Here is a 115343-nt window from a genome sequence, read left to right as displayed (position 1 = left end):
GACCGGGCCGTCCGCGGCGCCCTCGGCCTGCTCGCGACACACCGCACGGCCTGACCCGCGTCGCCGAACCCCAGGCATCCGCCGGACCCGAAGCCCCGCCGAACCTGAAGCCTCGCCGGGCCCCAGGCACCCGCCGCACCCGTCGAACCCGAGGAGCCCGCCGTGCACGCCATGCAGTACGAGATCACCCTCCCCGCCGACTACGACATGGGCGTCATCCGCAAGCGGGTCGCCGACAAGGGCCACCTGCTCGACGCATACCCGGGCCTCGGCCTCAAGGCCTACCTGGTCCGCGAGCGTGGCCGGCAGGGCTCGCCCGTCAACCAGTACGCGCCGTTCTACCTCTGGCGCACCGCCGAGGGCATGAACGGCTTCCTCTGGGGGCCGGGTTTCCGAGGCCTGAGCGCCGACTTCGGCCGCCCCGCCGTCCGGCACTGGCTCGGCGCGGGCCTGGCCCACGGAGCGTCGGCAGCGTCGGCACCCGCGGGGGAGACGGCCGGGCCGCCGACCACCGCCACCCGCGAGACCGTACGGCTGCCGGAAGCCGCCGATCCGGCCGAGGCCGTCGAGCGGGCGCTTGCCGACCTGCCCGCTCATCCGGCCCTGCACACCGCCGCCGTGGCCGTCGACCCGAGCAGCTGGGAACTGCTCCGCTTCGCCGTTTGGCGCGGTCCGGCCCCCGAGGACGCGCCCGGTATCCGGTACGAGGTGCTGCACCTGTCCCGCCCCGAACTCGACCGGCTGCCGGCCGGCCGCCACTGGTGAAAGGACCCACCGCCCCGATGTCCCCCGCGACTGCTCCCGCCGGCACCGAACTCACCCGGGCCGCGCTCGACCGCGCGGCCGGCTACGCGCTGCTCGCCGACCTCGCCGGTCCGGGTGCCACCACCACCCTCGGCGGCCTGGACGCCCTCGCCCCCGGCTTCCCCGACTGGATCGTCACCAGTCTGTTCGGCGGCACCTACCAGCGCCCCGGCCTCGCCCTGCGCGACCGTCAGATCGCCAACCTGGCCGCCCTCACCGCCCTCGGCGGCGTCGAGCCGCAGCTCGCCGACCACGTCCGCTACAGCCGGCAGATCGGCCTGACGGAGGCGGAGATCACCGAGGTCATCGTGCACCTCGCACCGTACGTCGGCCTCCCCAAGGCACTGGCCGGCCTGCGCGTCGCCACCGCCACCTTCGCCGAGGCCGCCGAGAGCGTCACCGAGAGCACCGCCGGGAGCACTGCCGAGAGCGCGGCCACAAGCGTCACCGGCCCGGCCGCACCCGTCGAGACCGCCGTCGAGACCGCCGTCGAGACCGCCACCCAGGTCGCCGACGAGGAGGCCAGGGCATGAGCCGTACCGTCCGCACCGTCCTCGGCGACCTGGCCCCCGCCGACCTCGGCATCACCGACTCCCACGACCACCTCTTCATCCGCAGCCCGCTGCTTCCCGGACAGGAACTGGACGACCCGGGTGCCGCCGAGGACGTGCTGCGCGCCTATGCCACCGCCGGTGGCCGTACCTTCGTCCAGTGGACCCCGCTCGGCCTGGGCCGGGGCGCGGACTCCCTCGCCGCGCTCTCCCGCGCGACCGGCGTGCACATCGTCGCCGCCACCGGCGCGCACCAGGCGATCCACTACGCGCCGGGCTTCTTCCCCGAACACCCCGAACACCCTGAACACCCCGAACCCGGCGTCCAGGTAGGTGATAGCCCTGGCCCGTACGCCGACCTCGCGGAACGTTTCGTCGCCGAGCTCACCACCGGCCTGCCCGGCGCGCCCGGGGGAGTCCGGGCCGGGCTGATCAAGATCGCGGGCGACGCCGGGCCCGCCACCCGGCACACCCGGTGGACGATGGCCGCTGCCGCCGAAGCCCACCACGCCACCGGCGCCCCGATCGCCGTCCACCTCGAAGCCGGCGGCGCTCCGCACCGGGTCCTGCACGGGCTGCACGACCGGCACGGCGTGCGGCCCGACCGGATCATCCTCGGGCACCTCACCCGGCTCCCCGACCGCGCGCTGCACCGCGCCCTGGCCGCCGAGGGCGTCCACCTGGCCCTGGACAGCCCGTCCCGGGCCGGCCATCACGCCGACCACCAGGCCTTCGACGTGATCGCCGACCTGGTCGAGGCGGGTCACGCCACCCAGCTGCTGCTCGGCGCCGACACCACCACCCGGACCGCCCGCGCGGCCGGCGGCCCGGTCCGCCTGCTCACCGACCTCGCCCCGCGCCTCGCCCGCAGCTACGGCCCCGAACTGCCCGAGCTGCTCCTCACCACCAACCCGGCCGCCGCCTTCGCCGCCGACTGGCGCACGCCGTAGGGCTCCGCCGGCCCGGGCGCCTCGCCGGACGGGACGTCCCGAACGGCCGGAGCCGGGGGTGGGACGCGCCACAGACGGGGGAAGGGCCTGACAGCCGTCGGGCGCGCCCTCTACCGTCCCGTCCATGGTGACGCTGACGCCCCGCACCCTCACGACCGCCGACTGGCCGCTCTGGCGGGACCTCCGCCTCGCCGCCCTGACCGATGCGCCGGACGCCTTCAAGGCCGGCCTCGCCGACTGGCACCAGGGCGGCGAGGACCGCTGGCGCGACCGGCTCCACCTCCCGGACGCCCACCACGTCGTGGCCTTCCTGGGCGACGGCCCGGTCGGTCTGGCCGGTGGTCTCCTCGGATCACCGGACGGCTTACGGGAGTTGCGCTCGCTCTGGGTCGCCCCGCAGGCGCGCGGTCGGGGCGTCGCGGACCGGCTCGTCGAGGAGGTGGAGCGCTGGGCCCGGGCCACCGGCGGCACCACGTTGCGCCTCGCCGTGCTCCCTGGCAACCAGGCGGCGCTCGCCCTCTACCGTCGCCACGGCTTCGTCCCGCTCGCGGAGCCCGGTGACCTGCTCACCGACGGGGTCACCCGGGAACTCGTCCTGGTGAAGCCGCTGCGGTGACGGTCGCCGTACCCGGCTCGGAAGCGGGGCAGCAGCCGGCCCCGGCGTCCCCGTGGCGGCGGCGCCGGGAGAACACGGGCGGGGCCTGTGCCGTACGGGGGATGGCACAGGCCCCGCCGTCAACCGGACCGACCGGTCACATGTGGGTGCCGCCGTCGATGCGGAGCTCGGTACCGGTGACGAAGGCGCCGTCGTCGGAGGCGAGCATGGCGATCACGCCGGCCACCGTCTCCGGGCCGGCGAAGCCCTGGCCGAGGGCGGGGGAGAGCTTGGCCAGCAGGCTGAAGTCGGCGTCGGCGGGCAGGCCCGGGTTGTGGGTCATGCCGCTGTCGATGCTGCCCGGCGCGACGCAGACCGCACGCAGGCCCTGCTTCGAGTACTCCGAGGCGATGGCGTGGGTGAAGGACTGGATGCCGCCCTTGGTCGCGGCGTACGCGGCCATGTAGGGGTGGGCGAAGCTCGCGGAGGTGGAGCTGAAGTTGACCACCACGCCCTTGCCGCCGGCGAGCAGTGCGGGGAGCGCCTCGCGGGTCATCAGGAAGGTGCCGGTGAGGTTCACCGCGAGGAGCTTGTTCCAGAACTCCAGGGTGGTCTCGTGGGTGTGCGAGGAGCGGAGGATGCCGGCCGCGTTGACCAGCACGTCCAGGCCGCCCAGGCCGGTGATTGCCTCGGCGACACCGGCGACGACGGCCGCCTCGTCCGATATGTCCAGCACCTGGATGGTCAGGCGGTCCGCGGTCCCCTCGGCGGTGGCGCGGTCCAGGGTCTTCTTCAGGCCGTCCTCGTTGACGTCGACGGCGACGACCTTCCCGCCCTCGGCGAGGATCCGGTGGACGGTGGCCTGGCCGATGCCCGAGCCGCCGCCGGTGATCAGGACGTTCCGTCCGCTGAAGCGCTCCATGGTGGTACTCCGTTCGTTCGCGGTCTCTCGACCTCGAAAGACACGGTACGCCCAGGTGGCACGGTGTGCCAAAAAGTCTCATCATGCCGTTTCGTCGCAACGTGTCGCCATGGCATCCGTCCGCGTAGGCTGGTCCCGTGACCGGACGCCCGACCCTGACCCAGCGCCGCCGCGAGGCCACTCGACTGGAGATCGCCCGTGCCGCCGCCGCGCTCTTCGCCGAGCGAGGAGCGGAGGCGACCACCGTCGAGGAGGTCGCCCTCGCCGCGGGCATCTCACTGCGCACCTTCTACCGGTACTTCTCCGTCAAGGAGGATGCCGTCGCCCCGCTGCTCGCGGCGGGTGGGCAGGAGTGGGTGGAGCTGTTCGCGGCGAGCCCGGCGGACCTGCCGCCCCGGGAGGCGTTGGAACGTGCGGCGGTCGCTTCGCTGACCCCTGCCGACGAGGCGCGGGCCGAGATGATGCAGTGGGCCCGCGGTCTGCTGCGTGACCCGAGGCTGAACACCACCTGGCAGCGCGTCCACGCCGACTCGGAGGAGAGGCTGCGGGCCGCCCTCGCCGAGCGCTGCCCGGACGGTGCCGATCCGCTGGAGATCCGGCTGGCCGCCGCCGCCGCGACCGCGGCGATCCGGGTGGCCCTGGAACAGTGGGCCTCCTCCGACGGGCCCCTCGCCGGTCCGGGTTCCCCGCGGGACCTCGGTGCGCACTGCATGCGCGAGCTCACGGCGGGGCTACGGCTCTGGGAGCGGGCGGGCTGAGCCCTGTCCGCTCCCGGCCGGCGGTGTGGACGGTGACGGCCCATGACAGGTGACAACTTTCAGATGACAGATTTCGAAATCTGTCATCTGAAAGTTGTCATCCGTCCGGTTCGCTCCCCGCAACCTCCCAGTCGCGATCAGCGTCCTCCCAGCTGGCGCTAGGGTTGGTCCTCGCGCCCCGGCGGGGGAACCGGGGTGACCTCCTCGGATGTCCCCAGCGGAGGGGACTGGAGTTCGAGGCGTGGGAGCAAGCAGGACATGGGTCTGACGAGCCACAAGGTGCTGGCGCTGACCGCACTGGTCGCGGTCGTGATGATGGTCGGCACGGTCTGGTTGTGGCCCAGACTCGCGAAGAGGACCTGGCGGGCGGTGCTCGGCCGGATCGGCGCGCTGCTCGCCACCCAGCTCGCGGTGCTCGCCGCGCTCGGCCTGGTCGCGAACAACTACTTCGCCTTCTACAGCAGTTGGGACGACCTGCTGGGCACCGGCGACACCGGCCCCGTGGTCATCCACAACAAGGCGGACGCCTCCGGCCGGCTGATGGTGGAGACGATGGGGCAGGCCGCGGTCAAGGGCGGCGGCGCGATGGGCCGCGAGCCCAGCCAGTCCGGCGAGATCCGCAAGGTCCGGATCGACGGCGCGGTCAGTCGGCTGTCCACCGAGGGCTACGTCTACCTGCCCCCGCAGTACTTCCAGCCGGAGTACGCCCAGAAGCAGTTCCCGGCCGTGATCGTCAGCACCGGATTCCCAGGAATCGCCGAGAACCTGATCACCCGCTTCAACTATCCGGGTGCCGCGCTCAAGCTGCTGCAGGAAGGGCGGATGCAGCCGACCGTCATGGTCCTGGTGCGCCCCTCGCCCGCACTGCCGCAGGACACCGAGTGCGAGGACGTCCCGAACGGCCCGCAGTCCGACACCTACTTCACCAAGGACGTGCCCTCGGCGATCCAGGCCAGCTTCCGGGTCTCCAGCGACCCGCAGGCCTGGGCCTTCATGGGCAACTCGACCGGTGGCTACTGCGCGCTCAAGCTGGCCATGCGCCACCCGGACGTCTTCCCGACCGCCGTCGCCCTCTCCGCCTACTACGAAGCCGCCGACGACCCGACCACGGGCGACCTGTTCGGCGGCAGCAAGCAGCGCCGCGACGAGGCCAACCTGCTGTGGCGGCTGAAGAACCTGCCGCAGCCGAAGGTGTCCGTACTGCTGGCCGGCACCAAGAAGGGCGACGGCAACTACCGGCAGGAGACCGAGGCCTTCGTCGACGCGGTGCAGAGCCCGATGAAGGTCTCGTACAGCATGCTGGAGAACGGCGGCCACAACTTCGAGACCTGGAGCGCCCTGCTGCCCTCCTCACTGGAGTGGCTGTCCCAGCACCTCAAGGTGCCGAACCAGACCGTCTGACGGGGAACGGCACCCGGGGCCGCCCGGACCGCCCGGCGCCTGGACCGCCCGGACCATCCGAACAGGCTGGGGAGAAGACCGAACCCCCGGGGCCACGGCCCCGGGGGTTCGGTCGTTCACGAGCCGTACGGCTCCCGCGCAGCGGTCCCGCCGCTCAGGCCACCCGCTCCAGCGTCCCGGTGTGCAGCTCGCCGACCCGGCCGCCCTCGCCCTCGAAGGTCCAGAAGGCCCGCACCGTCAGCTTGCCGAGGTCCATCACGTGGCTGACGGTGATCCCGCTCTGCTCCGTCCAGCTGACGAAGTAGATCTCCGGCGCGACCTCGGCGACGTGCAGCCGCACGTCCTCCCACTGGCCCGCGGACTCGCCGAGGCCCTCCCAGCGCAGCCGAGTGCCGTCGGCCGAGTAGGTGTTGCGGAAGGCCGCGCCGTTGTCGGCCCGGAAGAGGTAGGTACGGCCGGCGAAGGCGGGCAGGGGCGCGGTCATGGTGGGGCGGGTCCTCGTTCCTGTTCGGTCGTGGCGAGCATCCGGTCGGGCTCGCCGCTCTTGTGCACGGCGGAAGATGTCAGGCTTCCAATTTATCCGACCGGGCGCACTCGGTCAGGCACTCGCCACGGTACGGTCCGGCACCACACAGCCGCCCGGATGTGCGACCGGCACATGGGCAGGAGCGCGCGCCGGTCCTGCCGTCCGGCCATGGGACGTACCCCCACACACCGTCGCCTGGGCGCCGGACGCCGCGAGCCAGGTCAACGCCTGGCTGAGCTGACCTGACCCGAGCCGTCCGCGGCTGTCCGCCCGTCCGCCTGGCCCGCCTTGGCCCTCCCGCTCCCGGAAATTGATCAACTCGACTGCCACGCAGCGTCGTTGATCGACACCACTGTGAGCTGCGCGACAACCTGCCCGTCCGAGTTGTCCGCTCGTGCACGACCCACCTAGCCTGCAACGGTCGTCCGCCCTCGCGGACCCCGCCGCCGGGACGCCGAATCCTGTCCACCCGCCGGCGGGTCGCCGAGCACCACAGAGGACGGGAGCGGGGGAACCAAGGTCAGCGCCCGGCCCGTACGCCAGAGCGTTCGGGCCGCGGCTAGGGGTGAAGCCGCTCCGCAGGCGGCCGGGCGACCTCAGCCCGAACCCGACAGCTCACCTCGCAGGCGTCGCAGAGGTCGTCCCATGCCCAAGCCTGCCAGCTCGACGCACCGGCCGGCGCCCGCGTCCGCCCGCCGCCGCGGACCGCGCCACGCCCGTCCGTCCCACCGCGGACGCAACGCCGCCCTCGCCGCCGCCGGGGCGTTCGCCATCAGCGGCGCCGGGCTGCTCGGTCTGTCGGCGGTCACCGGTGCCCAGGCCGTCACCGCGTCGGCCGTCACCCAGGACCGGCTCGGCCCCGCCACCATGGTCGCGGGCAGGGCCACCACCGCCTCGCTCGGCCTGCACTCCGTGGCCTGCTTCACCGCGAAGACGGTCGGTGTGGGCGTGCGCGACGCGCGCGGCAACAACCTCGACTACCCCGGCAACGCCTCCAACGTGCAGATCTGCCCGAGCGGGGTCGAGTTCACCAGCGGTGCGCGCGCCCTGCCCGCCGGGACGTACACCCGGTTCGGCTTCTGGCAGGAGCTCGGCGGCGCCTGGCACAACCTGCCCTCGCAGCAGCTGGTCGTCTCCGCCGCCGGGACGTCCACCCCGACCCCGACCCCGACCCCGACGCCGAGCGCCGAGCCGACCTCGACCCCGACGTCGACCACCAAGCCGACCCCGACCCCGACGCCGACCGCCGAGCCGACCTCGACCCCGACGTCGACCTCGACCACCAAGCCGACCCCGACCGGCGAGCCGACCTCGACCACCGCGACCACGTCGACCACGTCGGTCCCGGCGCCGAGCACCACCCCGACCCCGAGCACCCCGCCGCCGTCCTCCCCGGTCGCCGGCAAGTCGCTGACCTGGTCGGACGAGTTCAACGGCGCGATCAGCTGGGGCCGGCGCTGGGTCGGCGACAAGAGCACCGCGTACAGGTACGGCGACCACAACCCGGGCGACAACAAACTCGACTGGCTGAACAGGAACAACGTCAGCGTCGCCAACGGGGTCGCCACCTTCACCGCCACGCCCGGCGGGCCGGCCCTGGAGAACGGCAAGCAGTCCTGGAACACCGGGTTCCTGACCACCGAGGGCTCCAGCGAGGGCTTCCGGGTCAAGACCGGCGACTACGCCGAGACCCGGGTCAAGCTGCCCGCCGGCAGCGGCGCCTGGCCGGCCCTGTGGACCTGGAAGAACGGCAACGGCGAGGTCGACTCCTTCGAGTACCACCCCGACAACCCGAACCTGCTGGAGCTGACCAACCACGTCAACCCGGGCAACGCGAGGTACTACACCGACGCGAGCGCCATCGCGAAGGACCAGTGGGTGACCATCGGCACCCACTACGGCGCCAACTCGGTGGACTGGTACGTCAACGGCGTCAAGGTCTTCTCGGACGGCAAGGGCGTCGGTGCCAACTGGTCGGCTTACCTGAACCTCAACCTCTCGGTGTGCGCGGGGCAGTACCACCCCGCGCCGCAGGGGACCGCCCCGATCACCTTCGCCGCCGACTACGTCCGCGTCTACCGGTAGGAACGGGCCACCGGCAGGACGCTCCCGCAGGCCGGGTCGGCCCCACCGGCGGGACCGCGCGACTCAGGAGCCGGCAGTCGTCCCGACCACCGTGATGTCGAACGGCTGCCGGTTGTTGCCCTCGTTCCGGTCGTCCGCGCTGCGCACCACGACCGAGCCGCCGCTCAGCCTGCCCACCGGCAGCCCCGGGTTGAGCCGGACCGGGATGAGGGCGGTCGCGCTGCGTCCCTCCCGCAGTCCGGGCTTGAACACGCACCGCACGGTGCGGCCGTGGCCCAGCACCTGGCAGTCGGAAGGGAAGTACGGCCCCTCGGGGCTGACGCCCTCCGGCAGGGTGACCACGACTGTGAACGGGGAGGCGGTGGTGTCCGGGCCCGCGTTGCCGACGAAGGCGCGGACGGTGGTGGTGCCGCCGGGGGTGGCCGGGTCCGGGGCGGTCCGGACCACCTCCAGGTCGGAGGCGGACGGCCGAGCTGCGGCCGGCGCGGGCAGTGTGGAGGCTTCGGATCCCGCGTCCGTCGCTGCTCCGGGCCTCGCCGGGGCCGGCAGGGTGGAGGCCTCGGGCGTCGCCGGGGCGGGCAGGGTGGACACCGTGGACGCGCCCGTCGCGACGACCTCCACCGCGGGCCGGGGCTCGGGCCGCCGCAGCGCCCAGGACGGGTCGGTGGCCAGCACCGTCACCGCGTACCCCGCCGCCAGGGCCGCGACCAGTCCGGCCCCGCCGGACCCCCGGCCTCTCGCGGCAGGTCGTGCGCCACCGCCCCGCACACCACCGCCCGGTACGTGGCCACCCGGTACCTCACCGCCCCGAACGTCCCGGTGCTGCTGCTCCATCCCCGCTCACCCTGCCTTCGCGTCCCGGCCGCCCGCGCCGTCGCGGGCGGCGTCGGCACCAGGGTGGCGGAGCCGTCGCCGGAGCCCGGGGGCAACCCGCCCGTCGTCCGCCCGAACGGATGAAGCGGCGTTCCGCCCCGACCGGATGGGTCGACAACGGGGGTTGACGGGACGTCAGGGGGCGAGGACCTGCCCCAGCCGGGTCGCGATCCGGTGCATCACCGGGACCAGCGAGGCGGCCCCGGCCTGCTCCTCCAGGGCCCGGATGCGAGCCTCCGGGCCGGAGACCGAGAGTGCCGTGGGCGTCGGCGCGCCCGGGACGGCGAGCGCGATGCAGCGGACGCCGATCTCCTGCTCCTGGTCGTCGACCACGTAGCCGCGCGAGCGCGCCTCGACGAGCTGGCGCATCAGCTCCTGCGGGTCGGTGACCGTGTACTCGGTGTGCGCGGGCAGCGGGTTGGGGCCGAGGACGGCGCGGGCCTCGTCCTCGGGCAGCTGGGCGAGCAGCGCCTTGCCGACGCCGGTGCAGTGCGGCTGCACTCGTCGGCCGACCTCGGTGAACATCCGCATCGAGCGGCGCGACTGGACCTGGCCGACGTACACCACCTCGCCGCCCTCCAGCACCGCCAGGTTGGCGGTCTCGCCGGTGGCCTCCATGAGTTCGGCCAGGTACGGGCGGGCCCAGCTGCCGAGCAGTCGGCCGGCCGTCTCGCCGAGGCGGATCAGCCGGGGGCCCAGGGTGTAGCGGCGCGCGGTGTCCTGGCGGACATAGCCCTGCTGGACGAGGGTACGAACCAGTCGGTGGATGGTCGGCATCGGGAGGCCGGAACTGGTGGAGAGCTCGCTGAGAGTGGCCACGCCGCCGGAGTCGGCCAGCGCCTCCAGGAGTTGGAAGGCGCGTTCGACGGACTGCACGCCGCCGCCCGCGCGGTCGGCGCCTGTCGTCGATGCTGGTTCGGGGGTCGCAACCACCGGCGTTCCCTTCGCTGTCGGGGAGGAGTAGAGTCCCGGCGACTCTTCAACAAACCGTTGAAATTCTGTATCGCGGAAACTAGTCTCCACCTTACAGAATCGAACTCGCCGACAGGCGGGTTCCGATCGAGGAAGTTCCCCGGGGAACCTCCCCCCGGAGCTCCCCTCGCCAGGCTCAACCGTCTTAGGAGTGTCCTGCTCATGGCTGCAGATCAGGGGCCCTCCCCCAGCCTCCGGCCGGGGGTACCCCCAACCGCCTCCTCTCCTTCCGCTCCGGTCGTCACTGTCGCCGGTCCTCGCGTCCACCGGGCGGAGGAGGTGCTCACTCCGGAGGCGATCGCCTTCGTCGGCGGGCTCCATCGCGCCTTCGAGGGGCGCAGGCAGGAGCTGCTGGCCAGGCGGAGGAGTCGCCGCGCCGAGATCGCCGCCGCCGGCACGCTGGACTTCCTCCCCGAGACCGCAGACATCCGGGCCGGGGACTGGAAGGTCGCCGAGGCGCCCCGCGCGCTCCAGGACCGCCGGGTCGAGATCACCGGCCCGACCGACCGCAAGATGGTCGTCAACGCGCTCAACTCCGGGGCGAGGATCTGGCTCGCCGACTTCGAGGACGCCACCTCCCCGACCTGGGAGAACGTGGTCGGCGGCCAGGTCAATCTGATCGACGCCTTCGAGGGCCGGATCGACTTCACCAGCGCGGCCGGGAAGGCCTACACCCTCAAGCCCGCCGCCGAGCTTGCCACCGTCGTGGTCCGCCCGCGCGGCTGGCACCTGGACGAGAACCACCTGCTGGTCGACGGCACCCCGGTGGCCGGCGCGTTCGTCGACTTCGGCCTCTACTTCTTCCACAACGCCGCCCGACTGTTGGCCAAGGGCGCGGGGGACCCGAACTCCGGCCCGTACTTCTACCTGCCGAAGACCGAGAGCCACCTCGAAGCCCGGCTGTGGAACGACGTGTTCACCCACGCCCAGGCCGAACTCGGCATCCCGCACGGCACGATCCGGGCGACCGTGCTGATCGAGACCATCACCGCCGCGTTCGAGATGGACGAGATCCTCTACGAGCTGCGCGACCACGCGGCGGGCCTCAATGCCGGGCGCTGGGACTACCTGTTCTCGATCGTCAAGAACTTCCGCGACGCCGGCGAGCACTACATCCTGCCGGACCGCAACAGCGTCACCATGGCCTCGCCGTTCATGTCCGCCTACACCCGGCTGCTGGTGCAGACCTGCCACAAGCGCGGCGCCCACGCGATCGGCGGCATGGCCGCGTTCATCCCGAGCCGCCGCGACCCCGAGGTCAACGCGGCCGCGCTGGAGAAGGTCAAGGCGGACAAGGACCGGGAGGCCGGCAACGGCTTCGACGGTTCCTGGGTCGCCCACCCCGACCTGGTGCCGGTCGCCCGGGCCTCCTTCGACGCGGTGCTCGGCGAGCGCCCCCACCAGAAGGACAACCCCGGCCCGGCCGAGCCGGTGACCGCCGCCCAGCTGCTCGACATCGCCGGCGCCGGCGGCACCTGCACCCACGCGGGGCTGCACAGCGCCGTCCAGGTCGGCATCCGCTACATCGAGGCCTGGCTGCGGGGTCTGGGCGCCGTCGGCATCTTCAACATGATGGAGGACGCCGCCACCGCGGAGATCTCCCGCTCGCAGATCTGGCAGTGGATCCACAACGGGGTCGTGCTGTCCGACACGGGGGAGAGGGCCACCGCCGAGCTGGTCCGCGCTCTGGTCGCCGCGGAGCTGGCCGGCCTCCTCGCCGAGCTGGGCGAGGAGGCCTACAGTGCCGGCCGTTGGCGCGAGGCCGCGCGGCTCTTCGAACAGGTCGCCCTGGCCGAGGAGTTCGTGGACTTCCTGACCCTTCCCGCGCTGCCCCTGCTGGGCTGAGCCCGACCTACCCGCCAGCGCCACCGCTGCCGCCTGCCGGGCTGTGGCACTCCGGCGGTCCACCACTGCGTTCCGTACGGCGACGAATCCACCTGTCCTCTCGTCGCCGTGCGGAACGGTCTTTTCCACGTGAGGAGTTCACTCATGACGCGCATGTTCTTCAACGGCCAGGCGATGGTCGGCGGCCCCTTCCACGCCAAGGTCGCCGACGCGCTGATCGGGCCGGCCCGGACCGCCCCCGGCTACCGTTTCTTCTCCATCGACCACAGCGGTGGGACGGACGTCTGCCCGGGGCTGCTGGCCGACCCGGAGGCGGACACCGCCATCGAGGGCGAGCTGTACGACATCCCGCTGGAGCGGCTTCGGGACGTCATCCTGCCGGGCGAACCGCGGGAGCTGGAGCTGGGTGTCATCAAGCTGGAGGACGGCTCCGCGTGCCTGTCCATGCTGCTCTCCCGGGGCGAGCTGGAGCGCGGAGTCCACCGCGAGATCACCCACCACGGCGGCTGGCGCGCCTACCTCGCCACGATCGGGCGCGAGGCCTGACGGCGGGAGGCGCGGCGCGGCACGGTTCACATCGACAGGCCTTGCCGGGGGATCGGCGCCGGAACAAATGACAGCTGACAACTTTCGTCATCTGTCATCTGTCATCTGTTATCCGTCGTCCGTCCGCTGAAATCCGTCCGCCGAAACCTGTCAGCCCCCCGCCGCGAGGTGCGGGCGCCCCGCCGCCATCGCGTCGCCCAGCGGGCTGCGCCGGTACAGCACGCTGCGGCCGAGCCGGTTGCGCTCCAGCAGCCCGGCCGCCGCGAGCGCGCCCAGGTGGCGGCTGACCGCACCCGGGGTGACCCCGAGCCGGTGCGCCAGCTCCGTCGTGCTGGCCGGGGTCGCCAGCAGCGCCAGCAGCCTGGCCCTGGGAGCGCCGATCAGTCCGGCCAGCGGCCCGTCGACCGCCGCCCGCGCTTCGGCGCCGGCGGGCCCCAGGCCCTCCGCCATCGTCGCCTTGCCGCGCGCCGGGTAGCAGACCAGCGGTGGCCCGTCCTGGGTGACGTCGGTCTGCGCGCCGAGCCCGAACAGCGTCGGGATCAGCACCAGCCCGCGCCCGGCGACGTTCACCGTGGTGCCCACCGCCTTCACCGCCGGGTGCGGGTCGACGAGCCGCAGCACCCCGGCGTGCCAGCTCAGCCTGGCGTCGAGGTCCGCGAACAGCCCCTCCGCCCCGCGCTCCGAGAGCATCCGCCCCCGGTAGGCGATGTCCGCCTCCAGCACCGAGCGGGCGCGCGGCCACCAGGCGGGGGCGAGGCAGCGCGTCCAGTACGCCTCCAGCGCCTCGGCCGCCCGGGCGGCCAGCGCCGCCGGGTCGTCGATCAGCCCGGCCAGCACCGGCGGCAGCGGGCTCGGGTTCCCGCCGCCCCGGTAGGCCTCCAGCACGTCGGCCCGCACCACCTCCGGAGGGGTGGCCGCCAGCCGCGCCAGCTCGACCGAGAAGTCCGGGCGGGGGCCGAGTGGACGCGGCGTCAGGAAGTCAGGCACGAAGCCGACCGGCGCGATCATCGACTCCAGCAGCGCGGTGTCCAGCGTCTCGTAGCGGTCCTGCCAGCCGGCGGCCCACGGTTGCTGCGCCGGGTAGTGCCCGGGCCGGCGGCGGGCGCGCAGGCTCAACACCGCCTCCTGCAGGGCGGAGTAGCCGAACCAGGTGGCGGCGAGGTCGTCGACGCCCAAGTGGAACTCGAACATTGACCGCAACGGTAAAAGAGTTCCGCCACCGGGGGAAGCCCGCTGTCCTACTGCCATGACCTCCACCGCGGTGCTTCCCTCCGCCGTCCGACGGCTGCTGCCGGCCGACCCCCTGCTGCGCAGGCTTGCCCTGATGAGCCTGGTGAACACCGTCGGCAACGGCCTGTTCGTGACCGTCAGCGTGCTGTTCCTGACCCGCTCCGTCGGCCTGACCCCGGGCCGGATCGCGCTCGGGCTGAGCGTGGCCGGCGTCTGCGGGGTGTTCGCCGGGGTGCCGATGGGCCGGCTCGCGGACCGGGTCGGCAGCAAGCGGCTGTTGATGGTGGTCGGGCCGCTGGAGGCGCTCGCCGTGCTCGGCTACGCGTTCGTGCACTCCTTCGCCGCCTTCGTCGCCCTGGCCTGCGTGGCGACGGTGCTGGAGCGCGGTGCGGCGGCGGTGCGCAGCGCCCTGATCGCCCGGACACTGCCGGCCGAGACCCAGGTGCGTTCGCGCTCGCTGCTGCGCTCGGTGATGAACGCGGGGCTGGTGGTCGGGTCCGGCGGTGCGGCGCTGGCGCTGCAGTCCGACAGCTACGCCGGGTACGTCACCATGATGGTCCTGGACGCCGCGAGCTTCCTGGGTGCGACGGCGCTGCTGGCCGGCCTGCCCGACCGTGACCCGACGGTCCGCCGGACCGCCGGTCCGGAGGCCCCGGTGGCCCCGGTGGCCCCGGTGGGACGGCGGACGGTGCTGCGCGACCGCCGCTACCTGCTGGTCACCGTGCTGCACGCGCTGTTGGAGCTCCAACTCCCGGTGCTCACCGTGGGGATCCCGCTGTGGATCGTGCTCGCGACGGACGCGCCGGCGGCGGTGGTCGCCGCGGTCGACGTGGTCAACTGCCTGCTGGTGGTGGTGTTCCAGGTGCGGGCGAGTCGCGGGGTGGACGACGTTCCCTCGGCGGCCCGGGCCTGTGCCCGGGGCGGCCTGCTGCTGGCGGGCGGCTGCCTGCTCTACGCGGTGGCGGGGTCGGGCCCGGCGGCGGTCGCCACCGCGGCGGTCCTGGTCGGTGCCCTGGTGCACAGCCTCGGCGAGCTGCTCACCTCCGCCGGCGGTTGGACGCTGAGCCTGGACCTGGCCGATCCGCGGTCCCACGGCGAGTACCAGGGCGTGTTCATGAGCGGCCAGGCGGCGGCCCACGTGATCGGGCCGCTGGTGATCAGCCTGACCGTGGTCGCCCACGGTGCGGTCGGCTGGGCCGTCCTGGCCGGGGTGTTCGTCCTCGCGGGTGCCGCTCTCCCGGCTGCCGTCCGGCACACGGAGCAACCGGCCGCCATCGGCCTACCAGGAACCCGCTGACCACGAACCCGCCGACCACGAACCCGCTGACCACGAGCCCCCGATCCGCGGCCCCCTCCGCGGTCCCCTGGTCGTCCGGCCCGCTTCCCACGGGGGTGGGAGCGGGCCGGAGGCACGCCACGGCCCCGGACCCTCGCCGTGGGTCCGGGGCCGCGGTCCGTACACCGCCGGGGTGTACGGAGTCCGGGGGGCGCACCGTCCCTGGGTGCCCCCGGAGTGCGGGTGGGCGTCAGACCGGACGGGCCGCCAGTTCGCGGGCGGCCCGCGCGCAGTCACGCGCGATCCGGTCCTCGTCGACGGTGGTCAGCTGCCCCTTCTCGACCACCGCGTTTCCGTTGACGAACAGCACGGACAGCGGCGGCAGCGCCCCGAAGGTGAGCGCGGCGACCGGGTCGGCGATGGACGAGTGCATGATCCCGTCGATCTTCCACAGCGCCAGGTCGGCGAGCTTGCCGGCCTCGATCGAGCCGATCTCGTCCTGCCGGCCGAGCACCCGGGCGCCGCCCATGGTGCCCAGGCGCAGCGCCTGCCGCCCGGTCAGCGCGGTGGGGGAGCCGTGCAGCCGGTTGATCAGCAGGGCGTTGCGCAGCTCGGTGCCGAGCTCGCCGGACTCGTTGGAGGCGGTGCCGTCGACGCCGAGGCCGACCGGGACGCCGGCCCGGAGCATGTCGGGCACCCGGGCGATGCCGGCCGCCAGGCGGGCGTTGGAGGACGGGCAGTGGGCGACGCCGGTGCCGGTCTCGGCGAACTTGGCGATGTCGGAGTCGTTCATGTGCACGCAGTGCGCCATCCAGACGTCCTCGCCGAGCCAGCCCACCGACTCGAAGTAGTCGGTCGGCCCCATGCCGAACAGTTCCTTGCAGAACTGTTCCTCCTCGGCCGTCTCCGAGCCGTGGGTGTGCAGCCGGACGCCCTTGCGGCGGGCGAGCTCGGCGGACTGGCGGAGCAGGTCGGTGGAGACCGAGAAGGGCGAACAGGGCGCGATGGCGACGTGCAGCATCGAGCCGAAGGAGGAGTCGTGGTACCGGTCCACGGCGGCCTCGGAGGCGGCCAGGATGTCGTCCAGCGCCTCGACCGCGTGGTCCGGCGGCAGCCCGCCGTCCTTCTTGGAGCGGTCCATCGAGCCGCGCAGCGCGGTGAAGCGCAGGCCGAGCTCCCGGACGGCCTCGATGGAGGCGCCGAGCACGTCGCCGCCGTCCTCGGGGAAGACGTAGTGGTGGTCCGCGGCGGTGGTGCAGCCGGACTTGAGCAGTGCGGCGGCGGAGCCCTGGCTGGCGGCGTGCACGAGCCTCTCGTCGATCCGCGCCCAGGTCGGGTAGAGGGCGACCAGCCAGTCGAACAGGATGTCGTCCTGGGCCAGGCCGCGGGTGATCCACTGGTAGAAGTGGTGGTGGGTGTTGACCAGGCCGGGGGTGGCCAGGTGGCCCTCGCCGTTGATCCGGCGCACCACGTTGTCCAGCCACGCGGGGGCGGGGCCGTCGCCCACCGCCTCGATGGTGTTGCCGAGGATGACCACGTGGCCGCGGGCGTACTCGGTGTCGTTCGCGTCCACGGTGGCGATCGCGACGTTCTCGATCACGATCCGCTGGTCCGCGGGCGGGGGCTGGACTGCCATGGCGTGACTCCTATGGGGGGAGGGCCGGGAGGGGCGTGCACCGAAGGGCGCACGCCCTCCCCGGTCGGTCAGGACGGTGTCGCCGTCGGCACCGTCGCGCCGGAGGCCTGGCCGGACCTGGCATCGCGGGCGGCCCCGACGTGGTGGAAGAGCAGGTTGAGCAGGACGGCCATCACGGAGCCAGCCGAGATCCCCGAGTGCATCAGGGTCCTTACGGCCTCCGGGAAGGAGTCGTAGAACGCCGGCACGGCGATCGGGATGATGCCGACACCGAGTGAGACCGACACCAGGATGGTGTTCGAGCCGGACTCCATCCCCGCCTCCGCGAGGGTGCGGATGCCGCTGGCCGCGACCGTGCCGAAGAGCACGATCCCGGCGCCGCCGAGGACGGGCTGCGGGACCAGGGAGACGAGCGAGCCCAGCACGGGGAACAGCCCCAGCAGGACCAGGATGGCTCCGCCGGCCGCGACCACGTAGCGGCTGCGGATTCTCGTCAGCGCCACCAGCCCGATGTTCTGGGCGAAGGCGCTGGCGGCGAAGCCGTTGAAGACGGGGCTGAGCGCGGTGGCCAGACCGTCGGCCCGCAGGCCGGCGGCGAGGGTGGGCTCGTCCGCCTCGCGGTCGACGATCTTGCCGAGGGCGAGCATGTCGGCGGTGGACTCGGTCATCGAGACCATCATGACGATGCACATCGAGACGATCGCGGCGGCGTCGAACATCGGCGCGCCGAAGTGGAACGGGGAGGGGAGCGAGAAGACGTTCGCGTCCTTGACCGCGCCGAAGTCGGCGAGCCCCAGCGGGAAGGCGATCAGGGTGCCGAGCGCCAAGCCGATGAGCAGCGACAGCTGCTGCCAGAAACCGTGCAGCAGCCGGTTGCAGAGCACCACCGCGACGAGGGTGATCGCGGCGAGGCCGATGGCCCGCATGGAGCCGTACCCGGGGGCGCTCGGCGAGCCGCCGCGCGCCCAGTTGACCGCCACCGGAAGCAGGGACACCCCGATGAGGGTGATCACGGTGCCCTGGACGACCGGGGGGAAGAACCGGATGAGCTTGCAGAAGTACGGCGCCGCGAGGAAGCACAGGAGCCCCGCGACGATCACCGCTCCGAAGATCACCGGGAGGGCGTCCTTCGGGCCCCCCGTTCCTTCGATGGAGCCCTTCGCTATGGCGATCATCGGCGCGACCCCCGCGAAGGAGACGCCGTTCACGAACGGCAGGCGCGCGCCGATCTTCCAGATGCCGAGCGTCTGGAGGAGGGTGGCCAGTCCGGCGGTGAACAGGCTGGCCGAGATGAGCAGGGCGAGTTCGGCGGCGGAGAGCCCGACGCCGGCGCCGACGATGAGCGGGGGTGCGACGACCCCCGCGTACATCGCGGCGACGTGCTGGAGTCCGGTGGAGAACAGCTTCACCGGGGGCAGCAACTCGTCCACGGGGTGGGTCCCGGGCCGGGGCGGCTCGCCGGGGAGGTGTGCCGACGCGCCGTCCGGGCCGTGCGCTCTTTCCGGGGTGGAACCGCCGTCTGTACTGCTGGTGTTGCTGGGTGCCATGTCGAGCCCCTCTTGTGCCCGTGGCTCCCGGCGCGCCCGTGGCGCTGGAGTGCGGCTGGTGCTGGTGTGACCGAGGGCGGGACGGCGGTGCAGGGATCCCTCGGCCGGCCTCTCCAGTGCCCCGGGCCGGCCGCCGTGAGGCAGACACGAACTCCGGTGGGTGGGGGGTGGAGAAACTGCTGGTACGGGTGGAACGCGCGGTGGTGCGGTGGTGGGGCCGGTGGAGCGGCCCGCCCGGACTCGACCGGCCCGTGGGGACCGGAGGGTGCGGCGATTCCGGGCGGTGTCCACCTGGTGGTGGGGCGGGGAGGTCAGGCGACCGGGATGACCGGGACGACGCCCTCGCGGTGCACGGTGCCCTCGATCAGGCCGTACATGCGGTCCGCGGCGAAGTAGACCTCGTTGTCGTTCTTGAGGCCGAACGGCTCCAGGTCGACCAGGAAGTGGTGCTTGTTCGGCAGTTCGAGCCGGACCTCGTCCACCTCGGCGCGGTTGTTGAGGACCCGGGTGCCCATCGCGTGCAGGGTCTGCTGCAGCGAGTAGGAGTAGGTCTCGGCGAAGGCCTCCAGCATGTGCCGCTTCACCTGGGTGTAGGAGCGGTTCCAGTTGGGCTGGGCCTCGCCGTCCCTGCCGCCGTAGCCGAACTTCCAGCGGGCGGTGACCTGGGTGGCGAGGATGCGGTCGTAGGCTTCCTGGAGGGTGGTGTAGCCGTCCTTGATGTAGCCCCAGAACTCAGAGTTGGTGGAGTTCAGGACGACCAGGTCCTTCAGACCGGAGATCACCTGGACGGACTCGCCGTCGTAGACGATCTCGCTGGTGCGGGTCTCCTGGCCGCTGCGGACGAAGGAGTGACCGACCTCCTCCGAGCCGATGAAGCGGGCCGAGCTGTCCGGGGTCCGGATCCGCTCCCAGGCGTACTCCTCGATCCGGATCCGGGCGCTGTGCACGACGCCGCGCTCGGTGTCGTCGACGAAGTGGCGCGCCAGGAGGACGCCGAAGGCCTCGGCCGACTCGATGCCGTACTTCTTGGCGAAGGCGTAGACGGTGTTCTTGGTGGTGTCGGTGGGAAGGCAGTTGGCGTTGGACCCGGTGAGGTGGACGTCCTCGAACTCGCCGCGGAGCGAGACCGAGACGTTCAGGTCCTTGATCTCGTGCCGGGTGGAGTCGCGGTGGATCCGGACGATGCGGTTCTCCGCCTTGCCGTACTGGTTCTGGCCGAGCACGTGGGCCATGACGTGGCTCCTAGGCTTTCAAGGTCGGTCCACTAGCTTCCGCGGTAGACCGAGTATCCGAACGGGTTGAGCAGCAACGGCACGTGGTAGTGGTGCTGTTCGGGCGCGACCGTGAAGACGATCGAGACCTCGGGGAAGAACGGCGGCTCGGAGGACTTGAGCGCGTGGTACGCGCCGGTGTCGAAGAGCAGCCGGACGACCGAGCCCGCCTCCACGGCCGGCAGGTCCTTGGCCCGGCCGTCGGAGTCCGTGGAGGAGGTGCCGAGCACCTGCCAGCCACCCTCGGTTTGCAGTGCGAGCTCGACCGGGACGCCCTCGGCCGGGTAGCCGAGGCTGGTGTCGAGCACGTGGGTGGAGATGCCAGTCATGGGTGGAGTGACCTTACTGATGGCAGACATGATGGTGCGTCAGTTCCCTGATGGGGCAACCGGAACGGTTCGGCGCGAAATCGCCTGACGAGCCGTCAGGATTTGTCGAGCAGGCGGTTGAGACGGATGTCGTTGATCTTTCGCAGCTCCCCTCGGACGATCTCCGTCTCGGTGGCGGCGTCGTTGGGGTGGCGCTCGCGCAGGGCGGCGAGCATGCCGACCGCGGTGCGGCCGGTCGCGCAGATCAGGAACACGTGGCCGAACTTGGCCTCGTAGGCGGCGTTGGCCTCGTGCAGTTCGTCGAGGATCGCCTGGTTCGCGCCCCGGGTTCCGGCCTGTTCGCGCTCGGAGGTGGCGTCGCCCGCCATGGGCTTGCCGATCCGGGCGTGGCCGGCCATCGCGTCGCGCAGGTCCTCGGTCGTCAGTGACGCCATGGCCGCCGAATTGGCGGCGAGCAGGGTCTCGCGGTCGGACCAGGGTCGGGCCTCCGCGATCGCGGTGGCCCAGCGGGGGCTGGAGCACACCTCCAGCAGGATCTCTTCCAACTCCGCGGCGTCGGCCGCGGCCAGGGCGTCAAGGGTGTGGGGATGGTTGGTCACGAGTGGACCTCCTGAAGAGTGGTGCCACCCGGAAAAGCTAGATCGGCCCCACCCGGCCGTCAACACTTTGTTGAAAGGTTGGTGGTTACGTTTTGAACCGGGCCGCGGTGTCGGGCCCTTTCGTGTGTGATTCGCCAAGTGTGCCCCGCCGCAGGCCGATCCAGTCCTGCCGTGTCGGCGGGGTCACCCGTTCGGAAGCCCTCGGGATGGGGGCGCATGCGCCCCGGAGGGCGCCGAACCGGGGCGTCAGGACGACTTCGCGCCGTCCTGGCGGTTCAGGTAGTTGTACACGGTGAAGCGGCTGACGCCCAGGGCCGAGGCGACGGTCTCCACGCCGTGGCGGACGGTGAAGGCGCCGCGCTCCTCCAGGAGGGCGACGACTCGCTGCTTCTCCAGTCGGTCGAGCTCGGCCAGCGGGCGGCCGTCGAACTGGCGGGTCATCTCGGCGAGCAGCCGGTCCAGTGCGCTGCCCAGGTGCGGCAGCCGGACGGCCAGGGCCGGGACGCCCTCCCACTCCAGGACCACGTCGTCGGGCTTCGCCTCGTCCAGTGGGACGGGCGTCGCGCCGACCGCGGCCAGCAGCGGCTTCACCGCTGCGGCGAGCGGGTGTTCCACGTTCTCGGTCACGGCGTACCGCCCTCCTCGCCCAGCAGGCTGACCTGGACCGAGATCCGGGTCGCCCCGGCGTCCAGGGTCTCCTTGAGCAGCTTGGTCACCGCGGCGAGGACCTGCTCGGCCTCGCCCTCGGCACCGGTGCCGAAGGGGCCGACCGACACGGCCAGGCCGGCCTCGTCGACGGCCTTGCGGGCCGCCGCGGCGTGCTCCGGGAACGTGTCCAGTTCGAACGGTTCTGTCGTGAACTCCACCATCAATCGCACGAGGTCACTGTAGCGAGCAGGCGTGCGAGCGGGCAGGGGCCGGGTGATCGAACGGTCCGGCGCTCGGGGGTGGCGCACGCCCGGGGCTTCTTCAACAAAATGTTGCGACTGTCTTGACACTCGCTCGGTGGGCCGGAGATTCTTCCACCACGCAGAATCCCTCTTCCGGATTGTGGAAGTTGCGGATGAAGGAAGAGAGATGAGAGGTGAGTGACGTGACGGCGGCTGCCAAGCACGGCTTCACGGTCAACCTGTCCATCCTGTTCGGCGAACTGCCGCTCCTGGAGCGCCCCGCCGCGGCCGCCGCGGCCGGCTTCACCGCCGCCGAACTCTGGTGGCCCTTCGGGGCGGAGCACGACCCCTCGCAGTCCGAACTGGACGCGCTGCGCAAGGCGTTCACCGAAGCCGGCGTCCGGCTCACCGGCCTCAACTTTCTGGACGACCTGAGCAAGGGCGCTCGCGGCACCGTCTCGGTGCCGTCCGAACGGGACCGCTTCCGCGCCAACGTCCCGGTGGCCGTGGAACTCGCCGCCTCGCTCGGCGCCACCGCGCTCAACGCGCTGTACGGCAACCGGGTCGAAGGCGTCGACCCGGCCGAGCAGGACGCGCTCGCGCTGGAGCACCTGGTGCTCGCTGCGCGGGCTGCGCACGGAATCGGAGCCGTCCTGCTGATCGAGGCCCTGAACAGGGCCGAGTCGCCGGACTACCCGCTGGTCTCGGCCGCCGCCGCGGTCGAGGTGGTCGACAAGGTCAACGCCGCCGCCGGCCTGGGGAACGCCAGGTTCCTCTGCGACCTGTACCACCTGGCAAGGAACGGCGAGGACCTGGCGGCCGTCATCGACACCTACGCCGACCGCATCGGCCACGTGCAGATCGCCGACAACCCGGGCCGCAACGAGCCCGGCACCGGAGAGCTGGACTTCGAGGACCTGTTCGCCCGGCTCACGGCCGCGGGCTACACCGGCTCGATCGGCCTGGAGTACCGCCCCTCCACCGGCGTCAGCGCCGACAGCTTCGGGTGGCTGCCGCGCGAACTGCGCGCAGCCGGATAGCGCAGCCGGACAGCGGAGCCGCCAAGTAGCGGAGCCGCCGAGCGGAGCCGCCGAGCAGCGCGCCGCGGACCCACCCGACCTCCCACCCGCACACGTAAGGAACTCGACGCGATGAGCCGCAAGATCGCCTTCATCGGCCTCGGCATCATGGGCAGCCCGATGGCCGCCAACCTCGTCAAGGCCGGCCACCACGTCACCGGCTTCAACCTCACCCAGCCGCCGATCGACGCCCTGGTCGCGGCCGGCGGGCACGGCGCCACCAGCATCGCGGACGCGGTGAAGGACGCCGAGGTCGTCATCACGATGGTCCCGGCCGACCCGCAGGTCGAACAGGTCGTCCTGGGCGAGGGCGGCGTGCTGGAGAACGCCAGGCCCGGCACCCTGGTGATCGACATGTCCTCGATCACCCCGCAGACCTCGATCAAGGTCGGGGCCGCCGCCGGGGAGAAGGGCATCCGCACCCTGGACGCCCCGGTCTCCGGCGGCGAGGCCGGTGCCGTGGAGGCCGTCCTGTCGATCATGGTCGGCGGCGCCGCCGAGGACTTCGCCGAGGCCAAGCCGCTGTTCGACGTGTTGGGCACCACGGTCGTCCATGTCGGCCCGTCCGGCGCAGGCCAGACCGTCAAGGCCGCCAACCAGCTGATCGTCGCGGTCAACATCCAGGTGCTCGCCGAGGCCGTGGTGTTCCTGGAGAACGCCGGCGTGGACCTCGCGGCCGCGCTGGACGTGCTCGGCGGCGGCCTGGCCGGCTCGACCGTGCTCAACCGCAAGAGGGCGAACATGCTGAACCGCGAGTTCGCCCCCGGTTTCCGGATCGACCTGCACCACAAGGACATGGGCATCGTCACCGACGCCGCCCGCGCCGTCGGCGCCGCGCTGCCGGTCGGCGCCGTGGTGGCCCAGCTGGTCGCCTCCGCCCGGGCCAACGGCGACGGCTCGCTCGACCACTCGGCGCTCCTGCGTGGCGTCGAGCGGCTCTCCGGGCGCGAGGTCGAGTAACACCCCCAGGGGTTCCCGCGCGGAGCCCCCGCCCGAGCTCCTCCTGGCGGCGTGTACCCATCCGGTCGTGCCCGCGCCGTCAGGAGGCCGGACCCGACCGGTGTGCGGGCCGGGGCTCATCCGCCCGCCCGCCGGTCGATCCAAGCCGGTGACGCGCACGTCCCCCCGGGGGCACTTCGGTCGTGCCTGGTACGCGTCGCCCGGCCTCCTCCCTGCCGAGGGGAGCCTCTCGTACGTCGGAAGCGGAACGAGTGGAACGGCGGGGAGGGGGTCGCACCTCCGGGCCGCCCGGGACGGGGCCGCACCCCTTCGGAACGCTCCGAACGGGGGCGCACTCCCTCGGAGCGTTCCGCCCCGGCCGCCCCGGCCGCCCGGCCGCCCGGCCGCTGCGGCCGAGGAGCTCGCACCCCCGGGCCGCCCGGCCTCATGCTGGACGCACGCCGCACCACCACCGCCAGACCCGTACGGAAGCGAGGACCGCGCCATGCCCCCCACTCCCCGCCAGGGCCATGTGGTCGTCGCCCCCGACAAGTTCAAGGGCAGCCTGGACGGCGCCGAGGTGGCGGCCCGGATCGCCGCCGGCATCCGGCGCGCCGCGCCCGGCACCGAGGTGCGCGAGCTGCCCGTCGCCGACGGCGGCGAGGGCACCCTGGCCGCCGCGCTCGCGGCCGGCTTCAGCCGGGTCCCGGCCAAGGTGACCGGTCCGACCGGACTGCCGGTGGACGCCGCACTGGCCGTCCGGGACGACACCGCCGTGGTCGAGCTGGCGCAGGCCTCCGGTCTCGCCCGGCTGCCCGGCGGCCGCACCGCCCCGCTCGCGGCCGGGTCCTACGGGGTCGGCCAGCTGATCGCCAAGGCTGTCTCGCTCGGCGTCAAGCGGATCGTGCTGGGCCTCGGTGGCAGCGCCTGTACGGACGGCGGGGCCGGCATGGTGCAGGCGCTCGGGGTGCGGCTGCGCGACGCCGACGGCGGCGAACTCCCGCCCGGCGGCGCTGCGTTGCGCAGGCTCGCGGAGATCGACCTCGGCCCGCTGGCCGACGCCCTGGGCGGCGTCGAGGTCGTGGTGGCCTGCGACGTGGACAACCCGCTGCTCGGGCCGCGCGGCGCCACCGCCGTCTACGGCCCGCAGAAGGGCGCCGACGCCGAGGACCTGGTGGTCCTGGAGGAGGGGCTGACCAGGTTCGCCGACCTGGTCGCCGGGGCCACCGGGCGGGACGTCCGGGAGGCGCCCGGCGCCGGCGCCGCGGGCGGGGTGGGCTTCGCCGCCCTCGCCCTGCTCGGCTCCACCATGCGACCCGGCATCGAGCTGTTGCTCGACCTGCTGGGCTTTGACGGGGCTGTGCGTGGGGCACGCCTCGTCGTGACCGGCGAGGGCTGCCTGGACGCGCAGACGCTCCACGGCAAGGCCCCCGCCGGAGTCGCCGCGGCGGCCGCCCGGGCGGGGGTTCGAGTGGCCGCCGTGGCGGGTCGGCTGGAGCTCTCCGAGCCCGAGTGGCGGGCCGCCGGCTTCACCGCCGCCATCGCGCTGACCGACCTGGCCGAACAGCCGGGGGAGAGCATGACCAGGGCCGCCGAGCTGGCCGAACTCGCGGGGGAGCAGCTGGCCGCCCGGCTGTTGCCGCGCTGAACCCTCGTGCGTTCATCCATTGACGTTTTGTTGAAGGCGGGCCTAGGCTCCCGGCAATCCCTCGCCACCTCCCGCGTTCCACCGCCTCCGAAGCGACGCCCCGGGGCGCAGCCCCCGAGGCGGTGCCCTCGAAGTACCCCCGAAGCGCCCTCGAACCACCACGACTCCCAGGTTCCGGAGGTCTCCCATGCCTTTCAGCCAACCGACGGTGATCCGCTCCCGGCGGGTGGTCCTGCCCGACGGCGAGCGCCCCGCGGACGTGCTGATCCAGGACGGGAAGATCGCCCGGACGGCCCCGCACGGCTCGCTCACGGCCGGTGAGAGCGACCTCGTCGACCTCGGTGGCACCGCCCTGCTGCCCGGGCTGGTCGACACCCACGTGCACGTCAACGAGCCCGGCCGCACCGAGTGGGAGGGGTTCGCCACCGCCACCCGCGCCGCCGCGGCCGGCGGCGTCACCACGATCATCGACATGCCGCTCAACTCGATCCCGCCCACCACCACGGTGGCGGGGCTGGCGGTCAAGCGGAAGGCCGCCGAGGGTCAGACCTGGGTCGACCTCGGTTTCTGGGGCGGCGCCGTCCCCGGCAACGTCGCGGACCTCGAACCGCTGCACGAGGAAGGCGTGTTCGGCTTCAAGAGCTTCCTCGCGCCCTCCGGGGTGGAGGAGTTCCCGCACGTCGAGGCCGCCGACCTGACGGCCGCGCTGGCCGAGCAGGCCCGGATCGGGGCGCTGGCGATCATCCACGCCGAGGACCCGGCCGTGCTGGCCGCCGCCCCGCAGCAACCCGGCGTCCACTACCGGGACTTCCTGGCCTCCCGGCCCGCCGACGCGGAGACCGCGGCCGTCGCCCACCTGCTCGACACGGCCCGGCGCACCGGTGCCCGGGTGCACATCCTGCACGTCTCCTCCGCCGCCGTGCTGCCGCTGCTGCGGCAGGCCCGCGAGGACGGCGTACGGGTGACCGCCGAGACCTGTCCGCACTACCTGACCCTCGCGGCCGAGCAGGTGCCGGACGGCGACACCGCCTTCAAGTGCTGTCCGCCGATCCGCGACGAGTCCAACCGGGACGCGCTCTGGGAGGCCCTGGCGGACGGCGAGTTCATCGCCGTCGTCTCCGACCACTCGCCGTCCACCCCCGACCTCAAGCTGCTGCCCGAGTACGGCGGCAGCGGCGACTTCGCGGCCGCCTGGGGCGGCATCGCCTCGCTCCAGCTCGGCCTGCCGGCCGTCTGGACCGAGGCTCGCCGGCGCGGCCACACCCTCGCGGACGTGGTGCGCTGGATGTCCGCCGGACCGGCCGAACTGGCCGGCCTCACCGGCGCCAAGGGCGCCATCGCCGCCGGCCACGACGCGGACCTGGTCGCCTTCGACCCCGACGGCGAGTTCGCCGTCCGGGCGAGCGGACTGCACCACCGCAACCCGGTGACGCCCTACGCGGGCCGGACCCTCACCGGCGCGGTGCGCACCACCTGGCTGCGCGGCCGCGAGGTGGACCCCGCGGCCCGCCCCTTCGGCCGGCAGCTCGTCCGGCCCCGTTCCCACCCCGCCACCACCCCGTCCGAACGCGCCTAGAGGAGAGTCAGTGACCACTGCCGACAACCCGAGTGCTCCCTTCACCGAGCTGGTCGACCTGGCCTCACGGCTGCTCGGCGCGGGCGTCGTCGCCACGAACGAGGACACCTTCGCGGACGCCGAGAACCTGCTGGTCGCCAAGCCGGCCGAGTTCCGCCCGCACACGTTCGGCCACAAGGGCCAGATCATGGACGGCTGGGAGTCCAAGCGCCGCCGCGGCGTCTGCGCCGACCAGCCGCACCCCACCGACGAGGACCACGACTGGACGATCGTCCGGCTCGGTGCCGCCGGGGTGGTCCGCGGTGTGATCGTGGACACCGCCCACTTCACCGGCAACTACCCGGAGTCCGCCTCGGTCGAGGCCGCGTCCGTCCCCGGCCACCCCTCGCCCGAGGAACTCCAGGACGCCGAGTGGACGACGATCGTGCCGCGCACCGCGCTGAGGGGCGACACCGCCCACGAGTTCGCCGTCACGGACGGCACCCGCTACACCCACGTGCGGCTGAACATCTTCCCGGACGGCGGCGTCGCCCGGCTGCGGGTGCACGGCGAGGTGCTGCCCGACCCGCGCGAACTGGACGGCCTCACCTTCGACCTGGCCGCCCAGGAGTACGGCGGCGTGGCCGAGGCGGCGTCCGATCGCTACTTCTCCTCCCCGCACAACCTGAACGCTCCCGGCCGCGCCTCCGTCATGGGCGACGGTTGGGAGACCCGGCGTCGGCGCGACAAGGCCAACGACTGGGTGCAGATCGCCCTGGCCGGGGGCGGTGAGGTCCTGGCCGTCGAGGTGGACACCTCCTGCTTCGTCGCCAATGCCCCCGGCTGGGCCGACCTGATCGGCTTCGACGCCTCGACCGGGGCCGACCCGGCCGACGGTGAGTGGTTCGAACTCCTGCCCCGCACACGACTCCAGCCCGACACCCGGCACCGCTTCCGGCTCGACACCGGCCGCGCGGTGACCCACGTGCGCATCAACGTCCACCCGGACGGCGGGCTGGCCCGCCTCCGGCTCACCGGCCGCCTCACCGGGGCCGGCCGCGCCGCCCTGGCGCTGCGCTGGTTCAACGCCCTCCCGGCCGCCGAGGCCGCCGCGGCCCTGACCGGGGCCGGGCTCGGCGCCGACGAGGCCGCCGCACTGACCGCCGCCCGCCCGGCGGCCGGGCCGGCCGCGGCCGAGACCGTCGTCCGGAGCCTGTTCGGCAACTGACCGGCCGCCACCGCCATCTCCTCGGCGCTCCTCGACCCTGAATCTGACGGTGCGTCATCCCACTCTCCACGCACCGCCGTTATCGACACCTGAAGGACCCTCCATGTCCAAGATCCTGACCACGGAGTCCGGCGCCCCGGTCGCCGACAACCAGAACTCGGCATCGGCCGGCGAGTACGGCCCGCTGCTGATCCAGGACCAGCAGCTGCTGGAGAAACTGGCCCGGTTCAACCGCGAGCGCATCCCGGAGCGCGTGGTGCACGCCCGCGGCTCCGGTGCGTACGGCTACTTCGAGGTCACCGACGAGGTCGCGCGGTACACCCGGGCGGGCTTCCTCTCCGAGGTCGGCAAGCGCACCGAGGTCTTCCTGCGCTTCTCCACCGTGGCCGGCAACCTGGGCGCGAGCGACGCGGTGCGCGACCCGCGCGGCTTCGCGGTGAAGTTCTACACCGAGGACGGCAACTACGACCTCGTCGGCAACAACACCCCGGTGTTCTTCATCAAGGACCCGATCAAGTTCCCGGACTTCATCCACTCGCAGAAGCGCGACCCGTACACCGGCGTGCAGGAGGCGGACAACGTCTGGGACTTCTGGGCCCACTCGCCGGCCTCGACCCACCAGATCACCTGGCTGTTCGGCGACCGCGGCATCCCCGCCTCGTACCGCCACATGAACGGCTACGGCTCGCACACCTACCAGTGGGTCAACACCGACGGCGACGCGTACTGGGTGAAGTACCACTTCAAGACCAACCAGGGCATCCGCTGCCTGGACGGCGCACAGGCCGCCGAGATGGTCGGCGGCGACGCGGACTCGCACCAGCGCGACCTCCACCAGGCCATCGGGCGCGGGGTGTTCCCGTCCTGGACCCTCTACGTCCAGCTGATGCCGGTCGCCGAGGCCGCGGACTACCGCTTCAACCCCTTCGACCTCACCAAGGTGTGGCCGCACGCCGACTACCCGCTGGTCAAGGTCGGCCGCCTGGTGCTCAACAGGAACCCGGAGAACGTCTTCGCCGAGGTCGAGCAGGCCGCGTTCTCGCCGAACAACTTCGTGCCCGGCATCGGCCCGTCCCCGGACAAGATGCTCCAGGGCCGCCTGTTCGCCTACGCGGACGCCCAGCGCTACCGCCTCGGCGTCAACCACACCCAGCTGCCGGTGAACGCCCCGCGCGCCACCGAGGCCGTCAACTACGGCCGGGACGGCCACATGGCCGCCAACAGCGCCGGTCGCGGCAAGAACTACGAGCCCAACTCGTACGACGGCCCGGCCCAGACCGGCGACGCACTGGCCGCGCCGGTCGCGGTGGCGGGCCACACCGGCACCTACGCCACCCCGGCGCACACCAAGGACGACGACTTCTTCCAGGCCGGCGAGCTGTACCGGCTGATGTCCGCAGGTGAGAAGACCCGTCTGATCGACAACATCGCGGGCTTCCTGGCGCAGGTCTCGCGTGACGACGTGGTGGAGAAGAACCTCGCCCACTTCCACGCTGCGGACGAGGAGTACGGCACCCGGCTGGCCGCCGCCGTCGCCAGGCTGCGGGCGGGCGACGAGGGCTGACACCTTCCGAACGACGGGCTCCTCCTCCGTGGCGGTGGGGCGGGGCCCGCCGTGGTGTCGCCGACGTCAGCCGGTTCCGGCGGTGGTCGTCCGGATCCGGCCTTCCGGATCCGGCCGTCCGGGAACCGGGCGTTCCCACGCGCGGCGACCGGCTGGTTCAACCCCCAGGCCATGGCGCTCCAGAGCGGCGGGGCCCTGCCGTCGAGGGACTGACGGCCAGTCAACGGCCCGGCGGCTGCTGCACGGAACGTTCACGGATATGTACGGACGGCAGCCGTCGGAGCCGCCGGGTCGATACGCTGGTGGATGCCCGCGGTCGCTCCGTGGGGGGACATCGGAAGGGGACGACATGTCGACACCAGCCCCGGGTCGTCACGCCGCGCTGGACCAGGGTCTGATGGGCCCGCTCACCTCCCTCCAGCACGCCCTCAGACTGCTGGAGGCGGTCGACCGCCACCCCGACGGCGCCACCCTGGTGTCCCTCGCCAGGGAGACCTCGCTCGGGCTGCCGACCGTGCGCCGGCTCGCCGAGATCCTGGAGATCGAGGGCTACCTCCAGTGCCAGGACGGGGGTTGGCTGCTGGGCGGCACCTTCGCCCTGCTCGGCCAGCACAACCGGGAGCAGCTGGTGAAGGCCCGACTCGACCGCAAGCTCGCCGAACTCCGGGACGAGTTGGGCGCCGCGGTGTACTTCAGCCGGTACCACGACGGTGAGTTGACGGTGGAGGCGGTCTCGGCCGCCGACCACGCGCCGGCCGTGCAGGAATGGGTGGACTTCCGGGCCACCGCGCACGCCAGCGCGATCGGCAAGTGCCTGCTCAGCCAGCTGGACGCGGACGGCCGGCGCGACCACCTCTCCCGGCACCCGGTCGCCCGGCTCACCTCCCACACCGTCACCGACGCCGACCAGCTGATGCACCGGCTGGAGCGGCAGCCGGCCACGGTGCCGGTGCTGGACATCCAGGAGTACGCGCTGGGCACGGTGTGCGCGGCCGTGCCGATCACGGCGGGCAGCACGGTCGGCTGCCTGGCCACCTCGATGCCCGTGGACAACATCCACAAACTGAAGGCCGCCGCGGAGCTGCTCGCGGCCCGGGCGGCGCCGCTGATGCTGGCGATGGCGGTCTGACGGCCGGCCGACGGTCGCGCACATGAGTTCGGGGAAGCCCTGCCGGGAAGTCGGTGGGGCTTCGCGCGTTTCCCGTGGTGTCCGCCGGTGCGCGGCACTTATTAGACTCGATGTCGATAAGACTCGCCGAAGCCCTTGTCCCGGCGGCTACCCGCGAGTACGTTTCCCTGAGCCGAGCCGCCGCCCCCAGGTCAGGAGGGCCTGCCATGCCCCGTTCCACCCCCGTCCCCGCCCTCGCCGCCCCCGCGGCGCGCGTGCACGACGGCCTCGTCCTGGAGCCCCGGGACGTCCACTTCGACTGGGCCCAGCTGCCGCTGCACTGGATCCCTGACGAGCCGATGGCCACCCACGTCATCAACGTGCTGCACCTGCTGCTGCCCGAGGGGGAGCGGTGGTTCGTCAAGGTGTTCAAGGAGGCGCTGCCGCTCATCCGGGACGAGCAACTGCGCGAGGAGGTCCTCGGGTTCATCGGGCAGGAGGCCATTCACGCCGAGGCGCACCAGGAGGTCCTGGACCACCTGCTCGGCCAGGGGCTCGACCCGCGGCCGTACGTCCGGCAGATCTCCTGGCTGTTCCAGCGCGTCCTCGGCGACAAGCCGGGGCTGACGCCGGCCCGGCGGCGGGAGAACCTCATCGAGCGGGTCGCCTTCATCGCGGCGATCGAGCACTTCACCGCCTTCCTCGGCAACTGGGCGCTCAACTCCCCGGGCCTGGACCGGGCCAAGGCCGACCCGGCCATGCTGGACCTGCTGCGCTGGCACGGCGCGGAGGAGGTCGAGCACCGCAGCGTCGCCTACGACCTGATGGTGCACCTGGACCCGGGCTACCTGCGCCGGGTGCGCGGGATGGTGTTCTCCGGGCCGCTGCTGGTCCACCTCTGGGTGCGCGGCGCCCGCTTCCTGCTCGCCGCCGACCCCACCCTGAAGGGGCGGCTCAAGCCCACCTGGCGGGAGGCGGGCCGGATCGCCAGGCGCGGACTGCTGCCGGACCCGGTCAAGTCGATCCGCTCCGGGCTGCGTTACCTGCGGCCGGGCTACCACCCGACCCAGGAGGGCTCGTCCAGCCAGGCGCTGGGCTACCTCGCCACCTCCCCGGCCGCCCGTGTGGCCGCCGGGCGTGGCTGACGGGTGACAGGGGTCGGAGTTCAGCGAACAGAAAACGTTATCTGTTCGCTGAACTCTGTTTGCTGAACTCCGAAGTCTGAACTCTGAAACCCGCCACCCGTCGCCCGCCCTCTCCCGACGCCCAAGGACCCCGCCGGATGGACCTGCTCACCCCGCCCCCCGACCTCTACGGCCGCCCCCGCGCCGACGGCTTCATCCGTTGGCTCACCGCCTTCGGCGACCGCTACTCCCCGGCCCTCGGCGGCCCGCTGCTGCGCCGCAACCCCCGCCGCCCGCTCAGCCGCCCGACCCAGCCGCTCCGGCTGGTCGTCGCCGAGCGCCGCCAACTGGCCGTCGACGTCATCGAGTTGCGACTCGTCGACCCCTCCGGCGGCCCGCTGCCCGGCTGGCAGCCCGGCGCCCACCTGCGCCTCGCCCTGCCCTCCGGCCGCGAGCGCCACTACTCCCTCTGCGGCGACCCGGCCGACCGCACCGCCTACCGCATCGCCGTCCGGCGGCTGCCCGAGGGCGGCGGCGGGTCCGTCGAGGTCCACGACGCCCTGTACCCCGGTACCCGGCTCACCGCCCGCCGCCCGCGCAACGGCTTCGCCTTCTGCGCCGAGCCCGCCGTCCTCCTGCTGGCAGGCGGCATCGGCATCACCCCGCTGCTCCCGATGGCCCGCGAGGCGCAGCGGCACGGCCTGGACTGGCGCCTGGTGCACGTCGGCCGCAGCGCCGACACCCTCCCGTACGCGGACGAGCTGCGCGCCCTCGACCCGCACCGGGTGGTGCTGCGCACCGACGACGAGCACGGCGGCGTCCCCACCGGCCCGGAGCTGCTCGCCCACGCCCCCCGTGGCGCCGCCGTCTACTGCTGCGGCCCGGCCCCGATGCTCGCCGCCGTGCAGCGCGCCCTGGACGGTTCCCCGGCCGCCTCCCTGCACTTCGAGCGCTTCGGCGCCGCCCCGGTCACCGGCGGCGAGCCGTTCACCGTCCGCCTCGGCACCGACGGCCCCGCCCTCGACGTCCCCGCCGACCGTTCCGCCCTGGACGTGCTGCGCGAGACCCGACCGGACCTCCCGTACTCCTGCCACCGGGGCTTCTGCGGCACCTGCGAGGTCCGCGTGCTGGCCGGCTCGCCCGACCACCGGGACCGCCGCCTCACCCCCGAGCAGCGTGCCGCCGGCGCCCTGCTGCCCTGTGTCTCCCGGGCCGCCGAGGGCGAGACCCTCGTGCTCGACCTCTAGAAGGAGTCCTGCCATGGCGAAAGCGACCCCCGCCTTCCGCTACACCGAGCGCGACCTCGCCCGCTTCCGCGAGACCCAGCAGCTCGCCTACGACTGCGCCGAACAGGTCGCCGCCTGGATCGAACCCGGGGTCACCGAGCGGCAGGCCACCGCCGAGCTGCGCCGCCGCCTGGTCGCCGCCGGGGTCCAGGACTTCTTCCACGTCCCCTTCGCCTGGTTCGGCGACCGGACGGCGTTCCGGCACTTCCACACCCCGCTGCAGTTCTTCGCCGGCAACCGACGGCTGGAGGAGGGCATGCCGTACGTACTGGACTGCGCGCCCGTGGTGGACGGCTACACCGCCGACATCGGCTACGGCGGCAAGGTCGGCGAGAACCGGGTCTGGGACCGTCTGGCCGCCGACCTGAAGGTCTACCGCGAGCTGATCCTCGCCGAGGTGCGGGCCCGCAAACCGCTCGCCGAGGTGTACGCCGCGGTGGACGCCCAGCTCGCCGCGCACGGTTACGACAATCGCCACCAGGTGTACCCGGGCCGGGTGATCGGCCATCAGGTCACCCGCAACACCGCGCGCGGCCCGGCCGGGGTGAACGTCTTCGGCTTCGGCGTGCGCACCCTCCAGACCCTCGGCCGCGAGCTCATATCCGAACGCCTGCACGGCCGTTCGCCGCTCTGGGCGGACGGTCGCTCCTCCCGGCACGCGCCCACCCCGGGCCTGTGGGCGGTCGAGCCGCACATCGGCTTCCGCGGCGTGGGCATCAAGTTCGAGGAGCTGCTGGTGGTCACCGAGGACGACGCCTACTGGCTCGACGACGACCTGCCGCACGTCCGCCGCTGGACCGCCACCACCGGGCGGACCACCGCCGAACGGGCCACCACCGGGCAGACTGCCGTCGAGCAGACCACCGAGCAGACCGCTGCCGAGCCGACCACCCCGGAGGCCACCCGATGACGCACCCGACGACCAGCCGGACGAAGCGCCCGACGGCGCCCCCGGTCCGCCGCCGCACCGTCCACTCCGGCGGCCTCCCGCTCGCCGTCTTCGAGCAGGGCGACCCGGACGCCCCCACCGTCCTCCTCGTGCACGGCTACCCCGACACCCACGTCGTCTGGGACGACATCGCCGCCGACCTCGCCCGCGACCACCACGTGGTCCGCTACGACGTGCGCGGCGCCGGCGAGTCGGCCGCCCCCGCCGACCGGTCCGGCTACCGCCTGGAGCAGCTCGCCGACGACCTGTTCGCCGTCGCCGACGCCGTCAGCCCGGACCGCCCGGTGCACCTGCTCGCCCACGACTGGGGCTCGATCCAGTCCTGGGAGGCCGTCACCGCACCCGGCGCCGAGCGCCGGATCGCCTCGTACACCACCCTGTCCGGCCCCAGCCTGGACCACATGGGCCACTGGCTGCGCCACCGGCTGCGCCGCCCCACCCCGCGCCACCTGGGGCAGCTGCTGCACCAGGGCCTGCACTCCTGGTACATCACCGCCTTCCACCTGCCCTACCTCGCCCCCGGCATCTGGCGCCTCGGCCTGGCCCGGGCCTGGCCGCGGGTGCTGCGCGACCTGGAGCACGTCACCCCGCGCGCCGACCACCCGCAGCCCACCCTGCGCCGCGACGCGGTCCGCGGCATCGAGCTGTACCGGGCCAACTTCCGCCCCACCCTGGGCCGTCCGCGCGAACGGCGGACGGAGGTGCCGGTCCAGCTGATCACCCTCACCCGGGACCGGTACGTCGGCACCTACCTCTCCGAGGGGCTGGAGCGCTGGGTGACCAAGCTGACCCGCAGGACGCTGCACGCCGGCCACTGGTCGGCGCTGCTGGAGAAGGGAGCCACCGTGGCCGGACTGGTCCGCGAGTTCACCGCCCGCATCGACGAGGGGCAGTCCCGACCGGCGGAGGGCGACGGCCGGCTGGTCGTGGTCACCGGCGGCGGCAGCGGCATCGGCCGGGCCACCGCGCTCGCCTTCGCCGAGGACGGTGCCCGGGTGGTGGTCTGCGACCTCGACCTCGCGGCCGCCGAGCGCACCGCCGAACTGGCCTCGCTGATCGGTCCGAAGGCACACGCCCACCGGGTGGACGTCTCCGACGGCGCCGCGATGGACGCCTTCGCGCAGACCGTCGCCGCCGAGTACGGGGTGCCCGACGTGATGGTCAACAACGCGGGCATCGGCCACTCCGGGACGTTCCTGCAGACTACCGAGAAGGAGTGGCAGCGGGTCCTGGACGTCAACCTCTGGGGCGTGATCCACGGCTGCCGCGCCTTCGGCACCCTGATGGCCGACCGCGGCCAGGGCGGCCACATCGTCAACGTCTCCTCCGCCGCCGCCTACCTGCCCTCCAAGGCGCTCACCGCCTACGCCACCAGCAAGGCCGCGGTGTTCATGCTCTCCGACTGCCTGCGCGCCGAGTTCGTCGGCCACGGCATCGGCGTCTCCACCATCTGCCCCGGCATCGTCAACACCAACATCACCCGCACCTCCACTTTCTCCGCCACCACCTCCACCGAGCAGGCCGCCAAGCAGGCCCGCGCCGCGAAGCTCTACGCCCGCCGCGGCTTCCCGCCGGAGAAGGTCGCCACCGCCATCCTCACCGCGGTCCGCACCGGCAGGCCCGTGGTCCCCGTCACCCCCGAGGCCAAGGCCGCCCGGCTGCTCTCCCGGCTCAGCCCCGGCCTCCTGCGCCTCGCCGCCCGCCTCAACGTCACCTGACCCGGCCACCGGCCGATACGCCCTGGGTGGCCCGCAGCGCCGCCCGGGGCTGTGAGAGCATCGAGGCCCATGGAGATGACGACGGCCCTGTGGTCCTTTGCCCTTGTCGTGGGGCTGCTCACGCTCACGCCCGGGCTCGACACCGCGCTGATCCTGCGGACCTCGGCCCTGGGGCGCCGACGGCAGGCGTGGGGGGTCGTGCTGGGGATCCAGACCGGGACGCTGCTCTGGGGGACGCTGACCTCGGCCGGGGTGACGGCGCTGCTGACCGCCTCGCAGGTGGCGTACGAGATCCTGCGCTGGGCGGGCGCCGCGTACCTGGTGTGGATGGGCATCGGGATGCTGCGCAAGCGGGGCGGCGAGGCGGCGGCCGAGGAGGAGCCGGAGGACGGCGGGTTCGCGCACGGCTGGCGGCGGGGCACGCTGACCAACCTGCTGAACCCCAAGGTCGGGGTCTTCTACGTGGCCGTGCTGCCGCAGTTCGTCCCGGCCGGTGCCCCGCACTTCGCCGCCGGCGTGGCGCTGACCTGCGTACACGTCGTGGAGGGCCTGCTCTGGTCGACCGTCCTGGTGGGCTTCGCCCAGGTGCTGCGCGGCTGGCTGCGCCGGCCGGCCGCCCGGCGGCTGATGGACCGGGTGACCGGCGCGGTCGTGGTGGGCTTCGGTGTGAAGCTGGCGCTGACCGACTGATCGGGGGGCCGTTGCCCGGGCCTCGGTGGCGACCTCCGGCAGGGCACGCAACGTGAGCGGCGCCGGAGCCGTCTGCGGCTCAGGCCGCGTGGGTACGCTGCGTCGGGCCGCCCGCGGCGTCACCCTCCGTCGCCGTGCGCGACACGTCGTGGTGGATCGGCCCGTCCGAGGCGCTCAGCGGCAGGCAGCTGCCGCCGCGCCGGTGGGCGATGATCTCGGCGGCGACCGAGACCGCCGTCTCCTCCGGGGTGCGCGAGCCGAGGTCCAGGCCGATCGGGGAGCGCAGCCGGGCCAGTTCGGCCTCGGTGAGCCCCGCCTCACGCAGCCGGGCCGCGCGGTCCCGGTGGGTGCGGCGCGAGCCCATCGCGCCGACGTAGCCGACCGGCAGCCGCAGGGCGCGTTCCAGCAGCGGGATGTCGAACTTGGCGTCGTGGGTGAGTACGCAGAGCACGGTCCGCCCGTCGATCCGGCCGAGCTGGGAGTCCAGGTAGCGGTGCGGCCAGTCGACCGCCACCTCGTCGGCCTCGGGGAAGCGGCGGGCGGTGGCGAAGACGGGCCGGGCGTCGCAGACGGTCACGTGGTAGCCCAGGAACTTTCCGATCCGCACCACCGCGGCCGCGAAGTCGATCGCCCCGAACACCAGCATCCTCGGCGCGGGCACGTACGACTCGACGAAGCAGGTGACGGTGCCCTGCCGGTGCTCGTCGCAGGGGCGTCCGTCCAGGCCGAGCACGAGCCGGCCGGTGCGTCCGGCCTCCAGCATCGCCCGGGCCTCCGCGACGATCGCCCGCTCCAGCCCGCCGACCGTCGAGGGCGTCGGCGAGAGCGCGCCGGCGACGCCGTCGGCGGTGACCGCCAGCGTGGCCCCGACCAGCCCGCCCGGCCCGGCGATCACCCGCGCCAGCGCCACCGGCGTGCCGGCCGTGATGTGCGCGATCCCGGCGTCCAGCCCGGCGTCGGCCCCCGGTACCACCGGCTGGACGAACACGTCCAGGACGCCGCCGCAGGTCAGACCCACCGCGAAGGCGTCCTCGTCGCTGTACCCGAAGCGTTCCAGCACCGGCCGGCCGCTCGCGATCGCGGCCTGGCACAGCTCGTACACCGCGCCCTCGACGCATCCGCCGGAGATGCTGCCGACCGCCTCGCCGTCCGCGTCCACGGCCAGCGCCGCCCCGGGGTCGCGCGGAGCGCTGCCGCAGACGCCGACCACGGTGGCCACGGCGAAGGAGCGCCCGGACGCGTGCCAGGCCCGCAGCTGCTCGGCGATGTCCTGCATGGGGAGGCTCCTTACACGGTTTCGACAGTAGCGGGAGGCGCCGCCGTACGGGAAACGATCCCGTACGGCGGCGGTGGTGCCCAGTGCGGCGGCGCCCGGCCGGCGGCGCGGACGGCTAGTGCACGCCCAGCCAGGACTTGATCGGGGTGATCGCGAAGTACACCACGAACACCGCGGTGAGGATCCACATCAGCGGCCCGGGCTCGCGCGGGCGCCCCAGCCCGGCCTTGATGGCGGTGTACGAGATGACGCCGGCCGCGACGCCCGCGGTGATGCTGTACGTGAACGGCATCAGCGCGCAGGTGAGGAAGGCCGGGATGGCCACCTCCCGGTCGGACCAGTCGATGTGCCGGGCCTGGCTCATCATCATCGAGCCGATCACCACCAGGGCGGCCGAGGCCACCTCGACCGGGACGATCCCGGCGATCGGCGAGAAGAACAGCATCAGCGCGAACAGGGCGCCGGTGACGGTGGAGGCGAGCCCGGTGCGGGCGCCGTCGCCGACGCCGGTGGCGGACTCGACGAAGACGGTCTGCCCGGAGGCGCCCGCCAGGCCGCCGACCGCGCCGCCCGCGCCGTCGATGAACAGCGCCTTGGACAGCCCGGGCATCCGGCCCTGCCGGTCGGCCAGTCCGGCCTCGGTGCCGACGCCGATGATGGTGGCCATCGCGTCGAAGAAGCCGGCCAGCACCAGGGTGAACACCGCGACCGAGGCGCTGATCGCGCCCATGCCGCGGCCACCGAACGCGCCGAACAGGTCGACGTCGCCGAACAGGCTGAAGTCGGGCGCGGAGACCGGGCCGCCGGGCCAGACCGGCACCGAGTTCTTCCAGGCCTCGGCCGGTACGTGGGCGGCCTTGTTGACGATCATCGCGAGCACGGTGCCGCCGGCGATGCCGATCAGGATCGCTCCGCGGACACCGCGCGCCATCAGCACGAAGATCGTCAGCAGGGTGACGCAGAAGACCAGCACCGGCCAGCCGGCCAGCTCGCCGGTCGGGCCGAGCGAGAGCGGGGTGGGACCGCCGGTGTGCATGAACCCGGCCTTGTAGAGGCCGATCACCGTGACGAACAGGCCGATGCCGATGGTGATGGCGTGCTTGAGCGGCAGCGGGATGCCGTTCATGATCCTCTCGCGCAGTCCGGAGACCACCAGCAGCACGATCAGCAGGCCGTAGATCACGCACAGGCCCATGGCCTGGGGCCAGGTGGTGTGCGGGACGACCAGCGCGGAGACCGCGCCGGAGACCGAGAGCCCGGCGGCGAGGGCGAGCGGCACATTGCCGACCAGGCCCATCAGGACGGTGGTGACGGCGGCGGCCAGCGCGGTGGCGGTGGTCAGCGCGGCGTGGTCCAGCTTGACGCCGGTGACGTCCGCGCCGCTCAGGATGAGCGGGTTGAGCAGGATGATGTACGCCATCGCCATGAAGGTGGTGAGTCCACCGCGCAGTTCGCCGGCGAGGGTCGATCCCCGGGCCGAGATCCTGAAGTAGGCGTCCAGTGCGCCGGTGGGGCGTGGTGCCGGGGGCGACGGGTGGGTGTCGTCCTCGGCGGTTCTGTCTTCGGTGGTGCCGGGCTCCGTGGGGATCCTGGGCATGTCCACTCCCAAGTGTCAAAGGGGGTTGGGGTGGGCGAGCCGACCTGACTGCCGGTCAACGAAGCGGCGTAGGGGGACGTATCGACTCACTGGGGGCACTCGCGAGACGAGGGGAGTGCCGGCGGTGCATCCGAGCGTGGTGCGCACCGCTGCGAACCCCGGCGCGGGCAGGGCAGCGGAGGTGGGGATGGGGGTGGGGGTGCCCCGGGGCGGCGGGGAAGACGGTCACCACCCCGGGGAAATGCCAACGGGCAGGCTGTTCCCGGACGTTCGGCGCTCAGGCCGGCCGTTCGGTCGTCAGCCCGGCCGTTCGGTGGTCAGGTGCTCCGGCCGGACCGGGATCCGGTTGAGCGCCAGCCCGGTGGCGTTGCGGATGGCGGCCACGATGGACGGCGTCGCCGAGACGGTCGGCGCCTCGCCGGCCCCGCGCAGCCCGTACGGCGCGTTGGGGTCGGGCAGTTCGAGCACCTCCACCGGGATCGGCGGGGTGTCCAGGATGGTGGGGATCAGGTAGTCGGTGAAGGAGGCGTTGCGCACCTTGCCGTCCCGCACGATGATCTCCTCCATCACCGCGAGGCCCAGTGCCTGGGTGCAGCCGCCCTGGATCTGGCCGACCACGGAGAGCGGGTTGAGCGCCTTGCCGACGTCCTGGACGGCGGTGAGCTCGACCACCTTGACCAGGCCGAGCTCCACGTCCACGTCCACCACCGCACGGTTGGCGCAGAAGCTGTACTGGACGTGGCCGAAGCCCTGACCGGTCTCCTTGTCGAAGGGCTGGGTGGGCCGGTGGTGGTGCTCGCGGGTGAGGTCGACGGCCTCGTCGCCGAGCAGGTCGGCCATGGAGACCAGCACCCCGGCGCTCTTCGAGACCACCTTGCCGCCGGCCAGCGCCAGGTCGTCGTGGGTCCAGCCGTAGCGCCGACGGCCCCTGTCGAGCAGCTCCCGGCGCACCGCCTCGGCGGCCAGCTTCACCGCGCCGCCGGTCATGTACGTCTGGCGCGAGGCGGAGGTCGAACCGGCCGACCCCACCTCGGTGTTGGCCGGATGGATGGTGACCTGCTCGACGCCCAGCTCGGTGCGGGCGATCTGGGCGTGCACGGTGACGCCGCCCTGGCCGACCTCGGCCATCGCGGTGTGCACCATGGCGACCGGCTCGCCGCCGATCACCTCCAGCCGCACCCGGGCGGTGGAGTAGTCGTCGAAGCCCTCGGAGAAGCCGACGTTCTTGATGCCGACCGAGTAACCCACGCCGCGCACGATCCCCTCGCCGTGCGAGGTGTTGGACAGCGCGCCGGGCAGCCGGCGCAGGTCCGGGTGCTCGGTGTCCAGCGGCGGCGGCAGCGGCATCTCCTTGGCCCGCCGGAGCAGTTCGGCCACCGGCGCGGGCGAGTCGATCTGCTGTCCGGTGGGCATGAAGTCGCCCTCGGACATCGCGTTGAGCTGCCGCAACTCCACCGGGTCCATGCCCAGTTCGGCGGCCAGCTTGTCCATCTGCGACTCGTAGCCGAACGCCGCCTGCACCGCGCCGAAGCCGCGCATCGCCCCGCAGGACGGGTTGTTGCTGTACAGCGCGATGGCGTGCATCCGCACGTTCGGGATCACGTACGGGCCGTGCCCGAGCGAGGCCGCGTTGCCGACCACGGCGGGGGAGGCGGAGGCGTACGCACCACCGTCCAGGACGATCCGGCAGTCGGCGAAGACCAGCCTGCCGTCCCGGGTCGCGCCGTGCTCGTAGTGCATCCGTGCCGGGTGGCGGTGCACGTGGCCGAAGAAGGACTCGTCCCGGGAGTAGACGATCTTGACCGGCTTGCCGGTGTGCAGGGCCAGCAGGCAGGCGTGGATCTGCATCGACAGGTCCTCGCGACCGCCGAACGCGCCGCCGACGCCGGCCAGGGTGAGCCGGATCTTCTCCTCCGGCAGGTCGAGCACCGGCGCCATCTGCTGGCGGTCGACGTGCAGCCACTGGGTGGCGATGTAGAGGTCGATGCCGCCGTCCTCGGCGGGCACCGCGAGGCCGGACTCCGGGCCGAGGAAGGCCTGGTCCTGCATGCCGACCTCGTAGTCGCCGCTGACGATCACGTCCGCCAGCGCCCGCACCTCGTCGGTCACGCCCAGGCCGGAGACGAGCTTCTGCTCGTGGCAGATGTTGCCGTGCGCATGGGACTTGTACTCGTGCGGCTCGTGCACGTACCCGTACGTCTCCGGGTCGAGGCACTGCTCCTCGGTGACGATCGGGGTGAGCACCTCGTACTCGACCGCGATCTTCTTCACCGCGCGGCGGGCCGTCTCCGGATGGTCGGCGGCCACCAGCGCGATCGCCTCGCCGTGGTACCGGATCCTGTCGATGGCCAGGGCCGGCTGGTCCTGGATCTCCAGGCCGTAGTACTTGGAACCGGGGATGTCCTCGTGCGTCAGCACCGCGTGCACCCCGGGCACCTTGAGCGCCTCGGAGATGTCCACCGAGAGGATGTTCGCCCGGGGGTGCGGCGAGCGCAGCGCCGTGCCCCAGAGCATGTCCTCGTGCCACAGGTCGGAGGAGTAGGCGAACTCGCCCCGGACCTTCAGGTTGCCGTCCGGGCGCAGCGGCGAGCCGCCGATGCCGTCCTTGGACGCCTGGTTGATGTTCTGGAGGTTCTTCTGCCCCTGGATGGTCCGCTGGATGGTCCGCTCGTTCACGCCGCACCGGCCTTCCCCGCGCACTTGCGGGCCGAAGCCAGCCGCACCGCGTCCATGATCTTCTCGTAGCCGGTGCAGCGGCACAGGTTGCCGGACAGCGCCTCGCGGATGTCGTCGTCGCTCGGCTGCGGGTCGTCCTCCAGCAGCGCGTCGGTCTGCACCAGCAGGCCGGGGGTGCAGAAGCCGCACTGGACGGCGCCGGCGTCGACGAACGCCTGCTGGACCAGGCCCAGTTCGCCGTCCTCCGTGCTCAGGCCCTCGACCGTGCGCACCTCGCGGTCCTGCACCTGGCCGGCCGCGACCAGGCAGGAGCAGACCGGGACGCCGTCCAGGTAGACCGTGCAGGAGCCGCACTCGCCCTGCTCGCAGGCGTTCTTCGAGCCCGGCAGGCCGACCCGCTCGCGCAGCACGTACAGCAGGCTCTCGCCCTCCCACACGTCGTCGGCCTCGACCGGCTTGCCGTTGGCGGTGAAAGTGACCCTCATGCCGCGCTCCTGATCTGCTTGCCGTAGTCGGTCCAGGTCCAGGTGAGGGTGCGGCGGGCCATCACGGCGAGCGCGTGCCGGCGGTAGTCGGCGGTGCCCCGGACGTCGTCGATCGGCGAGGCCGCGGCCTTCACCAGCTCGCCGAAGCGCTGGACCACCTCGGTGCCCAGCAGCTCCCCGGACTCCCACAGGCCGCGCTCGGCGAGCACGCCCTGGAGGTACTCCTCGGCCTCGACGGCGCGCCGCGGCGTGGGGGCGGCCGAACCGATACCGGTGCCGACGGTTCCGTTCCGGGGGTGCAGGGCGAAGCCGAACGCGCAGACCGCGATCACCATGGCGTTGCGGGTGCCGATCTTCGAGAACTGCTGCGGTCCGTCCGCGACCGGGATGTGCACGGTCCGGATCAGCTCGTCGGCCTCCAGGCTGTTGCGCTTCACCCCGACGTAGAAGTCGTCGATCGGAATCAGCCGGGTGCCGCGCACCGAGACCGCCTCGACGAACACGTCCCGCCCGGCCGCCAGCAGCGCCGGGTGCGAGTCGCCGGCCGGGGAGGCCGCCCCGAGGTTGCCGCCGACGCTGCCGCGGTTGCGGATCTGCGGCGAGCCGACGGTGCGGGCCGCCAGCGCGAGCCCGGGCAGCGGAGCGGACAGCTCCGCGATGATCCGGGCGTACGGGACCGCGGCGCCGAGCCTGACGACGCTGCCGTCGTTCGACCATTCGGCGAGTTCGGCGATGCGGTTCAGGTCGAGAATCGCGGATGGCCGGTGCACGTCGAAGTTCAGTTCGACCATGACGTCCGTGCCGCCCGAGACGGGCAGTGCGGTCGGGTACTCGGCCTTCGCCGCGAGCGCCTCGTCCCAGGTGGCGGGCCGAAGAAACTCCATGCGGGTGTCTCCTCAAGTCGTCGCCCGCCGGGTGTCCGGCGGCGTGTCGCCCAGTGAACCGCTGTGACGCGTCCCACTGGCAGTCACCGATGGCATGAAGCCCCGGCTGTGAGCCCGCCCGGCATCCTGTACGTTCCTCTAAGGAGGAGAATCTCGCAGCCCAGGTGTTCACCGGGTGCTACCTACGACCGTAATCCGGCCGTGACGCGCGGGCTACGGGCCCGGGCGCACACCCGTTCGGCCAGGCCCTATCGTTACCCCTTCATCCCTCCCCCCAGCCCCGTTAAGGAGTCCGCGGATGCGCGTCCGTGACCTGCTCGCCCCCGGCGCCCCGCGACTGCGCCTGCTCGCGGCCGAGGAAGAGCTGGACCGGCAGGTCGGCGGTGTGATGACGACGGACCTCCAGGACCCGGGCCGCTACCTGCACGGCGGCGAACTGGTGCTCACCGGCATGCTCTGGCGCACCGTCCCGGCCGACTCCGAGCGCTTCGTCCGCACCCTCGCGGCCGGCGGCGCGGTGGCCCTGGCCGCCGGCGAGGCCGAGGTCGGCCCGGTGCCCGAGGACCTGGTCGAGGCCTGTCGCCGGCACCGGATGCCGCTGCTCGCCGTCCCCGACGACATCGCCTTCGGCACCGTGACCGAGTTCATCGGCCGCCAGGTCTCCGCCGATCGCGCGGCCGACCTCGCCGCCCTGGTCGACCGGCACCGCCTGCTGGTCTCGGCGGCCGGCGGCGGCGGACTGGACGCGGTGCTGGACCTGCTCGGCGGCGACCTCGACCTGGACTGCTGGGTGCTCACCCCGACCGGCGCGGTGATCGCCGGCCCTGCGGACCGGCTCTCCGTCCACGACCGCGACCAGCTGGTCCGCGCCCACCTCGCCGCCCAGCGCCAGCGCCGCCGCCCCCCGCACCGGGTCCGGCTGGCGGCCAGCTCCTACTCGCTGCTGCCCGCCCCGGCCTCCGCCGAGCAGGGCGAGCCGCAGGCCGACTGCGCGCTGGCCGACTGGATGCTCGCGGTGGCCGGCGACGTCACCGAGTGGACCACCAAGCGCCAGCAGCTCGCCGAGAACCTGGCCCGGCTGGTCGCCGCCGAGCGCCACCGCCGCGACGAGGGCCGCCGGTTGCGTCGCCGGCTCGCCGACGAGGTGCTCGCCCTGCTGCGCCGCGACGCCGACCCGGCCGAGATCAGCCGCACCCTGTACGCCTCCTCGGCGATGGCCGCCCGCTACGAGATCCCCGAGCCCAAGTCCCGGGCGGAGGAGGGCTCCTGGCTGGTGCTCAGCGCCGAGGGCACCGGCCTGCCGGAGGGCACCGTACGGGCGGTGCTGGAGGAGGCGCTCGGCGGTGTCACCGACCGCGCGCTGGTCGCCGGGACGGGCCTCGGCGCGGTGGTGGTGCTGCCCGCCCTGGAGGGCCCGGTGCCCGCCGACACCCTGCGCGAACTGCTCGCCCCGCTGGAGGCCGGGCTCGGCTCGGAGGGCCGGATCACCCTCGGGGTCTCCGCCCCCGCCTCCGAGGCCGGCGGCCTGCGCGGCGCAGTGGAGGAGGCCCGGCACGCCCGCCGGATCGCGGCCTCCCGGGTCGGCCGGGTCTGCGTCGCGGGCCCTGAGGAACTCGCCTCGCACGTGCTGCTGCTGGCCGCCGTCCCGGACGAGGTGCGCCGCGCCTTCCGCAGCCGGCTGCTGGACAAGGTGATCGCGTACGACATCGAGCACCAGGCGGACCTGGTCCGCACCCTGGAGGCCTTCCTGCGTTCGGACGGCTCCTGGACCCGCTGCGCCGCGCAGCTGCACGTCCACGTGAACACCCTGCGGTACCGGATCGGCCGGATCGAGGAGCTGACCGGACGTGACCTCTCCCGGCTGGAGGACCGGGTGGACTTCTACCTGGCGCTGGAACTGGCCTGACGGCACGCCCCGACACGCGGGAGGGCCCGCCGCGACCACTGGTCGCGGCGGGCCCTCGTCGTACGGTCCGCTACTGCCGGTCCGCTACTGCACCGGGATCACCGAGGTCAGCCACTCGAAGGCGCCCGGGACCATCTTCTTCCACTGCTCGGTGGTGTGCGGGCCGGAGCCCTCCTCGACCTGGACGGTGGTCGGGGCCTTGGCGGCGGTGCGGATCGCCTCGCCGTCCTCGTAGCCGTCGCCCTTGGAGCCGCTGACCAGCAGGGCGACCTTCGGCGGCTGCGGGGCGGCCTTCAGGATGTTGACCGGGTTGTTGGCCTCGCGCAGCTTGGCGTCCTTGCCGACCAGGGAGTCCGGCTCCCGGGCCGGGTCGTTGTAGCCGGACATCGCGATGGCGGCCCGGTACCGGTTGGGGTGGGACAGCGACAGCTTGGCCGCGCAGTGCGCGCCGGCCGAGTAGCCGGCGATCGCCCAGCGGTCCGCGGACGGGTCGGCGCGGAAGTTGTCCAGCACCATCTGCGGGACGTCGCGGGTGACCCAGGCGTCGGCGTTGACCTTGCCGGGGATGTCGGTGCAGCCCGCGTCCTGGTTGTTCAGCAGCTTGGTGCGGGGCGAGACCAGGATGAACGGCGCGACCTTGCCCTGCTGCATCAGCGGCTTGAGCTGCTCGGAGACCTTGAGGGTGCCGTACCAGGTGGAGGAGGAGCCGGGGTAGCCCGGGATCAGCTCGACCACGGGGAACTTCTTGTCCTTGAACGCCGGGTCGTTGTACTGCGGCGGCAGCCAGACCAGCACCTCGCCGTCGACCCCGGACACCTGTCCCTTGAGTTCGGTCTTCTGCACGTCGCCCGGGACGAGCGGGTCGTTCACGCCGCCGAAGCTCTGCTTGACCTTCGGCGGCTCCTTGGCGGCGTCATTGCTCTGGCCCGGAACGGCGGCCGGGTCGATCGGCGCCACCTTGGGCACCGCGCGGACGTGGTCGCCGGTGCCCAGCAGGTCGTCCCAGTTGCCGTAGATCAGGTTGGCGTTGTTGACCATCACGAAGACCATCAGGACGGCCGTGACCTGACAGAACATGATCATGATGATCCGGGTGAGATAGCGAACCGGCTGCGGGCCGCCGACCTTCCCCCAGAACAGCAGCGCCACCGCGATGGACACCGGCACCAGGATGACGGTGAGGAGGAAGAATGGCGTACCTGTCAGTTCCATCGAGTTCTCGTATCCGGGTCGCACGCCGCCCGGGCCCCACTCGCCCGAACGCACGTCAATGGCATTGGACGGCGATGGACCGGTGATCGGTTGCCGTCCGATTCTGTGCGGAACCTGAGAGGAACATCACGTTCTCGCGATGAACCCACTTCGGATCGGCGCCTAGTCTGCCACCCGGACGGACGCCGTCCGGACGGGCTGCCCAGCGAACTACCAGGAACGGTCCCCCGGGGCACCTTACCTCCCAGGCCGTGCGCGCTGCTGGGCGAGGCGGTGCGATCCCGCGCGACCGGGGCAGGGAGACTATGGGGATGAGCATCACCCGCTTTCGCCCGTCCCGCCGCTTCTGGCCCGTGTGTGCCCTCCTGGCACTCGCGGTCACCGCGGCCGGTTGCAGCAGTACCGGAGGCAGACGCGCCGAGGAGGCCCGCGCCAAGGCCGCGGCCACCGGCGGCAGCGCCGTCACCACCCCGCGCTGGAAGGTCGCCATGGTGACCCACGCCGGAGCCGGCGACGCCTTCTGGGACACTGTGCGCAAGGGCGCCGAGCAGGCCGCCGCCAAGGACAACATCACCTTCCTGTACTCCAACGACGCGCAGACCCAGAACCAGGTCCAGCTCGTCCAGGCCGCCATCGACCAGAAGGTCGACGGCCTGCTGGTCACCCTCGCCAAGGGCGACGCCATGGCGGACGTCCTCGGCAAGGCCAAGGCCGCCGGCATCCCCGTGATCACCATCAACTCCGGCCAGGAGTACTCGCAGAAGTTCGGCGCGCTCACCCACATCGGCCAGGACGAGGCCACCGCCGGTCAGGCGGCCGGCACCGAGCTGGCCTCGCGCGGCCGCAAGAACGTGCTCTGCGTGATCCACGAGCAGGGCAACGTCGGCCAGGAGCAGCGCTGCTCCGGCGTCCGGGCCAAGGCCGGCGGCTCCTTCCAGGTGCTCTACGTCAACGGCGTCGACATGCCCGACGCCCGCGCCGCGATCTCCGCCAAGCTCCAGGCCGACCCGGCCATCGACACCGTGCTCACCCTCTCCGGCCCGATGGCCGCCACCGGCCTCCAGGCCGTCCAGGACTCCCACCGCAGCGTCGAGCTGGACACCTTCGACCTGGGCACGCAGGTGGTGTCCGGGCTCAAGTCCGGCAGCGTCGGATTCGCCGTCGACCAGCAGCCCTACCTCCAGGGCTACACCGGCGTCGACCTGCTCTGGCTGTACAAGTACAACCTGAACATGCTCGGCGGCGGCAAGCCTGTCGAGACCGGCCCGCAGATCCTGACCAAGGACAACGCCGACGCGCTCGCCGAGTACGTCGCGAGGGGGACCAGGTGAGCACCCCCGACCTCCTCGCCCAGGACGGCCTGGTCGACGGGCGCCCGGCGGCCCTGCGGCGGCTTCTCGCCCGCCCCGAGCTGGGCTCGCTGATCGCCGCCGTCGCGGTCTTCGTGGTCTTCGCCGTGCTCGCCGAACCCTTCCTGCGGGTCTCCTCGCTGGGCACCGTGCTGTACGCGGCCTCCACCATCGGGATCATGGCGGTGCCGGTCTCGCTGCTGATGATCGGCGGCGAGTTCGACCTCTCGGCCGGCGTGCTGGTCACCACCGCCGCGCTGACCTCCTCGATGGTCTCGTACCAGTTCACCGCGGTGACCTGGGTCGGCGTGCTGGTCTCGCTGGCGACGACGCTGGCCGTCGGCTGGTTCAACGGCTGGATGCTCGGCCGCACCAGGCTGCCCAGCTTCATCGTCACGCTCGGCACCTTCCTGATGCTGACCGGCGCGAACCTGGGCGTCACCAAGGCGATCTCCGGCACCGTCTCCACCAAGCCGATCTCCGACATGGAGGGCTTCGCCTCCTGCCGCTGGCTGTTCGCCTCCGAGGTGACCGTCGGCGGGCTGGCGATCAAGGCCACCGTCTGGTGGTGGCTCGGCCTGCTCGTGGTCGGCAGCTGGGTGCTGCTGCGCACCCGCTTCGGCAACTGGATCTTCGCGGTCGGCGGCGACGCGGCCGCGGCCCGCGCGGTCGGCGTGCCGGTCGCCCGGACCAAGACCGTGCTCTACCTGGGAGTCGGCTTCGGCGCCTGGGTGCTCGGCCAGCACCTGCTGTTCTCCTTCGACACCGTGCAGTCCGGCGAGGGCGTCGGCAACGAGCTGATCTACATCGTCGCGGCCGTCATCGGTGGCTGTCTGATCACCGGCGGCTACGGCTCGGTGGTCGGTTCCGCGCTCGGCGCGCTGATCTTCGGCATGGCCAGCAAGGGGATCATCTACGCCCAGTGGAACCCGGACTGGTTCAAGTTCTTCCTCGGCGCGATGCTGCTGCTGGCCGCGCTGCTGAACGCCTACGTCAAGCGCCGGGCCGAACGGGGGCCGCGATGAGCGAGCGGAGCACGGGGGTACCCGCCCCCAGCCTGGCGGCCGGGAGGTGCCCCCAGGTCGGAGGCTGGAAGGGAATCATGAAGAGGTGCGCGTGGGCGGACGCCCCTGCCGGGCGGAGCGAGGTGGGCGCATGAGTACCGGGGTTCCGACCGGCGACGAACTGCTCTCCCTCGACGGCGTCGGCAAGAGCTACGGCACCGTCCGGGCGCTCCAGGACGTCTCGCTGACCCTGCGGGCCGGCGAGATCAGCTGCGTGCTCGGTGACAACGGGGCCGGCAAGTCCACCCTGATCAAGATCATCGCGGGGCTGCACCAGCACGACGAGGGCCGCTACACCGTGGAGGGCGAGGAGGTCCGCCTCGACTCCCCGCGCCAGGCCCTCGACCGCGGCATCGCCACCGTCTACCAGGACCTCGCGGTCGTCCCGCTGATGCCGGTCTGGCGCAACTTTTTCCTCGGCTCCGAGCAGGGCATGCGCCGTTGGGGCGGCCTGCGGCTGGACGCCGACGGGATGCGCGCCACCACGCGTGAGGCGCTCGCCCGGATGGGCATCGACCTGCACGACGTCGACCGGCCGATCGGCACCCTCTCCGGCGGGCAGCGCCAGTGCGTGGCGATCGCCCGCGCGGTGCACTTCGGCGCCAAGGTGCTGATCCTGGACGAGCCCACGGCCGCGCTCGGCGTCAAGCAGTCCGGGGTGGTGCTCAAGTACGTCACCGCCGCCCGCGACGCCGGGCTCGGGGTCGTGCTGATCACCCACAACCCGCACCACGCGTACCTGGTCGGCGACCACTTCACCCTGCTCAAGCGGGGCCGGATGGCGGGCAGCCACCCGCGTGCCGAGATCAGCCTCGAACAGCTCACCACCGAGATGGCCGGCGGCTCCGACCTCGCCGAGCTCTCGCACGAGCTGGCCCGGCCCTCCGTTTCCGACCCCTCCGTTTCCGACCCCAGTGGTTCCGACCCCCGTGAGGAGCGTCCGCAGCCGTGACCAGCTCCCAGGGCAGCACCCGCCCGCCCGTCCTGCCCACCCTGCTCGGCCTCGGCCCGCGCGCCGAGCGCCGCCGCCGCGCCCTGCCCGCCGGGATACTGCGACTGCCCACCATCGGCATCGACATCGGCGGCACCAAGGTGGTCGCCGGGGTGGTGGACGGTGAGGGCAAGGTGCTGGAGAAGCTGCGTACGGACACGCCGCACAAGAGCAAGAGCCCCAAGGTGGTCGAGGACGTCATCGTCGAGCTGGTGCTCCAGCTCGCCGACCGGCACGACGTCCACGCCGTCGGGATCGGCGCGGCCGGCTGGGTCGACGCCGACCGCTCCAACGTGTTGTTCGCCCCGCACCTCAACTGGCGCAACGAGCCGCTCCAGCAGGCACTCAGCGAGCGGCTGCGGTTCCCGGTGATCGTGGAGAACGACGCCAACGCGGCCGCCTGGGCCGAGTGGCGTTTCGGCGCCGGGCGCGGTGAGGACCACATGGTGATGCTCACCCTGGGCACCGGCATCGGCGGGGCGGTGGTCCGGGACGGCTACGTGGACCGTGGCAAGTACGGTCTGGCGGGCGAGTTCGGGCACATGCAGGTGCTGCCCGGCGGCCACCGCTGTCCGTGCGGCAACCGCGGCTGCTGGGAGCAGTACTCCTCCGGCAACGCGCTGGTGCGCGACGCGCGCGAGCTGGTCGCCGAGGAGTCCCCGGTGGTGCAGCCGCTGCTGGCCCGGGCGGGCGGCGCGGTCGAGGGCATCACCGGCCCGCTGGTCACCGAGGCCGCCCAGGACGGCGACCCGACCGCGACCGAGCTGCTCTACGAGGTCGGCACCTGGCTCGGCGTCGGCATCGCCAACCTGGCCGCCGCGCTGGACCCGGGCCGCTTCGTGATCGGCGGTGGGGTCTCGGAGGCGGGCGACCTGTTGCTCGGGCCGGCCCGGGACACCTTCCGCCGCACCCTCACCGGGCGCGGCTTCCGCCCGGAGGCCACCATCGTGCACGCCGCCCTCGGCAACGAGGCCGGCCTCGTCGGCGCCGCCGACCTCGCCCGGCAGGTGGCGCGGCGCTTCCGGACGATCAAGCGACGGCGGGTGGAGCGCAGCGCGTTGTAGCGGCGCCGGCGGACAGATTTCAGCGGACAGGGTTCAGCCGACAGATTTCAGATAACAGATTTCGTTTTCTGTTATCTGAAATCTGTCGGCTGTCTGCTGTGCCCGTGCACCCTGCCGCCCCGTCAACTACCCATTGGTAGCAGCACGGTGTGGTTGTCGGATGATGACTCCTGTGGAACAACTGATGAGTTGACGTCGACTCAGGAGGACTCGGATGAGGGCTCGGACCCGTCTCGCGCCGTCGCTGTTACTCACCACCGCCCTGGTCTGGTCCGGCGTCGGGCCGGCCGGCGCCGCGGCCCCGCCGTCGAAGGTGCCGGAGGCGGTGGGCTGGGGCGGGGCGGTGGCCACCGTCGACGCCGACGCCACCGCCGCCGGGATCGAGGTGCTGCGCAAGGGCGGCAACGCGGTGGACGCGGCCGTCGCCGCCGCCGCGGCCCTCGGGGTCACCGAGCCGTACTCCTCCGGCATCGGCGGCGGCGGGTACTTCGTCTACTACGACCACGCCACCGGCCGGGTGCACACCATCGACGGCCGCGAGACCGCCGGCCGCACCGCCGACACCGGTCTGTTCCTGGAGGGCGGCAAACCGCTGGCCTTCGCCGACGCCGTCACCAGCGGCCTGTCCGTCGGCGTCCCCGGAACCCCCGCCACCTGGGACGCCGCGTTGCGCCACTGGGGCACCCGCTCGCTCGCCCAGAACCTCGAACCGGCCGAGCGGATCGCCGACAACGGCTTCGTCGTGGACGGCACCTTCCGCACCCAGACCGCCGACAACTACGCCCGGTTCAAGGACTTCCCGGCCACCGCCGGGCTCTACCTGCCGAACGGCAAGCCCCCCGAGGTCGGCAGCGTGCTGCGCAACCCCGACCTCGCCGCCACCTACCGGCTGCTCGCCAAGGACGGCGTCAAGGCGTTCTACCAGGGCGAGTTGGCCGGGGACATCGTCAACACCGTGCAGCACCCGCCGGTCGACCCGGCCTCCGGCCGCAACGCCCGCCCCGGCAAGGTCGACACCACCGACCTCGCCGCCTACCGGGTCCGTGACCAGGCGCCCACCCACGTCTCGCACGGCGCCTACGACGTCTACACGATGGCCCCCTCCAGCTCCGGCGGCACCACCGTCGGCGAGGCGCTCAACATCCTGGAGGACGGCGGCGACGTCTCGACGTACAGCAGCGCGCAGTACTACCACCACTTCCTGGAGGCCTCCCGGATCTCCTTCGCCGACCGCAACCGCTGGGTCGGCGACCCGGCCTTCAGCGACGTCCCCACCAGGCAGCTGCTCTCCGAGCGCTACGCCGCCTCCCGGGCCTGCCTGATCAGCCCGGACCGCGCGCTCACCAGCCCGCTCGCCCCCGGCGACCCGCGTCACCCGGTTCCCTGCGCCGACACCGGCCAGGCCGTCGCCGAGCCGTACGAGGGCCCCAACACCACCCACCTGACGGTCGCCGACCGCTGGGGCAACATCGTCTCCTACACGCTCAGCATCGAGCAGACCGGCGGCAGCGGCATCACCGTCCCCGGCCGGGGCTTCCTGCTCAACAACGAGCTGACCGACTTCGACTTCACCCCGCTCGCCCCCGGAGTCCCCGACCCCAACCTGGTGGGCCCGGGCAAACGGCCGCGCTCCTCGATGTCCCCGACGATCGTGCTGCGCGACGGCGAACCGCTGCTCGCCACCGGCAGCCCCGGCGGCGCGACCATCATCACCACCACCCTCCAGGTGCTGCTCGGGCGGCTCGACCGGGGCCTGAGCCTGGAGCAGGCGATCGCCGCGCCGCGCGCCAGCCAGCGCAACAGCGCCTCGACCCAGGCCGAGCCCGCCTTCCTGGCACTGCCCGAGCGGGCTGCACTGGAGGGCATCGGGCACAGCTTCGTCAACGGCGGCGAGATAGGTGCCGCCACCGGTGTGGAACGGCTGCCGGACGGGCGCTGGGTGGCCGCCGCCGAACCGGTGCGGCGTGGCGGCGGCTCGGCCGCGGTGGTCCGGCCCGCGCGCTGATCGGGACGGCCTGTCAGTGCCGGGCGGTATGTTCGGGGTGGGTCCCCCTCGCGAGGGGCGGCCCACCCCGTCCGTACCGAACCACCGGGAAGGCCGCCCGCCGTGACCGTCCGCATCGCCACCTGGAACATCAACTCCGTCACCGCGCGGCTGCCCAAGCTCCTGGAGTGGTTGGAGAGCGCGAAGCCCGACGTGCTCTGCCTCCAGGAGCTCAAGTGCGCGGCCGACGCCTTCCCGTACGAGGCGGTCCGCGAGCTCGGCTACGAGACGGCCGCGCACGGCAACGGCCGCTGGAACGGCGTCGCGATCGTCTCCCGGCTCGGCCTGGACGACGTCGTGCGCGGCCTGCCCGGCCAGCCCGGCTACCTCGCCGACGGCGCCCTGCTGCCCGAGGTCGAGCCGCGCGCCATCGCCGCCACCTGCGGCCCGGTCCGGGTCTGGTCGGTCTACGTGCCCAACGGCCGCGAGGTCGGCCACGCGCACTACCAGTACAAGCTGGAGTGGCTGGAGGCGCTGCGCAAGGCCGCCACTGAGGACGCTGCCGGCTCCCGCCCGTTCGCCGTCCTCGGAGACTTCAACATCGCCCCGACCGACGAGGACGTCTTCGACGCCGCCGCCTTCGAGGGCCTCACCCACGTCACCCCGGTCGAGCGCGCCGCCCTGACGGCCCTCGGCGAGATCGGCCTCCAGGACGTGCTGCCCCGCCCGCTCAAGTACGACCGTCCCTACACCTACTGGGACTACCGCCAGCTGGCCTTCCCCAAGAACCGGGGCATGCGGATCGACCTCACCTACGCCAACAAGCCCTTCGCCGACGCCGTCACCGACAGCTACGTGGACCGCGAGGCCCGCAAGGGCAAGGGCACCTCGGACCACGCGCCGGTCGTGGTGGACCTCGACCTGTGAGCCGCACGGGCGGGCATCACGCTGGGTGACGAGCCGTAACCCGAACGGTCCTGAGCGCTGGCCGAGCACGGGGCGGGTTCCTACGGTCGGTGAATGACCGGGCGCAGTTGATCGACCACGTGGACATGGGAGTCCCTGGCTGCGCCCGAGAATCCCGGAGGTTCCGGCATGCGCCCCATGCGTACGGCAGCCGCCGCCCTGATCGGCGCGACGGCGCTGACCGGTCTGACGGCCCCCCTCGCATCCGCCAGGGAGGGTGCGGCCTCGGTCAGCCCGTCCCGTGCCGCACCGGGTCAGACCGTGACGGTCACGGTCTCGTGCGAGAAGTCGGACAAGCCCGAGGCCAAGACCATCACCGCGCGCTCCGACGCCTTCGAGGGTGGTCCGGCGACCCTCACCCTGGGCCCCGACGGCAAGCACAGCGGCTCCGCCCGGCTGGCCGGCCGGCAGGCCGGGGACAGCAAGGTCGACGGCACCTGCCCGGACGGCGGCGCGTTCGCCGCCGCCGTCACGGTCGCCGGCACCTCCGGCGGGAGCCTCGGCAAGAGCTCCGACAAGAGCCTCGGCGAGTGGGGCGAGGCCGCGGGGGAGTGGGCCGGCTCGCTCGGGCAGTCCGGCGTCGGCAGCCGGCAGGTCGCCCCGCACGGCTCCGTGCAGACCGGCCTCGGCGGCTCGGTCGCGGCGAGCCCGGCGGAGCTGGCCGGCGGCCTCGCGCTGGTCGTGGGCGGCGTCGGCGGCTTCTGGCTGCTGCGGAGGCGCGGTGCCTGACGGCCTCGCCCCCGTGCGCCCCTGTGCGCCCTGTGCCATGCCGCTGGAATCCGACGGGACCGTCGACGGGACCGGCGGCGCGGCGGTGTGTCAGGCGGTCCGCGGCTCGGCGCCCTCGTGGTGGAACCGGTCCTGGTGCCGGAGGGTGCCGTCGGCCAGCAGGTACTGGGCCAGCACGTAGGTCGCCATGATCCAGAACTGATGGCCCGGCAGTTCCCGCCACTTCGCCAGCTGGGTGGCGATCAGCGTGTCGGAGAGCAGGAACAGTGCCCCGCCCAGCCCGGTCCGCCAGCCCAGCCCGGCCGAGGTGACGGCCGTCGAGGCGAGCAGCAGGCTGTAGCCGGCCACCGGGACCCGCAGGTCCCCGAGGTCCGGCCAGAGCTGCCCGACCAGGGCCACCCAGGCCGTTGCGTACGCGGCCGCGACGACCAGGGCCCGGCGGCGGTCGGTGAGCGCGCCGCGCTTGACGAACATCGTGACGTAGCAGACGTGCGCCGCCGCGAAGGAGCCCATGCCCGCGAGGAACGCGGGGTCGTTCTTCAGCTGGAGCAGCACGTCCCCGCCCGCGCTCAGCAGCAGCGCCGGCGCCAGCAGCTTCGGCGCCTCCCGCCCGGCCTTCCTGGCCGCCGCCACGCTGTGCGCGGCCAGCAGCGGCATCAGGGCCGGCTTGGTGGCGTTCTGGAGCACCGAGGCCCCGGAGGCGATCGCGCCCAGGTGCGCCGCCGAGGTGGCCGCGAAGCCGCCCAGCAGGGCGGTCGCCGAGCGCACCCGCGCCCCGAGGCCGGCGCGGGCGGTGGTACGGACAGTCATGCGTGCGCCTCTCGGTGATCTGCTGCTTCGGACCGACCCTAGAGGAGTCGAACCGGCGGCGGAAGGGCGGGTTACCGGTGCGTAACCCCGGTGGGGCGCGGCGGATGACGGGGTGGCCGGCCGGCGGAGCGCGGGCGCCCGCTTCGAGGGCTCTTGCGGAGAGTTCCTCAGGAGGGCGGTTGCTGCCCTCGGGTGACCCGGGCACCGTCTAGTCTGGACCCCGACATGGATCAGCAGGACTACGCGGTCGGCGCCACCCGGGTGGCCGCCGGCAGGCCGGACGGACGTAAGGGCGGGGCAGGGCGGGGAACCGCCGCCGCCGTCCTCGCCGTACGCGGAGCCGGTCCCGCTGACAGGAAACCCGGGGCGGCTGCGGGGAGTGGTGCTGACGACTCGCAGGTGCCGGACCGTCCGGCCGTCGACGTGATGCTCTCGCCCGACCCGGGGCTGCTGCGCCTGGCCCACTGGTTCGCCGTCGCCGCCCCCGGCACCGCCGACGACCTCTGCACCGCCTCCTTCGGCCTCTACCCGGCGCGCCACCTCGGCGCCACCGCCGAACCCGCCGCCGATCCCGGCGTCAGCTGGTGGCACGGCCCCACCGCGCACGCCGCCACGCCCGTACGCCCCCGTGAGGACCGCACCGAGAGCGGCCTGCGCCGCGCCCGGCGCGACGACGCCGCGCTGCCCGTCGTCCGGTCAGGTGCCAAGCCGGGCGGGCCGGGCCGGCACCGCAGGCCCGAACGCACGCGGGTGACGCCGCTTCCCGTGGTCGCACAGGGGCGTTCGGGCGAGGAGCTCCCGGCCGCCGAACGCCGGATCGCCGCACGGCTGTTGCTCGCCCATCCGCTGGTCACCGCCTCCGGTCCGCACGCCGACGGCTTCCCGCTGATCCGCCGTCACCGCGACTGGCTCGCCGAGCGCTTCGACGCCCTGCTCGGCTACCGCCTCGTGGTCGGTCCCTGGCACGCCCGGCTCTGCAAGGCCGGCCTCGGCCCCGGCGCCGCCCGCCGCCTCGAACACCCCATCACGGGTGAGCCGTTCACCCCGGGCGGGTACGCCCAACTCGCCCTCGCGCTGGCCCTGTTGGTCGACGCCCCGGAGGAGCTGGGCTACCGGCGGCTGCTGGACGCGATGGGTGCCGCCGCTCCCGAACTCGCCGCCGAACCGGCCGACCTCGCCATGGCGCTGGCCGCGCTGGCCGGCTGGCAGGTACTCGGCGAGCTGCCGGACCCGGCCGACGACTCCTTCGTGCTGACCGTGGACCGCGAACTCGCGCGTGCCGTCCCGGCCGGCCCGCCCGCCCTCGCCGACGACGCCGCGGACCTGATCCGCCGCGCCGCCGAGGCCGAGCCCGCCACCGCCGTCCGCCGCCTGCTCGCCGAGACGCCCGCCGTCCTGGCCGTCGACCTCCCCGAGGAGCACCGCGCCTGGCTGCAGGAGCACCGGCTCAGCGGGCCGGCTGCGCTCGCCGAGTTCCTCGGCCTGGAGGCCGAACTGCGGGCCGAGGGCGTCGCCCTGCTCGACCCGGCCGCCGAACTCACCGACCTCGCCCTGCCCGGCGCCGGCACCCTCGCCCAGGCCGCCCTGCTGCTGGTCGAGCGCCTGGTCGAGGAGGTCCGCCCGCTGCCCGGCGAGACGGTGGCCGGCGACGTTCCGATCCCGGACGCGCTGATAGACGGCGTCCTCGGCGACATCGCGGACGAGTACGGCCTGCCCGCCCGCTACCTCTCCGACCGCACCGCCCTGCGGCGCGACGCCCTCGACCTGCTCCACCGCCTGGCCCTGATCGCCCCCACCCCCCATCCCACCCGCCCCCCGGCCTGGCGCCTGCGCCCGCCGGCCGCCCGCTACGCCCCGGCCCCCGACCTCCAGCCCACCCCCGGCCGGGGCCGCCACTCCCGCCCCGGCCCGCTGATCCCGCCCCCGGCCGGCCCCCGCACGGAGCAGCGGGCGTAGCCGGAGCCGTGCCGCGTGCCGGGCGGTCCGGTCGACGCGCGGAGCGGGGGCCGCTCACCCGTGTCGAGAACGCGGGCGCCCGTGCGAGCGGGCGGTGCCCGGCCCGCCGCCCAGGGCGGGAAGCAAGAAGCACCGGGTCCGGGGTGGGGACCGCGGTGCTGGGTGGGGCGGGTGTTACTTGCTGGCGGAGGCGCTGGCGACGGGGCCGTGTTCGACGGTTTCCACGGTGGCGCCGACTCCCAGGGTGCCGAGGGCGATGGAGGCGAGGACGGCGGTGACGGCGAGCAGCCGGCGGTGCCGTTGGGGCAGGGGGAAGCGCGGTTCCTGGTAGGGCGCCTGAGGGCTGGCGTTCATGACAGGAAGGTTTCCAGGGCGGTGTGAACGGTCGGTACGCGCGGGTGAAGTCCGGACGGGGGTTGGGCGTCGGTTGGCCGCGTACGTCCACCCGTCGCCGGACGGGGCGTATGCGCTGGTCAGGGGCGCGTGTCCGCCTCGCCCACGGTGGCCCGGGCGGCGTCCCGCAGGCTGTGCGGCGGGTGGGGGCGGCGGCCGGGTCCCGTCAGGCCGCGTGCTCCTCGCCGTAGTCGTGCCCGGAGTCGTGCGCGGTGGCGAGGTAGTGGGAGAGCGCCCGGCGGCTGCGGGTGAGGTCCTCGATCCGGGAGTCCAGGTCGGCGAGTTCGTCGCGCAGGGTCGCGAGCAGCTGCGGACAGGCCTCCAGGACGGGGACGGGACCGGTGGCGCAGGGCAGCAGCACGGCGATGATCCGGGTGCTCAGGCCGGCCGCGAGCAGGCTGCGGATCTGACACACCCGCACGAAGTGCTCCTCGCCGTACTCGCGGTAGCCGGCCGCGGTGCGGTCCGGCCGGAGCAGGCCCTGCTCCTCGTAGTAGCGGAGCAGACGGGTGGACACCCCGGTCAGGCGGGAGAGTTCTCCGATGCGCATGACCGGGCGAACGCCGCCGCCCGCCGGGGTGTTCCCGATGGGCGCTCGGCTCGTGAGGAACTCCGGCAACACGTCGCGTAGTTCGGGCAGCGCCTCGGCCACCGGCACGGTGCTCGCTGGTGAGTTCGGCCAGGCGCGCCGGGGGCGCCTTCGGCCGCCGGCCGGAACTGCCGGCGCTGCCACCGGCGCCGTGGGCGGGCGGCAGCTCCGGGCCCGAGCCCTGGACGATCCGGGCGAGTGGGGTGACTGATACGGGTGGCTCCTCCGCCGGCCGGGTTTCGCCGGCAGCGGGAACGGTAGGAGTTCACACCGGTGAGAAGGCCGAGCCGGGGAGCGGAAGCCCGTCCAGGGCAGCCTTCGGGCCCCGGCCGTGGTCGCGCGCACCGCGAACCGCCCACGCTGAAACGTAAGGAACGCCGTTCATGGACGACGAGGTCCGCACTCCGGACGAAGGAACCCCGGCGCCGGACGCCCGGGACGGTGCACGCGCCGCCGGGGAGGTGCCCGGGCCCGTGCCCGGGATCGTCAAACCGCTGCCCGCGCAGTGGTTCGTGCCCCGGGGCACCAACGCCGAGACGCGCTGGGACGCCTTCCGCGACGCCGACGGCGATGCCGTCATCGGCCGCCACGTGCCGGTGGAGCGGTTCTTCGTCCGCAACCACACCAGCACCCCGCTGATCGACCCCGACACGTGGCGGCTCAAGCTGTTCGGCAGCGGCCTGCGCGGCGCCCCGACGGCCGAGCGCCCGGTCGAGTTCGGCCTGGACGACCTGCGGGAGCTGCCGTCCACACGGATCAGCGCGCTGATCGAGTGCGCCGGCAACGGCCGCAGCTTCTACCGCAGCCAGCAGGGCCAGCCCGTCCCGGGCACGCCGTGGACGCTCGGTGGCGTCGGCTCGGCGAGCTGGCGGGGCGTCCGGCTGGCCGAGGTGCTGCGGGCCGCCGGGCTGACCGGCGCGGCGGTGGACGTGCTGCCCGCGGGCCTGGACCCGGACTACGTCGTCGGCGGCACCAACTACGGTCCGGTGCGCCGCCCGCTGCCGATCGCCAAGGCGCTGGACGACGTGCTGCTCGCGTACGAGATGAACGGCGAGCCGCTGACCCCGGACCACGGTGCCCCGGCCCGGCTGGTGGTGCCCGGCTGGGTGGGCATCGCCTCGATCAAGTGGGTGGGCGGCGTGGAGGTCGCCGACCATCCGCTGCACTCGCCGTGGAACACCGACTTCTACCGGATGTTCGGCCCGGACTACCCGCCCGGCGGCGGCGACCCGCTCACCACCCAGGTGGTCAAGAGCGCCTTCGAGCTGGCCGCGGGTGCGCGGCTCGCGGCGGGCCGCGAGCACCGGCTGCACGGGCGCTCGTGGTCCGGATCGGCGGCGGTGCGCCTGGTCGAGGTGAGCACGGACGGCGGCCGGACCTGGCGGCGCGCCGAACTGCGCGACGAGCCGCAGGCCGACGGCTGGACGCGCTGGAGCGTCGACTGGCGCCCCGAGCGGCCCGGGCCGTACGAGCTGCGCGCCCGCGCGACGGACGACCGGGGCGACACCCAGCCCGAGCGGGCGGTGTTCAACCGGGAGGGCTACCTGTTCGGTGCGGTGGTGGCCCACCCGGTGACGGTGGTCTGAGCCGCGGGCCGGCGAGCCGACGCGCGCTCAGCCGGTGGAATGGGCCTCGTACGGGGCCGGGTACCGCGTCTCGTACGGGGTCAGCACCAGCCGCACCACGTCCTCCAGCCGCCGCCGGGCGTCCCCGAGGGTGGTGCGGCCGGTCACCCAGGCGGTCAGCTCGCCCTGCCAGGCGTGGGCGACGATGTGCCGCACCAGGTCGCTCGCGGCGGCCGGCACCTCGGCCGTCACCGCTTGCAGGGCGGTGCTGTCGGCCCGGGCCATGCCTTGCAGGGCTTCGCTGGCGAACGGATCGGTGGAGGCGGCCACGGCCACCCGCAGCCGGGCGAGTTCCGGCTGCCGCTGGTAGGCCCGCATCCCGCCCCGGACGAACCGGACCGCCCGGTCGGTGGCACCCAGCCCGGCCCTCGGCCCGCGCAGCTCGGCCACCAGGTCGGCCAGCAGCAGGCGATGCCACTCGGCGATCGCCGCTGCCAGGAGGTGGTCCTTGGAGGAGAAGTAGCGGTACGCCGTCCCCAGGGCGACTCCGGACCGCTCGCAGACCTGTTTCATCTGCATCCGCTCGACGCCGATCTCGTTCACCAGGGCGAGCGCAGCCGCGATCAGGCTTTCGCGGCGTTCGAGCTGGCGCGGAGACATCGCCTCCACCGGCCGTGGTGACAGGTCAACCTTGGTCACCCGCACCATGATACGGGCCGGGGCCGCTCAGGAGTATGACGCCGTCCGGCCCCCTTCCGTTCGTCCGGAGGTCACCGGGGTGCCGGGGGTGTCACGAGGGATCGCGGATCAGCGCCTCCTGGACGGCGGAGGCGACCAGTCGGCCGTCCAGGTCGTAGAACTCGCCGAGCGCCAGGCCCCGGCCGTCCGAGGAGGACGGGCTGCGCTGGGCGAACAGCAGCCACTCGTCGGCCCGGAAGGGGCGGTGGAACCACATCGCGTGGTCCAGGGAGGCCATCAGCAGTCGGGGTGGTTCGGTGCGCTGGAAGAAGCTCGGCTGCACGTTCAGCCCGGCGGTGGAGGCCAGGGTGAGGTCGGACAGGTAGGTGAGCGCGCCGGCGTGCAGCAGCGGGTCGCCGTCCGGCAGCGGGGAGGCCGTGCGCATCCAGACGAACTGCTGGAGCAGACCGGGGGCGGCCGGCGGCAGCCCCGGGGTGTCCGACGGGACGAACCGCACGTCGAGGTCGTGGAAGCCGCCGGTCGCGGCGACGGCCCGGCGCACCTGCTCGGGCAGCTGGGCGACGGCGTCCGGCAGCGACTCCGGGTGGGGCAGCGGCGGGACCGCGCGCTGCCGGTCGGCGGCCGGCTCGGGGTGCTTGAAGGAGACCGAGAGGGTGAAGATCTCGTTCCCCTCCTGGACCGCCGTCACCCGGCGGGTGGTGTACGACATGCCTTCGCGGACCCGCTCGACCAGGTAGTCGATCGGCCGGGTGGGGGAACCCGGCAGCAGGAAGTAGCCGTGCAGCGAGTGCACCGGGCGCCGGTCCTCACACGTGCGCCCGGCGGCGACGAGCGCCTGCGCGGCGACGTGGCCGCCGAAGGTGCGCATCGGGGCGCCGGCATGGCAGTGGCCGAGAAACGTGTTCTCGTTCAGCTGCTCGATCTCCAGCATCCCGGCGAACGGGGAGGCCGGCCGGGCGTGCCGTTCGGCCCGGACGTGCGGTTCAGTCAGGTCGTTCACGGAGCCATAGTGGCAGAAGCCAACGGTGCGACGGTGTGACCTGGGTAACGCCGCTCCACGCCCGGGCAATGGGATAGAACACGTTCCAGTCAGAGGTCCTTCCGGAGGATTGTCAGTGCCCTCACCTAGCGTGCTCGGCATGACGCAATCCGCACACGCGTACGGCTATCTGCGCCCGTCGGCCGTCCTGGACGGCGCCGAGGGCCGGCGCCTCGACCTGGCCACCTCCGGCGGCGCCACCCCGCTCGGCGCCGCCGCCAACCCGCGCTTCTTCGCGGGCTTCCTGGCCGATCCGGCGCCGGCCGCCGCGGCGCTGCTCGCGGTCGCGGACGTCGCCGCCGCGCGCTATTACCAGCCGCAGCTGCGCGCCTCGCTCGACCCGGTGGTGACCGCCAACGGGGACCGGCTGCGCTTCGAGTCCTTCTCGGGGTGCTGCGGCGTCTACGCCCGGCTCGACGTGCTCCAGGCCGGGCTCGACGGGGACGAGATCGGCCACGGCACCACCAACGTGGACGTCAACAACCCGCTGCGCGAGGCGCTGACCAGGATCGGCCCGGCCGACCCGCTGCACCTCGCGGTCGGGCCGGACGCGCTGGAGGCCACCAGCTTCGACGGCCCGCTGGTCGAGAAGAAGGTCCCGCTGCCGGAGCGGTGGCTGCGCGGCTTCGCCGAGACCCAGGTGGTCGCCGCCGGCTTCGAGCTCCGCGCCGAGCTGCCCGCCGCCGAGGCGGTCCGGTTCCTGCGCTCGCTGCCGCGGGCCGGGCGCGGAGGGCGGGCCGGCGTCGGCTGGGTCGTCCAGGCCGGCAAGACGCTGCGGCCCACCACCCGGCCGGTGCCGGGTGCGGTCTGCCTGCCCGGGCCCGAGCGGCTGGTGGCGCTCCAGCGGGTGCTGCGGCACGCGCTCGCCCTGCGGGTGTACGGGCCGGTGGCGGCGGGGGAGCCGACCGCCTCGGCCTGGGAGGCGGTGCTGCCCGGAATGCGGCTGACCCTGACGCTGTCGCCGAACGCCTCCCGGGGCTTCTCCGGCGAGGGCGGGGTGCTCGACTCGCTCGCCACCGGGACGGCCGAGCAGGACGCCGATCTGATCGCGGTGCTGCTCGCCTGGGAGCCCCGGATCGAGGTCGGGGACCTCGCCGCGCAGTCCGGGCTGAGCCCCGAGCGGGTCCGCGCCGCGCTCACCCGGCTGGGCACCGCCGGGCAGATCGGCTACGACGCCGCCGAGGCCGCGTACTTCCACCGGCAGCTCCCGTACGACGCCGGGCGGGCCGAGGCGGCCAACCCCCGGCTGCGGGCCGCCCGGGCGCTGGTCGATGCGGGCGCGGTACGGCTGGAGGAGGGCGGGGCGACGGCCGTCGTCACGGTGGACGACCACATCCAGCGGGTGCGGACGGACGAGTCGGGGCGGCTGAGCTGCACCTGCCTGTGGTGGGGCAAGTACCGGGGCGGACGCGGGCCGTGCAAGCACGCGCTGGCGGTCGGGATGGTGCGGGAGTCGGCCGCCGGGGCGACGGAGGCGAAGGGGGCCGGAGCGTGAACACGACGGCGGGTGCCGACCGGCAGGGGCCGGTCGACGAGCTGCTGACGGCCGTCCGGTCCGGACGGCTGGCGTGGATACCGGAGCTGCTGGCCGCCCTGGACGCGGCCCAGCGGCGGGCCTGCCTGCCCGCCCTCAAGGAGCTTCGCAAGGAGCTGCGCCAGGACTGGTCACGGGAGAGGGCCGAGATCAGCGCCAGGCTGCTGGTGGCCGGGGTCGGCTGCCACGCCGGCCCGGCCGGCGCCGCCACCTGGCTGGCCGGCAGCGACTTCAGCTCCCGGGACTGGGCCCGGAACTCGGTGCTGCACCAGGTCGTCGAGGCGCAGCCGGTGGAGTGGCAGGTCGAGGTGGTCACCCGGCTCGCCGCCCGGCCGGTGCGCTCCTGGGGTTCGTCGATGTACCCGGTGATGGAGGCCGTGGTCCGGCGCACCGGCTGCGAGGTGCCGCGCGGCGAGGCCTTCGTCCGGGGCTGGATGGACCGCACCAACGACCTGGGCGGCGCGCGTCCCCCGCTGGCCGAGAAGCTGCGCGAGGACGCCTTCACCCCGGTGCTGGTGCCCGAGCTGTTCGAACTCGCGGACATCAGCTGGCCGCTGACGTTCCGGCTCAGCCCACGCCCCGGCGACGTCTGGACGGAGGCGATCGGCGAACTGGCGGCGGCCGGCGTGGTGGACCGGGCCGAGGTGCTCGACCGCTGCCTGGCCCGGCTGCTGCGCGGCGGCAAGCCGGCCGACCAGCGGGCGTTCCTGGAGGTGCTGCGGGCACTCGACCCGACGCCCGAGGAGTACGCGGCCCGGGTGCGCGACGTGGTGGCGCTGCTGGACGGCCCGTCGGTGCTCGCCGGGCACGCCCAGGAGGTGCTCGCCGGGCTGGACGAGGCCGGGCTGATCGAGCCCGAGGTGCTCACCGAGGCCTCGGCGGTCGTGCTGTTCCGGAGCGAGAAGAAGCTGGTCCGCGCCCAGCTGGCCTGGCTGGAGAAGGCCGCCCGGCGCGCGCCCGAGCGCTCCGGCCCGGTGGTGCTGGCTGCGGCCGAGGCCTTCGGGCACCCGGACGCGGCCGTCCAGGAGCGGGCGCTGAACGTGGTGGCCCGTCACCTGAAGACGGCGGGGGAGGCGGTGGTGGCGGAGCTGCGGATCGCCGCCGAGACGCTGAACCCGGTCCACCACCAGCGCGCGGGCGAGCTGTTCGGCGCGCCGGTCGGCGGTGACGAGGACGACCCGGACACCGGGTGGAACGAACTCCTCCCGCCGGCCCCCGAACCGCGCCCGCTCGGCGCGCCGATCGGCTCGGCGGCCGAGCTCGCGGAGGAGCTGTCCGCCCTGCTCGCCTCGCGCGAGCCCGGTGTGGCGGCCTTCGAGCGGGTGCTGGACGGGCTGGTCCGGCTGACCCACCGGGACCGGAAGGCCCTGGCCGAGGCGATGGAGCCGGTCCGCCGGGTGCACCCGTGGCGCGGCACCGGCAGCTGGGGGGACTGCACGCCCCGGGAGATCCTCTACGTGGTGGCCGCGGTGGCCGGCGAGACGCCGCCGTGGAAACTCTGGGACTACCTCGCCAAGGGCCGCTCCCCGCTGCGCGGCGCGCGCACCACGGTGCACGGGGCCGTCCTCGCCGTCCGGCTGGAGGAGGCGGCCTGGCAGGTTCTTCAGGCCCGGCTGCCGTACCTGCTGGCCACCCCGACCGACGCCACCGGCGCACTGGGCGCGGCCGTCCTGGTCGAGCGGATCGCCGGGTACGAGGCGGCGGACGTCAAGCCGGGGAAGGCCGACCTGTCCCAGGCCCTGTTGCGGGTCGGCCCGGCCACCGACGAGACGGTGCTGAAGGCCGCCGACGCGCTCACCTCCCCGGCCGGGCGCCGGCTGGCGCACTGGCTGCGCACCGGCGGGCTGCCCGGGCAGCCCTCCGAGCGGGTGCTGTTCGCGCCCGGCAAGGGGCTGCGGCGCGCCAACGTGCACGGGGACCGCTGGTGGGAGGAGATCGAGCGGATCGCCGTCGCCCAGCCGGGCATCGGCGCCGGGCCGAAGGGGCCGGACGGCGAGCGGCTCACGGCCGAGCTGCGGGCGCTGCTGGACGGCACCGAGCCCAGCGTGGCCCGGGCCCGCAAGGTGTACGACTGGAGCTGGCGGGCCATCGACCACTGGTTCGCGATGCTCCCCTGGCACCGGGAGGAGCTGGCCGCGCGCTGGCTCGACCCCTTCGCCGAGTGCGCCGACCGGGACGAACGCGGCGCCGCCCGCCACCTCCCGCTGCTCGCCGAGGCCGGCGGTCCGGCCGGGCTCGCGCTGCACCTGGCGCTGGCGTACGGCCTGGGCGCCCGGCACACCGAGGACCGGACGGCGGCGGTGGACGCCCTGCTGGTGCTCGCCGCCCGCGGCGACCTGGACGGCGCGCTGCTCGGCCGCGAGCTGGGCGCCCTGGTGGCCTGCGGCACGGTGATGGCCGGCCGGCTGGGGGCGGCGCTCACCCTGGCGGCGGAGACCGGCGCCCGGGGGACGGTCTGGTCGGTGCTCGGGCCGGCGCTGCCGGGCCTGCTGGGGGCCGACCTGTCGACGCGCGGGCTGGGCGACCTGATCGCGCTGGCCACCGACTGCGCCCGGCGCACCGGGGCCCGCGGACCGGTCGCCGAGGTGACGGCGGTGGCCGAGCGCGGCGGCTCGGGCCGGGTGGTCAAGGAGGCCCGGGCGCTGCGGGACGTCCTCGCGGCCTGAGGGGCGGGCGGCGGGCCCGCAGCGCGGGGGCGCGGGGGCGGGACCGGGGTGGCACGGGGCTCGGCTCGGCGCGGGCCTGAGGTGGGCGCGGGCCTAGGGTGGGCGCGGGCCTAGGGTGGGCGGGACTTCCGTCCGCCCTACCCACCGGAGCGCCCGTGCTGCACCTTCGTCTGATCGTCCCGCCTGACCTTCGGAACGCCGTGCTGGACTGCCTGGACGAGGTCGTGGGGGTGACGCACGTCATCCTGCTCCCGGACGCGGCCGTCCGGCCCACCGGGGACGTGGTGCTCTGCGACGTGGCCCGTGAGGCGGCGGACGAGGTCCTGGGCGCGTTGCGCGGGACGGGGCTGACCGAGCGCGGCGCGATCGACGTCTCGCCGGTCGAGCTGACCCTCTCGGCGGCGGCCGACGAGGCCGAGCGGCTGGCCCCCGGGGAGGGGGCCGACGCGCTGGTGTGGGAGTCGGTCTCCGAGATCACCCACGAGGAATCCACCCTCACCTGGGTGTTCCTGGCCTTCCTCACCGTCGCCACCATGCTCGCGGCCTGCGGCGCGGTGCTGGACAGCGCGATTCTGGTGGTCGGCGCGATGGCCGTCGGGCCGGAGTTCGGGCCGCTGGCCGGGCTCTGCGTGGCGGTCGTCCAGCGACGGCTGCGCCCGGCACTGCGCTCGCTGAACGCGCTGGCGACGGGCTTCGTGGTGGCGATGGCCCTGACTGTCTGCTTCGGAATGCTGATGGACGGTCTCGGGTTGTTCACCGAGGCGAAGTTCGACGCGGCGCGGCCGAACACCTCCTTCATCTGGCAGCCCGACGCGACCTCCTTCGTGGTCGCCTTCCTGGCGGGCATCGCGGGGCTGCTCTCGCTCACCTCCTCGAAGGCCGGGACCCTGGTCGGGGTGGCGATCTCGGTGACCACCGTCCCGGCCGCGGCCAACGCGGCCGTCGCGCTCGGCTACGGCGACGTCAGGCAGTTCTGGGGCTCCAGCGTCCAGCTGCTGCTGAACCTGCTGGGGATCGTGCTGGCCGGGGTGCTGACCCTGCTCGTCCAGCAGGGGGCGTGGGCGTTGATCCGGCGCCGGGGGGCCGTGCCGGCGGAGGCGAACAAGTGACGGCTTTCGGCTGACAACTTTCAGACGACAACTTTCAGCGAACAGACTTTGAAATCTGTTCGCTGAACGTCGTCGTCTGTTCGCGAGCCTCGGCCGCGACCGGAGCCGCCGCCTCCTCCGCCCGCTCGCCGACCAGCGGCGAGATGTCGCGCGGGGTCGTGGCGACGGCGCGCCACCACAGGCGCACGGCGGGCGGGGTGGCGGGCTCGAAGGGCTTGCCGGGGCGGGGCACGGCGAGCCGGGCGCCGAGTGCCTGGGCGGCGGTGACCACCCGATCGGCGGGCTCCTCCCAGGGGTGCAGCGCGAGGTTGAACGTGCACCAGTGGATCGGCAGCAGCAGCCCGCCTCCCAGGTCCAGGTGCGCCCGCACGCCCTCCTCCGGGGTCATGTGCACCTCGGGCCAGAACTCGCTGTACGCGCCGACCTGCATCATCGTTGCGTCGAACGGACCTAACCGGCGGCCGATCTCGGCGAAGCCGGGGAAGTAGCCGGTGTCCCCGCTGTGGAAGATCCGGTGTCCGCCGCCGGCCACCACCCACGACGCCCACAGGAACAGCGCACTGGTGCGCGGACCGCGGCTGCAGTAGTGGCGGGCCGGCGTGGCGGTCAGGGTCAGCCCGGCGACCTCGGCCGACTCCCACCAGTCCAGTTCGACGATCCGCTCGGCCGGTACGCCCCAGTGCTCCAGGTGCGCCCCGACCCCGAGCGGGACGGCGAACACCGCGTCCGTCCCGGTCAGCGTCCGGACGGTGCCCATGTCGAGGTGGTCGTAGTGGTCGTGGGAGATCACGACCACGTCCACCGGAGCGAGTTCGGACAGCGGCAGCGGCACCGGGTGCAGCCGCTTGGGCCCGGTCCAGGAGAAGGGGGAGCAGCGTTCGCCCCAGACCGGGTCGATCAGCACCCGCCGTCCGTCGATCTCGGCCAGCACGGTGGCGTGCCCCAGCCAGGTCAGCCGCAGCCCGGACTCCGGCGGCGCGGCCAGGTCGACCGGGAGCAGTCGGTGCACCGGCACGGCGGCGGTCGGCGTCCGGCGGGTCTTGTCGCCGGTCAGCTGGGCACGGGTGATCTCCAGCGGGCTGCGCTCGTACACCAGGCGGCGGGTCGGTACCGGGTTGCGGAAGGCGCCGTCGGCGAACTGCGGGGAGCGGCGGATGCGGGCCAGCCGCTCGCCCCGGGGCTCGGCGCCGAAGGCGTCGGTCCGGACCCGGTGCCACGCGGCCCGGGGCAGTCCGGCCAGCCCGGGGACGGCGCGCTCGGCGGCGGGACCGGCGGACGGCGGGACGAGCTGCGAGGACAGACCGGCGAGGCGGGAGAACCACGGGGCGGGGCGGGGCACGGCTCCTCCAGGGACGGTCACGGCTACCGGGCGTGCCGGGGCGCGAAGCGCAGCAGTGGGTAGGGTCGCTGCGTTACGACAACCATCTCGTCGGAGGTTACTCGCCGTGGGCCGTCCGGACCTGGTGGAGAGCCCGGCGCGGTCCAATCGGCGTACCCGGGAGGGCGGCGCCGGCCGGTGGTGCCCGGGCCCGCTCGTTCCTGCCCGGCCCGGGGCTCGGTTCCTGCTCGGTACGGGCTCGAACGCCCGCCCGCCCCGGGCTCGAACGCCCGTCGGACCGCTCTCCGTCAGGCGTAGAAGCGGGTGATCGTCTCCGCGACGCAGTGCGGCTTGGCGCTCCGCTCGCTGGTCACGGTGAACCGCACCACCGCCTGGACCCCGCCCGGTACCTCGGTGGCCGAGAGCAGCTCGGCGGTGGCCCGGATCGCCGTGCCCACCGGCACCGGCGCCGGGAAGCGCACCTTGTCGGAGCCGTAGTTCAGTGCCATCCGCACGCCCTCGACGGCGTAGCACTCCTTCGCCAGCACCGGGATCATCGACTGGGTCAGGTAGCCGTGCGCGATGGTCGAGCCGAACTGGCTCTCCTTGGCCCGCTCCGGGTCCACGTGGATCCACTGGTGGTCACCGGTCGCCTCGGCGAACAGGTCGATCTGCCGCTGCTCGATGGTGTGCCACTGGCTGGTGCCCAGCTCGGTGCCGACGGCGGCGGTCAGCTCGGGGAGGGAGGCGAAGGTCGTCACGGTGCGCTCCTGGTGGGGGACGGACCCGGGGAGGGATCAGGACGCCGGAAGCGTATGCCTACCCATTGGTATCTGTCAGGAGTCGAACGGAAAACCGGCGTTCACGGGCCCGGCGTTCATCGGCTGTCGCGACTGGCGGCCCGGGGCGCCCGGCCAGGTCGGGAACAGCCGGCGGCCGCTGACCAGCTCCGGGACCAGCGCGACGAACAGCGGTTCCGGATCGCCAACCCAGGGCCGCAGGCCGGAGCGCAGCACCCGTCGGACCTGCTCGGGGTCGCTCACCACGTCGGCCCGTCCGTGGACCAGTACGCTCCACCCGGTGCGGGTGACCGGGTCCAGCAGATCCGCCTGGAAGGCCACCACCGTGCCGTCAAGCCCGCGCGCGGTGGCACTTCCCCGGCGCACGGCGAGCACCAGCCGCCCGTCCAGGACCTCGAAGGAGACCGGCAGGACGGCCGGCAGCGCGTGCTCGGTGTACACCACGCGTCCGACGGGCACGGTGCTGAGCAGTCGCAGGCACTCGGCCTCGCTCAGGGTCTCCACACGGTCCTCACGCTCCATGCATCCGATCGTCCACGGTCGGTGCGCGCGTCGATAGGGCCCATGGTCCCTGAGCGGACGGGACGGGAGCCCCGTCGGCGGCCGTCCGGGGCGGTAGCCTGCCCGGCGGTGGAGGAATGGTGGAGGAGGGGGCGGCCGGATGGCGGGCGGGGTCGATCTGGTGGTGATCGGGGCGGACGGCGGGCCCGACCGGGCCTTCGGGGGTGCGGCGCTCGCGCCGGACGGTGCCCGGCTGCTCGCCGACGTGCTGCCCGGGATGTTCTTCGACACCGGTGCGGCCGGCTGCCGGCTCACCGCGGTGCCGCCGGACGCGGACGCCAACACGATGCTCACCGCCGTCCGGGACGCCGCCCAGCACCCGGGCCGCTGGCTGCTGGTCTGCCTGGTCGGCCAGATGGTGGCGGACCCGCGGGGGCGCCGGCTCGCCCTGGTCACCGCCGGCAGCACCGCCGACAATGCCTACCGCCGGGGCCTGGCCTGGGACTGGGTGGTCAGCGCGATGGTGCACGGGAACCAGGAGGAGGCGCTGCTGCTGGTCGACGCGGTGGTCGACCGGGACACCTGGGTGGCGCTGGAGCGCGGCGAGGACGGTGCGGGCGAACTGCTGAGCTATTCGAGGGTCCCGCTGTGGGGCCGGATCGGCCGCTACACCCCGGGTAGCCGCTACACACCGGGCAGACGCGGCCGGGACGCCGTCCGGCCGGGCGGGGAGGGCTCGTTCAGCCGGGCCCTGACCACCGTCCTGCGCCAGGGCGTCCCGGGTGCCCCCGCGGCCGTCGCCCCGCTCGATCTCCAGTCGGCCGTGGCCGCGCTGACGGACGGTGGAGAACCGGCCGGTAGTTCGGGTGCGCCTGGCGCGCGCCTGCTCGATCCGCCGTACGCCGGACGTCTCCTGATGCGCAATCGGGCCGCGGTTCGGGGCGCATTGGCCGGATTGTCGCTTTCCGAAGAACTGTTGGCCGTTCTGTGGCGGGAAAGTGCCCCGAAGGAACCGCCTTCCGCGTAAGGTCAGGGGGCCTGAGGTGTTGCCGTGATGGGGTGGGTTGGCGAAGAATCGATCCCCAGCGGAAACACCGGCGGGACGGCGGAATTCTCCTGGCGGCCGTGGATCACGGATCGGGTCGGTCGCAACGAGGTGGGGCCATGCGGCAGCGCGGAAATGTGTTGCGCCCTGGGGCGGTTGGGGTCGGTGGGGCGGTTCTGGTGTTGCTGCTCGGTGCTTGTGCGAGCGGAGGTGCGGGCGGTTCCGTCGATCGCATCGGGTCGGCTGCGCCCACCGTCGCGGGAGTGAACCCGCTAACTCCTTCGAGTGGTTCGGTAAACGGCTCGATCGCGCCGACCAGCGGTCCGGAAGGGGCCATGGGGCGACTGGCCCTGAAGGCGTATCAGGACTGGTGGCAGACTCAGGCCGAGGTCTTCGGGCGGTCGGATTCGGACGGTTACGGACTGGAGCAGTACTCCTCCGGGCGTGCGCTGTCCGACAGCCTGGTCAGCCTCCGGCAACTGCGCGACGCGAAAGTGGTGATGGCCGGAACGCCGCGCAATTCCGCGGTGGTCAAGGCCATTGATCTGAAAGCCGATCCGCAAACCGCCGTGATCGAGGACTGCGTCGACCTGTCGGGCTGGCACCGCGTCGATGCCGTCACCGGGGCCGCCAGGGATCCCGGATCACGCCTGTACCGGTACGTCGGAACCGCGTCCCTGCGCTGGTTCCAAGCGCATTGGTTGATCTACGACTTCAAGCGGGAGGTGGACCGGACATGCTGAACGCGCGGAAACCGGCCCGGCGAATCGCGGTCGCCGCGTCGATGTCGGCCGGGTTGCTGCTGTCCTCGGCGGTGAGCGCGACCGCGGACGAACCGCCGAGCGGCGGGGCCGAGCAGTGCACGACGAACGTGATCTGCGTGGACGCCCATTCCGGCGGAAAGACCCCCGGGCCCGGCGGTTCCAAGCCCTCCGGTGGCGGCGGCTCCGACACCGGACCGCAGTTGTGCAGCTACCACGACGCCGCATGGGCCTGCCACGACCCCCAGCTGGGCTGGTTCAGCAGCGACAAGGGCTGCTACTTCCGGCCGCTGGACGACCCGCCGCCCGCGGGCGACCCGAAGTGGGAAGGCCACGACCCGAAGGACGGCGCGCTCTACACGAAGGTCTGCCCGCAGACCGACGGGGGCATGGGCGGCGCCGAGATCGTCTTCGAACCCACCGCGCCGGACGGGCAGAACGTCAACGCGGAGGCCACGGCCATCCAGAACGCCTACGACCGGGTCCGCTTCAGGCCGCCGGTGGGCCGGGCCGCGCCCCAGAACACGGCGGTGGTCAACGCCCCGGTCTGGCTCTGGGCGGACGACGCCGCACTGCCCGCGCCGGGCAGCGCGGCGGTCGCGGGCATCTCGGTCACCGTCACACCCCGGCTGGTGAAGGCGGACTGGAGCTTCGGCGACCACCTCCAGACCTCCTGCACCACACCCGGCACGCCGTACGACCCCAAGTACGGTGACGCGAAGTCCCCGGACTGCGGCTACGAGTTCAGGACCAGCTCGGCCGGCGAGAAGAACGGCGTCTTCAGCGCCACGGTGACGATGCGCTGGGAGGCCACCGTCGTGGTCACCGGCGGGTCGAACCCGCGGAAGTTCACGATCTCGGGCATCAACCAGAGCAGCAAGCCCTTCGACCTCAAGGTCGCCGAGATGCAGGTGCTCAACTGATCGAGCTCACCTGATCGAGCTCGACCGATCCCGCCCGCGCGGCGATTCGCACACCGACCAGCCAGACGAGCCAGAGACGAACGAGGGAAGGGCGGAACCCGGTGGACAACCGTACGTTCGCGACGCCGGGATCCGGCACCTCCGCGGGCACCGCGGCGTCCGCGACGCTCCCGGAGCAGCCGGAGCAGGGCGGCCCGGGCAAGGGCCGAGGACGGGCGGTGCCGCACGCGCCCGGGCGGACCATGCGGGCGCGGCGGCGGCGCCCGGCAGTGCTGGCGATGGCGGTGGCACTGATCGCGGCCGGCGGGCTGGGTGGGGCCGTCCTCTACAACAGCACCGGCCAGCGGGTCGCGGTGCTGGCGCTGGCCCGGGACGTGCCGTGGGGGCAGGTGATCACCGAGGACGACCTGGTGGTCGCCCGCATCGCGGGGGACCCGGCGCTGCGCCCGGTGTCGGCCCAGGACCGGGCGAAGGCGGTCGGCATGCGGGCCGCCACCGACCTCAAGCGCGGCGCGATGCTCACCGGTTCCGACCTCGCGCAGGGCCTGTCGGTGCAGCCCGGGCAGATCGTGGTCGGGGTGTCGGCCAAGCGCAGCCAACTGCCCGCCAGCCGGCTCCAGCCCGGCGTGCAGCTGGTCATCGTCTTCACCCCCGACAACGGCAGGGCCGACTCGCTGCCCGCCACGGTGATCACCGTCGGCCGGGTGGACACCGACGGCAGCCAGGTGATCGACGTGGCGGTCGGCACCGCGGACGGGCCCCGGCTGGCGCAGTGGGTGGCGAGCGGTCGGATCCAGGTGCTGCTCGCACCGCGCGGTGCGACGGCGGGCGGCCCCGGAGCCACCGGACCGGGCCCGGCGCCGAGCGGTGCGCCCTCGGCCGCCGCCACCCCCGGGGCCGCCACCCCCGGGGCCGCCACCCCCGGGGCCACCACTCCGGGCGCCGCCACCCCCGGCGGTGCCGCACCCGGGACCCCGGGCGCGACGGGCGGCGCCTGATGGCCGTGATCGCGGTGGTCGGCGGCCCGGGCGCACCGGGAGCGACCACCACCGCCCTGGCACTGCTGCTGTCCTGGCCGCTGTCGCCCGGCCGACGGATCGTGCTGGTCGAGGCCGACCCGGACGGCGGCGCGGTGCTCGCCGGAGCCCTGGAGGGCCGGGTCGAGGCGGTGTACGGGCTGCGCAACCTGGCCGTCGCCGACCGGCGCGGGCTGCTCGCGCAGACCATCTGGGAGCAGCTGATCGACCTCTCGCCCGAGGGCAACGCCGAACGGCTGCTGCTGCCCGGGCTGACCGACCCCACCCAGGCGCCCGGCCTCGCCTACACCTGGGAGCCGCTCGCCGAACTGCTGCACGGCGTGGAACAGCAGGGCTACGACGTCATCGTGGACCTCGGCCGCTCCGGCGCCACCGGCCACAGCGCGGTGCTGGCCCGCCGCGCCGACGTGGTGGTGGCGACGGTGCGCACCACGCTGCGCGGGCTGAGCTCGGTCCGGCCCCGGCTCGCCGCCCTGGCCGAGGACCTGGCCGCCACCGGTACCGGGGCGGACGCGCTCGGACTTCTGCTGGTGGCCGAGGGGCCGTACGCGCGGGCGGAGGTGTCCCGCGAGCTGGGGCTGCCGGTGCTCGGGGTGCTGCCGCACGCCACCCGGACGGCGAGGGTGCTCTCCGACGGCGGGGACACCACCGACCGGCGGTTCATCCGTTCGGAGCTGATGCGGACGGCGCGGTCGGCCGCGGACGAGGTGCAGCTGCTGATCCAACGCCGGCGTCAGCGGCTCGCACCGGGTGCGGCGCCGGCCCAGCTGACGGCGGGCGGCCGGGCGGCGGCTCCGGTCACGGCGGCCGTGCCGACGCCTCCGCTCCCGACGCCTCCGATTTCGACAGTTCCGGTGCCGGCCCCGCCGATACCGACCCCGCCCGGGCCGGTGGCGCCGCAGCCGTCGACGCCCGCGCCGGCGGCCGGGCCCGCGCCCGCGCCGGGCCCGTACGGGCAGTCGGGGTACGGTCAGCCGGGCTACGGGCCGGGCGGCCACGGGCAGGCCCCGTACGCGCAGGCCCCGTACGCGCAGGGCGGGTACGGCTCGGCGGCCCACGGCCAGTCCGGGCACGGCCGGTCCGGCTACGGGACGACCGCGGGCGAGCAGCCCTCGTACACCCCGCCGCAGCCCGTCCCGCCGGTGATCACCACCGGCCCGGTGGCGCCGCTGGCCGGGCTGGCGCCGCAGCCGGCCGCGCCGGCGCCGTTCCCGGCACACGTCCAGTCCGCCCCGCACGGCGAGCCGGACGACCGGTACCCGCTCCAGCAGCCGCTCGTGACGGGCCGGCAGGACGACCTGCACGGGCCGTACCCGCACAACCCCGGGGAGGTGCTCCGTGCGCGGTAGCCCCCTGCACCAGCGTCCCGCCTCCGATCCGGCCGCACTGCCCTGGACCGCGCCGGTGTCCGCGCCGACGCCCACGCCCGGCCCGGTCGCCCCGCCGCACGGCTACCAGCCCGGCCCGGTCGCGCCCCAGCCCGTCACACCGCAGCCCGTCCCGCCGCAGCCCGTCGCGCCCGGCGCGGCGGGGCCCACCGCCGTGCCCTCCCAGCTGCCCTCGCTGGACCTGCGCGGCGCCGCCACCCGGCCCGCCGTCGACCCGCAGGTCGCCCGCGAGCTCAAGCGCCAGGTCGCGGCCGAACTGCACCAGCAGATCACCCGGTTGACCTCAACCTCCGGCTCCGAGCCGGACCGCGCCACCCGCCGCCAGCGCGGCCGGGCGCTGATCGAGGAGACCGTCGCCCGGTGGTCCGACGCCTACGCGCAGACCCACGGCATCCCGCCCACCCGGGAGCAGGACCGCGCCCTCGCCGAGGCCGTCTTCGACCTGCTGTTCCGGGCCGGCCGGCTCCAGCCCTACCTGGACGACCCGGAGATCGAGAACATCCTGATCAACGGCTGCGACGACGTCTGGGTCTCCAAGGTGCACCAACCCCTGCGCCAGGTACCGCCGGTGGCCGACAGCGACGCCGAACTCATCGAACTGCTCCAGGACCTGGCCCGCCAGCACGGCGGCGGCGAGCGCAGCCTGTCCACCGCCAGCCCGACCCTCGCGCTGCGGCTGGAGGGCGGCATGCGCCTCCAGGCGCTCACCGAGGTGACGCCCCGCCCGTACGTGGCGATCCGGCGCCACCGGGTGGCCTCCGCGACGCTGCCCGAGATGGTCGAACTCGGCACCCTGGACGCCACCTTGGCCGCCTTCCTGGCCTCCGCGATCCGGGCCCGGAAGAACGTGATGATCACCGGGACCCAGGGCGTCGGCAAGACCAGCCTGCTGCGCGCGATGGCCGCCGAGATCCCGCCGGACGAGCGGATCGGCACCCTGGAGTCGGAGTTCGAGCTCTGGCTGCACACCCTCGGCCACCTGCGCCAGGTCGTCCCGATGGAGGCCCGCGAGGGCAACGGCGAGCGCGTCGAGGGACGCCTGGCCGGGGAGTTGACCATCGGCGACCTCATCCCGGCCGCGCTGCGCATGACACTCTCACGGATCATCGTCGGGGAGGTACGCTCCGGCGAGGTCGTCCCGATGCTGCGGGTGATGACCAACGGCGAGGGTGGCTCGATGTGCACCCTGCACGCCCGCGGCCCGCACATGGTCGTCGACCGCATCGCCGAACTCTGCCTGGAGTACGGCTCTCACATGACCGACTCGCTCGCCTACCGGCTCACCGCCAACGCTCTGGACCTCATCGTGCACGTCACCATGGTCGACGAGACCGCCGTCGGCGGCCGCCGGCACCGTTTCGTCTCCCACGTCCTGGAGGTCACCGGCCTCGGGGAGAGCGGCCGCCCCGCGCTGAACACCGTCTTCGGCCCCCGGCCGGACCTCGGCGAGCCGCGGGCCGTACCGCACACCCCGCCGCAGTGCCTGGACGACCTGCGCCGGGCCGGCTTCGACGCCTCGCTGCTCGGCTCCCGGTACGGGAGTTGGGCCACCCCGCTCCAGCTGCGGATCGGCGGTGGCGCGCGGTGATGCTGCTCTTCGCCCTCTGCGGGCTGGCGGTCACGGGCGGCCTGGTCGCCCTGGTGGCCTGGGCCCGCGGCAGTGAGCCCGGCGACGAGGACGGGGCCGCGCGGGCGGCCAACCCGCTGGCCGGCCGGGTCCACGTGTTCTGGTACGGCGCCCCCGGGGCGGCCGCGCACCGGATGGTGCGGCTGCGCCGCGTCCAGCTGCCGCTCGCGCTCGTCGGCGCGCCGCTGGCCTGGCTGTTCACCGGCATCCCGCTGACCGCACTGCTGGTGCCGCTGGCCGTCTTCGGCCTGCCCTGGCTGTTCGACACCACCCGCCCGGACACCCATCGGATCGAGCGGCTGGAGGCGCTCTCCGAGTGGACCCAGCGGATCGCCGACGTGCTGCTGCTCGGCGTCGGCCTCAACCAGGCCATCGTCACCAGCCGCCGCACGGCCCCGGCCGCCCTGGAGGACGAGATCGGCGAACTGGCCGCCCGGCTGCAGGCCCGCTGGCGGCCCGAGGAGGCGCTGCGCGCCTTCGCCGACAGCCTCGCCGACGCCACCGCCGACAAGGTGCTCGCCGCGCTCGTGCTGCGCGCCGGGGACAGCGGCCCCGGCCTGGCCCGCACGCTCTCCGACATGGCCGACTCGGTGCGCGAGGAGGTCCGCCAGCGCCGCGCCATCGAGGCCGACCGGGCCAAGCACCGGACCACCATCCGCTGGCTGGTCGGCATCATCGTGCTGGTCGTCACGGTCGGTTCCTTCAACACCGAGTACACCCGGCCGTACGGGACCTTCCTCGGCCAGGTGGTGCTCGCCGTGGTAGCCGCCCTGTTCGTGGCGATCATCGCCTGGATGCGGGCGCTGGCCTCCCACCCGCCGGTGCCCCGGCTGCTGACGCCGGACCGGCGCAGCAGGAGCGGGCGGCGGTCCGCCGCACCGGCGACCGGGCCGGAGCCGGCCGAGCAGCTCGGGGAGGTCCGATGATCTCCCCCTGGTCCGTGCTGGCCGGCGCCGTCGCGGCCGGCGGCCTCGCCCTCCTGGTCGCCGAACTGCGGCCGGCGCCACCGGACCTGCGCCAGGCGCTGGACCGGCTGCACGCCACCCCCGCCGACCGCGAGCAGGACCCGGACGAGCGGCCCCGCTGGTACGACCGGATCGGCGAGCGGTCCGTCCACCTGCGCGGGGTCTCGGTCCCGCGCCGCGAACTCGCCCTGATCGGCCGCACCCCGGCCCGGTTCATGGTGCACAAGCTGCTGTTCGCCGCGCTCGGCCTGATGCTGCCCGCCTACCTGGGTGCGATGGCCGTGCTGATGGACGTGGGCCTGCCGTTCGCGCTGCCGCTGGTCGCCGGGCCGCTGCTGGCCGGACTGCTCTGGTTCGTCCCGGACGCCGTCGTGCGCGGCGAGGCCAAGGAGGCGCGCACCGAGTACCTGCACGGCATCGCCGCCTACCTGGAACTCGTCGCGATGGAGCGGGCCGCCGACTGCGGCCCCGCCGAGGCGCTGCGCCGGGCCGCCTCGGTCGGGCAGGGCGCGGTGTTCCTGCGGATCCGCGACGCCCTGGAGCGCGCGGCCACCGACCGGCTCCCGCCGTGGGCCGGACTCGACGCTCTGGCCGAGGAGTTGGGCCTCAGCCCGCTCCAGGACGTGGCCGACATCATGCGGCTGTCCGGCACCGACGGAGCCGCCGTGTACGACACCCTGCGGGCCCGCGCCAAGGGCCTGCGCGGGGAACTGCTCGCCGAGGACCTCGCCCGTGCGAACGCCGACAGCGAGCGGATGGTCGCGCCCGGGGCCGCACTCACCCTGCTGATGACCGTTCTGATCGTCTTCCCCGCCCTGCACCAGATGCTCAACTGACCGCGCTCCCGGACCCCTTCCGGTCCCTTCCAGCCTCCGCAAGCACCACCAGCCGTATCAGAGCAGCCGGCTCCACCACCAGACCACACCGCCACATCCCCCGGGAGAACCCGATGACCGTACGACTCGCCCAGCTGGCCGGACGGGCGCTGCGCCCCGTCCTGCTACCGGTCCAGTTCGCACTGCTGCTGTTCACCCTGCGGCTCGGCCGGCTGCGGGCCGCCCGCGCGCGCGGCGACCGCGGCGCGATCAGCATCGAACTCGCCCTCGCCATCATCGCGTTGGTCTTCGTCGCGGGCGCCGTGGCGACCGCGCTCTACCTGCTGAAGGACAAGGTCGTCCAGAAGGTCGAGCAGGACCCGAACATGCCGGGCGGCGCGGGCGCGGGCGGCGCCACCAAGTGATGCGTCCTGCTCTCCGCCGCAGGGGCGACCGGGGGTCGATGAGCGTGAGCCTCGCCATCGTCTTCCCGGTCGTCCTGCTGCTCCTGCTGCTCGTCGTCCAGGCCGCGCTGTGGTGGTACGACCGGCAGGTCGCGCTCACCGCCGCCCGCGAGGGCGTGGACGCCGGGCGGGTGCAGGGCAGCGCGACGGACGGCGAGAAGAACGAGGCGGCCCAGCGGCAGGCCCGCGACTTCCTCGACCGGCAGGGCGTGCACGAGTACACGGTGCGGACCGACGGCAGCACGGCGGAGACCATCCGGGTCACCGTGCAGCTGAGCCCGCCACTGCTGATACCCGGGCTCAAGGCCGCCGTCACCCAGTTCGCCGAGGCTCCGCGCGAGCGCTTCGTACCGCCGGTGGTGAAGCCGTGAGGGGCGCGCCGCGGGCACCGGGCCACTGGCGGCAGCGGCTTCGGGTGCGGCCGCGCCGACGGGACCGGGGCGGGATCGCGATCGAGGCGGCGATCGTCGTGCCGGGGGTGGTCGGACTGGTCCTGGTGGCCATCGCCGCCGGGCGGGTGCAGACCACGGCCGGCACCGTGGAGGCCGCCGCCCGGGCCGGGGCCCGGACCGCCTCCCTGCAGCGCAGCGTGGACGGGATGGACCAGCCGGCCAGGGACTCCGCCCTCGCGACGCTGCGCCAGCAGGGCGTGTCCTGCCGCGACGGGGACGTGCGGGTCGGCAAGGGGGAGCTGAACCTGCCGGGCGGACCGGTCACGACCGTCACCGTCACGGTGGTCTGCGACGTGGAACTGGCCGACCTGCTCGGCGGACCGTCCGGGGTGCCCGTGACGAAGCACCTCGTCGGCGAGTTCACCTCGGTGGTGGACCGTTACCGGGGCACATGACGGCGCGCGGCGCCGTCACCGGGAAGACGGGGGATTGGAGAAGGCCCGTGCGGGGGAGACGCAAGCGGAGAGCGCCCGGGGGATGACACAGCGGTACCGAGTGGCGCCCGGTGGGGGCCGGTGGGGAGAACAGCGTGCGACGTGGGGGGAGGGGACGGAAGTGGTGAGCCGTCTGCGGCGACGGCTGTCGGCGCGCCGGTCCGACCGGGGCGCCGTGGCCCTCTTCGTGGCGATCTGCGCGGCCTACGTCGTGCTCGTCATCGCCCTGGTGATCGACGCCGGCGGCCGGCTGCGGGTCGCCGAACGGACCGACGCCTACGCCCTGGAGGCCGCGCGGGTCGGCGGCCAGCAGCTCGACCAGGCGGCCGTCCTGCAGGGCAAGGGCTTCAAGGTCCAGGAGAAGTACGTCCGGGACGCCGCCGACGCCTACCTGGGCCTGTACGGCCTGCGGGCAGGCGACGTCGAGTTCTCCGGTGACGGCAAGGTCGTCACCGTCACGGTGCGGGCCGACTACCGTCCGGTCCTGCTGGGCGCCCTCGGGGAACGGAAGGTAACGGGCAAGGGCAGTGCGACCCTCGTCCACGGAGTCGAGAAAGCGGAGACCGACTGATGGCCGCGCCACGTGCCAAGGACCAGGCCCGTACCGCCCAGGCCCGTACCGGCCGGGCCGGGACCTCCCATCGAGCCGGAGGTGTCCGAAGGCACACCACCCCGGCGCCCCGACCACCCCGCGGGCGCGGGCGCGCCGTGATCACCGCGCTCGGCGCGCTGGTCACCCTGCTCGCCCTGCTGTTCGGCGTCCCCGCGCTGCTGCTGTACGGCACCGAAGCGGTCGCCGGGATGGGCGAGGTCGCCTCGGGCGGGGTGGGCGAGGCGCTCACCAGTCCGGACGACGGACGACTGTTCCTGTGGGCACTGGTGGTGGTCGGCTGGCTGGCCTGGGCGTGCTTCGCGCTGTCCGTCCTGCTGGAGGTTCCCGCCCAGCTGCGCGGCCGGATCGCCCGCCGCATTCCCGCCTTCGGCTGGAGCCAGCGGCTCGCGGCCGGGCTGGTCGGCTCGGTGCTCGCGCTGCTGCCGGTGGCCGGCTCGGCCTTCGCCGCCGTCCCCGAACTGAACCACAGCCCGGTCGTCCAGGCGCAGTTGACGCCGGGCGTGCAGCGCGCCGCACTGACCGCCGCGCAGGCCGCGCCGGCCCTGACCCCGGCCGCCGAGCAGCAGACCACGTACACGGTGCGCGACGCCCGGCCGGCCGACAGCCTGTGGTCCATCGCCGAGCGCCAACTGGGCTCGGGGGAACGGTGGGTGGAGATCGCCAAGCTCAACGACGGCCGGGTGATGGGCGATTCGGGTGTCCGCTTCGACGCCGACCGGCCGATCCAGCCCGGCTGGGAGCTGCTGATGCCGGCGGACGCCAAGCCGGACGAGGCGAGGACGCCGGAACCGGCTCCCGCCCCGGCTCCCTCCGGGGACGCGGCACAGGGCGCGCCGCAGGGGACGCCGCAGAACGTTCCGCAGTCCGGCACGGAGGCCGGGGGGGCCGGTGGTGCGGGTGGTTCGGGTGCTCAGCGGACCGTCACCGTCCAGGCCGGGGAGAGCCTGTCGGCCATCGCCCAGCGGGAGTTGGGGGACGGCGAGCAGTGGCCGAAGCTGTTCGAGGCGAACAAGGGGGCCCAGGCGCCGGACGGGGAGCAGCTGACGGACCCGGACGTGGTGGTGCCGGGGATGGTGCTCACGGTGCCGGGGGCGGGGGCCGCCGCTCCGGCGCCTGCCGACCAGGCTCCGGCTCCCGCACCGGCTCCGGCGCCCGTCGACCAGGCTCCGGCACAGACCCCGGCGCCGGGCGCTCCCTCGCAGGGCGCGCCGCAGTCGGCCCCGGTGCCCGCGCCCACGCACGCGCCGACCCACGCTCCCGCTCCCGCCGCGCACGCCGATCCGGCCCCCAGTGACGACTACACCGTCGCCCTCTCGGCCTCCACCGTTGGCGTCCTGCTCGCCGCCATCATGGTCGGCGCCGTCGCCCACAAGCGCGGCACCCAGCAGCGCGCCCGCCGCCCCCGGCACCGCATCGCGATGCCCGAGGCCGAGGCCGCCGCCTTCGAGAACGAGCTGCTGGCCCGGCAGGACCAGGCCGGACTGGAACTGCTGGACCGCGCCCTGCGCACCCTGGCCCGCAACACCGTGCGCGGCGGCAAGAGGCTGCCCGCCATCGTCGCCGCCCGGATCACCCAGGGCCGGACGATCGAGCTGCACCTGTCCGGCCCGGCCACCCCGATCGCGCCGTTCCACGCCGCGCATGCCGCCAACGTGTGGTGGTGCGGCGCCGACTCCGGCGACCTGCTCAGCCCCGGCCAGGCCCGGAAGACCGCCGCGCCGTACCCCGCGCTGGTCACCCTCGGCACCTCGCCGGACGGCTCGGTGGTCCTCGCCGACCTGGAGGCCGTCCGGCTGCTCCACCTGTCCGGCCACCCGGACGACGCCCGCGACGTGCTGCGCACCCTCGCCATCGAACTGGCCCACAGCCCGCTCGCCGACCGGCTCCACCTGCACCTGGTGGACCTCGCCGAGGAGGTGCCGATCAGCGGCCCGGCCGCCGAACGCGTGCACCGCCATCCCACCCTGGAGGCCGCGCTCGCCGCCCTCGGCCCGCGCACCGCCAAGGCCCGCGCCACCCTGGTCGCAGCCGAGGCCACCAGCCCGCGCGAGGCCCGCAGCCGGGGCCAGGCCGACGAGTCCTGGACGCCCGAGATCGTGCTCTGCGCCCACCAGCCCGGTGGGGACATCCCGGCCGAGCTCGGGCGCCTGCTCGACGCCCGTCCGCGCACCTGCGTCGCCGTCATCACCCGCGCCCCCGAGCGGGGCACCGGCCCGGTCGCCCGCTGGACCCTGCCGACCTCCGGGCAGGCCGCGATTCCGGGCCTGCACCTCACGGTCGAGCTGCAGCGGCTGAGCGGCCAGCAGTACGACCAGGTCGCCGAACTGCTCCGGGTCGCCGACGACACCACCCAGCACCCGGCCCCGGCCTGGACCCTGGACGGGCCGGAGGACGCCGACACCACCGAACTGCCCGCTGCCGTACCGGTGCTGGCCGCCGTCGGGGCCTCGGTCGGGGAGGCCTCGGTCGCCGGGGCTTCGGCCGGTGGCGCCCTGGCGGGTGGGGCCTCGGTCGGCGGAGGCTCGGCCGGAGGGACTTCGGCCGGTGCGGCGGAGGAGGGCGCGGACGCGGCTGCCGGCCCCCGGCTGCTCGCCCGGGTCATCGGCACCGGGGCCAGCCCGTTCGCGGGCACCGATCCGGTGACGCCTGCTCCTGCTACGGTTCCTGCCGTCCTACCGGCTCCGGTTCCGGCCGGTCCGGCGCGGTTCGCCGTCAACGGACAGGGGCGGCAGGCGGCCGGCGACGAGACCACCCGGGACCTGCGGCGGCCCGGCCTGCCGGAGGGCGAGGGGGCGGCCGAGCCGGGGGACAGCTCCTCGGAGTCCACGGCGACGGTCGTGCTCGCCGTTCAGCCGGTCGTGCCGCAGCCGGTCGTGCCGCAGCCCGTCGTGGCGGAGTCGGCCGTGGTGGAGCCGGCCGTGGCGGAGCCGACCGCCTCGAAGACGGTCGAGGATCCGTCGCCGTCGGCCGATCCCGCTCCGGAGCCCGCTCCCGAACCCGCCGTCGCCGTCGGGAATGGGCCGACCGGGGCCGCGGAGACCGCCGAAACCGCGGATGCCACCGGTGCGGAGGAACCCGAGCCCGTCGTCGAGCCCGGCCCCGCCGCGCTCGAACCCGGCCCCGCAGCCGTCGCCCCGGTCGCCCGGACCGCGCCAGGCCGCAGCGACAGCGACGACCTGCTCGCGATCCTCCGCTCCCCGGAGGCGCACGCCCCCCGCAACGCCCCTCGGATCCGGCTGCTAGGCCCGGTGGACGTCGCGGGAGTCCTCGGCACCGCCTCACCCGGCGCACTGCCACGGCTCACCGAGCTGGCCGTCTACCTGGCACTGCGCCCGGGCTCCGGCCGCCACGCTCTCGACCACGACCTGCACCCCGGTGCGGCGCACCTCGACCCGCACCCCACCGCAGCCGACGCCAAGAGCCCGCTGCCGGCCAAACTCGCCGACCTGGCCGCCTGGTTCGGCACCTCGCCGGAGGGCCGCGCCTTCCTGCCCACCGAGGGCACTGAGGGCACCGAGGGCTACTCCTTCGCTCCGGCGGTCACCTGCGACTGGGACGAGTTCCGCAGCCTCTACCGGCGCGGCATGCGCAGTACCAGTGCCACTGCCGACGCGGCCCTCGCCCATGCGCTGGCCCTGGTCCGCGGCGCACCGTTCGCGGAGGCCCCGCCGGCCTCGTACGGCTGGGCCGAGGCCGAGCGGCAGGACATGATCGCGGCGATCGTCGACACGGCCCACGAACTGGCCGCCCGCCGCCTGCAGTACGGCGACCACCGCAGCGCCGAGGCCGCCGTCTTCCGCGGCCTCGCCGTCGCCCCGGACGTCGAACTGCTGCACCGGGACCTCTTCTACGCCTACGCCTCGGCCGGCGCCCGGGACCAACTCCTGCGTGCCGTCAACCGGTTGGACGCACTCAGCCGCCGTACCGGCCGGGACCTGGACGCCGACACCGTCGCGCTGCTGCGGGACCTGCTCGCGGGTTCCTGACGCGGACCGCCGACTGCCCGGCCACTCCCACGGGGGTGGCCGGGCAGTCGGGTTGACGGGCCGGCGGCGGATGTGGCGGCCCTGTGGGAATCCCGTACGGATGTCGTCGGCGCGCATTGGGCGGCCGCCGATCGGCGGGGCCCGGCGGCTGGTCAGACCGTCCGCAGCCAGGCGTCCAGGGCGGTGAAGTCCGCCTCGGTGAGCCCGCGTCGGGGGTCCACCCGGTGGAGCAGGGCGCGATTGGGGGAGTGGGCGGCGACCCAGCGGCGGTCGGCCTCGGTGATCTCGTCGTCCACCCAGGCGAACGGCCGTCCGGCAGCCCATTCGACCAGCGCACGGGTCTTCCAGTGCACGCCGTCCGGCTCTCCCGTGGCGTCCGGGTCGTCCACCGGCCAGTCCACGACGGGCAGTCGGGGCAGGCCGAGCCAGGGCGCGAGGCACTCGTTGGCGTCCTCCAGCCAGGTGGTGGCCCACACCGGCTCGCCCGGCAGGCCCAGCAGCCGCGGCCCCAACTCCGGGTCCACGCGGGCGATCAGCGGGTTCCCGCCCGGCGTCGTGCCGGGCGGGACGTGCGGGCTGCGGTAGGTGGGGTAGCCGCCGTGGGGCGGGTCGCCGAAGGGGATGAGGGGGCCGTCCACGTCGAGGAACAGCAAGGGACGATCGGTATCGATCATGACGGCACCTTAGCGGGGTGGGGTGGGTGGTCCGGCGCGCCGATCGGCCACCCGGCCTGGAACGGGTGAGCCGGGATCTCGTAGGGTGGCGCGCACGGAGTGTGGTGGCAGGCACCATGCAGGCAAGGGCATCAGACGCCGCGGGAGCGGCGGGGCGGGGCGGTGACCAGGAGATGGCGGAGACGACAGCGGTTTCCGGAGGTCCCGACCCGGCAGCCGACTCGGGTCCCTGGGACGCCGTACCGCCACCCCCGCGACTCCCGGCCGAGGAGCACCCGCCCGGTCCCGCCGCGCTGTACGAGCCGCCGCCGGCGCCCCCGACCGCTCCCGCTCCGGTCGCCGCTGCCGTACCAGGCGCCGGACCGGCCTTCGGGTTGGGCGCGCAGGGGGGCGTGCCGCCGGTCGGGCAGGCGCCCACACCGCCGCCCGCGCCCCCGGCCGCACCGCCCGTTCCGCCCACCGGGTGGACCCTCACCGGGCTGCCGGCCGCCGGGGCCGCCTCCTCTGCGACCCTGCCGCCGTTCCCGGTCCAGAGCGCGGCGCGGGGTGCCGAGGCCGTCGGCGCGGGCGGGCCGGGGGCGGGCGGGCTCGGTGCCGCTCCGCGCGGGCGGATCCTGGTGATCGAGGGCGGGTACGGCAACTCCGGCCGCCGCACCTGGGGCCGTGGCGGCCCGACCCAGGCACCGGTCCTCTCAGCGATGCTCGCCGCCGTCTCGCCGCAGGTGCTCCTCGCCGCGGACGCGGTGGACGCCGTCCACCTCCCCGGGGCCGGTGACCCGCACACCGTCCTCGCCCACCTGCGCGCCGCCTCCCGGCACCCCGGACCGCTGCTGATCCACCTGGGTGGCCACGTCGTCGCCGACAAGCGCGGCGGGCAGCTCCAGCTGACCCTGCGCGACGCCAAGCAGGACGGCCTGCCCTGGCAGGCCATCGCCGCCGAGCTGAGTCACCGTCCGGCCGAGTGGCAGACCCTCGTCATTGCTGACCTGAGCGCCGACCAGAACGCCTGGCCGTACCTGCAGGGCACCGTCTCGCCGCTCAGCGAGGGCATCCCGCTGTGGGCGGTGGTCAGCCCGGACCCGGAGCAGATCGGCACCTTCACCCGCGCGCTGATCGAGGCGCTGCACGGTGGCCGGCCCGGCGCGGGCGAGGTGCTCGCACCCGAGCAGCTGCGGCAGCAGGTGTACTCGGTGCTGCGGCCGGATGTGGTCATCCTGGCCACGCACGCCCCGGACCGCCCCGTCTTCCGCAACACCGCCCGTCGCGGCGAGGGCCCGTCGGCCGAGGTGCCGCCGGTGCCGGCCGCCGGTGCCGCGCCCTCCGACATGCCGCCGCCCCCGGCACCGTCGCTGCCGCGTCCGACGGAGCCGCGGGACGCCGTCCCCGAGCGGCCGGTGCCGACCCCGGCTGCGGTACCCGCGCCGTCCGTCGGGTCCACCGAGTCTGTCGGGTCCACCGAGTCCGCGGGTTCCCCGGTGGCCGCAGGCGGTCCGGTCAGCCTGGTCAAGCCGGGGGTGCCGCCCACCCCGCCGCGGCCGGCTCGCCCGGTCAGCCTGCTGAAGGCGGGCGAGGCCGCTGAAGCACCGGGCGTGACCCTGCGCAAGCCGACCCCGGCCGACGCCGCGCCCGAGGACAGCGCACCCCTGGCGGGCGTCACGCTCCTCAAGTCCGGGCCGGAGCCGGCGGACGATGCCGTCACGGAGCCCGAACTCCCGCAGGAGGAGGCCATGGTGGCCGCCGAGGCTGAGGTGGAGGCGGTCGGGGCGACGGTGGAGCCGGTGGCCGAGGAGATGGGCGAGGATGCGACCGGGGAGGTCGCCGAGGAGGCGTCCGCGGCCGTGGAGGGGCTTGAGGTCGTGGAGGGGCCCGAGGCCGAGGTCCCCGAGGTCGTGGAGGAGCCCAGGGACTCCGTCCCGGTGGAGCCCGTGCCGACGGACGAGGCGCCCGCCGAGCAGCCTCCCGTCGGGGAGGTGCCGGCCGAGGAGGTGCCGACTGACGAGGTGTCGACCGGCGAGGCGCCCGCTGACGTCGTTCCGGCCGACGCGGCACCTGCTGACGAGGTGCCGGCCGACGCCGTGCCGCAGGACGCAGTAGCGGCCGACGAGGTTCCCGCCGACGCGCCGCCCGCCCCCGGCGACAGCGCGGCCGACACCCCGGCCGGCACCTCTGGCGAAGCCCCGGCCGGCGAGGCCGCTGCGGCCGGCCAGCCCCGCGCGGACTATCGCGAGGTCATCGGGCGGATCGTCCGTAGCGCAGACGTGGGGGACCACGCCGCCGCCACCGACCTGGCCTTCGCCCTCGAACTGGAGGCGATCGCCGAGCACGGTGCCGTCTCCGAGACGGTGTTGCAGGTCCGGCAGGTCCGGGCGCACGTCTGCCGGCTCGCGGGCCGGTCGGCCGAGGCCGCGGACATCTACCGCGAGGTGGCGCTGACGCTGCTGCGTTCGCAGGGGCCGGACCACCCGGAGACCCAGCGGGCGGCCACCAACGCCGAGGCCTGCTGGCGCGCGATCACCGATCGTACGGAGGCCATCCGGATCGCCCCGGAGATCATCGAACTGCGCGCCTACCTCCCGGGCCCCGACGGCCGCAAGCTCCGTGCCGCCGAGCGCTATCTTGCCCAGCTGGCCGCCACCGGCTGACGGCAGACGGCCGAAGGCCGGCGGGGAACAGCAGACAGCGGACGGATCACAGCAGACAGAAAACAGAAAACAGCGAACAGCTGACAGATTTCGAAATCTGTCAGCTGTTCGCTGTCATTTGTTACCTGTCACTCGGTGTCCGGTGACACGCCCGCTCAGCGACCGGCGATCGCGTGCACGAACGTCGCGCCGTCGATGGTGCCCAGACCGCTGGCGAGGTCGTAGCCCTCGGTGGCGTTGTAGCCGGTGACGCCGTCCCAGCCGTTGTCGCCCTGCTTCACGTCCACGATGCCGCTCCACTTGCCCGGCAGCAGGTTCAGGCCGTACAGGCGCCAGTTGAGCTGGCCGAGGCGGTGGCCGGCGAGCTGGTCCGCGAGCGCGACGACGCCCGAGAACAGCGGGGTGGCCTCGCTGGTGCCGCCGGTGAGGTGCCAGCCGACCGAGGTCGGGTCGTAGGACTCGTAGGTCCAGGCGGCGCCGTCCACGGCCGCGCTCATGCTGATGTCCGGGGTGCCGCGGTGGTTGCCGGTGACGTCGGCGACGCCGGCCTGGTACCACGGGCGCTCGAAGACGCCCGAGACGCCTCCGCCGCCGGCGCCGGACTTGTCGTGCCACACCTTGTCGGGTGCGGTGCGCTTGCCGGAGTCGTCCAGGGTGAGCTGGGTGCCGCCGATGGAGGTGACCAGCGGGTCCGACGACGGCCAGGAGTTGACCTTGTACGGGTACAGGTCGGTGCCGTTCTCCTTGGCGTCGGTGGCGCCGTTGTCCCCGGAGGCGGCGAGCACGGTCACGTTGTGGTCGGCGGCGGCCTGGAAGGCGTACCGCAGGTCGGTGAGCGACTTGAAGTCGCCCTTGTCGTAGCCCGGGAAGGTGTTCTCGGTGGCGCCGAAGCTCTGCGAGATGACGTCGGCCCGGCCCTGCTTGATGAGGCTCTTCTCGGCGTCCATCATCTCCGGCAGGCCGGTGGTGCCCTCGGTCTCGGCGACGCCGGTCTCGACCAGGATGATGTGCGCGTCGGGGGCGATCGCGTGGGCGTACTCGACGTCCAGGGTGGTCTCGCCAGCCCAGCCGGTGTGGTCGGGGTTCTTCGGGTCGAAGGCGGGGACGTTGCCCCACTTGACCACCTCGACGTTGGTGTCCGGGATGCCCCACTGCTTGTCGAAGACCTCCAGGTCGTGCTGGATGGTCGGCGAGCCGAAGGAGTCGACGATGACGATCGTGCGGCCCTTGCCGGTGATGCCCTCCTGGTACAGCGGGTTCAGGTTGTAGGCGGTCCGGTACTGGAGCGGCGAGTAGCAGTGGATGCCGATCTGGCTGACGCACTGGGTGGTGCTCAGCGGGGCGACGCGGCCCTGGGCGTTGTGGTGCCCGAAGGAGGCGGGGCGGACGTGGACGCCCGCGAGGTCGTGCGCGGGGGCGGCGATCGCGGTGCCGGCGGTCGGCACGGCGACGGTGCCGGCCGTGAGGGCGGTGGCCCCCACGGCGAACAGGGCCAGGGCGCGGCGGAGGGTGGCGGGGCTGCCCATGGGGCTCCTTGGGGCGCAGGGCCCGACGTGGCTCGGTCGGGTCGGTCCGGCCATCCCATCGAGAGCTGCATGATCATGCCATAGTCAATTGGTGGGGTCCCATGGTAGAGGCCATGGTCATGCTCGGCCACGCGAAAAGGTAAAGGTCGTCCCAGGGGAAGGTAACCCCCCGCCTGGGACGATTCGGTGACGACCAGTCAGGACAGCGCTAACGCGCCCCGCCGTTCACGTACAGCGTCTGCCCGCTGACGTACGAGGCCTCCTCGCTGGCCAGGAAGGCGACGACCGAGGCGATCTCCTCCGGCTGCCCGACCCGGCGCAGCGGCGTCCGGGCGGCGACCTCGGCCTGGTGGTCCTCGGCGCTGCTGCCGACCCGTTCGGCGGTGGCCGCGGTCATCGCGGTGGCGATGTACCCGGGCGCGACGGCGTTGACGTTGATGTTGAACGGCCCGAGCTCGATCGCCAGGGTCGCGGTGAGGCCCTGGATGCCGGCCTTGGCGGCCGCGTAGTTGGCCTGGCCCCGGTTGCCGAGCGCGGAGCGCGAGCTGAGCGAGACGATCTTCCCGTACTTCTGCGCCACCATGTACTTCTGTGCGACGTGGCTGCAGTTGTACGCGCTGGTCAGGTTGACCGTCAGCACCGCGTCCCAGTCGGACTTCGGCATCTTGAAGAACAGGTTGTCCCGGGTGATCCCGGCGTTGTTGACCAGGATGTGCACCCCGCCGAGGTCCGCCGCGACCTGCGCGAACACCGCCTCCACGGCGTCGTAGTCGGCCACGTCGCAGCCGTACGCCCGGGCGGTGCCGCCCTTGGCGGTGATCTCGGCGACCGTTCCGGCCGCCCGCTCGGCGGTGAGGTCGACGACGGCGACCGCCGCGCCCTCCTCCGCCAGCCGACGGGCGGTGGCCGCTCCGATGCCCTGCGCCGCGCCGGTCACCACGGCGACCTTCCCAGCGAACCGTGTCATGTGAACTCCTTGGAAGTTTGGATCAACAGGCGACGAGCGGCAGGCGACGGCCGGCATCCGACGGATGACAGATAACAGATGACAGATTTCAACATCTGTTACCTGTCATCCGTTCGCCGTCCTCCGCCATCAGCCACCCGCCGCCGCCGGTTTGTCAGACGTTCTCGACCAGCACGGCCGTACCCTGCCCCACACCCACACACATGGTGGCGAGCCCGCGCCGGGCGCCGGTGCGGCGCATCCGGTGCAGCAGGGTGGTGAGGATGCGGGCACCGGAGCCGCCCAGGGGGTGGCCGAGTGCGATCGCCCCGCCGCTGGGGTTGACCATTTCCTCGGCCTGCTCCGGGCTGAACCCGATGCCGTCGGCGGAGGCGAGCGCCTGGGCCGCGAAGGCCTCGTTCAGCTCGGCGGTGTCCAGGTCGGCGAGCGACCAGCCGGCCCGTGCGAGCACCTTCGCCGTGGCCGGGACCGGGCCGATGCCCATGACGTCCGGGTGCACCCCGGCCGAGGCGCCGGCCACGTACCGGCCGAGCGGCCGGAGCCCGAGGTCGCGCAGCGCCTCCTCACTGACCAGGACCAGCCCGGCCGCGCCGTCGTTCATCGGCGAGGCGTTCCCGGCGGTGACCGTGCCCCCGGGCCGGAACACCGGCTTGAGGCCGGCGAGCTTCGCCAGGCTGGTGTCCTCGCGGATGCCCTCGTCCCGGCTCACCGTCACCCCGTCCGGCCGCTCGACCGGGACGAGTTCGGCGTCGAAGTGCCCGTCCTTGCGGGCGGCGCCGGCCCGCTGGTGGCTGCGCAGAGCGAAGGCGTCCTGGCGCTCCCGGCCGATGCCGTACCGGGTGGCCACCTCCTCGGCCGTCTCGCCCATGCTGAGAACGCCGTGCAGTTCGGCCATCCGCGGGTTGGTGAGCCGCCAGCCGAGCCGGGTGTCGAAGGTCTCCATCCGGTGCGGCAGCGCCTCGTCGGGGCGGGGGAGGACGAAGGGGGCGCGGGTCATCGACTCGCAGCCGCCGGCCAGCACCACGTCCGCCTCGCCGGAGCCGATGGCCCGGGCGGCGAGGGTGACGGCCTCCAGGCCGGAGGCGCAGAGCCGGTTGACGGTGGCTCCGGGGACGGTCTCCGGCAGGCCGGCCAGCAGGACGGCCATCCGGGCGGCGTTTCGGTTGTCCTCGCCGGCCTGGTTGGCGGCGCCCCAGTAGACGTCGTCGATCCGGGCCGGGTCGAGCGAAGGCACGTCGGCGAGCAGGGCACGCAGCACGGTGGCCGAGAGGTCGTCCGGGCGGACCGTGGCGAGCGCGCCGCGCAGCCGGCCGATGGGTGTGCGGCGGGCGGCGGCGAAGTAGACGGGACGCACGTCGTCGGGCTCCTTGTCGGGTGGCGGGAGTGCTGGTGGCAGGGGTGCTTGGTGGCGGGGGTGCTGGTGGCGGGGTCAGAAAGCGTTGACGCCGGTGAGGGCGCGTCCGATGAGCAGTTGGTGGATCTGGCTGGTGCCCTCGTAGAGGGTCATCACCCGCGCGTCGCGCAGGTACTTGCCGACCGGGTACTCGTCGATGAACCCGTAGCCGCCGAAGACCTGGAGCGCGTTGTTGGTGGCCCGGACGGCGGCCTCACTGGCGTACAGCTTGGCGATGGAGGACTCGGTGGCGAACGGCAGGCCGCGCTCGATGTGGTCGGCGACCTTCCAGGTGAGCAGCCGGGCCGCCTCGACGTCCACGGCGATGCCGGCCAGCAGCTCCTGGACGAGCTGGTGCGAGGCGATCGGCTTGCCGAACTGCTCGCGCTCGCCGGCGTAGCGGACGGCGGTCTCCAGGCAGGCCCGGGCGATGCCGACGCAGCCGGCCGCCACCGACATCCGGCCCTTGGCCAGGGCGGCCATGGCCACCGTGAACCCCTTGCCTACCTCGCCGAGCCGGGCGCTGTCGGGCACCCGGACGTTCTCGAAGGAGAGTCCGGCGGTGGCCTGGCCGCGCAGGCCGAGCTTGCCGTGGATCCCGGTGCGGGTGAAGCCGGGCAGGCCGGTGGGGACCAGGAAGGCGGTGATGCCCCGGTGGCCCTGCCGGTCGGGTCCGTCGCCGCCCGTGCGGGCGAAGACCAGGGCGACGTCGGCCCAGGTGCCGTTGGTGATGAACGTCTTGGCGCCGCTGATCAGCCAGTCGTCGCCGTCCCGGACGGCCCGGGTGGTGAGGTTGGCGGCATCCGATCCGGTGCCCGGCTCGGTGAGCGCGAAGCAGCCGAGCGCCTCGCCCGAGGTGAGCCGGGGCAGCCAGTGCCGCTTCTGCTCCTCGGTGCCGAAGGCGTTGACCGACTTGCCGACCAGGCCGAGCGAGACCGAGACGATCCCGCGCACGGCCGAGTCGCCGCGCCCGAGCTCCTCCAGGACGAGGCAGTACGCGAGGTGGTCGCCGCCGCTGCCGCCGTACTCCTCCGGGATGGTCAGCCCGAGGAAGCCGACCTTCGCCAGCTTGCCGATGATCGCGAGGTCGACGGACTCGGCGCGGTCCCACTCGGCGGCGTACGGCACGATCTCGCGGTCGGTGAAGGAGGCGGCGAGGTCCCGGACGGCGCTCTGCTCCTCGGACAACTCCAGGTTCACGGCGGCTCCCGAATCCGGCGTCCATGGTCCGGCGTCTGGGGCCGACCCATTAAACTAGCGCTGCAAGTTTTATGGGGGGACTGTAGCCCCGCCCGGCCCGCGCTGGGAAGGGGCACCTGCCAGAATCGGTCCCCAGCACACCCGACCGGAGGAACCGGAGGAACCCGCCGCGATGGCCCGTCCACGCACCCCGCTGCTCAGCCGCGAGCGCATCGTCGCCGCCGCGCTGCGGCTGATCGACGACGAGGGGCTGGACGCCCTCTCCACCCGCCGACTCGCCACCGAGCTGTCGGTCAGCGGGCCCTCGCTCTACAACCACTTCGCCACCAAGGACGACCTGCTGGACGCGGTGGTGGACAGCGTCATCGGCGAAGTAGACCTGTCGATGTTCAAGGCCGCCGGCACGCCCTGGCCGGAGGCGCTGCGCGACTGGGCCCGCTCCTATCGCGCCGCGCTGGCCGCCCACCCCAACATCGTCCCGGTGCTCGCCCAGGGCCCCGGGCGGCGGCCGAACGCGCTGCGGCTGGCCGACGCCGTCTTCGGCCACCTGGTCGAGTCCGGGTGGCCGCGCGGCCAGGCGACCAGGATCGGCGCACTGATGCGCTACTTCGTCACCGGCTCGGCGCTCGCCTCCTTCGCGGCCGGCTTCCCGGCGGACGCCGAGGTCTACGACGCGGCCGACTACCCGCACCTCGGCGAGGCGCACCGGCTGGCCGGGCACCGGGGAGCGGTGGACGAGGGCGCTTTCGAGACCGGGCTGGAGGCGCTGCTCGACGGGCTCGCCCTGCGCTACGCCCGGTTCGCCGAGCGGCCCTGAGGCTCTGCCCGGCGGCTCTGAGGCGATGCCCCGCGGCCCTGAGCGTGTTGCGCGGCGCTCCTGAGGAGAGGCCCGACGGCCCTGAACCCCGCCGGAACGGCGTGCGCTCCGTAAGCTCGCCGGCTCCGCAGAAACGATTCGGCCCCCGCGCCTCCGTGCTGATCGCGACGGGGTGCGGGGGCCGGGAGTCCGACGGGCGGATCAGCCCATGTCCTCCAGTCGGACGCCCTTGGTCTCCTTCATGAACTTCGCCACGAAGAGGATGGACAGCGCCGCGAAGGCGGCGTACACGAGGTAGGTCGCCGACAGGTTCCAGCGCGACATGGACGGGAACGAGACGGTGATCACCCAGTTCGCGATCCACTGCGCGGAGGCGGCGACGGAGAGGGCGGCGGCGCGGATCCGGTTCGGGAACATCTCGCCGAGCATCACCCAGACGACCACGCCCCAGGACATCGCGAAGAACAGCACGAAGGCGTTGGCGGCGACCAGGGCGACGGTGCCCTGGAGGTCGGGGAGGGTGAGGTTGTCCCCGCTGCCGGTGGCCGAGGAGAAGGCCCAGCCGGCGGTGCCGAGCGCGACCGCCATGCCCGCCGAGCCGATCAGGGCGAGCGGCTTGCGGCCGATCCGGTCGACCAGCACGATCGCGATCACGGTGCCGAGGATGTTGATCACCGAGCCGACGAAGCTGATCAGCAGCGAGTTGCTCTGGTCGATGCCGACCGACTGCCACAGGATCGACGAGTAGTAGAAGATCACGTTGATGCCGACCAGCTGCTGGAAGACCGACAGGCCGATGCCGACCCAGATGATCGGGAGCAGGCCGAACCGGCCGCCGAGCAGGTCGCGGAAGCGCGGGCGGTGGTCGGAGGCGATCAGCGTCCGGATCTCGGCGATCCGGGCGTCGGCGTCCACACCCTCGCCCTCGACCTCGGCGAGCACCTTGCGGGCGTCGTCCAGGCGCTCGGCCTGGATCAGGTAGCGCGGGGACTCGGGGATGACCGAGGAGAGCACGAAGTAGACCGCTGCCGGGACGACGCAGATGCCGAGCATCCACTGCCAGGCCTCCAGGCCGAGCAGGTGGCCACGGGTCTCGCCGCCGGCGGCCTGCGCCAGCAGCCAGTTGACCAGCTGGGATATCGCGATGCCGAGCACGATCGCGGCCTGCTGGAAGGAGGCCAGCCGGCCCCGGTACTTGGTCGGCGCGACCTCGGCGATGTAGGTCGGGGCGATCACCGAGGCGATACCGATGGCTGCGCCACCGAGGACGCGCCACAGCGCGAGGTCCCAGGCGGAGAACGGCAGCATCGAGCCGACCGCGCTGACCGCGAACAGCAGCGCGCCCGCCTTCATGACCTTGATGCGGCCGTACCGGTCGGCGAACCGCCCGGCCAGTGCTGCGCCGATCGCCGAGCCCAGCAGGGCGGAGGACACGATCAGGCCGGTCACGCCGCTCCCGACGCCGAACTTCTCCTGGATCCCGGAGACGGCGCCGTTGATCACGGAGCTGTCGTAGCCGAACAGGAAGCCGCCGAGGGCCGCTGCCGCGGTGATGAAGACGACGAAGCCGAGGCGGCCGGGCGCGGGGGCCTCGACCGCCCCGGAGGGCTTCTGGGTGACGCTCACGATCTGACTCCTGGTACTCAACGCTGAGCTCGGTAGCCGAGATCGTAACCCCTATTCGTTTAAGTCTTGTACATCAGGACCCTCAAGTTTCGCTCTGAGAATTCGTAAGGTGAACAAGCAAATTGGGCCGCCCGGGGCGCGCCGGTCAGGCCGGCGAGGCGAGCGAGAGTCCGAACCGGCCTTCCGGGTCGGTCCACCAGTGGCTCAGTCGCAGCCCGGCCACCGCCAGCTCCCCGGCCACCCGCTCCCGGCGGAACTTGGCCGACACCTCGGTGCGCAGTTCCTCGCCCCGGGTGAAGTGCACCGGCAGGTCCAGGGCCGGGATCTTCACGGTCTGCGTGCGCAGCGAGCGCAGCCGCATCTCGATCCACTCCTGCTCGGCGTCCCAGAGCGCGACGTGCTCGAAGGCGTCCGGGTCGAAGTCGGCGCCCAGTTCGCGGTTGAGCACGTTCAGCACGTTCCGGTTGAACTCGCCGGTCACCCCGGCGCCGTCGTCGTAGGCGGCGACCAGCACCGCGGGGTCCTTGACCAGGTCGGTGCCGAGCAGCAGGAAGTCGCCCGGGTCGAGGGCGGCGCGCAGGCCGCGCAGGAAGGCCGCGCGCTCCGGGGGCAGCAGGTTGCCGAGGGTGCCGCCGAGGAAGGCGACCAGTCGTGGGCCGCCCTCCGGGGGCAGGCCGAGCCTGGCGGTGAAGTCGGCGAGCACGCCGCGCACCGCGAGCCCGGGGTACTCGGCGGCGAGCGCGACGCCGGCCGTGGTCAGCGCGCTCTCGCTGACGTCCACCGGGACGTACGTCTCCAGGGTGCCGAGCGCGCGCAGGGTGTCCAGCAGCAGCCGGGTCTTCTCGGAGGAGCCGGAGCCCAGCTCGACCAGGGTGCGGGCCCCCGTGGCGGCGGCGATCTCGCCGGCCCGGGCGGTCAGGATGGCCCGCTCCGCGCGGGTCGGGTAGTACTCGGGCAGCCGGGTGATCTCCTCGAACAGTTCGCTGCCGCGCGCGTCGTAGAACCACTTCGGCGGCAGCCACTTGGGCTGCGCGGTCAGCCCGTGCTGAACGTCGTGGCGCAGCGCGGTGCTGAAGTGGTCGGCGGGCAGCAGTCGGGTGAGATCGAAGGTGTCCATGACAGGGTGGTTCCTCTGTTCAGAAGATGAAGGGAGAGTGGGGGTCAGTCACGGCCGGGGAGGCGGCGCACGGTGACGCCGCGTGAGTCCACCAGCAGCAGCGAACCGTCCGGGACGGGCGTCCAGCCCGGCGCGTCGTCGTACGGCTCGGAGGCCACCACCGCGCCGAGGCCCGGCAGGGTGCGGTGGTACAGGGTGTCGCCCCAGGTGGTCGCGGCGATCGTGACGCCGTCGGTGAGCAGCAGGTTGAGCCGCCCGGTGGCGTGCTCGGTGACGTCCGCGACGGTGCCCGCCAGCGCCTCGCCCAGCCCGGCGCCGGCCCGCAGCCGGTGCAGGGTGAGCGCCCACAGCAGCGCCGAGTCGGTGCGCGCCTCCAGGTCCAGCAGCTCGGCCGGGGGGAGCAGGGCGGCCAGCGCGTCCAACTTTCCGGGCCAGCCGGCCACCGCGCCGTTGTGGCTGAACAGCCAGCGCTCGGAGGCGAACGGCGCGGCCGCGCCCTCGCCCGGCGCGCAGCCCTCGGTGGCGGAGCGGACGGCGGCCAGCAGCGCCCGGGTGCGGACCACCCGGGCGAGGTCGGCGAAGGTCTCGTCCGCCCAGATCGGCCCGGTCCGGCGGTAACGGGCGGGCACCTCGTCCCCGCCCGCGTACCAGCCGAGGCCGAAGCCGTCCGCGTTGACGGTGCCGTACTGCTGGACCCGGGGCGCCCAGGACTGTCGGTACAGCCCGCACGGCGGGTGAACCAGCAGCTCCTGGGGTGCCACCGGCTCGCCCAGGTAAGCGATGTGACGGCACATCAGACCGGCTCCTCGTCGCGCGCGGTGCGGAACCCGGCGAAGATCTGCCGCCGGATCGGGTAGTCCCAGTTGCGGAAGGTGCCCCGGCAGGCCACCGGTGCCACCGCGAAGCAGCCGCCGCGCAGCACCTTGTACTCGGGGCCGAAGAACACCTCCGAGTACTCCTGGTACGGCCAGGCCCGGAAGCCCGGGTAGGGGCGGAAGTCGCTGGCCGTCCACTCCCACACGTCGCCGATCAACTGGCGGACACCGTAAGGGGACTGACCCTTCGGGTAGCTCCCGGCCCCGGCCGGGCGCAGGTGGCGCTGGCCGAGGTTGGCGTGCTCGGGGCCGGGCGGACCGTCGCCCCAGGGATAGCGGCGGGAGCGGTCGGTGGCCGGGTCGTGCCGGGCCGCCTTCTCCCACTCGGCCTCGGTCGGCAGCCGCCGTCCGGCCCACCGGGCGTACGCGTCGGCCTCGTACCAGCTGACGTGCAGCACCGGCTCGTTCGGAACGACCGGTTCCACCGTGCCGAAGCGTCGGCGGAGCCACTGGCCGTCCTGGTGGCGCCAGAACAGCGGGGCGGTCAGGCCGGCATGCTGCCGGTGCTCCCAGCCTTCCGGCGTCCACCAGCGCGGGTCGTCGTATCCGCCGTCCGCGATGAAGCGCTGGTAGGCGGCGTTGGTGACCGGGGTGGTGTCCAGCAGGAAGGCCGGCAGGTCGACGGCGTGTGCCGGGCGCTCGTTGTCCAGCGCCCACGGCTCGGTGTCCGTGCCCATGGTGAACGGGCCTGCGGGGATGAGGACTTCGGAGGGAAGGGTGGTCGCGTCCGCGGGTACGGGCGGTGGCGCGGGAGCCGCCAGGGCCGGCTCGCCCCTGCGGAGTTGGTGGGTGATCAGCATCGTCTCGTCGTGCTGCTGTTCGTGTTGGGCGATCATCCCGAAGGCGAACCCGGCCTCCAGCAACGGCGCGCCCTCCAGCGGGCTGGCGGCCAGCAGGTCCAGCACCCGGCCGCGCACCTCGTGGGCGTACGCGCGGGCCTCGGCGGGCGGCAGCAGCGGCAGGCTGGGGCGCTCGGCGCGCGGGTGCTGGAAGGCGTCGTAGAGCGGGTCGATCTCGGGGTGCATCGGGTCGCGGCCGCCGACGTTGCGCAGCAGCCAGAGCTCCTCCTGGTTGCCGATGTGCGCGAGGTCCCAGACCAGCGGGGACATCAGCGGGGAGTGCTGGGCGGTGAGGTCGCCCTCGTCGACGCAGTCGGTCAGTGCGGCGGTCCGGGCGCGGGCGGCCAGCAGTTCGGCGGCGATGCTCTCGCGCAGCGCCTCGGCGCTGGTGACGTCGGGGGCGCTGACAGCGCCGGTGCGGTCCGTGCTGCCCGCTTCGGTGTCCCCGTGGGGTCGGACGTGGGTCATGGTGCGGCCTCCTCCGGGGGAGTGCGTCGGGTGCCGGAGCGCAGGGCGTCCAGCTGGTCGTCGGCCGGGCAGCGGCCGCGCGCGGGGTAGCGCTCGGCGAACTCGGCGACGGCGCTACGCAGCGCCCCGGCACCGGGAAGGCGGCCCAGCGCGGCGTCGGCGGCGGCGAAGCAGGTGAGGGCGGCCCGGCGCAGCTCGGGGTCGGCCATGGCCAGGGTGGCGGCGCGGCGCCAGACCTCGCTGCGCGGCGGGCGCGGGCCGCTCGCCCCCTCCGGTCGGTCGAAGGGGTCCAGCGGCTCCAGCGCGGCCAGCGCGGCGTCGGCGGCCACCGGGTCGTCCAGCAGGGCGGTGACCAGCGCGGCGACCACCACCCAGCCGTCCCCGGGCTGGGCGTCGATCATCCGCAGCTCCAGGTGGCCGCGCGGGCGCACCGGCGGGAAGAGGGTGGTGCGGTGGTAGTCCAAGTCGTCGAGCGTGGGCGGGCGTTCGCCCGCGCCGCGGATCCAGTCGCGGAAGGTCAGCCCGGCCGGGGCCGTCCAGGGCAGGCCCTCGGGCCGTCGCACGCACAGCACCCGGGCGTCCAGCACGTACTGTGCCCAGGCCTCGCGCGGGTCGCCGTGGTCCGGCTCCGGGGCGAGCGTGCGGGTCGGGTCCATCCGGGACCAGACAGCCTGCCGGGTGGACCGGTGACCGGTCGGACGTCCGTCCAGGACAGGGGAGTTGGCGAAGGCGGCGACCAGCACCGGGCCCAGTCGGTGGGCCAGCCGCCAGCGGTGTTCCATCGCGTGCGGGCCCTTCGCGTCGCCGGCGTCCAGGCACACCTGCACCGACGCGGTACCGGTCATCATGATCCGGCCCCAGGGCCCGGCGGAGTCGAAGAAGTGCTCCATCGCGAGGTAGCGGGGGTGATCCAGCACCATCCGTCGGGGGCGGGCCAGCGGGTCCGTCCCGGTGCCGGTGAGTCGCAGGCCCTGCGTCGCGAAGGCGGCCCGCAGGGCGGTCAGATCGCGGCGAGTTTCCTCGACGCAGGCCAGGAGGCCGGTGGCGGGCGGGGAGCTGAGCTCGACCTGCCCGCCGGGTTCGAGCGTGAGACGCGAACCGGAGGGGAGCGAGGTGCCGTCCGGGCCGCCGAGGGGCAGCGACTCCAGTGCGGCGTGGAGCAGTTCCGGCCGTACGGGCCGGGAGGGACATCGATCGTCATGGACGAACCACTCGACCTCCACACCCACCAGGCGGGGCGGTCCGATCTTGAAACAGACGCCCGACACGTGGCTGCGCGCCCCCGATTCGGTCAGCGGGGTCACCCCCGGCGGGGGCAGTGGCGTGCTTTGCCGGTCGGGCGGAGTGGTGCGGGATACCGGTATCACCGGACTCACCATCCTCGGGATCACGATTGCGGCCCGGTCTACCCTGCCCAGTCTGCTACGGAGCATGCCGGGGCGCCCCGCAAAAATCGTGTGAACGTTCGTTCCTGCAGGTCAGCGGTGCGGCGAACGGGTGAGGCCGGGATCGCCGGCCGGCCGGTGGGCGGGGTGGGTCCTGCCGGGGCATGTGCCGGGGTCACAGGCGCTCCAGCCGTTCCAGGACGGTCGCCAGCACCGGCCCCGGCAGGGCGTAGTTCAGGCGTAGCGAACCCCGGCCGCCGGGGCCGAACTCGGCACCGTCGGAGGCCTCCAGGCCGCAGCGCTCCACCAGCGCCCGGCGGGCGTCTGCGGGCGGCAGACCGAGCGTGGCGGCGTCCAGCCAGAGTAGGTACGAGGCCTGCGGGGCGGAGCGGACGGCGGGCCCGAGCCGGTCGGTCAGCCGGGTGCGGGCGGCGGCCAGGTGGGCGAGCAGCGCGTCCAGCCAGGGGGCGCCTTCGCGCAGCGCGGCCTGTTGGGCGGTCTGTTCCAGCAGGCCGCCCTCCCAGAGGCCGTAGCCGGCCAGCGCCTCGGTGAGCCGGGCCCGCAGTCCGGGGTCGGGGACGAGGGCGAAACTGCTGGGAATGCCGGAGCAGTTGAAGGTCTTGCCGACGGAGTTGAGGGTGACGGCCAGGTGCCGGTGCGCCGGGTCGACGGTGGTGACGGCGACGGGGTGGGTCCGGCCGGGGTGGGTGAGGTCGCCGTGCACCTCGTCCGAGACCAGCAGCGCACCGTTCTCGGCCGCTCGCGCGGCGAGACCGCGCACCGCGCCGGCCGACCACACCGTGCCGGAGGGGTTGTGGGGGTTGCTCAGCAGCACGGCGCCGGCGGGGTGGGGGAGCGGGCCGCGCGGGAGCCGGTAGCCGCCCGGGCCCAGGTGCAGCGGCAGTTCGCGGTACGGGAGGCCGGCCGCGCGGCAGAGCTGGGCGAAGCCGCCCCACTCGGGGGTGGGGAAGAGGACGGGGGCCTGCGGCCGTGCGGTCTCCAGCAGGATGCGCAGCGCGGTGCGGGGGCCGCAGGGCAGCAGCAGGACCCAGTCCGGGTCCACCGCGGCGCCGTGCCGGGCCCGGTACCAGTCGGCCACCAGTGTGCGGCCGGCCGGGTCGCACGCCGTGTAGCCGTACGCGCGGTGGCGGGCGCGCCGCTCCAGCGCCTCGGCGACGGAGGGCGGGCCGGGCAGGTCCATGTCGGCGAGGCCCATCGGGATCACCCCAGGGGCGTCCGCACGGGCCCACTTGCTGCTGCCGGTGCCGGCGCGGTCGAAGGGGGCGTCAAAGCCGAAGCCGGGGTCGGGGTCGTCGGCGGGTACGGGGGTGGAGGCGTGGCGAACAGATGACAGATTTCGAAATCTGTCATCTGTTCGCTGAAAGCTGTCGTCTGTCATCTGTCCGCCGCCAGGTACGCCGCGAGCCCTCGCTGTCCACGGAGCATCATCACCGCGTGGTTGGCCCGGAACAGCGGGTGCAGCGGCAGGGCGAGCCGGCGCAACAGGGGCTTGCCGGGCCGGGTGTCCTCCTCGAAGAGCACCCGGCTGCCCGCGCTGCCCGCGCCGCCCGGCCCGTCCGGCGTCACCGTGAACCGCGACCACCCGTCCAGGTCGCCCCGCATGGTCACCTCCAGCACCCCGGCGACCGGGTCGCGCCGACTCGCCACCAGACCGATCGCCAGTCGGTACGGCAGCAGTGCGCGCACCACCATGTCCCCGGAGTCGTCGCCGGTCGGCCGGACCTCGCGGACCTCCGGCCACCACAGCGGATAGCTCCGCACGTCCTCCAGCGCCGCGTAGACGGCGGGCGCCGGAGCCGCGAGCCGCCAGACGCCCCGGAATCGGTAGTGGTTGGGATCCACGGCCCCACCCTATTCCGGCCCGGTCGGGCGGAGGGGCGAACGCTGTTGGAACGTTGCCGAGTTGGTCCGCGGCTCGGACCCGGCCCGGAAGTGAACGTTTTGGAAACGCCCGCCAGCCGGGAAGGGGGCACTCCGCTTGCACCCGTTCGGGGTGCAGGGGAGGATCTTCCGTGCTTGTAGTCTCATCAGTCACGGCAGCATCCCCTGGGCGCTGCAACCCCAGAACCGGAGTGAAGGAGTCACAGGCATGCGGCGACCGAGCTGGGTACCGGAGGGTACGGACCTGGACAAACCGAACGCCGCGCGGGTCTACGACTACTACCTGGGGGGCTCGCACAACTTCGAGGTCGACCGGGAGATGGCCCGCAAGGCGATCGCCCTGTGGCCGGAGCTGCCGCAGATCATGCGTTCCAACCGCGCCTTCCTGCGCCGGGCCGTGACCTTCCTCGCAGAGCAGGGCGTCACCCGCTTCCTGGACATCGGCTCCGGTATCCCGACCTTCGGAGCGGTGCACGAGATCGCCCGCGCGATCCGCCCCGAGGCGACGGTCGTCTACGTGGACCGCGACCCGGTCGCCGTCGCGCACAGCCGCCTGCTGCTGGAGGACGATCCGGGCAGCGCCGTCGTCCAGTCCGACCTGCGCGACGCCACCGACCTGCTGGCCCGTCCCGAGGTCGCCGAGCTGCTGGCGGCCGGCGAGCCGGTGGGCGTGCTGCTGGTCGCCGTCGCCCACTTCGTCGGCGACGAAGACGACCCGTGGAAGCAGATCGGTGTGATCCGCGACGCCCTCCCGCCCGGCAGCGCGCTGGTGCTCTCGCACGCCTCTCTGGAGGGCCGCCCGGACCAGGCCGAGGACCACCAGAAGCTCTACCGGCGGACGCCGACCCCGCTGACCATGCGCACCCACGAGCAGATCACCGCGATGTTCTCCGGCTTCGAGCTGGTCGAGCCGGGCGTGGTCTACCTGCCGCTGTGGCGCCCGGACCAGCCCGGTACGGTCGGCGAGCACCCCGAGCGGATGACCGGGGTGGCGGGCGTGGGGTTCCGCCCTTGATCGGACGCGACGGACGAGGCACCGACGGCCGTACGCCCCGCGCGGCGGCCGCCGGGAGCGCGGCGCCGGGTACGGGCGGCAGCGGGACTCGCGACCGCGGGATCCGCGGCAGTGAGACGCACGGCCGCGGGACTCGCGACCGCGGTGTGCACGGCCGCGGTACGGGCCGAGCGGCCGTCGCCGGGCCCGCCGCAACCGGCGCGCACAGCAGAGGAACCAGGTTCAGCAGATGAGTACCACCCCGGTGCGCGGCAACGCGGAGCGGTTCCACGAGGACTGGGCCCGGCTGCTCTCCGCCGACCACGGCATCGCCGTCGACCCCGGCCTGCTCGGCCGGCTGGTCGCGCGCACCGCCGCGCTGCTGCACCGTGCCCAGGAGGACGAGCCGTTCGAGCCGCGGCTGGCCGCGCAGGCCGGCGCCGAACTGGTCGACGCCCACTTCACCGACCCGGTGCTGCTGGCCCGGGCGGTCGAGCTGCTCCAGGCCCAGCCCGTCCACGACGACCGCGGCCCGTCGCTGACCGGTGCCTTCGCGGCCGGCTGGGCGGCCGCCCTGCGCGAACGCACGCTGACCGAGCAGGAGGCCATCCGCACCGCCGCCGACGCCGCCCGCAAGGAGGCCGAGCGGGCGCTGCGCGCCTCCGAGGCCCGGTTCCGGGCGCTGTTCGAGAGCGCCGCGATCGGCATCGGCATCGGCGACACCGACGGCAACATCATGGCGGTCAACAAGGCCCTCCAGGGGCTGTTCGGCGCGGGCCCGGAGGACATGATCGGCCGCCGGGTCGGCGACCTCGTGCACCCCGAGGACACCCCGGGGGTGTGGGAGGCGTACGAGGAGCTGATCAGCGGCAAGCGGGACTACTTCCAGTTCGACAAGCCGTACTACCGCCAGGACGGCGAGGTGGTCTGGACCCACCTGACCGTCTCGCTGATCCGCGACGACGACGGCTCCCCGCAGTACCAGGTCGCGATGCTGGAGGACGTCACCGACCGCTACCGGCTCCAGGAGCGGCTGCGCCACCAGGCCACCCACGACCCGCTGACCGGCCTGCCCAACCGTGCGGCCTTCTTCGAGCGGCTGGAGAAGCTGTTCGAGGAGCCCGAGCCGGGCGCCCGCTTCGGCCTCTGCTACGTCGACCTCGACGGTTTCAAGGTGGTCAACGACAGCCTCGGCCACGACATGGGCGACCAGCTGCTGGCCGCCGTCGCCGCCCGGCTGAAGGCCGCCCTCAGCCCGCTCGGCCACCTGGTGGCCCGGCTCGGCGGCGACGAGTTCGTCGTCCTGCTGGAGAAGTGCCGGGGCGAGCAGGAAGCGGTGGCCGCTGCGAAGACCGTGCTCAAGGCGCTGGCCGGGCCGGTGCTGATCGGCGACCACAAGCTCGCCGTCGGCGCCAGTGTCGGCGTGCTGGAGCGGCGGGTGTCCACCACCACTCCGGGCGCCGCCGTCCGCGCCGCCGACCTGACGCTGTACCGCGCCAAGGAGGCCGGTCGCGGTCGCTGGACCCTGTTCGACCCCAAGGAGAACGCCCGGGCGGTCAGCCGCTACGCGGTGTCGGTGCGGATGCCCGCGGCCCTCGACCGCGGCGAGTTCTTCATCGACTACCAGCCGCTCTACCGCCTCGCGGACGGCCGGCTGGCCGCCGTGGAGGCGTTGGTGCGCTGGCGTCACCCGCAGCTCGGGGTGCTCGGCCCGGACGAGTTCGTCACCACCGCCGAGGAGACCGGGCTGATCATGCCGCTCGGCCGCTGGGTGCTTGAGCAGGCCTGCGGCCAGGCCTCGGACTGGATCAAGCAGTACGGCGACGCCGCTCCGCAGCTCAACGTCAACCTGGCGGTCCGGCAGGCGCGCAGTGCCGCCCTGGTCGGAGACCTCGGCCGGATCCTCGACAGCACCGGACTGGACCCGGCCCGGCTGCAGCTGGAGATCACCGAGTCGACCGTGGTCGGGCCCGAGGACGAGGCGCTGCGCACTCTGCACGGGCTGGTCGACCTCGGGGTGTCGCTGGCCGTGGACGACTTCGGCACCGGCTGGTCCAACCTCGCCTACCTGCGCGACCTGCCGGTCTCCGGGCTGAAGATCGCCGGTTCCTTCGTCGGCGACCTGCACGAACCGGGGAAGGACGAGTCCACCGGGTGGCGGATCGTCAGCGGACTGGTGTCGATGGCGCACGCGCTCGGGCTGAACGTCACCGCCGAAGGCGTGGAGACCCACCGGGACGCCGAGCGGCTGCGGACCCTGGGCTGCGACTGGGCGCAGGGCTGGCACTTCGGGCGCCCGGTGCCGCCGGGCGAGATCGCCCGGCGGATCGTGGAGGAGCCGAACGGGCGGCCGGTCGACGAGCGCTGAGGGCCCGCTGCGGGCCGGCTGCTCGCCGGCCGCGGTGCGGCTGCGCGCAGGCGGCACCGTACCCGTCGCGGCGTCGACGGCGCCGGTTCCCCGTTGCGGACGGGTGCGTCGGTATCGGTCCTGCGGTGGGTCGGTCCTGATCCGGAAAAGCGCCCGACACCCCTGCCCGCCATGCGGGATGATGACGCGTCAAATTCACCACCCCGGCACCGGTGCGTCCACGCTCACGGCCCCGCGCCGGTCCGGGCTGCGGGGGAGGGGAACGTCGCATGGGTACGACGGAGGACGCGGACCCGGCCGAGGGCGATCGGCGCGGGCCGAGGCCCCGGTCGGCCGCCGGAGCCGAGCCGGGGAATCCGCCGCGGAGCAGGGTGGAGCGGTGGTCCCGGGGGCGTTGGCGCGGCCCCGACGCCGCCCCTGACCGGTCGTCCCGGCTCGGGGCCGTCCCGCCGGCCCGGGTGGACCCGCAGGCCGCGACCCGCCGGGCGCCCGCCACCCCGCCGCGCTTCGATCCGGAGGCCGCGACGCGCCGGATATCCGGCGTCGAGCCGCGGTACGACCCGGAGGCTGCCACCCGCCGGAAGCCGGATACCGAACCGAGGTACGACCCGCACGCTCGGACGGAGGTCCGGCCGGGCCGACCGGGGCACCCGGGAGGCGCCGATTCGGAGGCGGTGACCGAGGTCGTCCGGCCCCGGTCGGGAACCGGGGCCGGCTCGCCCTCCTGGCAGGACAGCATCGGGCCCGGCGGCCCCGCTCCGGGCGGTGGTCCCGGCGCAGACCCGGGTGGGGGCCCGGGCGGAGCGGCGGGTGGCGGGTCGGGCGGCCCCGAAGACGGGTTCGGTGACGTCCTGGGCGCCGACGGATCGTTCGAGGGCGCCTTCCCGGACGCCCTGCGGAACCGCTTCATCCCGCTGGGCCGGGCCGGGGCCGGCTCCGAGGGCACCGTCTGGTACGTCCGACGCACCGACGGTGGCGGCGACGCGGCCGTCAAGGTGGCAGTCGCCGGTCAGCCGATGGACCACGACCTGCTCGCCCACCTGCGCAACGACGGCTTCCGCCGGCACGTCCCGCACCTGATCGACTTCGGCCGGGTCCGCCACCACGGCGCCCAGGTCGACTGGGTGGCCATGGAGTACCTGCCTGTCACCCTCGCCGCGCATGTCGCCGAGCTGTGGCGGGCGGGCGGGAACGGCGACCGGCGGACCACCGAGCAGATCGTCTACGAGCTCGTCGCCCTGCTCGACTTCTGGCAGCAGCGGATCAAGCGCAACCCGCTGGACTTCAAGCCCGCCAACATCCTGGTGCGCCCCGGCAGCGGCTCCGGGGAGTTCGTGATCGCCGACTTCGGTGGCGTCGACCGGCTCACCGACAGCCGCCGGTTCACCTCCGCGATGATGGTCACCGTCGCCTACATGGCCCCCGAGCAGCTGGCCGGCAAGAACCACCAGGCCGGTCCCTGGTGGGGGCTGGGCAACGTACTGTACGAGCTGTTCGTCGGCCGCCCGCGCTTCGTCGGCGCGGACGGTGAGCGCCCGGCCGACCAGGAGCTGGAGCTGGAACTGGTCATGGGCGAGGAGGTGGACCTCGGCGCCGTCCGTGACCCGCGCCGACTGCTGCTCCTCCAAGGGCTGTTCACCAAGAAACCGGAGGACCGCTGGACCGCGTCGCAGGTCCGGAGCTGGCTGGCCGGCGGCACCCCCGAGGTGATCCGCCGCCGGCCGCAGGCACAGGCCCGGGCGCATCGGCCGGTCACCTTCCTCGGCAACCCGTTCACCGACCCGGTCCGGCTCACCGAGGCGCTGCTCAAGAACTCCGGCGCGGCGGCCCGCTGGCTCTCCACCGGGGGAGCGGAACGGGTGCGCGACTGGCTGCGGGACGAGGTCGAGGACACCGTCTTCGACCTGCACCACCTCTCCGACGTGGCCCGGGCGTCCGGCTCCCGGCGCGAGTCCGTGGCGGCGGTCGCGGTGCTCGCCCTGGGCGCGGCCTTCGCCCCGGGCGCCGTCCCGCACTACCGCGACCGTCCGATCGACACCACCGGGCTGGAACGCGTCGTCTCCGAACCGGACGGCGCCGAGTTCATCGACGAACTGGTCCGGGGCGGGGCGCCGGCCGTGGTCGCCCGCTACGACTGCTTCCACCCCGAGTGCGCGGGCGAGCACTGCTCGCGGCTGCTCGCGCTGGCCGGACTGCCGGAGGTGCTGGCCGAGGTGGACCGGTTGGCCCGCACCGTCGGCGGCGGCCGGCGCGGCGGCGACGGACTCAGCCCGGAGGAGCGCGAGGAGGCGCACCGGCAGGCGGTCTGGCTGAGCATCCGGCCCGAGGAGCGCGCGCGGTTGCTCGGCCGGCTCTCGCCGCTGCCCGCCGCACTGCACCGGCTGCCGCTGCCCGAGCGGGTGTCGGAGCTCGCGGCCGTGGTGGCCGCCACGGTGGTGGACGGCGCGCTGGCGGTGGGCGCGGGCGCCCGCACCGCCGTACGGACGGTCGCCCGCAGGCCGGCGCCCGACCCGGCCGCGGCCACTCCCCGGGTCGTCGTGCGGCGCCGCTGGTCCGCGCTGCGGCGCCGGGCGGTGGGCGCCGACCCGGCGCAGCCGGCCGGGCGGGCGGCCCTGGTCGCGGCGGAGGCCCTGCGGAGGCGTGGACGGGGACGGCCCGAGCGGCCCGAGCCGGAGGCCGGGGTGCGTCGGGAAGGACGGCTGACCCGACTGTGGCGCGACCGGCGCCGGCGGCCGCCGGCGGACTGGCGGGGCCGGCTGGCCGCCTGGTGGCCGCACGCCCGCACCGCCCTTCCACGCCGGGCCGGGGCGGTCCTGCTGCTGCTCCTCGCCTTCGGGCTGCTGCTGTGGGCGGGGGCGGTGCTCCGCTATCCGATCGAGGCGGGGGAGAAGCTCGACCTCTCGCCCGCCGGTGCCTTCGGCGGCCACCTGCGGAAGGCCGGCGACCACGCGGCCCGGCAGGTGGTCGGACAGCTCGGCGCGGGTCTCGTCGCAGCCGCCGTGATCGCCTTCTTCCCCGCCCGGGTGGGCATCGGCACGGCGCTGCTGACCGGGGCCGGGGCCCTGGCCATCGGCTATCTGCGGCTCGGTCCACCGATGACGGCCCTGGAGACGCCGCAGTCGGTGGCCGACCGGGTGGTCGTGTTCGAAGGCGGGATGGGGAGCTGGGCCGGCGTCGCGGCGGTGGTGGCGGTCGTGGTCTCGCTCATGCTGATCGAACGGGCGTCCAACCGGCTGCTGAAGCCCGCTCATGAGGCCCGCAAGGAGGTCCGGGAGGCCTGGCGGCGGTTGGACGCGCGCAGCGCGTCGCGGTCGTCCGGGGCCACCGCCGCCGAGCGGGTGTGGAGCGCGCCGTCCGGGCAGTGGCGGACGGGCGGTGCCGGCGCGCGCGACCGGGTGCGGTTCGCGCTCGGGACGACGGCGGTGCTGGTGCTGCTGCTGTGGGCGGCGGTCGAGGTGCGGCTCGCGGCCACCGGCGTGCACCGGACGCCCGGCTCCTGGGGGACGGGGCAGAGCGGTGCGGCCTACCAGGCAGGGTTCGTCCTGCTGCTGGCGGTGGTGTCGCTGGTGAGCACCCTGGGGACGCCGGCCACCGCCCGGGGGCTGTTCGCGCTCTGGGTGCCGGCCACCCTGTTCCTGGGCGCGTGGCCCGGGCCGCTGGGGCCGGTCGAGGCACTGCGGATTCCGGTGTTCGAGGGGCCGTTCCGGGCGATCGCGGGGCTGTGGGGCCACGGGGCCTTCTGGGCCGCGCTGCTGGTGGCCCTGCCGCTGGCGGCGTACGCGGGCCTGCGGACGGTCCGGGGGCCGGCGGGGCGCGGGTGACGGATGGCCACTGACGGATGGCAGCGAACGGCTGACGGCCGACGGCTGACGGACGACAGCTGACAGATAACAGCTGACAGATTTCGAAATCTGTCAGCTGTTATCTGTCGTCCGTCGCCGGAACTCCGTCGGCTGTCCGCTGCCGTCCGTCCGACCCGCTCAGCCGACCAGCCGGGAGAGCTCGATCGAGTGCCCCGTCCGCTCCACCTTCGCCCGCAGGTAGCGGACGTTGCTCGCCGACAGGTGCACGCCCGTCGGCACCCGGTGCCGCACGATGATCCCCAGCTCGGCCAGCTGTGCCGCCTTGTCCGGGTTGTTGCTCAGCAGGTCGATGCCGGTCGTGCCGAGCGCGGTGAGCATCTGGGCGGCCGCCGTGTAGTCCCGGCCGTCCTCGGGCAGGCCCAGCGCGGTGTTGGCGTCGTACGTGTCCAGGCCGGAGTCCTGCAGGGCGTAGGCGTCCAGCTTGTTGTACAGCCCGATGCCACGGCCCTCCTGCCGCAGGTAGAGCAGGTACCCGCCGGCCTCGCTGATCCGTTCCACCGACTCGCGCAGCTGCGGCCCGCAGTCGCAGCGGTCCGAGCCGAAGACGTCGCCGGTCAGGCACTCGGAGTGCAGCCGCACCAGCGGCGTCCCGCCCTCGGGGACCGAGCCGAGGGCGAGCGCCAGGTGCTCGGCGCCGTCGGCGAGGTCGTGGAAGGTGAAGACCTCCGCCTCGGCGCGGTAGCCGTCGGGGAAGGTCAGCGGGATGCGCACACGCGAGCGCACCGTGGCGGAGCCGGGCTGCGGCATGGGTGGGCCTCCGTGGATCGGGGATGGACCGGGGCGAGCCGGGGTGGACCGGACCGGGACGGACCAGGCCGAGGTGGCACGGACCGGGGCGGATTCGATCGGACCCGGATGGATCGTGGTGGATCGGAGGTCGACCGTACTAGGTAGTTCCAATTTGAACAACCAGGGGCCTGGTGTTGCCGGACTCGACCGCGGAGACGCACAACACCCCGTCAGCCCCGTCTGTTCCCGCCGGGTCTTCCAGCATGTGGATGGTGCGGGAACCGGGGTGTGGACACTGCGAGACTTCCCCCGTTTCCTGGGCACGTCCCCCCGACCCACGGGAACGCTGCGCAAGCCCATCGACGACCACGGAAGGGTCCTGACCAGATGCCGACGACCCCCGCCACCCCTGTCTCCTCCGTTTCCTCCGCCTCCCCCTCCCTCGACGCCGAGCAGCGCGCGATAGAGGCGCTCTACGCGGACGTGGTCCGCCGCAACCGGGGCGAGGACGAGTTCCACCAGGCCGTCCACGAGGTGCTGGAGACCCTGGCGCCGGTGCTCGCCCACCGCCCCGAACTCCTCGACGCCCGGATCATCGAGCGGATCTGCGAGCCCGAGCGGCAGTTGATGTTCCGGGTGCCGTGGACGGACGACTCCGGCGACATCCACGTCAACCGCGGCTTCCGGGTGGAGTTCAGCAGCGCCCTCGGCCCGTACAAGGGTGGGCTGCGCTTCCACCCCTCGGTGAACCTCGGGATCGTCAAGTTCCTCGGTTTCGAGCAGATCTTCAAGAACGCGCTCACCGGTCTGCCCATCGGTGGCGGCAAGGGCGGCTCCGACTTCGACCCCAAGGGCCGTTCGAATGCCGAGATCATGCGGTTCTGCCAGTCCTTCATGACCGAGCTGTACCGGCACCTCGGCGAGTACACCGACGTGCCGGCCGGGGACATCGGCGTCGGCGGCAGGGAGATCGGCTACCTCTTCGGCCAGTACAAGCGGATCACCAACCGGTACGAGAGCGGTGTGCTCACCGGAAAGGGCCTCGGCTGGGGCGGCGCGCAGGTGCGTACCGAGGCCACCGGCTACGGCTGCGTCATGTTCACCTCCGAGATGCTGCACAGCCGCGGCGAGAGCCTGGACGGGCGCCGGGTGGTCGTCTCCGGGTCCGGCAACGTCGCGGTCTACGCGATCGAGAAGGCGCAGCAGCTCGGCGCGACCGTGCTCACCTGCTCCGACTCCTCCGGGTACGTGGTGGACGAGAAGGGCATCGACCTCGACCTGCTCAAGGAGGTCAAGGAGGTCCGGCGCGGCAGGGTCTCCGACTACGCCCGACTGCGCGGCAGTCACGTCAAGTTCGTCCAGGGCCCGGGCGTGTGGAACGTGCCCTGCGACGTCGCGCTGCCCTGCGCCACCCAGAACGAGCTGACCGAGGCCGACGCACTGGCCCTGGTGCGCAACGGGGTGCTGGCCGTCGCCGAGGGCGCGAACATGCCCACCACCCCGGAGGCGGTGCGGGTGTTCCAGGAGGCCGGGGTGGCCTTCGGCCCGGGCAAGGCGGCGAACGCGGGCGGCGTCGCGACCAGCGCGCTGGAGATGCAGCAGAACGCCTCGCGCGACTCCTGGACCTTCGAGCACACCGAGGAGCGGCTGGCCGGGATCATGAAGCACATCCACGACTCCTGCTTCACCACCGCCGAGCGCTACGGTCACCCGGGCAACTACGTGGTCGGCGCGAACATCGCCGGCTTCGAGCTGGTCGCGGACGCGATGCTGGCCCAGGGTCTGATCTGAGCGGCTGAAACAGACTCGCTGGTTCAGGGCCGCGGATTCAGGGCCGGTGATTCAGGGCCACTGAATCGGGGGCGCTGAATCGCGGCTTCCGAATCCCCGCCGTCGATGGCCGTCACCCGGCGATCGCCACCCGACCGGAGCGGGCACCGATTGTCGGGTGCGGCAGGGTGGGTCCTTCCTACGGTGAAGGTCAGTAAGGGAAGGGCGGGGTTGGCGTGCTGGAGCACCTGAACCGGGCGATGGACCGGATCGAACGGGACCTGGACCGCGAGGTCGACGTGGCCGAGCTGGCACGGATCGCGATGACGTCGGAGTACCACTTCCGGCGGCTGTTCTCGATGCTTGCCGGGATGCCGTTGTCGGAGTACGTCCGGCGCCGGCGGCTCACCGTCGCCGGGGCCGAAGTCCTCGACGACGAGCGGACGTTGCTCGACATCGCGGTCCGGTACGGGTACTCCTCGGGGGAGGCGTTCGCCCGGGCGTTCCGGGCCATGCACGGAGTCGGGCCGGGGGAGGCCCGGCGTGACGGTGCGGTGCTCGTTTCCCAGCCCCGGATGTCCTTCCGACTCGTCGTGGAGGGAAGCAGCAGTATGGAATACCGGATCGTGGAGAAGCCGGACTTCCGGATCGTCGGGAGAAAGGCGCGGGTCACCCTGATCTACCTGGGGATCAACCCGGGGATCGCGGAGTTCATCAAGGGACTCGGCAGGGAGACGGTCGAACGGATCGCGGCCCTGTCCGGGGACGACCCGGCCGGGATCCTGTCGGTCAGTGACGACTTCTCGCCGAACCGCGAGGAGGGGTCCGAACTCGACTACTGGCACGCGGTGGTGGCGCGCGAGGGTGTCGCCGTCCCGGCGGACCTGGACGTGCTCGACGTTCCGGCCGGCACCTGGGCGGTGTTCACCAACACCGGGCCGTTCCCGCAGGCCTTGCAGGAGATGTGGGGGGACGTGGCCAGTCAGTGGTTCCCGTCCAACCCGTACGAGGCCCGGCCGGGTCCGGAGATCCTCCGGACCCGGCCCGTCCCGGGGGCGGCCGATGTCGAGGCGGAGCTGTGGATCCCGGTGTCGCGGGCCGTGCGGGGCTGACCGGGCGCGGGTGACGGCCGACGGTCGACAGCCGACAGATATCGGATAACTGGTAACAGATGACAGCTGACAGATTTCGAAATCTGTCAGCTGTCATCTGTTCGCCCGCGCCGTCCACCCTGCCGCCCTGCCGCCCCGCCGCCACTCCGCTCACCCCGTTCGGCCCACCACCGCCCGCCAAGGACCGCCCCGTCCCGCATGCTGGGGCAGGAGGTGCGGGGGCCGAGGCGCCGAAAACCCGCGAGTTCCCGAGCAAGCTGCGAGGACAGACGTCATGAAGCAGACCTCCGTGACCACCAACGCCCCCTGCTGGACCGAGCTGGGCACCTCCGACCCGGCCGCCGCCCGGGCCTTCTACACCGAGCTCTTCGGCTGGCAGGTGGACGACGCGGCCCGCCCCGACGACGGCGACTACACCCAGGTGCTCGTCCAGGACGCCCCGGCCGCCGCCATCACCCCGCGCTACGCCCCGGATCAGCCGATCGCCTGGACGGTCTGCATCGCGGTCGCCGACGCCGACGCCACCGCCGAGAGCATCAAGAAGGCCGGCGGCCGGATCCTGAAGGACCCCACCGACGTCGTCGACCTCGGCCGCTTCTCGGTGGCCGCCGACCGCTCCGGCGCGGTGTTCATCCTCTGGCAGGCCCGCGCCTTCCAGGGCGCCGGGGTGTTCAACGAGCCCGGCTCGCTCGGCTGGGTGGAACTGCTCACCCGCGACCCGGCCGGCGCGCTCTCCTTCTACCCGGAGGTCTTCGGCTGGTCCGTCGCCCCCTCCGAGCACTACCCCCAGTGGGGCCTGGACGGCCGGGACTTCGGCGGCATGCTGACGATGGACGACCGCTTCCCGCCCCAGGTGCCGCCGCACTGGCTGCCGTACTTCGCGGTCGCCGACGCCGACAACACCGTCAGCCGGGCGGCGGCGCTCGGCGGAGACGTGCTGATGCCCGCCACCGGCGTGCCGGGCGGCCGGCGGATCGCCGTGCTGCGCGACCCCCAGGGCGCCGCGTTCGGCGTCTACACCGCCGGCAGCGAGAGCTGATCGGCGCGCCGGACGACGCGCGAGCGCCACCCCGCCCCCGCCGTGACCAGCAGCGCCCCCAGCGGCACCACGTCGCCGATCCGGTCGTACCAGGTCAGCGTCCCGGGCGCGGTGAGCGGCAGCCGGACGGTCAGCGCGCCGGTGTCGTCGGTACCGAGCCGGGCGAGCTCCCGTCCCTGGGCGTCGAAGGCGGCCGAGACCCCGGTCAGCGAGGCCTGCACGGCCGGCCGGCCGGTCTCGGCGGCCCGTATCGCCGCCAGGGAGACGTGCTGTTCGGGGGCCCAGGTGCGCTGGAAGGTCGAGGTCGAGGACTGGTAGACCAGCACCCGGGCGCCGTCCCGGGCGGCGGTGCGGGACATGTCGGGGAAGGCCGACTCGAAGCAGATCAGCGCCCCGACCGGCAGCGGCGCGCCCGCCCGGTCGGTGGTGGGCAACACGTGGAAGGACGTGCCGGGCGCCCGGTTCTCGCCCGCGGCCCGGCTGACCCCGGCGATCCAGCCGAGCACCGGCCGCAGCGGGATGTACTCGCCGAACGGCACCAGCCGGATCTTGCGGTAGCGGTCCACCACGCCGGTGGGGGAGACCAGCACCGCGTCCTTGGAGATCCGCCCGTCCGCCTTGCGTGCGTCCTCCCCGGCGACGACCTCGGAGCCGGTGGTCGCGGCGAGCCCGCGCAGGGTGTCCAGCGCGGCCGGGTCCCGGTCCAGGTCGGCGGTGGTGCTGCTCTCGCCCCACACGACCAGGTCCACCGGCTGTCCGACCAGTCCGGCCGTTATCCGCGCGCTCGCCTCGAACCGGGCCTGCGGGTCCTCCACGATGCCGGGCTGGACCAGCGCCACGGTCACGGCCCCGTCTCCGGCGGGCGCCTCGCGCAGCGCGAACAGCAGCGGGCCGGAGACCAGCACCAGCACGACGGACCCGGCCGCGACGGCCCGCGGCCGCCAACGCACCTCGGTCAGCGCGATCAGCACCCCGGTGTTCACCGCCGCCACCGCCGCGCTGACCAGCCAGATCCCGCCGGCCGAGGCCAGCCCCAGGATCGCCGGGTGCTGCCACTGGGTGGCGCCGAGCAGCGCCCACGGCCCGCCGAGCGCGGGCCAGGACCGCGCGTACTCGGTGGTCACCCAGACCGCCGGCACGACCAGCAGTGCCAGGAGTGCCCGGCGGGCGGTCAGCTGAGGGCGCAGCAGCCGGTGCACGGTGTACCCGACGGCGCCCTGGAGCGCCCCGAACAGCACCGCGAGCACCGGCAGCCCCGGCCCGATGGACGGGACCAGCCAGTACATCGCGGTCAGGATGAACCCCGTGCCGAACCACCAGCCGCGCACCGCCGCCTCCCGGCCCGAGGGTGCCCGCTGCATCAGCAGCAGTCCGGGGACGAGCGCGATCCAGGCCAGCCAGGCCTGACCGGGCACGGGGAAGGCGAGTACCGGAACCGCTCCGGCCGCCAGCGCACCGATCCGCGCGCGGTACCGGTGCGGCGCGTGCGGCTCCCGTTCCTCGGTGGCAGGCGTGCTCAGGGCCGGGCTGGTGGGAGCGGAGCGACGCGACATGATCCGTATTGTCCGCCGGGAGGGCGTGCACCACCAGTACGCCGCTCGGCCGAACGGGTGAATTGAACACCACGTGTGGAACCAGTGGCCTCAGTCGAACTGGCGATCCAGTGGCGGATCCAGCGGCGGATCCAGGGCAGGCCAGGCGCAAGCAGGGCACCAGCCGGGGGCGGGCCGGGGGCGGGCCTGCGGAGGCCGCCCCTGTCCCGCCTCGCGTGCCCTCAGCTTGATCTTTAAGGCTGGTGCTGTGCTGCGCCGCGCACGCGCGTGTCTGTTTTGTTGCGTTTCTTGCCAACTGGGTGGCGGGGTGCGGGGGTT

Annotated in this window: 98 protein-coding genes and 1 riboswitch (1 of these 99 running past the window's edge); of the genes, 58 read left to right on the top strand and 40 right to left on the bottom strand. The window is 73.7% G+C overall.

Annotated elements, in window-relative coordinates; translation table 11 throughout:
* The 5 genes from ACIRRH_RS19985 to ACIRRH_RS19965 form a co-directional block, all read left to right on the top strand.
* On the top strand, window positions 1-54 hold the 3' end of the coding sequence (locus ACIRRH_RS19985) for a TetR/AcrR family transcriptional regulator (protein ID WP_403068845.1). Its footprint begins 513 nt before the window's first position; only the last 54 of its 567 coding nucleotides appear in the window; its start codon lies off the left edge, out of view; it ends in the stop codon at window positions 52-54.
* A gap of 108 nt (window positions 55-162) precedes the next feature.
* Window positions 163-765 (top strand): DUF4865 family protein, encoded by a 603-nt coding sequence (locus ACIRRH_RS19980; RefSeq protein WP_403068842.1) that lies wholly within the window; start codon window positions 163-165, stop codon window positions 763-765.
* A 17-nt stretch (window positions 766-782) separates the two neighbouring features.
* Window positions 783-1337, top strand: a complete 555-nt coding sequence (locus tag ACIRRH_RS19975) for a carboxymuconolactone decarboxylase family protein (protein WP_403068839.1) — start codon at window positions 783-785, stop codon at window positions 1335-1337.
* Window positions 1334-2305 (top strand): phosphotriesterase, encoded by a 972-nt coding sequence (locus ACIRRH_RS19970; RefSeq protein ID WP_403068836.1) that lies wholly within the window; start codon window positions 1334-1336, stop codon window positions 2303-2305. The genes ACIRRH_RS19975 and ACIRRH_RS19970 overlap by 4 nt, the downstream gene beginning before the upstream one ends.
* Before the next feature lie 124 nt (window positions 2306-2429).
* Window positions 2430-2921 (top strand): GNAT family N-acetyltransferase, encoded by a 492-nt coding sequence (locus tag ACIRRH_RS19965; RefSeq protein ID WP_403068833.1) that lies wholly within the window; start codon window positions 2430-2432, stop codon window positions 2919-2921.
* A 136-nt stretch (window positions 2922-3057) separates the two neighbouring features.
* Here ACIRRH_RS19965 and ACIRRH_RS19960 read toward each other — a convergent pair whose 3' ends face one another.
* Entirely contained in the window at window positions 3058-3822 is a 765-nt protein-coding gene (locus ACIRRH_RS19960; protein ID WP_403068830.1) for an SDR family NAD(P)-dependent oxidoreductase, read from the bottom strand.
* A 137-nt stretch (window positions 3823-3959) separates the two neighbouring features.
* Here ACIRRH_RS19960 and ACIRRH_RS19955 point away from each other — a divergent pair, with 137 nt between their 5' ends.
* Window positions 3960-4580 (top strand): TetR family transcriptional regulator, encoded by a 621-nt coding sequence (locus tag ACIRRH_RS19955; protein ID WP_403068827.1) that lies wholly within the window; start codon window positions 3960-3962, stop codon window positions 4578-4580.
* A gap of 258 nt (window positions 4581-4838) precedes the next feature.
* Complete coding sequence (locus ACIRRH_RS19950) at window positions 4839-5981, top strand: alpha/beta hydrolase (protein ID WP_403068824.1); 1143 nt, start codon at window positions 4839-4841, stop codon at window positions 5979-5981.
* 154 nt (window positions 5982-6135) lie between these two features.
* Here the strand turns inward: ACIRRH_RS19950 and ACIRRH_RS19945 are convergent, their stop codons facing one another.
* Window positions 6136-6465 carry a MoaF-related domain-containing protein gene (locus ACIRRH_RS19945; protein ID WP_224275159.1) on the bottom strand — a complete coding sequence of 110 codons (330 nt, stop codon included), beginning with the start codon at window positions 6463-6465 and terminating at the stop codon, window positions 6136-6138.
* 523 nt (window positions 6466-6988) lie between these two features.
* A riboswitch (cyclic di-AMP (ydaO/yuaA leader) is annotated at window positions 6989-7144 on the top strand.
* Window positions 7145-7152: 8 nt separating this feature from the next.
* Between ACIRRH_RS19945 and ACIRRH_RS19940 the strand changes: the two genes are divergently transcribed.
* Window positions 7153-8592 carry a hypothetical protein gene (locus tag ACIRRH_RS19940; RefSeq protein WP_403068821.1) on the top strand — a complete coding sequence of 480 codons (1440 nt, stop codon included), beginning with the start codon at window positions 7153-7155 and terminating at the stop codon, window positions 8590-8592.
* Window positions 8593-8655: 63 nt separating this feature from the next.
* Here the strand turns inward: ACIRRH_RS19940 and ACIRRH_RS19935 are convergent, their stop codons facing one another.
* Window positions 8656-9273 (bottom strand): hypothetical protein, encoded by a 618-nt coding sequence (locus ACIRRH_RS19935; RefSeq protein ID WP_403068818.1) that lies wholly within the window; start codon window positions 9271-9273, stop codon window positions 8656-8658.
* 102 nt (window positions 9274-9375) lie between these two features.
* On the opposite strand from ACIRRH_RS19935, the gene ACIRRH_RS19930 reads away from it, so the two are divergent.
* Window positions 9376-9549: a hypothetical protein gene (locus ACIRRH_RS19930; RefSeq protein ID WP_403068815.1), complete on the top strand. Its 174-nt coding sequence runs from the start codon at window positions 9376-9378 to the stop codon at window positions 9547-9549.
* Between the two features lie 51 nt (window positions 9550-9600).
* Here ACIRRH_RS19930 and ACIRRH_RS19925 read toward each other — a convergent pair whose 3' ends face one another.
* Window positions 9601-10398 (bottom strand): IclR family transcriptional regulator, encoded by a 798-nt coding sequence (locus ACIRRH_RS19925; protein WP_403068812.1) that lies wholly within the window; start codon window positions 10396-10398, stop codon window positions 9601-9603.
* A 201-nt stretch (window positions 10399-10599) separates the two neighbouring features.
* Here ACIRRH_RS19925 and aceB point away from each other — a divergent pair, with 201 nt between their 5' ends.
* Together aceB and ACIRRH_RS19915 are read left to right on the top strand one after the other, a co-directional pair.
* Window positions 10600-12282 carry a malate synthase A gene (aceB, locus tag ACIRRH_RS19920; RefSeq protein ID WP_403068809.1) on the top strand — a complete coding sequence of 561 codons (1683 nt, stop codon included), beginning with the start codon at window positions 10600-10602 and terminating at the stop codon, window positions 12280-12282.
* A 144-nt stretch (window positions 12283-12426) separates the two neighbouring features.
* Window positions 12427-12828 carry a gamma-glutamylcyclotransferase gene (locus ACIRRH_RS19915; RefSeq protein WP_403068806.1) on the top strand — a complete coding sequence of 134 codons (402 nt, stop codon included), beginning with the start codon at window positions 12427-12429 and terminating at the stop codon, window positions 12826-12828.
* Between the two features lie 150 nt (window positions 12829-12978).
* On the opposite strand, the gene ACIRRH_RS19910 is transcribed toward ACIRRH_RS19915, so the two are convergent.
* Window positions 12979-14019: a winged helix-turn-helix domain-containing protein gene (locus ACIRRH_RS19910; RefSeq protein WP_403068803.1), complete on the bottom strand. Its 1041-nt coding sequence runs from the start codon at window positions 14017-14019 to the stop codon at window positions 12979-12981.
* A gap of 55 nt (window positions 14020-14074) precedes the next feature.
* Here ACIRRH_RS19910 and ACIRRH_RS19905 point away from each other — a divergent pair, with 55 nt between their 5' ends.
* On the top strand, window positions 14075-15355 hold the full coding sequence (locus tag ACIRRH_RS19905; RefSeq protein ID WP_403068800.1) for an MFS transporter: 1281 nt from the start codon (window positions 14075-14077) through the stop codon (window positions 15353-15355).
* Window positions 15356-15584: 229 nt separating this feature from the next.
* Here the strand turns inward: ACIRRH_RS19905 and ACIRRH_RS19900 are convergent, their stop codons facing one another.
* From ACIRRH_RS19900 to ACIRRH_RS19870, 7 genes are all read right to left on the bottom strand, one after another.
* On the bottom strand, window positions 15585-16970 hold the full coding sequence (locus tag ACIRRH_RS19900; protein WP_403068797.1) for an 8-oxoguanine deaminase: 1386 nt from the start codon (window positions 16968-16970) through the stop codon (window positions 15585-15587).
* Between the two features lie 68 nt (window positions 16971-17038).
* Window positions 17039-18517, bottom strand: coding sequence for a nucleobase:cation symporter-2 family protein (locus tag ACIRRH_RS19895; RefSeq protein ID WP_403068794.1), 1479 nt, complete (start codon window positions 18515-18517; stop codon window positions 17039-17041).
* A 311-nt stretch (window positions 18518-18828) separates the two neighbouring features.
* Entirely contained in the window at window positions 18829-19749 is a 921-nt protein-coding gene (gene pucL, locus ACIRRH_RS19890) for a factor-independent urate hydroxylase (RefSeq protein ID WP_403068791.1), read from the bottom strand.
* A 32-nt stretch (window positions 19750-19781) separates the two neighbouring features.
* Entirely contained in the window at window positions 19782-20117 is a 336-nt protein-coding gene (gene uraH, locus ACIRRH_RS19885; protein ID WP_403068788.1) for a hydroxyisourate hydrolase, read from the bottom strand.
* 95 nt (window positions 20118-20212) lie between these two features.
* The gene (uraD, locus tag ACIRRH_RS19880; protein WP_403068785.1) at window positions 20213-20716 is read right to left on the bottom strand and encodes a 2-oxo-4-hydroxy-4-carboxy-5-ureidoimidazoline decarboxylase; all 504 of its coding nucleotides are present in this window, start codon (window positions 20714-20716) and stop codon (window positions 20213-20215) included.
* Window positions 20717-20962: 246 nt separating this feature from the next.
* Window positions 20963-21343, bottom strand: coding sequence for a helix-turn-helix domain-containing protein (locus ACIRRH_RS19875; RefSeq protein ID WP_224275187.1), 381 nt, complete (start codon window positions 21341-21343; stop codon window positions 20963-20965).
* Window positions 21340-21585, bottom strand: a complete 246-nt coding sequence (locus ACIRRH_RS19870; RefSeq protein ID WP_224275198.1) for a thiamine-binding protein — start codon at window positions 21583-21585, stop codon at window positions 21340-21342. Before ACIRRH_RS19870 ends, ACIRRH_RS19875 begins: the two co-directional genes overlap by 4 nt.
* 215 nt (window positions 21586-21800) lie before the next feature.
* On the opposite strand from ACIRRH_RS19870, the gene ACIRRH_RS19865 reads away from it, so the two are divergent.
* The 12 genes from ACIRRH_RS19865 to ACIRRH_RS19810 all read left to right on the top strand — a co-directional run bounded on the left by ACIRRH_RS19865 (window position 21801) and on the right by ACIRRH_RS19810 (window position 36494).
* Window positions 21801-22646 carry a TIM barrel protein gene (locus ACIRRH_RS19865; RefSeq protein ID WP_403068781.1) on the top strand — a complete coding sequence of 282 codons (846 nt, stop codon included), beginning with the start codon at window positions 21801-21803 and terminating at the stop codon, window positions 22644-22646.
* 111 nt (window positions 22647-22757) lie between these two features.
* The gene (locus ACIRRH_RS19860; protein ID WP_403068778.1) at window positions 22758-23645 is read left to right on the top strand and encodes a 2-hydroxy-3-oxopropionate reductase; all 888 of its coding nucleotides are present in this window, start codon (window positions 22758-22760) and stop codon (window positions 23643-23645) included.
* Between the two features lie 484 nt (window positions 23646-24129).
* Window positions 24130-25272 (top strand): glycerate kinase, encoded by a 1143-nt coding sequence (locus ACIRRH_RS19855; protein ID WP_403068775.1) that lies wholly within the window; start codon window positions 24130-24132, stop codon window positions 25270-25272.
* Window positions 25273-25459: 187 nt separating this feature from the next.
* Window positions 25460-26848 (top strand): allantoinase AllB, encoded by a 1389-nt coding sequence (allB, locus tag ACIRRH_RS19850; protein WP_403068772.1) that lies wholly within the window; start codon window positions 25460-25462, stop codon window positions 26846-26848.
* A 10-nt stretch (window positions 26849-26858) separates the two neighbouring features.
* Complete coding sequence (gene alc, locus ACIRRH_RS19845) at window positions 26859-28055, top strand: allantoicase (protein WP_403068769.1); 1197 nt, start codon at window positions 26859-26861, stop codon at window positions 28053-28055.
* A gap of 103 nt (window positions 28056-28158) precedes the next feature.
* A complete protein-coding gene (locus ACIRRH_RS19840) occupies window positions 28159-29619 on the top strand; it encodes a catalase (RefSeq protein ID WP_403068766.1) in 1461 nt (486 codons plus the stop codon).
* Between the two features lie 349 nt (window positions 29620-29968).
* Complete coding sequence (locus ACIRRH_RS19835) at window positions 29969-30748, top strand: IclR family transcriptional regulator (RefSeq protein ID WP_403068763.1); 780 nt, start codon at window positions 29969-29971, stop codon at window positions 30746-30748.
* Between the two features lie 206 nt (window positions 30749-30954).
* Window positions 30955-31872, top strand: a complete 918-nt coding sequence (locus ACIRRH_RS19830; protein WP_403068760.1) for a metal-dependent hydrolase — start codon at window positions 30955-30957, stop codon at window positions 31870-31872.
* A 137-nt stretch (window positions 31873-32009) separates the two neighbouring features.
* Window positions 32010-33098 carry a PDR/VanB family oxidoreductase gene (locus ACIRRH_RS19825; protein WP_403068757.1) on the top strand — a complete coding sequence of 363 codons (1089 nt, stop codon included), beginning with the start codon at window positions 32010-32012 and terminating at the stop codon, window positions 33096-33098.
* Window positions 33099-33111: 13 nt separating this feature from the next.
* Complete coding sequence (locus ACIRRH_RS19820; RefSeq protein WP_403068755.1) at window positions 33112-34047, top strand: M24 family metallopeptidase; 936 nt, start codon at window positions 33112-33114, stop codon at window positions 34045-34047.
* Complete coding sequence (locus tag ACIRRH_RS19815) at window positions 34044-35804, top strand: SDR family oxidoreductase (protein WP_403068752.1); 1761 nt, start codon at window positions 34044-34046, stop codon at window positions 35802-35804. The genes ACIRRH_RS19820 and ACIRRH_RS19815 overlap by 4 nt, the downstream gene beginning before the upstream one ends.
* Before the next feature lie 69 nt (window positions 35805-35873).
* Window positions 35874-36494, top strand: coding sequence for a LysE family translocator (locus ACIRRH_RS19810; protein ID WP_403068749.1), 621 nt, complete (start codon window positions 35874-35876; stop codon window positions 36492-36494).
* A gap of 79 nt (window positions 36495-36573) precedes the next feature.
* Here ACIRRH_RS19810 and ACIRRH_RS19805 read toward each other — a convergent pair whose 3' ends face one another.
* From ACIRRH_RS19805 to ACIRRH_RS19785, 5 genes are all read right to left on the bottom strand, one after another.
* Window positions 36574-37770, bottom strand: coding sequence for an XdhC family protein (locus ACIRRH_RS19805; protein ID WP_403068746.1), 1197 nt, complete (start codon window positions 37768-37770; stop codon window positions 36574-36576).
* Window positions 37771-37885: 115 nt separating this feature from the next.
* Window positions 37886-39367 carry an NCS2 family permease gene (locus ACIRRH_RS19800; RefSeq protein ID WP_403068743.1) on the bottom strand — a complete coding sequence of 494 codons (1482 nt, stop codon included), beginning with the start codon at window positions 39365-39367 and terminating at the stop codon, window positions 37886-37888.
* A gap of 297 nt (window positions 39368-39664) precedes the next feature.
* Window positions 39665-42016, bottom strand: coding sequence for a xanthine dehydrogenase subunit D (gene pucD / locus ACIRRH_RS19795; RefSeq protein WP_403069182.1), 2352 nt, complete (start codon window positions 42014-42016; stop codon window positions 39665-39667).
* A gap of 23 nt (window positions 42017-42039) precedes the next feature.
* A complete protein-coding gene (locus ACIRRH_RS19790) occupies window positions 42040-42528 on the bottom strand; it encodes a (2Fe-2S)-binding protein (RefSeq protein ID WP_403068741.1) in 489 nt (162 codons plus the stop codon).
* Entirely contained in the window at window positions 42525-43412 is an 888-nt protein-coding gene (locus tag ACIRRH_RS19785; RefSeq protein ID WP_403068739.1) for an FAD binding domain-containing protein, read from the bottom strand. The genes ACIRRH_RS19790 and ACIRRH_RS19785 overlap by 4 nt, the downstream gene beginning before the upstream one ends.
* A 298-nt stretch (window positions 43413-43710) precedes the next feature.
* Between ACIRRH_RS19785 and ACIRRH_RS19780 the strand changes: the two genes are divergently transcribed.
* Entirely contained in the window at window positions 43711-45318 is a 1608-nt protein-coding gene (locus tag ACIRRH_RS19780) for a PucR family transcriptional regulator (RefSeq protein WP_403068737.1), read from the top strand.
* A gap of 84 nt (window positions 45319-45402) precedes the next feature.
* Here the strand turns inward: ACIRRH_RS19780 and ACIRRH_RS19775 are convergent, their stop codons facing one another.
* On the bottom strand, window positions 45403-46530 hold the full coding sequence (locus tag ACIRRH_RS19775) for an alpha/beta hydrolase (protein WP_403068734.1): 1128 nt from the start codon (window positions 46528-46530) through the stop codon (window positions 45403-45405).
* A 317-nt stretch (window positions 46531-46847) separates the two neighbouring features.
* Between ACIRRH_RS19775 and ACIRRH_RS19770 the strand changes: the two genes are divergently transcribed.
* The 7 genes from ACIRRH_RS19770 to ACIRRH_RS19740 all read left to right on the top strand — a co-directional run bounded on the left by ACIRRH_RS19770 (window position 46848) and on the right by ACIRRH_RS19740 (window position 54677).
* A complete protein-coding gene (locus ACIRRH_RS19770; RefSeq protein ID WP_403069180.1) occupies window positions 46848-47861 on the top strand; it encodes a sugar ABC transporter substrate-binding protein in 1014 nt (337 codons plus the stop codon).
* Complete coding sequence (locus ACIRRH_RS19765; protein ID WP_403068731.1) at window positions 47858-48904, top strand: ABC transporter permease; 1047 nt, start codon at window positions 47858-47860, stop codon at window positions 48902-48904. Before ACIRRH_RS19770 ends, ACIRRH_RS19765 begins: the two co-directional genes overlap by 4 nt.
* A gap of 130 nt (window positions 48905-49034) precedes the next feature.
* Window positions 49035-49895: an ATP-binding cassette domain-containing protein gene (locus tag ACIRRH_RS19760; RefSeq protein ID WP_403068728.1), complete on the top strand. Its 861-nt coding sequence runs from the start codon at window positions 49035-49037 to the stop codon at window positions 49893-49895.
* Window positions 49892-50998, top strand: a complete 1107-nt coding sequence (locus ACIRRH_RS19755; protein WP_403068726.1) for an ROK family glucokinase — start codon at window positions 49892-49894, stop codon at window positions 50996-50998. The genes ACIRRH_RS19760 and ACIRRH_RS19755 overlap by 4 nt, the downstream gene beginning before the upstream one ends.
* 214 nt (window positions 50999-51212) lie before the next feature.
* Entirely contained in the window at window positions 51213-53003 is a 1791-nt protein-coding gene (ggt, locus tag ACIRRH_RS19750) for a gamma-glutamyltransferase (protein ID WP_403068723.1), read from the top strand.
* 102 nt (window positions 53004-53105) lie between these two features.
* Entirely contained in the window at window positions 53106-53909 is an 804-nt protein-coding gene (locus tag ACIRRH_RS19745; protein ID WP_224284536.1) for an exodeoxyribonuclease III, read from the top strand.
* Between the two features lie 177 nt (window positions 53910-54086).
* Complete coding sequence (locus ACIRRH_RS19740; RefSeq protein WP_403068720.1) at window positions 54087-54677, top strand: hypothetical protein; 591 nt, start codon at window positions 54087-54089, stop codon at window positions 54675-54677.
* Window positions 54678-54767: 90 nt separating this feature from the next.
* Here ACIRRH_RS19740 and ACIRRH_RS19735 read toward each other — a convergent pair whose 3' ends face one another.
* Window positions 54768-55487, bottom strand: coding sequence for a lysoplasmalogenase (locus ACIRRH_RS19735; RefSeq protein WP_403068717.1), 720 nt, complete (start codon window positions 55485-55487; stop codon window positions 54768-54770).
* Between the two features lie 225 nt (window positions 55488-55712).
* Between ACIRRH_RS19735 and ACIRRH_RS19730 the strand changes: the two genes are divergently transcribed.
* Complete coding sequence (locus ACIRRH_RS19730; protein ID WP_403068714.1) at window positions 55713-57443, top strand: DUF2398 family protein; 1731 nt, start codon at window positions 55713-55715, stop codon at window positions 57441-57443.
* Window positions 57444-57617: 174 nt separating this feature from the next.
* Here the strand turns inward: ACIRRH_RS19730 and ACIRRH_RS19725 are convergent, their stop codons facing one another.
* A complete protein-coding gene (locus ACIRRH_RS19725; protein ID WP_224285234.1) occupies window positions 57618-57797 on the bottom strand; it encodes a hypothetical protein in 180 nt (59 codons plus the stop codon).
* Window positions 57798-58002: 205 nt separating this feature from the next.
* Window positions 58003-58386, bottom strand: coding sequence for a MerR family transcriptional regulator (locus tag ACIRRH_RS19720; protein WP_403068711.1), 384 nt, complete (start codon window positions 58384-58386; stop codon window positions 58003-58005).
* 422 nt (window positions 58387-58808) lie between these two features.
* Between ACIRRH_RS19720 and ACIRRH_RS19715 the strand changes: the two genes are divergently transcribed.
* Complete coding sequence (locus ACIRRH_RS19715; RefSeq protein WP_403068708.1) at window positions 58809-60011, top strand: sulfite oxidase; 1203 nt, start codon at window positions 58809-58811, stop codon at window positions 60009-60011.
* A gap of 27 nt (window positions 60012-60038) precedes the next feature.
* On the opposite strand, the gene ACIRRH_RS19710 is transcribed toward ACIRRH_RS19715, so the two are convergent.
* Window positions 60039-60689, bottom strand: a complete 651-nt coding sequence (locus tag ACIRRH_RS19710; RefSeq protein ID WP_224285151.1) for a TetR/AcrR family transcriptional regulator — start codon at window positions 60687-60689, stop codon at window positions 60039-60041.
* Between the two features lie 91 nt (window positions 60690-60780).
* The gene (locus ACIRRH_RS19705; protein ID WP_403069177.1) at window positions 60781-61620 is read right to left on the bottom strand and encodes an acyl-CoA thioesterase; all 840 of its coding nucleotides are present in this window, start codon (window positions 61618-61620) and stop codon (window positions 60781-60783) included.
* Window positions 61621-61828: 208 nt separating this feature from the next.
* On the opposite strand from ACIRRH_RS19705, the gene ACIRRH_RS19700 reads away from it, so the two are divergent.
* From ACIRRH_RS19700 to ACIRRH_RS19690, 3 genes are all read left to right on the top strand, one after another.
* Window positions 61829-63223 (top strand): SWIM zinc finger family protein, encoded by a 1395-nt coding sequence (locus ACIRRH_RS19700; RefSeq protein WP_403068705.1) that lies wholly within the window; start codon window positions 61829-61831, stop codon window positions 63221-63223.
* The gene (locus tag ACIRRH_RS19695) at window positions 63220-65928 is read left to right on the top strand and encodes a DUF6493 family protein (protein ID WP_403068702.1); all 2709 of its coding nucleotides are present in this window, start codon (window positions 63220-63222) and stop codon (window positions 65926-65928) included. The genes ACIRRH_RS19700 and ACIRRH_RS19695 overlap by 4 nt, the downstream gene beginning before the upstream one ends.
* Window positions 65929-66083: 155 nt before the next feature.
* The gene (locus ACIRRH_RS19690) at window positions 66084-67037 is read left to right on the top strand and encodes a DUF389 domain-containing protein (protein ID WP_403068700.1); all 954 of its coding nucleotides are present in this window, start codon (window positions 66084-66086) and stop codon (window positions 67035-67037) included.
* 34 nt (window positions 67038-67071) lie between these two features.
* Here the strand turns inward: ACIRRH_RS19690 and ACIRRH_RS19685 are convergent, their stop codons facing one another.
* From ACIRRH_RS19685 to ACIRRH_RS19675, 3 genes are all read right to left on the bottom strand, one after another.
* The gene (locus ACIRRH_RS19685; protein ID WP_403069174.1) at window positions 67072-68277 is read right to left on the bottom strand and encodes an MBL fold metallo-hydrolase; all 1206 of its coding nucleotides are present in this window, start codon (window positions 68275-68277) and stop codon (window positions 67072-67074) included.
* A 386-nt stretch (window positions 68278-68663) separates the two neighbouring features.
* On the bottom strand, window positions 68664-69116 hold the full coding sequence (locus tag ACIRRH_RS19680; protein WP_403068697.1) for a MaoC family dehydratase: 453 nt from the start codon (window positions 69114-69116) through the stop codon (window positions 68664-68666).
* 75 nt (window positions 69117-69191) lie between these two features.
* The gene (locus tag ACIRRH_RS19675) at window positions 69192-69677 is read right to left on the bottom strand and encodes a pyridoxamine 5'-phosphate oxidase family protein (protein ID WP_403068694.1); all 486 of its coding nucleotides are present in this window, start codon (window positions 69675-69677) and stop codon (window positions 69192-69194) included.
* A gap of 139 nt (window positions 69678-69816) precedes the next feature.
* Here ACIRRH_RS19675 and ACIRRH_RS19670 point away from each other — a divergent pair, with 139 nt between their 5' ends.
* The 13 genes from ACIRRH_RS19670 to ACIRRH_RS19610 all read left to right on the top strand — a co-directional run bounded on the left by ACIRRH_RS19670 (window position 69817) and on the right by ACIRRH_RS19610 (window position 84166).
* Window positions 69817-70683 (top strand): hypothetical protein, encoded by an 867-nt coding sequence (locus ACIRRH_RS19670; protein ID WP_403068691.1) that lies wholly within the window; start codon window positions 69817-69819, stop codon window positions 70681-70683.
* 281 nt (window positions 70684-70964) lie between these two features.
* Window positions 70965-71444: a hypothetical protein gene (locus tag ACIRRH_RS19665; protein ID WP_403068688.1), complete on the top strand. Its 480-nt coding sequence runs from the start codon at window positions 70965-70967 to the stop codon at window positions 71442-71444.
* Window positions 71438-72385 (top strand): hypothetical protein, encoded by a 948-nt coding sequence (locus ACIRRH_RS19660; protein ID WP_403068685.1) that lies wholly within the window; start codon window positions 71438-71440, stop codon window positions 72383-72385. The genes ACIRRH_RS19665 and ACIRRH_RS19660 overlap by 7 nt, the downstream gene beginning before the upstream one ends.
* Before the next feature lie 101 nt (window positions 72386-72486).
* Complete coding sequence (locus ACIRRH_RS19655) at window positions 72487-73383, top strand: SAF domain-containing protein (protein ID WP_403068682.1); 897 nt, start codon at window positions 72487-72489, stop codon at window positions 73381-73383.
* A complete protein-coding gene (locus ACIRRH_RS19650; RefSeq protein WP_403068679.1) occupies window positions 73383-74771 on the top strand; it encodes a hypothetical protein in 1389 nt (462 codons plus the stop codon). The genes ACIRRH_RS19655 and ACIRRH_RS19650 overlap by 1 nt, the downstream gene beginning before the upstream one ends.
* Entirely contained in the window at window positions 74761-76398 is a 1638-nt protein-coding gene (locus ACIRRH_RS19645) for an ATPase, T2SS/T4P/T4SS family (RefSeq protein ID WP_403068676.1), read from the top strand. The genes ACIRRH_RS19650 and ACIRRH_RS19645 overlap by 11 nt, the downstream gene beginning before the upstream one ends.
* Window positions 76398-77363 (top strand): type II secretion system F family protein, encoded by a 966-nt coding sequence (locus ACIRRH_RS19640; RefSeq protein WP_403068673.1) that lies wholly within the window; start codon window positions 76398-76400, stop codon window positions 77361-77363. The genes ACIRRH_RS19645 and ACIRRH_RS19640 overlap by 1 nt, the downstream gene beginning before the upstream one ends.
* Window positions 77360-78238 carry a hypothetical protein gene (locus tag ACIRRH_RS19635; RefSeq protein WP_403068670.1) on the top strand — a complete coding sequence of 293 codons (879 nt, stop codon included), beginning with the start codon at window positions 77360-77362 and terminating at the stop codon, window positions 78236-78238. Before ACIRRH_RS19640 ends, ACIRRH_RS19635 begins: the two co-directional genes overlap by 4 nt.
* A 113-nt stretch (window positions 78239-78351) precedes the next feature.
* Entirely contained in the window at window positions 78352-78642 is a 291-nt protein-coding gene (locus ACIRRH_RS19630) for a hypothetical protein (protein ID WP_224283819.1), read from the top strand.
* A gap of 38 nt (window positions 78643-78680) precedes the next feature.
* Window positions 78681-79052 (top strand): TadE/TadG family type IV pilus assembly protein, encoded by a 372-nt coding sequence (locus tag ACIRRH_RS19625; protein ID WP_263455575.1) that lies wholly within the window; start codon window positions 78681-78683, stop codon window positions 79050-79052.
* A complete protein-coding gene (locus tag ACIRRH_RS19620; RefSeq protein WP_224283817.1) occupies window positions 79049-79528 on the top strand; it encodes a TadE/TadG family type IV pilus assembly protein in 480 nt (159 codons plus the stop codon). Before ACIRRH_RS19625 ends, ACIRRH_RS19620 begins: the two co-directional genes overlap by 4 nt.
* 160 nt (window positions 79529-79688) lie before the next feature.
* A complete protein-coding gene (locus ACIRRH_RS19615) occupies window positions 79689-80138 on the top strand; it encodes a hypothetical protein (RefSeq protein ID WP_403068666.1) in 450 nt (149 codons plus the stop codon).
* Window positions 80138-84166, top strand: a complete 4029-nt coding sequence (locus tag ACIRRH_RS19610; RefSeq protein ID WP_403068663.1) for a LysM peptidoglycan-binding domain-containing protein — start codon at window positions 80138-80140, stop codon at window positions 84164-84166. Before ACIRRH_RS19615 ends, ACIRRH_RS19610 begins: the two co-directional genes overlap by 1 nt.
* A gap of 152 nt (window positions 84167-84318) precedes the next feature.
* On the opposite strand, the gene ACIRRH_RS19605 is transcribed toward ACIRRH_RS19610, so the two are convergent.
* Window positions 84319-84840: an HAD domain-containing protein gene (locus ACIRRH_RS19605; protein ID WP_403068660.1), complete on the bottom strand. Its 522-nt coding sequence runs from the start codon at window positions 84838-84840 to the stop codon at window positions 84319-84321.
* Between the two features lie 374 nt (window positions 84841-85214).
* Between ACIRRH_RS19605 and ACIRRH_RS19600 the strand changes: the two genes are divergently transcribed.
* Window positions 85215-87482 (top strand): hypothetical protein, encoded by a 2268-nt coding sequence (locus tag ACIRRH_RS19600; protein ID WP_403068658.1) that lies wholly within the window; start codon window positions 85215-85217, stop codon window positions 87480-87482.
* 155 nt (window positions 87483-87637) lie between these two features.
* On the opposite strand, the gene ACIRRH_RS19595 is transcribed toward ACIRRH_RS19600, so the two are convergent.
* The 4 genes from ACIRRH_RS19595 to ACIRRH_RS19580 all read right to left on the bottom strand — a co-directional run bounded on the left by ACIRRH_RS19595 (window position 87638) and on the right by ACIRRH_RS19580 (window position 92568).
* Window positions 87638-89008 carry a S8 family serine peptidase gene (locus ACIRRH_RS19595; RefSeq protein WP_403068656.1) on the bottom strand — a complete coding sequence of 457 codons (1371 nt, stop codon included), beginning with the start codon at window positions 89006-89008 and terminating at the stop codon, window positions 87638-87640.
* A gap of 208 nt (window positions 89009-89216) precedes the next feature.
* A complete protein-coding gene (gene fabG, locus ACIRRH_RS19590) occupies window positions 89217-89975 on the bottom strand; it encodes a 3-oxoacyl-ACP reductase FabG (RefSeq protein ID WP_403068653.1) in 759 nt (252 codons plus the stop codon).
* 154 nt (window positions 89976-90129) lie between these two features.
* A complete protein-coding gene (locus ACIRRH_RS19585; RefSeq protein ID WP_403068650.1) occupies window positions 90130-91329 on the bottom strand; it encodes a thiolase family protein in 1200 nt (399 codons plus the stop codon).
* Between the two features lie 75 nt (window positions 91330-91404).
* Window positions 91405-92568, bottom strand: a complete 1164-nt coding sequence (locus ACIRRH_RS19580; RefSeq protein WP_403068647.1) for an acyl-CoA dehydrogenase family protein — start codon at window positions 92566-92568, stop codon at window positions 91405-91407.
* Between the two features lie 172 nt (window positions 92569-92740).
* Between ACIRRH_RS19580 and ACIRRH_RS19575 the strand changes: the two genes are divergently transcribed.
* Window positions 92741-93385, top strand: coding sequence for a TetR/AcrR family transcriptional regulator C-terminal domain-containing protein (locus ACIRRH_RS19575; protein WP_403068645.1), 645 nt, complete (start codon window positions 92741-92743; stop codon window positions 93383-93385).
* A 201-nt stretch (window positions 93386-93586) separates the two neighbouring features.
* Here ACIRRH_RS19575 and ACIRRH_RS19570 read toward each other — a convergent pair whose 3' ends face one another.
* The 7 genes from ACIRRH_RS19570 to ACIRRH_RS19540 all read right to left on the bottom strand — a co-directional run bounded on the left by ACIRRH_RS19570 (window position 93587) and on the right by ACIRRH_RS19540 (window position 101558).
* Window positions 93587-95014 (bottom strand): sugar porter family MFS transporter, encoded by a 1428-nt coding sequence (locus ACIRRH_RS19570; protein WP_403069172.1) that lies wholly within the window; start codon window positions 95012-95014, stop codon window positions 93587-93589.
* Window positions 95015-95156: 142 nt separating this feature from the next.
* A complete protein-coding gene (gene egtD, locus ACIRRH_RS19565; protein ID WP_403068642.1) occupies window positions 95157-96128 on the bottom strand; it encodes an L-histidine N(alpha)-methyltransferase in 972 nt (323 codons plus the stop codon).
* A gap of 44 nt (window positions 96129-96172) precedes the next feature.
* A complete protein-coding gene (gene egtC, locus ACIRRH_RS19560; RefSeq protein WP_403068639.1) occupies window positions 96173-96922 on the bottom strand; it encodes an ergothioneine biosynthesis protein EgtC in 750 nt (249 codons plus the stop codon).
* Window positions 96922-98310 (bottom strand): ergothioneine biosynthesis protein EgtB, encoded by a 1389-nt coding sequence (gene egtB, locus ACIRRH_RS19555; RefSeq protein ID WP_403068637.1) that lies wholly within the window; start codon window positions 98308-98310, stop codon window positions 96922-96924. The genes egtC and egtB overlap by 1 nt, the downstream gene beginning before the upstream one ends.
* Window positions 98307-99578: an ergothioneine biosynthesis glutamate--cysteine ligase EgtA gene (egtA, locus tag ACIRRH_RS19550; protein WP_403068634.1), complete on the bottom strand. Its 1272-nt coding sequence runs from the start codon at window positions 99576-99578 to the stop codon at window positions 98307-98309. The genes egtB and egtA overlap by 4 nt, the downstream gene beginning before the upstream one ends.
* 292 nt (window positions 99579-99870) lie before the next feature.
* Window positions 99871-101094, bottom strand: a complete 1224-nt coding sequence (locus ACIRRH_RS19545; RefSeq protein WP_403068631.1) for an aminotransferase class I/II-fold pyridoxal phosphate-dependent enzyme — start codon at window positions 101092-101094, stop codon at window positions 99871-99873.
* A complete protein-coding gene (locus tag ACIRRH_RS19540) occupies window positions 101091-101558 on the bottom strand; it encodes an SRPBCC family protein (RefSeq protein WP_403068628.1) in 468 nt (155 codons plus the stop codon). The genes ACIRRH_RS19545 and ACIRRH_RS19540 overlap by 4 nt, the downstream gene beginning before the upstream one ends.
* Window positions 101559-101805: 247 nt before the next feature.
* Here ACIRRH_RS19540 and ACIRRH_RS19535 point away from each other — a divergent pair, with 247 nt between their 5' ends.
* The 3 genes from ACIRRH_RS19535 (at window position 101806) to ACIRRH_RS19525 (ending at window position 108780) form a co-directional block, all read left to right on the top strand.
* Complete coding sequence (locus tag ACIRRH_RS19535) at window positions 101806-102612, top strand: SAM-dependent methyltransferase (RefSeq protein ID WP_403068625.1); 807 nt, start codon at window positions 101806-101808, stop codon at window positions 102610-102612.
* A gap of 229 nt (window positions 102613-102841) precedes the next feature.
* Entirely contained in the window at window positions 102842-104959 is a 2118-nt protein-coding gene (locus ACIRRH_RS19530; protein WP_403068622.1) for a putative bifunctional diguanylate cyclase/phosphodiesterase, read from the top strand.
* A 674-nt stretch (window positions 104960-105633) separates the two neighbouring features.
* Window positions 105634-108780, top strand: a complete 3147-nt coding sequence (locus ACIRRH_RS19525; RefSeq protein WP_403068619.1) for a hypothetical protein — start codon at window positions 105634-105636, stop codon at window positions 108778-108780.
* A gap of 159 nt (window positions 108781-108939) precedes the next feature.
* On the opposite strand, the gene ribA is transcribed toward ACIRRH_RS19525, so the two are convergent.
* A complete protein-coding gene (ribA, locus tag ACIRRH_RS19520; protein ID WP_403068616.1) occupies window positions 108940-109569 on the bottom strand; it encodes a GTP cyclohydrolase II in 630 nt (209 codons plus the stop codon).
* A gap of 369 nt (window positions 109570-109938) precedes the next feature.
* On the opposite strand from ribA, the gene gdhA reads away from it, so the two are divergent.
* From gdhA to ACIRRH_RS19505, 3 genes are all read left to right on the top strand, one after another.
* On the top strand, window positions 109939-111342 hold the full coding sequence (gene gdhA, locus ACIRRH_RS19515) for an NADP-specific glutamate dehydrogenase (RefSeq protein ID WP_403068613.1): 1404 nt from the start codon (window positions 109939-109941) through the stop codon (window positions 111340-111342).
* Window positions 111343-111557: 215 nt separating this feature from the next.
* Window positions 111558-112433: a GyrI-like domain-containing protein gene (locus ACIRRH_RS19510; protein ID WP_403068610.1), complete on the top strand. Its 876-nt coding sequence runs from the start codon at window positions 111558-111560 to the stop codon at window positions 112431-112433.
* 274 nt (window positions 112434-112707) lie between these two features.
* Window positions 112708-113472, top strand: coding sequence for a VOC family protein (locus ACIRRH_RS19505; protein WP_403068607.1), 765 nt, complete (start codon window positions 112708-112710; stop codon window positions 113470-113472).
* Here ACIRRH_RS19505 and lnt read toward each other — a convergent pair.
* Window positions 113448-115025 carry an apolipoprotein N-acyltransferase gene (lnt, locus tag ACIRRH_RS19500; protein WP_403068604.1) on the bottom strand — a complete coding sequence of 526 codons (1578 nt, stop codon included), beginning with the start codon at window positions 115023-115025 and terminating at the stop codon, window positions 113448-113450. The two genes, ACIRRH_RS19505 and lnt, sit on opposite strands and share 25 nt — an antisense overlap.
* Between the last annotated feature and the right edge of the window lie 318 nt (window positions 115026-115343).

Origin of the sequence: Kitasatospora sp. NPDC101235 (assembly GCF_044767505.1) — a bacterium.
In the GTDB taxonomy this organism is placed as follows: Bacteria; Actinomycetota; Actinomycetes; order Streptomycetales; family Streptomycetaceae; genus Kitasatospora.
The sequence above is the reverse complement of the archived record's forward strand: the minus strand, read 5'-3'. Positions and strand labels throughout refer to the sequence as shown.

Coding starts and splice junctions, on each gene's coding strand:
- ACIRRH_RS19975 (WP_403068839.1), top strand. CDS start 783: ATGTCCCCCGCGACTGCTCCCGCCGGCACCGAACTCACCCGGGCCGCG.
- ACIRRH_RS19970 (WP_403068836.1), top strand. CDS start 1,334: ATGAGCCGTACCGTCCGCACCGTCCTCGGCGACCTGGCCCCCGCCGAC.
- ACIRRH_RS19965 (WP_403068833.1), top strand. CDS start 2,430: ATGGTGACGCTGACGCCCCGCACCCTCACGACCGCCGACTGGCCGCTC.
- ACIRRH_RS19960 (WP_403068830.1), bottom strand. CDS start 3,822: ATGGAGCGCTTCAGCGGACGGAACGTCCTGATCACCGGCGGCGGCTCG.
- ACIRRH_RS19950 (WP_403068824.1), top strand. CDS start 4,839: ATGGGTCTGACGAGCCACAAGGTGCTGGCGCTGACCGCACTGGTCGCG.
- ACIRRH_RS19945 (WP_224275159.1), bottom strand. CDS start 6,465: ATGACCGCGCCCCTGCCCGCCTTCGCCGGCCGTACCTACCTCTTCCGG.
- ACIRRH_RS19940 (WP_403068821.1), top strand. CDS start 7,153: ATGCCCAAGCCTGCCAGCTCGACGCACCGGCCGGCGCCCGCGTCCGCC.
- aceB (WP_403068809.1), top strand. CDS start 10,600: ATGGCTGCAGATCAGGGGCCCTCCCCCAGCCTCCGGCCGGGGGTACCC.
- ACIRRH_RS19915 (WP_403068806.1), top strand. CDS start 12,427: ATGACGCGCATGTTCTTCAACGGCCAGGCGATGGTCGGCGGCCCCTTC.
- ACIRRH_RS19910 (WP_403068803.1), bottom strand. CDS start 14,019: ATGTTCGAGTTCCACTTGGGCGTCGACGACCTCGCCGCCACCTGGTTC.
- ACIRRH_RS19905 (WP_403068800.1), top strand. CDS start 14,075: ATGACCTCCACCGCGGTGCTTCCCTCCGCCGTCCGACGGCTGCTGCCG.
- ACIRRH_RS19900 (WP_403068797.1), bottom strand. CDS start 16,970: ATGGCAGTCCAGCCCCCGCCCGCGGACCAGCGGATCGTGATCGAGAAC.
- ACIRRH_RS19895 (WP_403068794.1), bottom strand. CDS start 18,517: ATGGCACCCAGCAACACCAGCAGTACAGACGGCGGTTCCACCCCGGAA.
- pucL (WP_403068791.1), bottom strand. CDS start 19,749: ATGGCCCACGTGCTCGGCCAGAACCAGTACGGCAAGGCGGAGAACCGC.
- uraH (WP_403068788.1), bottom strand. CDS start 20,117: ATGACTGGCATCTCCACCCACGTGCTCGACACCAGCCTCGGCTACCCG.
- ACIRRH_RS19870 (WP_224275198.1), bottom strand. CDS start 21,585: ATGGTGGAGTTCACGACAGAACCGTTCGAACTGGACACGTTCCCGGAG.
- ACIRRH_RS19860 (WP_403068778.1), top strand. CDS start 22,758: ATGAGCCGCAAGATCGCCTTCATCGGCCTCGGCATCATGGGCAGCCCG.
- ACIRRH_RS19855 (WP_403068775.1), top strand. CDS start 24,130: ATGCCCCCCACTCCCCGCCAGGGCCATGTGGTCGTCGCCCCCGACAAG.
- allB (WP_403068772.1), top strand. CDS start 25,460: ATGCCTTTCAGCCAACCGACGGTGATCCGCTCCCGGCGGGTGGTCCTG.
- ACIRRH_RS19840 (WP_403068766.1), top strand. CDS start 28,159: ATGTCCAAGATCCTGACCACGGAGTCCGGCGCCCCGGTCGCCGACAAC.
- ACIRRH_RS19835 (WP_403068763.1), top strand. CDS start 29,969: ATGTCGACACCAGCCCCGGGTCGTCACGCCGCGCTGGACCAGGGTCTG.
- ACIRRH_RS19830 (WP_403068760.1), top strand. CDS start 30,955: ATGCCCCGTTCCACCCCCGTCCCCGCCCTCGCCGCCCCCGCGGCGCGC.
- ACIRRH_RS19825 (WP_403068757.1), top strand. CDS start 32,010: ATGGACCTGCTCACCCCGCCCCCCGACCTCTACGGCCGCCCCCGCGCC.
- ACIRRH_RS19820 (WP_403068755.1), top strand. CDS start 33,112: ATGGCGAAAGCGACCCCCGCCTTCCGCTACACCGAGCGCGACCTCGCC.
- ACIRRH_RS19815 (WP_403068752.1), top strand. CDS start 34,044: ATGACGCACCCGACGACCAGCCGGACGAAGCGCCCGACGGCGCCCCCG.
- ACIRRH_RS19810 (WP_403068749.1), top strand. CDS start 35,874: ATGGAGATGACGACGGCCCTGTGGTCCTTTGCCCTTGTCGTGGGGCTG.
- ACIRRH_RS19805 (WP_403068746.1), bottom strand. CDS start 37,770: ATGCAGGACATCGCCGAGCAGCTGCGGGCCTGGCACGCGTCCGGGCGC.
- ACIRRH_RS19800 (WP_403068743.1), bottom strand. CDS start 39,367: ATGCCCAGGATCCCCACGGAGCCCGGCACCACCGAAGACAGAACCGCC.
- ACIRRH_RS19790 (WP_403068741.1), bottom strand. CDS start 42,528: ATGAGGGTCACTTTCACCGCCAACGGCAAGCCGGTCGAGGCCGACGAC.
- ACIRRH_RS19785 (WP_403068739.1), bottom strand. CDS start 43,412: ATGGAGTTTCTTCGGCCCGCCACCTGGGACGAGGCGCTCGCGGCGAAG.
- ACIRRH_RS19780 (WP_403068737.1), top strand. CDS start 43,711: ATGCGCGTCCGTGACCTGCTCGCCCCCGGCGCCCCGCGACTGCGCCTG.
- ACIRRH_RS19775 (WP_403068734.1), bottom strand. CDS start 46,530: ATGGAACTGACAGGTACGCCATTCTTCCTCCTCACCGTCATCCTGGTG.
- ACIRRH_RS19760 (WP_403068728.1), top strand. CDS start 49,035: ATGAGTACCGGGGTTCCGACCGGCGACGAACTGCTCTCCCTCGACGGC.
- ggt (WP_403068723.1), top strand. CDS start 51,213: ATGAGGGCTCGGACCCGTCTCGCGCCGTCGCTGTTACTCACCACCGCC.
- ACIRRH_RS19740 (WP_403068720.1), top strand. CDS start 54,087: ATGCGTACGGCAGCCGCCGCCCTGATCGGCGCGACGGCGCTGACCGGT.
- ACIRRH_RS19735 (WP_403068717.1), bottom strand. CDS start 55,487: ATGACTGTCCGTACCACCGCCCGCGCCGGCCTCGGGGCGCGGGTGCGC.
- ACIRRH_RS19730 (WP_403068714.1), top strand. CDS start 55,713: ATGGATCAGCAGGACTACGCGGTCGGCGCCACCCGGGTGGCCGCCGGC.
- ACIRRH_RS19725 (WP_224285234.1), bottom strand. CDS start 57,797: ATGAACGCCAGCCCTCAGGCGCCCTACCAGGAACCGCGCTTCCCCCTG.
- ACIRRH_RS19720 (WP_403068711.1), bottom strand. CDS start 58,386: ATGCGCATCGGAGAACTCTCCCGCCTGACCGGGGTGTCCACCCGTCTG.
- ACIRRH_RS19715 (WP_403068708.1), top strand. CDS start 58,809: ATGGACGACGAGGTCCGCACTCCGGACGAAGGAACCCCGGCGCCGGAC.
- ACIRRH_RS19705 (WP_403069177.1), bottom strand. CDS start 61,620: ATGCTGGAGATCGAGCAGCTGAACGAGAACACGTTTCTCGGCCACTGC.
- ACIRRH_RS19700 (WP_403068705.1), top strand. CDS start 61,829: ATGACGCAATCCGCACACGCGTACGGCTATCTGCGCCCGTCGGCCGTC.
- ACIRRH_RS19675 (WP_403068694.1), bottom strand. CDS start 69,677: ATGGAGCGTGAGGACCGTGTGGAGACCCTGAGCGAGGCCGAGTGCCTG.
- ACIRRH_RS19670 (WP_403068691.1), top strand. CDS start 69,817: ATGGCGGGCGGGGTCGATCTGGTGGTGATCGGGGCGGACGGCGGGCCC.
- ACIRRH_RS19660 (WP_403068685.1), top strand. CDS start 71,438: ATGCTGAACGCGCGGAAACCGGCCCGGCGAATCGCGGTCGCCGCGTCG.
- ACIRRH_RS19650 (WP_403068679.1), top strand. CDS start 73,383: ATGGCCGTGATCGCGGTGGTCGGCGGCCCGGGCGCACCGGGAGCGACC.
- ACIRRH_RS19640 (WP_403068673.1), top strand. CDS start 76,398: ATGCTGCTCTTCGCCCTCTGCGGGCTGGCGGTCACGGGCGGCCTGGTC.
- ACIRRH_RS19635 (WP_403068670.1), top strand. CDS start 77,360: ATGATCTCCCCCTGGTCCGTGCTGGCCGGCGCCGTCGCGGCCGGCGGC.
- ACIRRH_RS19630 (WP_224283819.1), top strand. CDS start 78,352: ATGACCGTACGACTCGCCCAGCTGGCCGGACGGGCGCTGCGCCCCGTC.
- ACIRRH_RS19625 (WP_263455575.1), top strand. CDS start 78,681: ATGAGCGTGAGCCTCGCCATCGTCTTCCCGGTCGTCCTGCTGCTCCTG.
- ACIRRH_RS19610 (WP_403068663.1), top strand. CDS start 80,138: ATGGCCGCGCCACGTGCCAAGGACCAGGCCCGTACCGCCCAGGCCCGT.
- ACIRRH_RS19605 (WP_403068660.1), bottom strand. CDS start 84,840: ATGATCGATACCGATCGTCCCTTGCTGTTCCTCGACGTGGACGGCCCC.
- ACIRRH_RS19595 (WP_403068656.1), bottom strand. CDS start 89,008: ATGGGCAGCCCCGCCACCCTCCGCCGCGCCCTGGCCCTGTTCGCCGTG.
- fabG (WP_403068653.1), bottom strand. CDS start 89,975: ATGACACGGTTCGCTGGGAAGGTCGCCGTGGTGACCGGCGCGGCGCAG.
- ACIRRH_RS19575 (WP_403068645.1), top strand. CDS start 92,741: ATGGCCCGTCCACGCACCCCGCTGCTCAGCCGCGAGCGCATCGTCGCC.
- egtD (WP_403068642.1), bottom strand. CDS start 96,128: ATGGACACCTTCGATCTCACCCGACTGCTGCCCGCCGACCACTTCAGC.
- egtC (WP_403068639.1), bottom strand. CDS start 96,922: ATGTGCCGTCACATCGCTTACCTGGGCGAGCCGGTGGCACCCCAGGAG.
- egtB (WP_403068637.1), bottom strand. CDS start 98,310: ATGACCCACGTCCGACCCCACGGGGACACCGAAGCGGGCAGCACGGAC.
- ACIRRH_RS19545 (WP_403068631.1), bottom strand. CDS start 101,094: ATGACAGACGACAGCTTTCAGCGAACAGATGACAGATTTCGAAATCTG.
- ACIRRH_RS19535 (WP_403068625.1), top strand. CDS start 101,806: ATGCGGCGACCGAGCTGGGTACCGGAGGGTACGGACCTGGACAAACCG.
- ACIRRH_RS19530 (WP_403068622.1), top strand. CDS start 102,842: ATGAGTACCACCCCGGTGCGCGGCAACGCGGAGCGGTTCCACGAGGAC.
- ribA (WP_403068616.1), bottom strand. CDS start 109,569: ATGCCGCAGCCCGGCTCCGCCACGGTGCGCTCGCGTGTGCGCATCCCG.
- gdhA (WP_403068613.1), top strand. CDS start 109,939: ATGCCGACGACCCCCGCCACCCCTGTCTCCTCCGTTTCCTCCGCCTCC.
- ACIRRH_RS19505 (WP_403068607.1), top strand. CDS start 112,708: ATGAAGCAGACCTCCGTGACCACCAACGCCCCCTGCTGGACCGAGCTG.
- lnt (WP_403068604.1), bottom strand. CDS start 115,025: ATGTCGCGTCGCTCCGCTCCCACCAGCCCGGCCCTGAGCACGCCTGCC.